Source organism: Cyanobium sp. Morenito 9A2, assembly GCF_024345575.1.
GTDB lineage: Bacteria > Cyanobacteriota > Cyanobacteriia > PCC-6307 > Cyanobiaceae > ATX-6F1.
Window position 1 is genome coordinate 54,630 of the sequence record NZ_JAGQBJ010000001.1, and the last position, 109,819, is coordinate 164,448.

The window sequence follows — 109,819 nt, forward strand, 5'->3', positions numbered from 1 at the left end:
CTGGTCGTGGAGCTCGTCGAGGATGCCCAGCACTTCGGCCGTGGTGCGCGAATCGAGGGCGCCAGTGGGCTCATCCGCCAGCAGCAGAGCCGGCTGGTTGATGATGGCCCGGGCGATCGCCACCCGCTGCTGCTGGCCGCCGGACAACTGGTTGGGTTTGTTGTTCAACCGTGCCCCCAGGCCCACACGCTCCAGGGCTTCTTTGGCCCGCAAGGCTCGCTGCTCGGCGCCCACGCCGGCATAGATCATCGGAAGCATCACATTTTCCAGCGCACTCATGTGAGGGAGCAGATGAAACTGCTGGAACACGAAGCCCAGTTCCCTGTTGCGCAGGGCCGCCAGTTCGTCGTCGTCGAGTTCATTGATGGCAACGCCATTGAGGCGGTAGCTGCCACTGCTGGGGCGATCCAGACAGCCCAGGATGTTCATCGCCGTGGATTTCCCCGAGCCGGAGGTGCCCATCACGGCCAGGTAATCGCCCCGCTGGACGCTCAGGCTGAGGTCGTCAAGGGCGCGCACCTGGGTCTCGGCGGCTCCATAGACCTTGCTGACGTGAATCAGCTCGGCAACGGTGTCAATCAAGGCCGCCTCAACCCAGGGCCACCGGCAGGGCGGAGGCGATCGCCCGTTGCAACATCGGGGTGCCCGCCACGGTGGCGCTGGCCCAATTGAAAAGCGGATTGGAGAGAACTCCGCCCACGGCCGTGATCAACACGCAGGCGACCAGGGCGGTGCGAAGGGAGGGCATGCCTGCCACGGACCAGGTGATGTCGGGGTAGGACTTGACGGCGTCAGAGGCTTCCTGGGGTTCTTTGACCACCATCATCTTGATCACCGAGATGTAGTAGTAGATCGACACCACCGAGGTGATCAAACCCACCACTACCAACAGGTACTGGTGATCGGCCCAACCGGCGAAGAATAAATAGATCTTGCCGAAGAAGCCCAGCATCGGAGGAATGCCACCGAGCGAGAGCAGGCAAAGGCTCAGCCCCAGCGTAATGAGTGGATCCTTCTGATAGAGGCCGGCGTAGTCGGAGATGCGGTCGCTGCCCGTGCGCAACGAGAACAGAATGATGCAGGCGAAGGCCCCCAGGTTCATGAACAGGTAGGCCGCCATATAAAGCACCATGGCCGAGAAGCCATCTTCGGTACCGCACACCAGGCCAATCATCACGAATCCCGCCTGGCCGATGGAGCTGTAGGCCAGCATCCGTTTCATGGAGGTCTGGGCCAGGGCGACCACGTTGCCCAGGGTCATGCTCAGGATCGCCAGGACCGTGAACAGCAGCTTCCACTGAGTTTCGAAGCTGTCGAAGCAGCCCACCAGCAGGCGCAGGGCCAGGGCGAAGCCAGCCGCCTTTGAGCCGACGGAAAGAAAGGCCACCACAGGGGTGGGTGAACCTTCGTAAACATCCGGGGTCCACTGGTGGAAGGGAACCGCCGCAATTTTGAAGGCCACCGTGGCGAGGACGAACACCAGGGCCAGCGCGGTGACGGGGGTTTCACTGGTCTTCAGGGCCAGGGCGACAGCGTCGAGGCCCGTGCCACCGCCTGTGAGTCCGTACAGCAGCGAGGCGCCGTAGAGAAACACCGCTGCGGCCGCCGAGCCCACGAGCAGGTACTTCAGGGCGGCCTCAGCCGAGCGGGCATCCCGCTTCATGTAGCCCGAGAGCAGGTAGCTGGAGACGGAGAGGGTCTCCAGGGAGATGAAGATGCTGATCAGGTCGGTGGAGCCACAGAGGAACATCGCCCCAAGGGTGGCGGCCAGAAGGATCGCCGCGTACTCGCCCACGGGGGTGCCGCTGCTTTCCACATAGCGCCAGCTGATCAGCAGCGAGAGCAGGGTGGAGCCCGCCACCACGGCGCGGAAGGCGACGGCCAGGTTGTCGGCAAGGAAGGAGCCCAGGAAGGAGGGCTCCAGGGGGGCATCCCACTGCAGGGCCAGCAGAACCAGTGCGGAAAGGAGGCCGGCGTAGCAAATCGGCGGGACCCAGCGGCTGGCCACTCCCTCGCCGGCCAGGTCCACCACAAGACAAGCCAGGAGGGCAATCAGCACAGCCATCTCCGGGGCGATCGCCCCGGCGTTCAGCTGCAGGCTGGTGATCGTCGGGGCCACAACGGCGTAGGCGCCAATCAGCGTCATGTCAGCGGAAGTGGGGTGCCGGTGCTGGGCACTGTAGTAGCCATTGAACGAGCTCGTCGCCACCGGGGGCCGGCGGTGCGATAAAGAGGGAGCCGGTTTTTCGCCTGCCTGTGGCGCACACCCTGGTCATCGTCGAGAGCCCCACGAAGGCCCGCACCATCCGTGGATTCCTTCCCAAGGACTTCAAGGTGGAGGCCTCCATGGGCCATGTGCGCGACCTGCCCAACAACGCCAGCGAGATTCCGGCGGCCTACAAGGGCGAGAAGTGGTCGAACCTGGGGGTCAACACCAGCAACGACTTCGAGCCCCTCTACGTGGTGCCGAAGGACAAGAAAAAGATCGTCAAAGAGCTCAAGGACGCCCTCAAAGGCGCTGATCAACTGCTGCTGGCGACGGACGAGGACCGGGAGGGGGAGAGCATCAGCTGGCACCTGCTGCAGCTGCTCAACCCGAAGGTGCCGGTCAAGCGCATGGTGTTCCACGAGATCACCAAGGAGGCGATTGCCAAGGCGCTGGACCAGACCCGGGACCTGGACATGGAACTCGTCCACGCCCAGGAGACTCGGCGGATCCTCGATCGCCTGGTGGGCTACACCCTCTCCCCCCTGCTCTGGAAGAAGGTGGCCTGGGGGTTATCCGCCGGCCGGGTGCAGTCGGTGGCGGTGCGGCTATTGGTGCAGCGGGAGCGGGCCCGGCGGGCGTTCCGCAGCGGCAGCTACTGGGATCTCAAGGCCCAGCTGGAGCAGGGGGGTGGCCGCTTCGAGGCCAAGCTCACCCATCTGAACGGCGAGCGCATCGCCGGCGGTGCCGATTTCGATGAGACCACCGGCGCCCTCAAGGCCGGCAGCAAGGTGAGGCTTCTCATTGAGGCGGAGGCCACGGCCCTGCGCGCGGCGGTGGAGACCGCCCCCTGGCGGGTGGCTGAGGTGGAGGAGAAGCCGACGGTCCGCAAACCCGTGCCGCCTTTCACCACGAGCACCCTGCAACAGGAGGCCAACCGCAAGCTGCGGCTCTCGGCCCGCGACACCATGCGGACCGCCCAGGGGCTCTATGAGCGCGGCTTCATCACCTACATGCGCACCGATTCCGTGCATCTGTCAGAGCAGGCGATCAGTGCCGCCCGCAGCTGCGTGGCCGAGAAGTACGGCAAGGATTATCTGAGCCCGGCTCCGCGCCAGTTCTCCACCAAGAGCCGCAACGCCCAGGAGGCCCACGAGGCGATCCGCCCCTCGGGCGACCGCTTCCGCACCCCAAAGGACACCGGCCTCGACGGCAAGGACCTATCCCTCTACGAGCTGATCTGGAAGCGCACCGTGGCCAGCCAGATGGCCGACGCCCGCCTGACCATGCTCAGCGTGGGCCTGGAAGTGGCCGGCGCCAGCTTCCGCGCCTCCGGCAAACGCATCGATTTTCCCGGTTTCTTCCGCGCCTATGTGGAGGGCAGTGACGACCCCGACGCCGCCCTCGAGGGCCAGGAGGTGCTCCTGCCCGCCCTGGCCGTGGGCGACTCCCCCGGCTGCCAGGGGGTGGAGGCCCTGGGCCACCAGACCCAGCCCCCGGCCCGCTACAGCGAGGCGGCCCTGGTCAAGATGCTGGAGAAAGAGGGCATCGGACGTCCTTCCACCTATGCCTCGATCATCGGCACGATCGTTGACCGCGGCTACGCCACGCTCGCCAACAACTCCCTCACTCCCAGCTTCACCGCCTTCGCCGTCACTGCCCTGCTGGAGGAGCATTTCCCCGATCTGGTGGACACCAGCTTCACGGCGCGGATGGAGAACACCCTCGATGACATCTCCACCGGCAAGGAGCGCTGGCTTCCCTATCTGACCAAGTTCTTCAAGGGAGAGACCGGCCTGGAAACCCAGGTGGCCCAGCGGGAGGGAGACATCGATCCAGCGGCCTCCCGCACGATTCAGCTCGAAGGGCTGCCCTGTGTGGTGCGCATCGGCCGCTTCGGGGCTTACCTGGAGGCCAAGCGCGTCGCCGACGACGGCAGCGAAGAACTGATCAAGGCCACCCTGCCCCAGGAGATCACCCCGGCTGATCTGGACGCCGACCACGCCGAGCAGATCCTGCGCCAGAAGACCGAGGGCCCCGAAAGCCTCGGCGAAGACCCCGAGACCGGCGAGCTGGTGTACCTGCTCTTCGGCCAGTACGGCCCCTATGTGCAGAAGGGCCAGGTCAGCGACGAGAACCCCAAACCCAAGCGCGCGTCCCTACCCAAGGGGGTCAAGCCCGAGGACTTCAGCCTCGAGGATGCCCTGGGCCTGCTGCGGTTGCCCCGCTTGCTGGGGGAGCACCCCGAGGGCGGCAAGGTGCAGGCGGGCCTGGGCCGCTTCGGCCCTTATGTGGTGCACGACAAGGGCAAGGGGGAGAAGGAGTTCCGCTCCCTCAAGGCCGAGGACGACGTGCTCAGCGTGGCCCTGGAGCGGGCGATCGAGCTGCTGGCCCAGCCCAAGCGCGGCCGCGGTGGCCGCACAGCCCTCAAGGATCTGGGCAGCCCCGAAGGGGCCAGCGAGTCGATTCAGGTCTTCGACGGCCCCTACGGCCTCTACGTCAAGCAGGGCAAGGTGAACGCCTCGTTGCCGGAGGGCAAGGGCGCCGAGGACATCACCCTGGCGGAGGCGATCGAGCTGCTGGCGGCCAAGGCGGCAACGGGCAAGGCCAGCAAGGCGGCCAGCCGGAAGGCGGCGAGCAAGCCCAGGGCAGCAGCGAAGTCGACCGCAGCCAAGGCCACCGCGGCGAAAGGCTCAAAAGCTCAGGCAGCGGCTCTGCCGAAGGCGAGCCGCAGCGGCAAGCCCCGGGCCGGCGCAGTGCGCATCATCAAGGCCGCCAGCAGTTGATCCTTCCCCGCCGACGGCTTGCCCTCCGATCAGAGCCCTGGGTCGGTCGGGCTCTCGGTCTGGCGGCCCTGCTGGTTCTGGGGGGCTGCGAGAGCACCACCCTTGGCCGGCGGCTCTCCGGCAGTTTCGATGCACCATCGCCTGCGCCGGCCCCTGGAGCCAGCACCGCCACGGCCCCCGCTGCCAGCTCCCCAGCCCCTGCTGCCAAGCCCGTGGGCGGCCCTCAGACACCGGTCCCTCCAGCGGCCAAGCCAGCGGCACAGACACCTGCAGGTTCCAGCCCATGGGTGGCCCCGAGGTCCGGCTCCGGTGTCGTCAAAGGGGTCACACCCGTTCCCTATCGGGTCACGATCAAGTTGCCCGCCGCTGATCCATCTGCCCCCGCTGAGGCGGTCACCGAGGCCCTGCGGGCCGCCGGCGTGAGCTTTGAGGTCGAGACGATCGAGCGCCTCCCCACGGGTACCGCCGCTGCTCCCGCAGTCACCCCAACCCCGGCGGTCACGCCGGCGCCACCGGCCCGCTGAGCCTGATCCGATGCCGCCGCCCCCGCCGCGCAGCCTCAGCCGCCGTCAGGCCCGCCAGCTGATGGAGACCGCCTACCTTGCTTCGGCCACGGCCCTGCTCTGGGTGGCGCTCTACTACCTGCCGGTGGGCGGTCCCCTGTTCCGACTGGCCCTGCCCCTGCCCCTGGCGTTGCTGCTGCTGCGCAATGGCTGGCGCTGTGGCGCCGAAGGGGTGCTGGTGGCGCTGTTGCTGCTGGTGGCCCTGATGGGGCCGATCCGTGGCCCCTTGATGCTCTTCCCCTACGGCCTGCTTGCCCTGTGGCTGGGCTGGGGCTGGAGCCGGCGGTTCAGCTGGTGGCTCACCTGGGGGGTCGGGCTGCTGATCGGCGCCCTGGGGTTCCTGGTGCGGGTGGCGGTGCTTTCGGTGCTGGTGGGGGAGAACCTCTGGGTGGTGATCACCAACGCCGCCGCCGGTGTTCTCGATCAGCTGGGCAGCCTGCTCAACCTGGGGGGTGGACCGGAGCTGGCCCAGGTGCAGCTGATGGCCCTCGGGCTGGTGTTGTTTCAGAACCTGATTTACGTGCTTGCCCTGCACGCCTTCGCCTACTGGATCTTTCCCCGCCTGCAGGCCCCCATCAGCGAGCCCCCCGAGCTGCTGCGCTCCCTGGTGGCCCTCGATCCGCTCTGAGTCCCGTGGGCCCACGGCAGCTCAGCGGGGACCCCGCCCTGGGGAACCGGTGGTGCGCCCGGGTGGGTGCCCAGGCCGAGAGCTCCCGGGTGCTGCTGCTGCTGGCTGGCACGGACACATCCGCCGTGGAGGGTATTTCCGCCGCCGGCTCCAGCGCTGTTTCCCGCCGCTTCACCGCCGCCGCGGACGCGGAGCTGCTGCTGCTCGGCCCTGAGGCCTATCGTCCCCATGCCCTGCCGCCCTTGCCGGCGGGGGTCAGTCCGGCGCTCATCAGCCAGGTGGTCTGCGCGGGTCTTGGGCTTGACCCCCTGGTGATCGACCTGGGGGCCCCGATCTCCCCCGCGGTGCCCCACGTGCAGGTGCTGCAAGCGCCGGCCCGCTGCCTCAGCACCGGCTCCGCCCTCGATCCCGCTCAGGTGCAGCGCCTGCTGGCCCTGGGCCGCCGCTGGGGCCGTCGGCCCTCGGGGGCTCCGCTGGTGCTGGCGGAGTGCGTGCCGGGGGGCACCAGCACCGCCCAGGCGCTGCTCACAGGCCTGGGCATCGCGGCGGAGGGCCTGGTGAGCGGCAGCCTGCGGGAGCCGGCCCACCGGCTCAAGGCGGAGCTGGTGGAGCGCGGGTTGCGGGCCGCTGCTCTCGACAGGGCATCTGTTGCGCCAGGAGGCGCGGTGGATCCGCTGGCGGTGGTGGCCGCCGTGGGGGACGCGATGCAGGTGCTGGCCGCCGCCCTGGTGCTGGCGGCTGCGCAGCAGGGCCGGCCGGTGCTGCTGGCGGGCGGGAGCCAGATGGCCGCCGTGCTGGCGCTCGCCCTGGCGCTCGCCCCCGCGCCCCAGCGCCCACAGGTGGCTGAGCATGTGGTCCTGGGCACCACGGCCTGGGTGGCCAGCGAACCCCACAGCGACCTGGCCCTGTTGCTGGAGCGCATCGGTCAGCACTGGGGGGTCATGCCCCTGGCCTTTTCCGCCGGCCTGCGCTTCGGCGCTTGCCGCCACCAGGCCCTGCGGGACTACGAGGACGGTTATGTGAAAGAAGGGGTGGGTGCGGGTGGGTTGGCCCTGCTGTGGGAGCTGAGTGGCCGCAGCACGCAAGCCTTGGCGGCGGCGTGCGATAGGGCCTGTGGGCAACTTCTGGGCGGCACCTAGGGTCGGCCCCATGACCGTTCCATCGCTCACCCGCCGCCAGTTGCTGAGCCTTTCGGCCCTTGGCGCCGTGGGGCTTCTCGGGGGTTGTGGCGATGGCCAGGCCCCCCAACTTCTGAGCAGCAGGGGCCAGTTCCCCGCCGCCTGGCTCAAGCGCCTGCCCTCCCCATGGCAGTCCCGCCGCCTGGAGTCGGCTGCGGCTGTCCTCCAGGCGGCGCAGCAGCCGCGCAGTGCCCTGGTGCAACTGGGGGATGGCTGGGCCCAGACCCTGGGGCCTGCCGCTCTGCAAGCCTTTGAGCCTGGGGCGGCCCTGGAAGGTTTGCTTCCTCAGTCTGAAGCGGTGAGCCGCCTGTTTCGCGATGGCTCGAGGGTGGCCCTGCCCTGGGCGTTCGGCACCTGGTTGCTGCTGCTGCGCAGCCGACCGGATCTGGCGGCGCAGCCCGCTCGGGGCTGGGGGCTGCTGCTGGATCCATCGCTCAAGCAGAAACTGGTCTTGCCCTCCAGCCCGCGGCTGGTGATCGAGCTGGCCCTGCGGCAGTTGGGGAGCTCCAGTGCGGATCCAGCGGCGCTGGCGGATCCGCGCTTGCCGGCTCAGTTGGCGCGGTTGCGGTGCCAGGCCCTGGCCTTTGATGAGCGCGATGGCCTGAACCTGTTGCTGTCGGGACGGGCCCAGGCGGCGGTGTTGCCGAGCCAGGTGGTGCTGCCCCTGCTGCGCCGCGATCTCCGCCTGAGCGCGCTGTTGCCCTCCAGTGGTTCCCCCCTGTGGTGGAACCTGCTGCTGGTGCCGGCGGGGGAGCATCCTGCCCCCGCCCTCGATTGGCTGAGGGAGTGCCGTTCGCGGCCGATGCTGGATCGGCTGCTCAGTGGCGGTTGGGTGCCGCCCCTGCGGCGCGAGCGGCTTGGGGCCTCCCTGGCCCTCTGGCCCAAGGAGCAGGCCCTGCTTCTCTACCCGGAGCCCGCCGTGTTGGAGCGCTGCAACAGCCTGCCTCCGCTCAACGGCTCAGAGCGCCAGCGGTACCAGCGGCTCTGGGATCAGGCGGCTGCCTGAGGCGCGCTCCGCCCTCCAGGGCCTTAGCCCCAGAGTCTCCGCCGGGGGGCTTCCACCAGGTGGGAATGGGTATCGGCAAGCAAATCGGGGATGGCCAACCCGTGGGGGCAGCGGGGCAGGCAGTCGCCGCAACACTCGCAGGCGCTGGCGTTGAGGGTTTCCCACCAGTGGCCGGCGCGGCCGATCAGGTTGTAGCGCTCGCGGGCGAAGTTCTCCAGGCCGTGGCCCAGGGCCAGATTGCGTAGCCGCAGCAGATCAGGGATCGGCACCTGCACGGGGCACGGCAGGCAGGCTCGGCACTGGCCGCAGCGCTTCAGCCCCAGCCGCTCGGCGGCACGCCGCTCCAGGTGCTCCAGGGCGGCCGTTTCGCTGGCCCCGAGGGGGCCGGTGGCCCCCGCCAGGCGCTCAGCCCAGGCCAGATCCCCGGGTGCCGCTGCCCCGAGGCTCAGGGAACTGATTCCCTGGGCCAGCAGGAAGCGGTAGGCCAACTCCAGAGGGTGGTGAGGCTGGCAGTCGTCCATGAGCTCAGCGGGCGGGGCATAGAGCCGCCCTCCCTTGTCGGCGGGGGAGATCGCCAGCACCCCGAGTCCAGCCGCCAGGGCCGACCGGGCCAGGGGAAGCCGCTGGGGATCGAACAGGTGCAGGTGAAGGCTGCAGAAGCCGAACCGGCCCGTGGCCAGGGCCGCCTCAATCAGCCCGTTGCTGCCGTGGCTGCTGAAGCCCACCTGGCCCACCAGCCCTTCCCCCAGGGCCCAACCCAGCAGCTCCGAGCCCTCACCGCGCAGGGTCCACTCCAGGTGCTCCGCCAGATTCAGCCCATGGACCGCCAGGTTGTCGAGCCGCTCCACGCCCAGGCGCGCGAGGCAGGCCCTCAGTTGACGCTGGCCCTCTGCCAGGGGAAGGCCCGGCAGCAGCTTGCTGGTGATCACGACCGCCGAGCGCGGCACCTCCAACTGACTCAGGGCTCTGCCCAGGAAGGCTTCGGCCGGGCCATAGGCCGGAGCCGTTTCGAGGTGGTTGATCCCGCAGGCCAGGGCGGCCGACAGCACGGCCAGCATCTGTTCAGGAGCATCGAGCGCCCGCATGGTGCCGAGGGTGAACAGGGAGACCGCCGGGCAGTTGGGGCCGAAGGGCCGCCTGACGGCCCCTTCGGAGGGCGTTCCGGGACTGTCGCCAGGAGTCACGCAGGGGGGGCGTCGTCGGTGGCCTGGTCCTGCTGGGCCCGTTTCAGGTTGCGCACCAGTTCTGCGGGGCTGACTCCCTCCAGGAAGCGTCGGAAATCCTCCTGGTCCTCGGCGTCGGCGTCGGCATCGACGGGGATCGAGGCATCGGCGACCACCTCCTCCAGCATCCAGATGCCGCTGCCGGTGCGCAGGGCCAGGGCGATGGCGTCACTGGGGCGGGCATCCAGTTCGCTGGTTTCCCCATCGGCGCCCATGAGCTTGAGCACCGCCCGGAAGGTGTTGTCTTCGATGGTGTGGATGATCACCCGCTCCAGGGCGAGACCCCCCAGGACCATCAGCTCGGCCATCAGGTCGTGGCTGAGGGGGCGGGGTGGCTTCTGACCCCCCAGCCCCACCAGGATGTTCTGGGCCTGGGCCTGATCGATCCAGATCGGCACCTGGCGCCGGCCGGAAGGATCCCTCAGCAGCACGATCGGGCTGCGGCTCGCCGCATCCAGAGCGATTCCGGCGACGCCCATCTCGACCATGATGTTGCCGCAGGGCCTTCGACGATTATGGCCATCGGCGCGGGTAGGGAGATGTTCACCGGTCTGGTGCAGGCGGTGGGCCACCTGCGGCCCTGGGCGATGGGGGTGGAGGTGCGCGGGGCCGGCGGGCTTGGCCCCCTGACCCTGGGGGACAGCATCGCCGTCGATGGCGTCTGTCTCACCGTCGCGGCCCTCCTACCGGATGGGTTTCGCGCGGATGTCAGTGAGGAGACCCTCGGGCGCACCAACCTGGCGGCCAAGGCCCAGCGGGGCGGGGCCGTGAACCTCGAGGCCGCCCTGCGCCTGAGCGATCGGCTTGGTGGCCACCTGGTGAGCGGCCATGTGGACGGGCTGGGCACGGTGTCGGCGATCGAACGACAGCCGGCCTCCTGGCGCCTGGCGCTGCGCTGGCGGGACACCGCCTACGGCCGCTACGTCTGCGAAAAGGCCAGCATCGCCGTCGATGGCATCAGTCTCACCGTTGCTGGCTGCGATTCCAAGGGAACTGAATTCTGGATCGCGGTGATCCCCCATACCTGGGGCTCCACCACGCTCCACGGGCTCAAGCGCGGCGATCCCGTGCACCTGGAGGCCGACCTGCTGGCCAAGTACACCGAACGGCTCCTGGGAATGACTCCGGCTGAAGGTCAACAGGCCGAGGGGCCGCCCATTGATCGGGCCTGGTTGGCGGAGCAGGGCTGGGGCTGAGTGCGGACGAGCTCCCGGTGGGAAGCCCCAGGGCGGAGGCTGGTTGGAAACGGTGACCGTGATTACGGTTCGGGCAGGAGCGGTGTCCGCTCCCTCCCCGCCCTCCCCTGAGCCCCTCTGCCATGACCGCTGATCGCTCCGTGGCTGCCCTCGCTTCGCTCCGCGCCTTCACCTTGGCCGAAGGCCTCTTGATGCTGGTGCTCGGAGGGCTGGCCCTGGTGTTTCCGGTGTTCGCCTCCTTCGGGGCCACGCTGCTGATCGCTGTGGTCTTCCTGGTGACGGGGCTGGTGGGCTGGGTGAACAACCTGGTGCGCTCCAAGCGGCTCAACCGCTGGATCACCTTCGCCCGACTGGTGGTCTCCACCCTGTTTGTGCTGGCCGGGATCTGGATCCTCACCGGTGTCGGCCAGGGGGTGGTGGGGGCGGCCCGCCAGGTGGCCAGCCTCGCCCTGGCAGTGGGCCTGGTGTTCCTTGTGGAGGGGGTGGTGGCGGTGGTGGTGGCCCTTACCCACACCCGCACCAAGGGGTGGGGGTGGGGGCTGCTGAATGGGTTGGTGACCGTGGTGCTGGGCCTGCTGATCCTGACCATGCAATTCGGAGGGTTGCTGCAGGTGCTGGGGGTGCTGGTGGGCATCAGCTTCCTGTTCAGCGGCCTTGATCTGCTGGTGTTCAGCGCCCGATTCCATGGCCCGAGCGCCGTCGCAGGTGCCGAAGACGGCAATTGCGCTCAGACCCCGTCGCTGCCCTCTTGAGCGTCGTGGTCTGTCCCTTGCACCTGGAGGGGGAGGAGCCAGATCGAACCCGTTTCCTGGTGGATTTCGATGCGGAATTCCTGGCCGGGTTCGAGACCCAGTCGGCGGGTGTAGGCCTGGCCGATCAGCAGGTTGCCGTTGCCGTGCACACGGGTGCGGAACTCCGCCTGACGCCCCTTGGATGGCCCTCCCTCAAAGGAGGGCACGCGGTAGCCCTTGGCCTCGACCAAGGCCCGATGGAAGCTCTTTTTCAGCACCCGTCCGCTCGGTCCCACGTAGCCACAGGCCCGGGCGATTTGCTCCTCGGGGCGGTTGCTCAGGGAGCGGGCCTTCTCCAGCAGAGCCTTCCCTTCCAGCATGGGTGGATTGGAATCAATTCATTAATTCTGCCTGCCCCAGCCCATGGCCCGCAAGGGCGAAGGCCGCCTTCGGAGCGGTTTTGTCACCGGCGACACCAGTTTTGAAGCACGTCTGCAAGCACCGCTGTGACGGGCATCAATGACAGGCCTTCCGGCCCGGATCAAGCTCCCCCTCGGCGGCATCAGCAGAGGTTTGTTGTGAGCGATCGCACACGATTGGGACGCCAATGCTGAGGCGAAACCCATGGATCTCGTGGTCATGGGAATCACCGCTACCGTGCCCCAAACCGCGATGGGTAAGGGTGAGCGCAGTGTCCAAGCGCCATGGCCCCCAGCGCCGGAGCCTCTTGCTCACGGCCCACCTGGTGGTGGCGCTGGTGGCGCTGGTGGGGATCGGTGGTGCCACCCGTGTGATGGAGGCGGGGCTGGCCTGCCCCGACTGGCCCCTTTGCTACGGCAGCTTCTTCCCTGGCCGCCAACTCACGCTGCCGGTGTTCCTGGAGTGGTTCCACCGCCTCGATGCCTTCCTGGTGGGGGTGGCGCTGCTGGTGTTGTTTGTCTTCAGCCTGTGGCGCCGGCGGGAACTGCCCGGCGCTCTGCCCTGGGGCGCCGGGCTGGCCCTGCTGCTGGTGGCCGCCCAGGGGGGGCTTGGGGCCCTCACGGTGCTGCAGCTGCTGCCCGCAGGGATCGTCACGGCCCACCTCGCCGTGGCCCTGGTGCTGGTGGCGCTGGTGAGTGGCCTGCATCAACTCATCGAGCTGTCCGCCCTATCGCCCACGGCCCAGGGGACCCAGGCCGTCGGAGCACCCCCGTGGTGGCCCCCCCTTGCAGCGCTCACCACCCTGCTGGTCCTGGCCCAGTGCCTGCTGGGCGGCGCCATGGCCAGCCAATGGGCCGCCGGCCGCTGTCTGGCTTCCGGTGAGGCCTGCGGCTGGCTGCTGGCCCACCGCCAGGGGGCACCCCTGGCGGCCGGGGCTGTGCTGCTCCTCGCCGCTGTGACGGCGCTGGTGTCGCCCTGGGCAGGGCGGCCCAGGGGCCTTGCGCTCACGGCCGCCATGCTGGTGGCCTTGCAGATCGCTCTGGGGGTCTGGAGTCTGCGGCTCACCCTGGCGGTGCCCCTGGTGACGGTGGCCCACCAGCTCACCGCTGCCTTTCTGGTGGCCGTACTGGCGGCTCTCACGGTGCGCGGCGGCTTACACCCCATGGCCCCGGCCCACGCATCAGTCCCCGCTGGCCTTGAGGTGTCCCGTGGTTAGCGTCGCGTCTCCATCAGCCGCTCCCCCCGTTCCTTTGCCTCCCACCCGGGAGCAGATGGTTCCATCGCGGGCGCGCCTGCGCTTGCCCCCCTGGCTGGAGATCGCCAAGCCGAGGCTCATTCCCCTTTTGCTGGCGACCACTTTGGGGGGCATGGCCCTATCGGAAGGCTGGCCACTGCCCGCCGGCCGGCTGGCGGCCACCTTGGCGGGAGGCACCCTGGCGGCCGCAGCGGCGGGGGTGCTCAATTGCCTCTGGGAGCAGGGCCTCGACGGACGCATGCAGCGCACCAGCAACCGCGCGCTGCCCTCGGGTCGGCTCTCGTCCCGCACGGCCTTCGCCCTGGCGGTGACCCTGGCCCTGGCGGCCACGGTCCTTCTGCTGACGACGGTCAATGGTCTGGCCGCTGGCCTCTCCTTGCTTGGGCTCTGCAGCTACGTGCTGCTTTACACGGTTCTGCTCAAGCCCCGCACCCCTCAGAACATCGTGATCGGCGGGGTGGCCGGGGCGATCCCCCCCCTGGTGGGCTCGGCCGCGGCCAGCGGGCAGCTGGAACTGGGGGGATGGTGGCTGTTCGCTCTTGTGATGGTCTGGACCCCCGCCCATTTCTGGGCCCTGGCTCTGCTGTTGCGGGAGGACTACCGCTCCGTGGGCATCCCGATGCTGCCGGTGGTGGCCGGGTCGGTGGTCACGGTTCGGGCGATCGGCCACTACGCCCGGGCCACGGTGCTGCTGAGCCTGGCTGGTCTGGTGGCCCTGCCGGCTGGGGGCCTGCTCTACGGCCTTCTGGTGCTGCCCTTCAATGGCCGCCTGCTGCAGCTGGTGGCTGACTTGAAACGGGATCCCGATGATCCCCAGCGGGCCCGCCGACTGTTCGCCTGGTCGATCCTCTATCTCTTTGGCATCTGCCTGTTGCTGCTGCTCTCCCGCCTGCCGGCGGCTGAGAGCTTCAGCCTTCAGGGGCATGAACTGCTCACCGCAGCGCTGCCTTTCTTACATTGATCCGGTCGCACGGCTGAGCGCCAGGGAATCGCCTTGATCGAGCTGCACAACCTCAGCAAGCGCTACGGCCCAGTGGAGGCCTTGGGCGGCCTCTCGCTGAAGGTGCCCCAGGGCTGTCTGTTCGGACTGCTGGGGCCCAACGGCGCCGGTAAGACCACCACCTTGCGCATCCTCGCCACCCTGCTGGCCCCTGATACGGGCACGGTGCGGGTGGGGGGTGTCGATGCCCTTGCTGAGCCCCGGGCCGTGCGAGAACTTCTGGGTTATGTGGCCCAGGAGGTGGCCATCGACAAGATCCTCACCGGTCGGGAACTGCTCCAGCTCCAAGGCGACCTTTATCACATGGTTTCGGCCGAGCGTGACCGTCGGATCGCTGAGCTGGTGGGGTTATTGGCCATGGAGAGCTGGATCGATCGGCGCTGCGGCAGCTATTCCGGTGGCATGCGTCGCCGGTTGGATCTGGCCAGCGGATTGCTGCATCGCCCCGCCCTGTTGGTGCTCGATGAACCCACGGTCGGGCTTGATATTGAAAGCCGTGGTGCGATCTGGCAGGTGCTGCGCCAATTGAGGGACCAGGGCACCACGGTGCTGCTCAGCAGCCACTACCTCGAGGAGATCGATGCCTTGGCGGACCGGCTGGCGATCATCGAGGGGGGGCGCGTGATCGCCGAAGGGGCCCCGGCGGAGCTCAAGGCTGCCCTTGGCGGCGACCGTGTCACCCTGCGGGTGCGGGAGTTCAGCGACGAGCAGGAGGCCCTGAAGCTGAAGGCCCTGGTGCAGGATTGTCAGGGGGTCCGCCAGGTGGTGGTGAACCGGGCCCAGGGCTTCTCCCTCAACTTTGTGGTGGAGAACGAGGGGGTGGTCGAAGCGCTCAGGCGCCAGCTGGCGGAGGCCCAGTGGCCCGTGTTTGCCCTCGCCCAGAGCCGCCCGAGCCTTGATGATGTCTACCTGCAGGCCACCGGCCGCACCCTCATGGATGCGGAGCTCGAGGTGGCCGGCAGCCGCGACCCCAAGGCGGAGCGCAAGCAGGCCATGCGCTGAGCGGCGCGGCCAGCGCCGGCCCCTTGGTTTGTTGTTCTTCCCTTTTCCCCCCGCCGTCCGCCGATGACCAGCGCTCCTTCGCTTCTGGCCCCAACCCCGAGTCCGGCGGCGGGCCGTTCCGCCCTGGCGGACCTGAGCCAGGAAACCCTGGCCCTCACCAAGCGCCTGTTTCTGCAACTGGCGCGGCGCCCCAGCACCCTGGTGGCCGGAGTGCTGCAGCCCTTGATCTGGCTGGTGCTGTTTGGGGCTCTGTTTGCCAATGCGCCCGCGGGGATGTTGCCCGATGGCCTGAGCTACGGGCGCTTTCTTGGGGCCGGGGTGATTGTGTTCACCGCTTTCAGCGCCGCCCTCAACGCTGGCCTGCCCCTGATGTTCGATCGGGAGTTCGGCTTCTTGAACCGTCTCTTGGTGGCCCCCTTGCGCTCCCGCTTCTCGATTGTGTTGGCCTCGGTGCTCTACATCACCAGCCTCAGCCTTTTGCAGAGCCTGGCGATCATGGGCACCGCTGCACTGCTGGGCTATGGCTGGCCTGGGGGCGCTGGCCTACTGCTTGTGCTCGTCACCCTGCTGTTGCTGGTGTTTGCTGTCACCGCCCTGAGCCTGGGGCTGGCCTTCGCCCTGCCGGGCCACATTGAACTGATCGCGGTGATCTTCGTCGCCAACCTGCCGCTGCTGTTTGCCAGCACCGCCTTGGCACCGATTTCATTCATGCCTCCCTGGTTGGGCTGGCTTGCAGCCCTGAATCCCCTTACCTTCGCGATTGAGCCCATACGTGCGGCCTACGCGGGGGCCTTCTCCCTCTCCGATGTGGTGCTCGTAGCGCCCTATGGCTCCCTGACGGCCTCCACCTGCTTGCTGGTGCTGGCCGTGCTGGCCCTTTCCCTGTTCCTTCTGATCCGCCCTCTGTTGGATCGCAAGCTCTCCTGAGGCCACCCCTGTGATCAGCTCTCTCTCTCTCTTCCGCACCCTCTCCCCACGCCAGGAGGACCTCCGGCAGCGGTTGCTGGCGGCGGTGCGTCAGCGGCAGGGGGAGTTGGTAGCCCGTTTGTCCCTTCAGTGGGTGCACCGCGTGGGGGTGGAAGCCCTAGACCCCTTGATGGCTTCGGTGGCTGATCCAGAAGCGGCCGGCTGGTGGCGTCAGTGCCTGCTCGCGGGGTCGGTGGCCCCTTGGGCCCAGGCCTCCCAGGGCCCGCTTGCGGGGGGACTGGAGGCAGAGCGCTCCGTCCCGGGGGGGGGCTGCGCAGAGGTCCCAGCCTTCGATCGGCCAGCCGCTGAAGTCGCAGCGGTTGCGCAATACGAGCGGCACGAAGAGTCTCCGAGGCCCCGGGCGGACCTTCCCAACCCTGCCTTCCGGCTCGGTGCAGCGCCCGAGGCAGAGGCGCTGCCCCTGGCCGCTGGCGTGGCCCCAAGCGGCATGCCAGCGGTGCCCGAGTTCGCGCACTCCAAGGCCCTTGGCGCGGTTGCCGAGGAGAACACTGGAGACGGCATGGCGGCAGTGAACGTGGCCGAGCCCCTGCCTCTGCCTCTGGCAGAGGCGGCCTTGATCGAAGTGGTGCTCCTGGACGGGCCCGCGGTGTGCGAGAGCAGCGGCGCAACGCTCTCCGCCGGGGTCACGGATTTGGGCGCACCCGTGGTCGTTGGGACTGCGGAGCCCCCTGAGCCAGCGGCCCAGGCCAGCGACGTTGCTGGGGTCGCTCCCTCGCGCCTGGGTCGCTTCGCGCGGTTGCGCCACCTGGTGCGCGATTGCTTTGAAGAGGTGGCCAGCACGTTCCAGGGCCAGGACGAAGAGGGCAACGCTCAACGCGACGACGCTTTCGCCCCCACGCCGGAGCCCTTGCCCCTGGATCGCCCGACCACGGTTGCCCCTGGGGTGGCCCCCCGGCTCGCTGACCCACTCACCTCCGGCCAACGACCCGCTGACCCCGTGCTCGGAGCGACCCTCAACCCGTTCGAGGCGCCTTGGGTGGCCATCGAGGCCACGGTGGAGCACCAGCCCTCAGCGTTGAAGCAGCCAGCGTTGCAACTACCTGCCCAGCAAGAGCCCGTCCAGCAACAGCCACTCCAGCAGCGGTCAGTCCAGGAGCCTTCAGCCGCTGCCCCTGAGGCCCCGATCGGCCCCGTCGGCGCCCCAGCCACCACCACCCGTTTGCCGTACACCCTTAGGCCCGTCAAGGGCGAGAACCGTCCGGCCCCCCCGGCCCCAGCCCATCCGGCCCTCGATCGTCTGCGCGCCTGGCTACCTGACGAAAGGCTCGACGACCAACGCCGTGCCTCCTGAGCGTTCCTCGCGCCTAGGGCGCTCCGCCCTGGGGGGGGGCTTGATCGTGTCGGTGCAGGCACCCGAGGGTTCCCCCCTGCGCCATCCGGATGTGATCGCCGCCATGGCCGAGGCCAGCCTGGCCAACGGCGCGATCGGCGTGCGGCTGGAGAGCCCGGAGCACATCGGCGCCGTGCGTCGCCGCTGTCCCGAGGCGGTGATCATCGGTCTCTGGAAGCGCTCGTTTCCAGGGAGCTCGGTGTACATCACCCCGGGCTGGGAGGAGATCCGCGCTGTCTGGGCCGCCGGCGCCGATGTGGTGGCCCTCGATGCCACCGACCGCCCCCGCCCCGGGGGGGAGCCGCTGGGGGCCTTGATCGAGCGCACCCGCAGGGAACTGGGCGCCTCTTTGATGGCCGACATCGACAGCTTGGCCAATGGCCTGCGGGCGGCTGAACTGGGCTGCCAGTGGGTGGGCACCACCCTCTATGGCTACACCGAGGCAAGCTCTGGTCTCAAACCACCCGCCTGGGGGCTGCTGGCTCCGCTGCGTCAGCGGCTCCCCAGGGAGGTGGCCTTGATCTGCGAAGGCGGCATCGCAGGCCCTGACCAAGCCGAGCGGGCTGTGGCCGAAGGTGCCGATGCCGTGGTGGTGGGCACAGCGATCACGGGGGTGGACCTCCAGGTGGCGGCCTACGTGAAGGCTCTTGCCTGAGCTCTGTCAGTGAGGGAGGGCTCCAACGCGTGTGAGCGCCCTGGAGCCCCCGAGAGCTCACATCATCCCGGGCATGCCCATACCGCCCATGCCACCCATACCGCCCATGCCACCCATACCGCCGTCCGGGGCGGCGGCTGGGGGCTCGGGCTTGTCGGCGATCACGACTTCGGTGGTGATCAGCAGCGCGGCAATCGAGGCCGCATCCTGCAGGGCCAGACGGACGACCTTGGCGGCATCGAGAATCCCCGCGGCCAGCAGGTCTTCGTAGCGGCCGGAACTCGCGTTGAAGCCCAGGTTTTGGCGGGCCACTTCAGCGACCACCACGGCACCGTTCTCACCGGCGTTGGTGGCGATCTGGCGCAGGGGCGCGCTCAGGGCGCGTTGCACGATCTCCACGCCGGTGCGCTCATCGCCGGAGAACTGGGCCGCCAGGCCATCGAGTTCGGACGCCAGCTGGGTCAGCACCGTGCCGCCACCGGCCACGATGCCCTCCTCCACGGCGGCGCGGGTGGCGTTGAGGGCGTCCTCGATGCGCAGCTTGCGGTTCTTGAGTTCCGTTTCGGTGGGCGCCCCCACCTTGATCACAGCCACACCGCCGGCCAGCTTGGCGATGCGCTCGTTGAGCTTTTCCTTGTCGTAGTCGGAGTCGGTGTCCTCCAGTTCGCGCCGGATCGCCGCCACCCGATCGAGCACGGCCTGGTGACGGCTGTCGTGGGCAACGATCGTGGTGGTGTCTTTGCTGATCGTGATTCGGCGCACCCGGCCCAGATCCTCGAGGCTGACCTTTTCCAGGGTCATCGCCTGGTCTTCGCTGATCAAGGTGGCGCCGGTGAGGATGGCGATGTCCTGCAGGGCCGCCTTGCGGCGCTCACCGAAGGAAGGGGCGCGCACGGCCGCCACCTGAAGCACACCGCGGTTCTTGTTCACCACGAGGGTGGCGAGGGCCTCGCCGTTCACTTCCTCGGCCAGGATCACCAGGGCCGAACCGCTGCGGGAGACCTTCTCAAGCACGGGCACCAGATCAGCCAGGGCGCTGATCTTGCGGTCGGTGACCAGCAGAAGGGCGTTCTCGAACTCGGCCACCTGACGGTCGCCGTCGGTGACGAAGTAGGGCGAGGAGTAGCCCCGATCGAAGGCCATGCCCTCGGTGATTTCCACTTCGGTGACCAACGACTTGGATTCCTCCACCGTGATCACCCCGTCGGCGGTCACCCGGGCCACCGCTTCGGCGATCATGCGGCCCACTTCCTCATCGCCACCGGAGCTGACGGTGGCCACCTGGCGGATGGCGTCGCCAGACACCGGCTGGGCCAGGCGCTCGATTCCCGCCACCACCTGCGCTGTGGCCCGCTCGATGCCCCGCCGCAGCACCACCGGGCTGGCACCGGCGGCCACGTTGCGCAGACCCTCCTGCACCATGGCCTGGGCCAGTACGGTCGCCGTGGTGGTGCCGTCGCCGGCCTTGTCCTTGGTTTTGGAGGCCACCTGCTGGATCAGCTTGGCGCCCACGTTCTCGAAGGGATCCTCCAGCTCAATCTCCTTGGCGATCGTGACGCCGTCGTTGACGATGTCGGGGGCTCCGTATTTCTTCTCCAGCACCACGTTGCGGCCGCGGGGGCCAATGGTGACGCGCACCGCATCGGCGAGGGCGTTGACACCCCGCTCCAGGGAAGCGCGGGAGTCGTCACCGAAATTGATCAGCTTGGCCATGCCGAAATGCGGAAAGTGTCCTAGGGCTCAGGCTCCCACAGGGCCTGGCCGCTTCGCAGGGCGGCGTGGGTGGGGAAATCCGAATCGGGCCTCAAGCCAGTGGACGCCCCGATAGGGTCGGTGACATGGACGACATGCTGCAGACCACCCTGGAGAACGTGGTGTCCGACCCGCTGGTGGGGCCGCTGGCTGGACCGCTCTCAGGGCCGAACTACTTCACCTTTCTCCTGGTGGCTGGGCTGGGACTGTTGATGGCACTGGTTTACGTGCCCCTGCGTCTGTTCCTGACGATCACCACCCGCAGCCGCCGGCTGCGGTTGCTTCAGCAGATTCGCCGCCTTCGCGAGGAACTCGGTCAGCCGATCGAGACCTGAACCACCGGGACGATTCCCTCAGGGCCCCACCCTTCAGCGCATGACCAAGCCGCCGTCCACCTGCAGCACCTGGCCGGTCATGTAAGCGCCGGCGGGGTCGGCGGCGAGAAAGCGCACGGCGCTGGCCACTTCCTGGGGTTGACCGAGGCGGGCCAGGGGGATGGCGGCGAGGATCGGCTCTGCCGGCAGATCCTTGGTCATGTCGGTGTTGATGAAGCCGGGGGCCACAGCGTTCACGGTGACGCCCCGACTGGCGAATTCGGCCGCCGTGCTCCGGGTCAGGCCGATCACACCGGCCTTGGCGGCGCTGTAGTTGGCCTGGCCCGGATTGCCCATCAGCCCCACCACCGAGGTGATGTTGACGATGCGCCCATGGCGCGCCTTCAGCATCGACCGACTGACAGCCCGGGTGCAGAGGAAGACGCCGGTGAGGTTGAGATCGATCACGCTGCGCCAGTCGGCGGTCTTCATGCGCATCAGCAAGCCATCGCGGGTGATGCCGGCGTTGTTCACGAGCACGTCCACGGCACCGTGGCGCGCCAGCACCGCCTTCACCATGGCCTCCACTTGCTCCTCATCGGCCACGTCGGCGCCGTGGGCCCAGGCCTCGCCCCCTTCGGCATGGATCTGTGCGACCACCCCTTCGGCGGCGGTCGCGGAAGTGGCGTAGTTCACCACCACCCTGGCTCCGGCACGGGCCAGTTCCAGGGCGATCGCCCGGCCGATGCCACGGCTTGCCCCTGTCACCAGGGCGGTCTGTCCGACCAGGGGGGCGACGGCAGGCATGGACATGGCTGGCAACGGCGGCGGGGGCGATCGTAGGCCGAGGGTTCAGCCCGCCATCAGATCGGTGCCCACCAGGGCGGTGCCCAGCAGGGCCGCGAAGCGCTCCAGCTGCTGCTTGCTGCCCAGGACCACCAGCAGTTGACCCGGTGCCAGGCGCACGTCACCGCCGGGGTTCGCGATCAAGCTGGTGCCTCCCCTCGAGTACGTGCTGCCCCGGTAGCTGTAGGTGTCATTGATCTCAGGTTCCGGCGGACGGATCGCCAGCACCAGAGCGCCGCTGTGGCGTCCGAACTGCATCTCCGCAAGGGTGCGGCCGTTGATGCCTTGCACCAGCTCCGGGCGATCGCTGAGCTGGAACTCCTCCACCTCGCAGTTGGAGCCTGCCAGCAGATCCATGAAGTCCACCGCCAGGGGACGCAGGGCGGTGGCAGCCATGGCCCGGCCACCAGCCACGTAGGGACTCACTACTTGGTCTGCCCCCGCCAGCCGCAGCTTGCGTTCAGCCTCATCGCTGTCGGAGCGGGCGATCAGCCGGCAGTTGGGGGCGATGCCACGGGCGCTGAGCACCACGTAGAGGTTCGCGGCGTTGCTCGGGAGGGCGGCCACCAGGCTGCGGCAGCGGTGGATGCCTGCCTCCAGAAGGGTCTCATCGAGGGTGGCATCGGCCTGGAGCACGGGCAGCCCCAGCGCTTCGGCAGCCTCTTTGCGTCCGGGGTCCATCTCCACCACGAGAAGGGCAACGCCCTCGGAGCCGAGCTTTACGGCGATCTCCCGGCCGATGCGGCCGTAGCCGCAGAGGATCACGTGGTCGTCCATCGATTTCAGATAGCGGCGGAAGCTGCTTTCGCGCAGCCGGCGGAAGTAACCGGACTCACTGAGCCCCAGCAGACTTTGAATGGTGAGCTGCACCACCACCACCCCACCCACGATGGTGAACACCGTGATGGCGCGACCAGCTGGGGTGAGGGGATTGACCTCGCCGTAGCCGATGGTGCTGATGGTGATCAGCACCATCCAGTAAGAGTCACCCCAGTCCCAGCCTTCGACAAAGTGGTAGCTGGCTGCCGAGAGATTGACCACCAAGGCCAGCGCCAGCAGAGGTGCTTGCCAAGGTTTGCCGCCTCGGCTGGAGGGGGCCCGGCGCCGACGAAGGAAGCGCCGCTGGATGTTTTGCGTGGGAAGCATCCGACGGTGCTGTGGGTGGGGAGCCGGTTATCCCAGCCCGAGGGCTTGCAAGGCCTCAGGTACGTCGAGGCGATCCAGGCCCCCGGTTGAACCGATTCCTTGTACTCCCTGGCGCCGGGGAAGTGTGTCGTTGCTGCGACCCAAAGCCACCACGGGAGTGCCGCTGAGCAGGGCCAGTTCGATGGTCATCGGATCGCTGCCCAGGACCACATCGGCCGCCGCCACCTGGGCGGCCCTCTCCACGGGGCCACCTTCACGGCTGGTGTGGAGCACGCGCAGACCGGGAAGCTTCAGCCGCACCTGCTCCGGCAGGGCCTGCCAGTTGGCTGCGGGCCAGTCGCCGGCCTCAGAGCTTGGGGCCAGAAGCAGGGCGGGGCCATCCCCAGCCGGTAGCCCGGCGACCGCCTGCTCCAGCGCCTTACGGGGAAGACTCAGGCGAAAGGCTTCGGCATCCAGGCTGACCCCCAGGGGGCGGAGGTAGGCGTCCAGGGCCTGGTTGGGCCAGCCACCTGTGGAGCGCACCGGCTCGGTGAGCCCGAAGCCACCTTGGGCAATCCGGGTGGGGATGTGGGTCATCGAGAGCATCAGGTTCACCTGGCGCCCCGTGGCGAGGTTGATGCAGGCCTGGAAGTCGGGGTCGCGCACGGAGCCCAGCAGGTTGGCCCAGTCCGCCAGGCTGTTGGCCCCGCCGAAGCAGTCGTCTTCGTCACCGCCGAAGGCGAGCACGCGTTGCAGCTGGGGAAGGAGTTTCCAGACCGGCGCCGAGGCCGTGGGGGCGACCACCTGCACCTGGGCGTTGAGTTGCTCGGCAACGGCGGCCACGGCCGGGAAGGCCTGCAGTTGGGATGCGCTGGATCCGGGGATCAAAAAGAGAACGCGCATCGGGGCGGCAGGGGCAGGCTTGTCACGGCCGGATTGTATGAATCTGATCTTGATTTCTTCCCCACCCCCTGAACCGCTTGTGCATTTACTGATCGCCGCCGCCGGGAGCGGTCGCCGCATGGGTGCCGAGCGCAACAAGCTGCTGCTGAAGGTGGCCGGCCGGCCCGTGCTGGCCTGGACCCTGGAAGCGGCCCTGGCCTGCGCCGCCATCCGCTGGATCGCATTGGTGGGTCAACCGATCGATCGCTCCGAGGTGGAGGACCTGGTGGCCGCCGCTGCCCCGGACCGTCCCGTGCTCTGGGTCGATGGCGGTGACTCCCGCCAGGAGTCCGTCCGCCTGGGGCTGGCAGCCCTGCCACCGGAGGCTGAACACGTCTTGATTCACGATGGTGCCCGCTGTCTGGTGGAGCCCGAACTGCTGGAGCGGTGCGCGTTGGCCGTGCGCCAGGGGCAGGCGGTGATCGCTGCCATGCCCGTGAGCGACACCATCAAGCGCGTGGATGGCGCCGGCACCATCCTCGACACCCCCGATCGCAGCCAACTCTGGGCGGCTCAGACTCCCCAGGGCTTTCCGGTCGAGCGGCTGCGTGCCGCCCATGAGCGGGCCCGCCAGGAGCACTGGACCGTGACCGATGACGCCTCGCTGTTCGAGCGCCTGGGCTGGCCGGTGCAGGTGCTGGTGGCGGAGCCCTCCAACCTCAAGGTCACCACCCCCTTCGACCTGCGCATCGCCGAGGCGGTGTTGGCTGCCCGGATCAGGCCAACAGGCTGAGCCGGCCATTGGAGCCATCCAGGCGCGCGCGGGCCCCCAGGGGCAGGGCGGCGTTGCCGGGGCCGTGGCCCACGTCGAGGCCCCCAAGCACGGGGATGCCGAGGTCGGCGCTGCGCTCTTTGAGCACCTGCTCGGTGCTGAAGCGCTCCTCCCGGCGGCCTGTCTCTGCCCCTTCATCATCGGTCTGGTCTGATTCACCGTCGTCGCTGAAGCGTCCAAAGCCCAGGCCAGCGAGCTGGTGCAGCGCGCCGGTGAGGCGCCAGTGGGTGAGCATGCGATCGACCCGGTAGGGGGCTTCGCCCACGTCTTCGAGCACCAGCACCGCCCCTTGGAGCGGCGGCAGGTGGGGGGTGCCCAGCAGGTGGGTGGCCACGGTCAGGTTGGCCACCAGCAAGGGGCCTTCGGCCACCCCCCCCCGCCACTCCTCGCCGCGCAGATCCTCCAGGGGGGCACCGAAGAGCAGATCGTGCAGCCGCTGGCGGCTCCAGGCGGGCTCTGCCGCCAGGGTGGTGATCAGGGGACCGTGGATGCCCCCGCCGTGGCCTTGGGCCCGTTGGGCCCAGAGCAGGGATGTGACATCGGAGAAGCCCAGCAGCCAGCCAGGCGCAAGATCCAGGGGGTGCTCCAGCAGTCGCGCGGCCCCCCAACCGCCGCGCACGCAGGCGCGCAGGCCGGCAGGGCCCAGTTCCGGGTGAGGTTCGAAATCGGCTCGGCGGTGTTCGTCTTTGCCGGCCAGATACCCCCAGCGGCGCTGGCGATCGAAGCCCCCCTCCGGCTCAAGACCCCAGCTCTCGAGCACGGCCAGCCCGGCTTCCAGTCTCTGGCTATCGGACAGGGCCGAGCTGGCGGCCACCAGCCTCACCCGATCGCCCCGTTTCAGCGGGGTCGGCAGATCCGCTCCGAGCGGGTGGCATTGGGGGAGGGGGCTGCTCATGGCAGGCGGCCCAGCACAAGAGCCAGCAGCAGCAGGGCCCCCAGGCGCACTTGCCGGCCGAAATGCCCGCCATCGAGGCGTCTTGCCTCCCGTTGCATCGCCACCGACGCCACCGCCCACAGGGGCCAGAACAGCGCCCCCACCCCAGCCAGGGCTGCGGCCATCCCCAGCGCTGCGGCGGTGAGGCCGTAGCTGATCGCCACCGCCAGGGGCGCCCGCTCGGCGAGGGTGAGGGCGCTGCTGCGCAGACCCAGGGCCGCGTCGTCGCGGCGGTCGGCCATGGCGTAGACGGTGTCGAACCCGAAGGTCCAGGCCAGGGCGGCGAACCACCCCAGGGCCAGGGGCCAGCCCCCCGCCAGGGAGCCCGTGGCGGCGGCCCAGGGGATGAGCACGGCGAAGCCCCAGCAGAGGGCCAGCACCAGCTGGGGCAGGGCGAACCAACGCTTGGCCGACGGGTAGAGCAGCACCGGCGGTAGGGCGAGCAGGGCCAGCAGCAGACAGAGGCCCCGGCTGGCCGTCGGCAGGGCCAGCTCCACCGCCAGGGCGAAGAGCAGGCAGAGCAACAGCAATAGGAAGGCAGCGGCAACACTCACCCGGCCGCTGGCCAGGGGGCGTCCGCGCGTGCGCTCCACCAGGGGGTCGAAGCGCCGGTCCCAGAGGTCGTTGGCCACACAGCCCGCTCCACTCACCGCCAGACCACCGAGCACGATCCAGCCCACCAGCGCAGCCGGCGGCGGTGCCAGGGGCGTGAGCCAGAGGCTCCAGCCGGCGGGGATCAGCAGGATCAGGCGGCCGCTGGGTTTGTGCCAGCGCAGCAGCTCGAACCAGCCCCGCAGTAACGAACCGTTGCCGGCGCTGGCCATGGACGGGATGGACCCCGGAAGCTGGCGGCACCCTAGGTCGCGCCCCCTGCGGCCTGTTCGGGGTCAGAGGGAGCCGGTGGCAAAGTGACGGCGCGTCCGGGCGATCTGCCCCCCATGCCGGAGCTTGAGCAGCAAAGGGTCTCCGCCAGCGTGGTCTCCGCCAAGAGCCTGCGTCACGTGGCGGCGATCGACATCGGCACCAACTCGATCCATCTGCTGATCGCAGCGGTGGATCCCGTGCTGCGCAGTTTCAGCGTGGTGCTCACCGAGAAGTCCAGCACCCGCCTCGGGGAGCGCGACGAGGACACCGGTGCGCTGTCCCCCGAGGCCATCGAGCGCGCCTTCGTCACTTTGCGCCATTGCCGTGAGCTGGCCGCCAGCCACGGGGTGGAACAGACCGTGACAGCGGCCACCAGCGCCGTGCGCGAGGCCCCCAACGGCCGGGATTTCCTCCAGGCGGTGCAGGAGCAGCTGGGGCTGGAGGTGGACCTGATCAGCGGCCAGGAGGAGGCGCGGCTGATCTACCTGGGTGTGCTCTCCGGGATGGCCTTCGGAGACCAGCCTCACCTGATCCTCGACATCGGAGGCGGCTCCACCGAGCTGATCCTGGCGGACGGCCGTGATGCCCGGGCCCTCACCAGCACCCGGGTGGGGGCCGTGCGCCTGCAGCGGGATTTCGTGCGCGAGGACCCGATGCCCCCCGACCGGCGCTCCTTCCTGACCGCGTTCATCCAGGGCTCCCTCGAGCCTGCGGTCGACAAGGTGAAGCGGCGCCTGGAGCCGGGCGAGACACCGGTGATGGTCGCCACCAGCGGCACCGCCATGGCCCTGGCGGCGATGGCGGCGACCCTCGATGAACGGCCACCGTTGCGGCTCCAGGGATACCGCCTCAGCCGGGAGCGCCTGGATCTCCTCGTGGCCCGGCTGGTGGAGATGACCCCGGAGCAGCGCCGGGCCCTGCCCACCCTCAATGATCGCCGCGCCGAAATCATCGTGCCCGGTGCCCTGGTGCTCCAGACCGCCATGGCGATGCTCGGGGTAAGGGAGTTGGTGATCAGCGAGCGCGCCCTGCGGGAGGGGCTGATCGTCGATTGGATGCTGCGCAAGGATCTGATCGTTGATCGCTTCGCTTTCCAGAGCTCGATTCGCCAGCGCACGGTGCTGCACCAGGCCCAGCGCTTCGGGGTGGATCAGGCCCGCGCCGAGCGGGTGGCGGGCCATGCCATCAGCCTTTACGACCAATCGAGCGGGCTGTTGCATGCCGACGGGGGAGCGGGGCGTCAGATGCTCTGGGCTGCGGCCATGCTGCACGCCTGTGGCCAGCACATCAACATCGGGGCATACCACAAGCACACCTGGTACCTGATCCGCCACGGAGAATTGCTCGGTTACTCCGAGGCCGAGCAGCTGATGGTGGCGGCCATCGCCCGCTATCACCGCCGCGGCCTGCCCAAGAAACGCCACGAGTCCTGGCAGCTGATCGAAGGGCGCAACCAGCGGCGCACGGTGGCCTCCATGGCTTTGCTGCTGCGCTTGGCCGCTTCCCTGGACCGGCGACCCGAACCCCTGATTGGGGATCTGCTGCTGCAACCGGGCGCGGGCAGCGTGAGGATCGCCCTGAAGCCCCTGAGCCCCGAGCTCGATCTGAGCCTGGAACGCTGGAGTCTGCAGGCCTGCGCGCCGGCGGTGATGGAGGCCATGGGCCTCCATCTGGAGGTCACCTGAGCGGGCGCCAGATCACCTCGTTGATCGGCCCGAGCAGGCGGGGGGCGGCTGAGCCAATGCGCACTGTCACCAGATCCGGTCGGCCAGCCAGCACCTTCAGATCCGGATCGGCGGGGAAGCGGCGCTCACCCTTGAGCAAGCCCTCGTAGAGCGGCGGGCCGGAGCCGCTGCGCACGGCAATCCAGCTGCCCTCGGGGCTCGTGAGCACGACGGCCGAGGTCGCTCCAGGGGATGGGGCTGCAGGGGCTGCCGTTCCAGGGCCCCCAGCTCCTTGGGTGGCCGTCAGGGGGGGCGCTGATGGTGCCGGGGCGTTCGGGGTCGACTGCCCTTGGCGCCAGGCGTGGATGCCAAGGCTGGCTGCCAGCACCAGGCCCCCCAGACCCCCTAGGGCCCAAGTCAGGGTCGGCTCTGGGCGTGCGGAGGCGGCGCTGGTGCGTGAGGCCGGCGGCTGTGACTTCAGGGTCTCGGTCGCAGAGGGCGGCCGGGGGAGGGCGCTGGCCCGATCGCCGGCGGTGGCTCCACTGACGGCGGACGTGCCGAAATCGATCCGGCGCAGGGCTTCGATCAGGGGATCGGCTTCCAGCCCCAGGGATGTGGCCACCCGTCGGGCCTGGGCGATGACGAACACCTTCTCGGGCAGGCGTTCGGTGACACCGTCTTCGAGGGCCTGCAATTGCCCCGGGCCCATGTGCAACTGGTCAGCCAGAGCCTTCAGGCTGAGGCCTTTGGCTTCCCGTGCCTCCCGCAGCACGCGGCCCAGCCGCATCAGGGGATCACCCGAAGGGAGCAGAAGGTCGGGTGATGGCTCGGGCACGGAGGTCAGGTTGGCGCGACGGGGGGACAGGCGTCCGGGGAATCACGGCGAGTTTCGCGCGGATTCCCCCGGGGAGCTGTGTAGGGGTTTACGGGATGAAGTGCCGACTCCACAAGAGCCGAGACAACAGAGAAGATGGGGCCCGAAGATGAACTTCAGGCGCACAAATCATGGGCGATACTGGATTCGAACCAGTGACCCCTTCCGTGTGAAGGAAGTGCGCTACCGCTGTGCTAATCGCCCGCACCTCGCCACTATAAAACCCCGTCGTCCCCCCTCGGCGGCCGGGGACGGCGACAAGGAAGAATTGAGGCAGTCCCTCTTCCTGGCTGCGCGTGATCGCCCCGGCTCCCGCCCCCATCACTGATCCGGCGGCCCTCCAGGAGGTGGATGTGCTGATCGTGGGTGGAGGGGTCTGCGGCACCGCCCTGCTGTTCGAGTTGGCCCGCTACACCGATCTGAGCCGGATGACGCTGCTGGAGCGCTACGACCGCCTCGCCCAGGTCAACTCCAAGGCCACCAACAACAGCCAGACGATCCACTGCGGCGACATTGAGACCAACTACAGCTTGGAGAAGGCCCTGAAGGTGAAGCGCACCGCCGACATGATCGTGCACTACGCCGCACTGCTGGGGGAAGAACGGCGGGTGCGCACGGTCTTTCGCACCCCGAAGATGGTTCTGGGCGTGGGGCCGGTTGAGTGCGCCTTCCTGCGGGAGCGCTTCGCGCGCTTCGCCCCCCATTTTCCGGCGATGGAACTGCTGGATAAGGAGCAGATCGCCGCCTGGGAGCCCCAGGTGGCCCTGGTGGAGGGGGTTCCACGCGCCGAAGAGCTGGTGGCGATCGGCATCCGCAGCGCGTACACCGCCGTTGACTACGAGCAGCTGGCGGAGTCCTTCATGGAGCAGGCCATGGCTGCCGTCGCCGGCACCTCTCGCTCCGTGGAGCTGGGGCTTGGGCAGCGGGTGGAGGCGATCACTCCAGAGGGTGACACGTTTGTGGTGGCGGCGCGCTGCGCCCAGGGCCTCCGGCGCTACCGGGCCCGGCACGTGGTGGTCTCCGCCGGCGCCCACAGCCTGCTGATGGCCCAGCAGCTCGGCTTCGGCCTGGAGTACTCCTGCCTGCCGGTGGCGGGGAGCTTCTACTTCACCCCCGACCTGCTCAAGGGCAAGGTCTACACCGTTCAGAACGACAAGCTGCCGTTTGCCGCCATCCACGGCGACCCTGACGTGCGTGCTCCGGGACAGACCCGTTTCGGCCCCACCGCCCTGCTCCTGCCGTTGCTGGAGCGCTACAAGCCCGCCTCCTTCTTTGAATTCCTGAAGGTGCTGCGGCTGGATGGGGCCGTGCTGGCCGTGGTCTGGCAGCTGCTGCGTGTCGCTGACATCCGGAACTACATCCTGCGCAACCTGCTCTTTGAGGTGCCCTGGCTGCGGCGCCGGCTGTTTTTGGCCGATGCCCGCAAGATCGTGCCCGGCCTGCGCCTGGAGGACTTGAGCTTTGCCAAGGGTTTCGGTGGGGTGCGCCCCCAGTTGATCAACAAATCTGAGCGCACATTGATGCTCGGAGAGGCCAGGATTGCCGCCTTGCCCGGTCTGGTGTTCAACGTGACACCCTCCCCAGGGGGCACCTGCTGCCTGGGCAATGCCACCATCGATCTGGAGGCGATCGTGGCGCGGCTGGGTTGTAACTTCGCGCGCGCACGGCTGGCGCGGGAGCTCTACGGCGAAGCTGAGCCGTCAGCGGTGGGCCCCGATCAGCCGGAACGGGGGGAAGCGGCGGCCCTGAACAGGTGATCGTGGCTGGCTGAATAGAGTTTGGAACGGGCGCTGGCCGGTGAACGCAGGGCGGGGCTGACCACGTAGAGGGTGGTGCGGATCAAGCCACGTTCACGGCTTACGGCGGCCATCCGCTCGAGGGGAACCACCTGCAGCCACTGGTCGGGCCAGCTCACCCGATAGCCGATCGCCACGGGAGTGTCGGCTGGATAGTGCTGGAGCAGCTCCGCTTCCACCTCCTCCACATGGCGGGCGCTGAGGTAGAGGCAAAGGGAGGCCCCCAGGGCCGCGAGCCGCCCAAGGGACTCCCGCTCAGGCACACCCGTGCGGCCGCCGGCACGGCTGAGCACGATCGTTTGCACCAGGCCAGGGATGGTGAGCTCGCTCCCCAGGGCGGCGGCCGTGGCCTGGTAAGCGCTCAGCCCCGGCACCACCTCCACGTCCAGACCGGCATCGGCCAACCTGCAGATCTGCTCGGCCAGGGCACCGTAAAGGCAGGGGTCGCCATCGTGCAGCCGCACCACCCTCAGGCCGGCGCGGGCCCGCTCGATGAGCACCGCCATCACCTCCTCCAAGGTGAGCGTGCTGGTGCGGATCGATTCACAGTCCGCCTGGGCCAGGGCGGCGATCTGGGGGGAGACCAGTGAGTCGGTCCAGACGAGCACATCGGCCTGTTCGATCGCCCGGGCGGCCCGCAGGGTGAGCAGGTCTGGGGCGCCGGGACCGGCCCCGACGATACGGACGCTGGGGGCGATGGGCCCTGGGCTGGGGTGGCTCAAGGGGCGGTTCCGTTGCGGTGGGAGGCGACGCCGCTGGGATCGGGCAGGGCACGCTGGCGACCGTAGAGCCACCAGAGGCCGAAGCCCCCGAGGGCCACAAGAATCAGGCTCATCAGCTGGGCCATGCGCAGTCCCCCGTCACAGAAGGGGGGTTGGCCCAGCAGGCAGAGGGGATCGATACGCAGCCCCTCGATCCAGAAGCGGCCAGCGCTGTAGGCGATCAGGTAGACGCAGCTGAGGGCCCCATCGGGCAGGCGGAGCTTGCCTTGTCGGCCGCGCTGGAAGAGCAGCAGCAGCAGGGTGAGCACCCCCACATTCCAGAGCGACTCGTAGAGAAAGGTGGGGTGGAAGCTGCTCTGGCCGAGGAAGGCCGCCGGGCGGTTCGCCAGGGGGATGGCCAGGGCCCAGGGCAGATCGGTGGGCACCCCGAAGGCCTCGGAATTGAAGAAGTTGCCCCAGCGGCCAATGGCCTGGCCCAGGGCCACCGAAGGCACAATCACATCGAGCAGGGCCCAGAAGGGTTGCTTGCGCCAGCGGCAGAACAGGATGATCGCCAGGGTTCCGCCGATCAGGGCCCCATGGATGGCGATGCCCCCCTGCCAGATCTTGAGTGCATCGAGCCAGTTGAGGGAATACTGGCGCCACTCGAAGGCGACGTAGTAGAGCCGGGCGCTGAGCACCGCCGCGAGCACCAGGATCGGCAGCAGATCAGCGATCAGCCCAGCTTCGATGCCGCGCTCGCGGCCAAGGCGGGTCGCCAGGCCCAGACCCGCCAGCACCGCCAGGGCGATCAGCAAGCCATACCAGCGCAGGGAAAAGGGCCCGAGCTGAAACAGCAGGGGCCCAGGGGAGCTGAACAGGGCCAGGGTGGCGGCTGGTGCTGGCAACGACAGGGCAGGAGGCGCGATGGAGAAGCTCAAGCGCGGAGGGAAATCAGATCAGCCCCTCGGCGGCCTGAACCTTCTCGAACTGCTTCTTCTTCAGCACCAGCAGGATCTGGGCCAGGGTGACCGCAGCGAAGAAGGCCAGCAGGCCATAGATCCGCACGGGGTTCTGCAGCACAATTTCCGTGTCCAACTGACCGAACCCACCCACGTTGGGATCGACGGTGAGCGGGGCTCCGGCGGCCACATCATCCCCCTCGGCCACCAAAAGGCTCGGGCCAGCGGGGATGGTCTCGCTGACAATGGACCCATCGGCAGTGGTGATCGCCACGGTGGTGGATCCGTTCTCACCGGGGGTGAGGCTGGCGATGCGGCCGGCGACAGGAGCGGTAAAAGCGTTGTTGTTGGTCTTCTCACCGGTGGGGGTCACCTGCCCCCGGCCCCGGTTGCCGCCCACGTTGATGGAATACTTGCCGAAATGAATGGCTTTGTCGGTGGCGGGATCGGGGGAGAGGATCGGGAAGACGATCTCCTGGTGCTGGTCCCCTGGAAGGGGCCCCACCAGCAGGATGTTGGGGTAGGCGTCGCTGTACTGGGTGTAGTAAACACCCTGGGTTTCTTCCTTGAGCTCATCGCTGAGCCGATCGGTCGGAGCGAGGGTGAAGCCGTCGGGAAGGATCACCACCGCTCCGACATTCAGGCCAGCAGGACTGCCGTCACCGGCCACCTGCTGCACGTTGGTGTCGTAGGGGATTTCGACGGTGGCCTTGAAGACTGTGTCGGGGAAGACAGCCTGGGGAACTTCCACATGGGTGGCTTTCTTGGCCAGGTGGCAGTTGGCGCAGACCAGCTTGCCGGTGGCTTCGCGGGGGTTCTCGTAGTTCTGCTGGGCCCAGAAGGGATAGGCCCAGCTGCTTTGGGGAGCGATCAGCAACACGCCGAAGGCCAGCAGGGAACTGAGCAGAAGGGAGAAGGAACGACGCATGGGGCGGACGGTCAAGCGACGGGAGAGGGGAAGCAGGCTCAGCGAATTCAGGCCCACCAGGGCTTCTCACCGGTGCGGAAATCGGTGTCCGTCCATGGGCTGAGGAAGACGTTGTCGTTTTCGACAGACACCTGGGCCAAGGCCAGGGAGAGGGGCGCCGGCCCGCGCACCACCTTGCCGGTGGCGTCGTACTGGCTGCCGTGGCAGGGGCACTGGAACTTGTTGGCGCCGCTGTTCCAGGGCACCACGCAGCCCAGATGGGTGCAGATGGCATTGATGCCGTAGCTGCCGATGGCGTCGGCCCCTTCCACCAGCAGGTAGGTGGGGTCGCCCTTGAGGCCCTGCACCAGACTGCGGTCGCCTTCCTTGTGGGTGGCGAGCCAGCCGCTGGCGGTGACGGAATTACCGAGTTCGTCCTTGGCGCTCACGCCGCCGGAGCCGCCCACGGCCTTGGGGGGAATGAAGTAGTTGACCACCGGATAGAGGGCCCCGAGGGCCACGCCCGTGATGGACCCGAACGTCAGCAGATTCATGAACTGCCGACGACCCAAGGAGGGCACATCGCTCGCTGGGATCTGGGTCATAGGGGCGTTCCGGTCAGCCGACGCGATGTGCGGACCATTATGGACGTTGCCCTTCCCGTCTCGGTTTTGGCGGCGTCGCGCCGGTGGTTTGCTGCAACATGCTGTTGCGTGAGCCGATTCAACCCTGGCCGTTGACCTGCCTGATCCGATCCCGGCGGAGCCCGCCCCGCCCCTCAGCGCCGAGGAAGTGCTGGCGGTGCTGCGCTCCCGCTGGCGCGCCTCCTACGACCTGCAGGTGGTGCAGCGCCGGGGCCGTCTTTATCTGCAGGTGATGTGGGCCTACCTGGAGCAGCAGTCGTTCCCGCTGGACGCGGAGGGCTATGGGGCACACCTGCAGGAGGTGATCGCCCTGCTCAATGAGCTTGGCGTCGCCGGCCAGGTGCGCCAGTGGCTGCTGACCACCGGAGAACGACCACGGCTGGGCAAGGCCATGGGACTGGCGCTGGAGACGGGCGGCCGGGGAAGCGAGTTTCTGCTGTAGCTCTGGCCTGGGGCCTTGGACCGGGGAGGGCTTGGTTCATTCCTCGCGCCGCTGGTCGCCCGCCGCCTCTGCCCCGGGGCGCACCGACTGGACCAGGGCCACGAGCCCCACACCCACCAGGAAAAGGGCGGTGATCGCCCCGGTGAGCAGCAGCATCGTCACCGGATCGGTGGAAGGGGTGAGCACGGCCCCCGCTAGGGCCGCCGCCAGCACCACCCAACGCCAGGCGGCCAGCATCGTTTCGGCCCGGAGTAGGCCGAAGGCCCCGAGCAGTAGCTGCAGCACGGGCAACTGGAAGGCCAGGCCCGTGGCGACCATCAGCAGCAGCACGAAATCCAGGTAGCGCTCGATCGACCAGATCGGCTCGACCACATCGGCGCCGTAGCTGACCAGAAAACGCAGGGCCGCCGGCACCAGGGCCCACCAGGCGAAGGCCAGGCCCGCCAGGAAGAGCAACGCCGAAGCCGCCACCGCCGGCGCCACCAGCCGCCGTTCCCGCCGGGTGAGGCCGGGCAGCACGAAGGCCAGGCCCTGATAAAGGATGAAGGGCAGGGCCAGGGTGAGCCCGGCGTAACCGGCCACCTTCAGCGACACGAACAGGAATTCACCCGGCGCCAACTGCAGAAAGCGCATGCCCTCGGCGGGCACTTCCAGCAGCCGCACCAGGGGCTTGACCAGGGCCAGACAGGAGACCGCGCCCACGACCACCGCCAGGAGGCTGCGCAGCACCCTCTGGCGCAGCTCCTCAAGGTGATCCACCAGGGTCATCTCCACCTCCGCCGGGAAGTCGCCTGGATCGCCGACCGGGGATGTTTTCGCCCACCAGCGGCCCGCGCCGGCGGAAGGGGCGACTCGAATCGGTGCGGGCGGGGGACCCGGGGGGGAATCGCTGGGAGTCATGGCCGCTGCGCTGAACCGAGGCTAGGGAGAGGTTCAGCGGACTCTGCCGCCGGACGGTTCAACCAGGCGGCAGCGCGGCCTGGGCAGGCCCAGAGTTGCTCTCCGCCCTTGTGGCGCACGGTGCCGGCCCCGGCGCCGGGGATGCGTTGCAGCTGCTCGGTGGGCACCATCACCACCGCCACGCGTCCATTGCCCCGGGCTCGGCTGAAGTGGGCGGCCAGATCGGCCGCCAGGCGCAGGTCCTCGTCCTGGGCGGGGGACTCGGAACTCTTGAGGACCACATGGCTGCCCGGGCATTCCTGGGCATGGAACCAGAGGTCACCGCGGCGGGCCTGGCGCAGGCTGATCCACTCGTTCTGGCGGTGGTTGCGGCCCACCTGCACGCGCAGGCCAGCACCGGTGCGCAGCTCCAGTGGTTGTGGGGTGACCCCGGCGCTGGGCCCCCCGGGGCCTAAGGGGCGTTTCGACGGGCGGCTTTCGGCATGGAGCTCCTGCAGTTCGATCTCGAGGGTTTCCAACTGGGCCAGGTCGTCGGCCTGCTCCATGAAGGTGAGGCTGGCCTCCAGGCGCTCGAGCCGTTGGCGGTGGTGGGCGATCCGTGGGTTGATCGCCGCGGCCGAGCGCCGCAGCTTGCGGGCCTGGCGGTAGAGGCGCTGGGCTTCATCGATCTGTTCCCGGTTCGGGGCCAGGCCACTGAGCAGGCTGTGGGCGCGCTCCTGCAGGCCGTCGCTGTCCTCCACCTTGGCGAGCAGCTGCTCTTGCTGCTGGAGCAGGCGTCGCTCCCGCTCGATCGCCTGGCTGGCCCGTTGGCGCAGGCCGCCCAGGCGCTGGCTCAGCAGGCGGCGCCCCAGCTCCTGGGCGTAGTAGCCGGCAAGGGCCCTGTTCAAAGGCTGCTCGCTGGCCTGGGCTTTGGAGGCGTTGGTCTGAGCACCTGCCTCGCTCCAGCAGCGGTAGGCGCAACTGCCCCCGGGGGCGAACTGGAACGCGCCCGAGGCCACCACTTCTAGCCAACGCCGCCAGCGGCACCAGAGCTGCTGCCACTGCTGGTCAGCCAGGCCGCGCACCGGTTGATCCAGCAGGAGCTTGGCGTACGCCGGCTGATCACCCGCCAGTTGCAGGGCCAGGGCCGGACTGATCCCCTGGTAGGCCTCCTGCAGGGCCTGGCGCAAGCTCACCGGCACCAAGGTGAGCCGGCTCTTCCAAACCGCAAAGGATTCGTCCAGCGAGGGGCTTCGACCCTGGAGGGATGGCGGAGGCACGTAGGCATCGCCGGTGCCGATCGGTCGCAGGCGTGAGTGCTGCTCCTTCACCTGACGGGCCAGGGTCACCACCCGCCGCTGCTCATCGAGCAAGAACAGGTTGCTGTGGCGTCCCATCAGCTCCACCATCAGGGTGCGGACGATCGGATCCCCCGGACGGCGGGCGAAGCGCAGCTCCAGCACCCGCTCCCAGCCCCGCTGCTCCAGCTCCACCAACGCCAGAGCTGCCAGGCCGTGTTGCATTTGCTGGGCCAGGGTGCTGCCGGCACCGCTACGGGGGGGGGGGGCGATCGCCAGCAGCCGCGGCGCCTCCGCCTGCCAGCTGATCTCCAACCAGAGGCGATGGTCGAGCCCCCGCAAGCCCAGCTGCAGGGTGTGGGAAGCGCTCTGCTGGGCCTTCTCAAAGCGGCACGGCAGCAGGGCGGGCCTCAGCTCTGCCAGCACCGCCTTGAGGCTGGTCACATCGAGGGCTTGGAGTGGGAGCGGCCTCGGCTGCGCATCGGTGGCGGCTCCGGTGGTGGGCTCAGGCGCGGTCATGGCCCCTACTCTGCTGGCCGACGGTGCTTCCGATGATGACTTCCCCTTCCGCCGCCGGCCGGCTCACGGTGATCACCGGGCCAAGTGGTGTCGGTAAAGGCACCCTGGTGGCGGCCTTGCTGAAGCGCCATCCGCGCATCTGGCTGTCGGTGTCGGCGACCACCCGGGCCCCGCGGAGCGGAGAGGTGGACGGGGTCAGTTACTTCTTTCTGGCCCGCGAGCGCTTTGCAGATCAGGTGGCGGCCGGCGGGCTGCTGGAGTGGGCCGAATTCGCCGGTAACTGTTACGGCACCCCGCGCGAACCGGTGGAGCGGCATCTGGCCGAGGGCCGCCCGGTGCTGCTGGAGATCGAGCTAGAGGGGGCCCGCCAGGTGCGGCACAGCTTTCCTGGGGGGGTTCAGATCTTCCTCAAACCCCCCTCCTTCGCGGAGCTCGAACGACGCATCCGCGGCCGCGGCACCGATGGCGAGGAGGCGATCGTGCGGCGGCTGGAGCGGGCGCAGGTGGAATTGAAGGCCGAAGGAGAATTTGATGCCGTGCTGGTGAACGGCGATCTCGATCAGGCCCTGAATGAGTTGGAAGGGTTGATGGGGCTGGGCTGAGCGGGCGGTTTCCCCCCCAGCCGCTGATCCCGCTGCAAGGGTCGCTTCAGATGGCCGTGTGTGGGGGCGGAAGCAAGCAGAGCTCAGGGCATAAAAAAGCGGCCCTGGGGCCGCTTGAAGAGAAGTCCGAACCCTCGATTCAGAGGGGGTGGAAGAGCAGGTCAGGAAAAAAGCGGTTGAACTCGATCATGATTCCGGCCGTGAGGGTGAACCAGACGGTGGCGACCACGGGGGCGGTGGTGAGGAATTTCTTCATGGGTCCGGGCTCAGCGGGGGGAAACGGTCACGTTGGCGTCAGAGTCCAGCAACTTGCCACTGGTGAGCTCCTTGAAGGCGGCCAGGGGCCAGCTGGCGGCAGCCAGGGTGGATTTGAACGCCAGGGGCAGATCAATCTGGATTTCACGCATGGTGGCGTCCTTGCTGCCGCGAATAGCGATCAGGTACGAGCGACCTGCCCAGCCGATGGTGCCAGTGATGTAGAGGAAGGCGATGCTGGGGATCAGGAAATCACCGGCATGGCTGAAGCGGCCATCCACGATCAGGTGGGGCAGGCCATCGGTGCCACAGAGGGCCTGGCTGTAGCTCGAGAACCGGGCTTTGGCCTGGTCGGTGGTGGCTTGGCTGGCCCGCTGCTGGAAGCGGGGGCTTTCAGCACAGGGGGTTAGCCCTGCCACGTCGGCGTGGGCCACGGGGGCGAAGCCGAAGAGGAGGAAGGCTGAAATCAGAACAGCAAAGAGACGGCGCATCGTGTCCGGTGCTGGGAAAAGACCTGCGGGAAGGCAGGATGTCACTTGCGGACAGTAGGGGACATCTCAAGAGCCGATGCCGACCCTCCTGGCCGTCGAAACAAGTTGTGACGAGTCCGCCGCAGCGGTTGTGCGCGATCGGACGGTGCTCGCCAGCGCCGTCGCCTCCCAGATTGAGGAGCACGCCCGCTGGGGCGGAGTGGTGCCTGAAATCGCCTCCCGCCGCCACGTGGAGGCCCTGCCGCTGCTGATTGACCAGGTGATGGCCGAAAGCGGCCTGGCTTTTTCCGACCTTGACGGCATCGCTGCCACGGTGGCCCCTGGCCTGGTGGGGGCCCTGCTGGTGGGTTCCGTCACCGCGCGCACCCTGGCGGCCCTCCATGGGCTGCCCTTTCTGGGGGTGCATCACCTCGAGGGGCACCTCTGCTCGGTGCACCTGGGCGAGCCCCTTCCCCCTGGTCCGGCCCTTGTGCTGCTGGTGAGCGGCGGCCACACCGAGTTGATTCGCCTGGATGGCCCGGGCCGCTACGGACGCCTGGGCCGCAGCCGCGATGACGCCGCCGGCGAAGCCTTCGACAAAGTGGCCCGCCTGTTGGGCCTGGGCTACCCGGGCGGCCCGGCGATCCAGGCGGCGGCGGCCGGCGGCGATGCCCAGCGCTTCTCCCTGCCCAAAGGCAGGGTGTCGCTACCTGAGGGTGGCTTCCATCCCTATGACTTCAGCTTCAGCGGTCTCAAGACGGCGGTGCTGCGGTTGGTGCAGGGTCTGGAGGCCCAGGGCGGACCGCTGCCTCTGGCGGATCTGGCGGCCAGTTTCGAGCGGGTGGTGGCGGAGGTGTTGGTGGAGCGCACCTGCCGCTGCGCCCGCGACCAAGGCCTCGGCACCGTGGTGATGGTGGGTGGTGTGGCGGCCAACCAGCGCCTGCGGACGCTGATGGCGGAGCGCTGCGCTGCCCTGGGGCTGCACTGGCGTGTGGCTCCCTTGGCCTATTGCACCGACAATGCGGCGATGGTGGGGGTGGCGGCGGCCCAGCGCCTTGAGGCCGGAGCACACAGTTCGCTCAAGCTTGCGGTGACCCCCAGGCTGCCGTTGGAGCAAGCCGATGGACTTTACGAAGCTCTCAGAGGTCTTTAATCGACTTAGGGTATTGATCCAATGTTGGGGACGGGCCCATGGCCCCTGCTGAAATCCGCGAGAATGGCGAAGATCCCCTACCCGTCGGGCCCGATGAGTTGAATGCCTGGCGGAGGGGCTTCACCCCCCAAGCGGAGATCTGGAATGGCCGATTGGCCATGCTCGGCCTGTCGCTTGGGATCGGCGTGTTGCTGATTGTGCGATTGCTGAGCAGCTCACTGACGGCCGCGCAATGACTGGGCGAGTTCATTCGGCTTGAGGCTCTGGGCCAGCGCAACTTCAGGGTCAACCCGACCGGCCTCAACCAACTGGAGCAGGGCCTGGTTTGAGGTCTGCATGCCGTCGAAGGCGCTGCGCTCCATGATCTGCTCCACCTCGTCCATCTTGGCTTGCTGGATGTAATCTCTGCAGGCATCGGTGTTGATCAAGATATCGTGGAAGGCGGCGCGTTTGCCGTCGCTGGTTTTGATCAGCCCCTGGGAAATCACCGCCAGCAAGGCTTCGGAAACGGAGCGGCGAACGTTGTCTTGGTCTTCGGGGGGGTACATGCCCAGCACCCGCTCCACCGTGCGCACGGCGGAGTTGGTGTGCAGGGTTCCGAAGACCAGGTGGCCGGTCTGGGAGGCCTCCAGGGCGGTGGTAAGCGTTTCCCGGTCCCGGATCTCCCCGATCAGGATCACATCGGGATCTTCCCGCAGGGACGCGCGCAAGGCGTTGTGGAACAGCTTGGTGTGGTGCCCCACTTCCCGCTGGCGCACCATCGAGCTCTTGCTCTGGTGCACGAATTCAATCGGATCTTCGATCGTGATGATGTGCCGCTTCTCGTTGCGATTGATCCAATCGACCATCGCCGCCAGGGTGGTGCTCTTCCCTGAGCCGGTGGGTCCGGTCACCAGCACCAGCCCCTTGGGTCGCTGACAGTCCTCCTCGAGCACCCTGGGTAGATTGAGATCCTCGATCGTGGCGATCTTCTGGGGAATCAACCGCAGCACCATGGCCGGGCCCAAGAGTGTCTCCAGCAGGTTGATCCGCACACGGACGAAAGGGAAGGCGAAGGAGCCGTCGAACTCCTTGTCTTCCTGAAAGCGGTCGATTTCCACCGGCGTGAGCATTTCCCGCAGCCAGCCGTTGAACAGAGCCTGATCGGCCACGGGCCAGCCGGTGTGCTGCATGTCACCCCGTGCCCGGTAGCGGGGTTCTTCCCCCACTCCCAGGTGGACATCGGAGTAGTTGCGGTCATAGGCAATGCGTACGATCTCCTGAAGACTGCTGGGTTCGGTGGGCAGATCGAGTCCCTGGGCAGCCTCCGCGCCTCGCTTTTCTGGACCCAGGGCACTTGGGGCAGGGGGCGGGGCGGCCGGGGCGTGGAGGTCTGGGATGGAGGGGAGGTCCGGCACGCCAGGCAGGCCGGGCACCACCAGGGGAGGGAAGAGTGTTGAGGGGGCGCCTGTTTCGTTGGCGGACATCGGGGCAGGGAGCACAAGCGTTGCAGCAAGCTTTGCCTGAATTCGCTCCGTTGTCATGGGTTTGGGGCGGCCATCTTTAGGATCCGCCCGGTTGCTGAGCGCCCTTGACCTCCCTTCCCCTGGTCACCATCGTGCTGGGCACCCGGCCGGAGGCGATCAAGCTGGCGCCGGTGATCCTGGCGTTCAAGGCGGCAGCGGATCTGCGCACCCGGGTGGTGCTCACGGGCCAGCACCGGGAGATGGTCAGCCAGGTGATGGACCTGTTCGGGCTGACGGCCGACCTGGACCTGGCCCTGATGGCCCCGAAGCAGACGCTCACCCATGTCACCTGCGCGGCGCTGCAGGGGCTGCGGGAGGAATTCACTTCCCACCGGCCCGATCTGGTGCTGGTGCAGGGGGACACCACCACCGCCTTCGCTTCCGCCCTGGCCGCCTTCTACGAGCAGATCCCCGTGGGGCATGTGGAGGCGGGTCTGCGCACGGACAACCTGCTGGATCCCTTCCCTGAGGAAGCCAACCGGCGCCTGATCTCCCAGGTGGCCCAGCTCCACTTCGCTCCCACCAGCGTCTCGCAGGCCAACCTCAAGGCCTCCGGGGTGGTGGGGCGCGTGCTGGTCACCGGCAACACGGTGATCGACGCCCTGCTGCTGATGGCCGAGCGTGCCCCCCAGCTCACCATCCCCGGCCTTGATTGGGAGGGGCAACGGGTGATCCTGGCCACGGTGCACCGGCGCGAGAACTGGGGCCCGCGCCTGCAGGACATCGGCCTTGGCTTCCTGGAACTGCTGGAGCGCTTCCCCGACACCGCCCTGTTGTTGCCCCTGCACCGCAACCCCACCGTGCGTGAACCACTCGAAGCGCTGCTGGGCAGCCACCCCCGGGCCTTCCTCACCGAGCCCCTCGACTACGACCGCCTGGTGGCGGCGATCCGGGGCTGCACGCTGTTGCTCACCGATTCCGGTGGCCTGCAGGAGGAGGCACCGGCCCTGGGCAAGCCCGTGTTGGTGCTGAGGCGCACCACGGAGCGGCCTGAGGCCGTGGATTCAGGCACGGCGCGGCTGATCGGCACCGATACCGCCGACATCGTGCGCGAAGCCTCGCAGCTGCTGGAGGATCCAGGGGCCTACGCGGCCATGGCCCAGGCCCACAACCCCTTCGGCGATGGCCAGGCCAGCGGCAGGATCCTGGAGGCCAGCCGGGCGCTGCTGGCTGTGGGGGCCTGAGCGGCTTTCCCCCTCAGTTCGCCTCCTTGCGCTTCTTGGCCCAGGGCGGCAGGTCGATGAACACCTTCGTTCCAGGTTTCAGGCCCTTGAGAATCTGGGTGTTGCGCCCGCTGCTGGTGCCCAGCTCCACGGGTTGGAACGTGGGTTCATTGCCCTTGCCCACCAGCAGCACCCCCGGTTTGCCCCCTTCGGTCACCACCGCCACGGTGGGCACCAGGGTGCGCTCCGCCAACTGGCCGGTCTGGAAGTCGATGTCGGCGGTCATACCGATGCGCAGTTCCGGTGGCGAATCGAGCAACTGAAGCTTCACCTCGAAGGAGGTGACGTTGTTGCTCTTCACCGCCCTGGGCGCGATCTGCTTGACCCGGGCGGCGAAGCGCCGGTCAGGGAAGGCCTCCACCCGCAGGCTGGCCTGCTGACCGACCCGGATACGGCCGATGTCGTTCTCGGGCACCTTGGCCACCACCTCAAGCCCCTGGGCCAACTCCACCACCGAGGAGCTGGAGGCCCCGGCATTGGCGGAGGCTGCCGTGGTGGGGGTGACGAAAGCTCCCGGATCGGCGAAGCGCTGCGTGATCACACCGGCGAAGGGGGCCCTGATCGTGAGCTCGGAGCGTTCCACCGCCCGCTGGCCACTCCGCTGCCGGGTGGCGTCCAGGGCTGCCTTGCTCGTGGCCAGGCGGGTGCTGAAGGTGATGAAGTCGTCCTGGCTGATGGCGCCCTGGGTAAAGAGCTTGCGCCGGCGTTCGAATTCCGAGCGGCTGCGCTGAAACTCCGCCTCCGCCTGGCGCACCTGGGCCTGGAACTCGTTCTCGCGGTCGCGCAGGTCGCCACTGTCCATCAGGGCGATCGGTTGGCCAGCGCTCACCCGGTCGCCCTCATCGACGTAGAGGGTCTGGAGCACGCCGCCGCGCTTGGGGCTCACATTGACGCTGCGCACGGCCTTCAGTTCACCACTGGCGGTGACGATGCCGGGCAGGCTGCCCCGCTCGGCGCTCACGGTGTAGGCGTCCAGGTTGTTGGTCTGCAGGGCGTTGCGGCGGCTTTGCCAGAGGCTCAGGCCACCGATGGTGAGCGCCAGGGCCACGGCGCCGGCGGCCCAGAGGCGCTTGCGCTGCCGCCGCGGGCGCTTGAGCCGTCCCGGTGGCTTGGTCTCTTGCCCGACCGTTGGGGCTCGTTGGAGCATGAGTGAAGAAATGGGTCGGCTGCGGCGATCCTTCCAGTCTTGATGGTTGGGGCCTCGATTGGCGAGCCCGAAGGTGGCGAAGCCCGACCCGTTTAGATTCCGGCCCATGCTCAAAGCCGGAATCGTGGGGCTGCCCAATGTGGGCAAATCCACCCTCTTCAATGCTCTGGTGGCCAACGCCCAGGCCCAGGCGGCCAACTTCCCCTTCTGCACGATCGAGCCGAACGTGGGCATCGTGGCGTTGCCGGATGCGCGCCTGGCCAAGCTCTCCGCGATCTCCCGCTCCAAGGAGCTGATCCCCACCCGGGTGGAGTTCGTGGACATCGCCGGGCTGGTGGCTGGCGCCAGCCAGGGGGAGGGGCTCGGCAACAAGTTTCTCGCCAACATCCGCGAGGTGGACGCGATCGTCCATGTGGTGCGCTGCTTCGAGGATGACGACGTGATCCACGTCTCCGGCAGCGTGCAGCCGGTGCGGGACGCCGAGGTGATCAACCTGGAGCTGGGCCTCTCCGATCTGGCTCAGGTGGAGAAGCGGCGCGAGCGACTCAAGAAGCAGGCCCGCACCAGCAAGGAGGCCCAGGTCGAGGATGGCCTGCTGGAACGCATCCAGGAGGTGCTGGAGCAGGGGGGTGCCGCCCGCAGCCTGGACCTCAGCGGCGAGGAGGAGGCCCTGATCCGGCCCCTGGGGCTGCTCACTCTCAAGCCGATCATCTACGCCACCAACGTCAGCGAAGACGACCTGGCGGCCGGCAACGACCACAGCCGCGCGGTGGTGGAGCTGGCGGGCCGTGAGGGGGCCGAGTCGGTGCGCATCTCCGCCCAGGTGGAGGCCGAATTGGTGGATCTCGGTGAAGAGGAGCGCGCCGATTATCTGGAGGGCCTGGGGGTGAGCGAGGGGGGGCTGAAGAGCCTGATACGCGCCACTTATCAGCTGCTGGGCCTGCGCACATACTTCACCACCGGAGAGAAGGAGACCCGGGCCTGGACGATCCACGCGGGCATGACCGCCCCCCAGGCCGCCGGCGTGATTCATACCGATTTCGAACGGGGTTTCATCCGCGCCCAGACCGTGGCCTACGAGCAGTTGATCGAGGCCGGCTCCCTGGCCGAAGCCCGCAACCGAGGTTGGTTGCGCAGCGAGGGCAAGGAGTACGTGGTGGCTGAGGGGGATGTGATGGAGTTTCTGTTCAACGTCTAGGCGAACCAGGCTGACGTGGTTCCTCACCGGCGTTGCCGGCCAAGGCCTTGAGGGCAAGGCGGTCGACCTTGCCGCTGGCGTTGAGGGGCATGGTCTCCAGCACCACGATCTGCTCGGGCGCTTTGTAGCCCACCCGCTTGCGGGCGAAGGCGATCAGCGCGGCGGCCGAGGGCGGGGAGCCAGAGGCCTGGGTCCGCATCACGACGTAGCCGCGCACGATCTCGCCGTGCACCAGATCGTGCACCCCCACCACACCCGCCTGGGCCACGGCCGGGTGGTCGAGCAGAGCGTCTTCCACCTCCTGGGGGCTGATGTTGGAGCTGTCGTGGATGATGAGTTGCTTGCGACGACCCACAAACCAGAGGAAACCGTCGGTGTCGGCGCGCAGTTCGTCTCCGGTGGCCAGCCAGCCCTCGCTCAGCACCTCGGCGGTGGCCTCCGGGTTCCCCCAGTAGCCGCCCATGCTGGCCGCAGTACGGACCCACAGATCCCCTGGGGTTCCGGCTGGCACGGGGCGACCGTCGTCGTCGCGGAGTTCCAGCTCCACGCCCAGGGCCGCCGGACCGACCGATCCCCGGCGGGGTTCACGGCCGGGGGGGTTGGCCGCCAGGATCCCGGCCTCAGTCATGGCATAGAGCTCCAGAATCGGCAGGCCCGCCCGGGCCTGTAACTCCTCGTGCAGCTCATGGGGGATGTGATCACCGGAAGCGATGCAGCCCCGCAGGCTGGTGAAGGCGTCGGCGGGCACGGCAGGATCGCGCACCAGGGCAAACAGGGCCGAGGGCAGCAGCTTCAGCAGCGTGGGCCGCAGGCGTTCCAACAGCAGCGCCAGCTCGGCGCTGTCCGTGCTGCGGGCCACGATCACCTGGCTGCCGAGGTTGAGGCCCGAGAGGCCGCCCACCAGCCCGGCGATATGGGCCACCGAGGAACCGATCAGGAAGCGGTCAGCCGCTGAGCAGACGAAATTGCGCGCGTAGGTGTTGAGCAGGGCGGAGAGGGAGGCGCGGCTGTGGGTGACCCCCTTGGGCGGGCCGGTACTGCCGGAGGTGAAGAAGATCAGGGCCGGCGCCTGGGGCGCCAGCGTTGTCGCCCCAGGCTCGGCCGCCCCAGGAGATGGCAGTTGCTGGTCAAGCCTGCCGTCGACTGCGTCGTCGTAGCTGAACAGGCCCAGATCCAGATCTCCGAGCCGCTCGCAATGGTCCACATCCTCCTGACGCTCCCGGTGGAACAACAGCCAGCGGGCCCCGCTCACCGTCAGGGCATGGTCGATCTCCGGGGCGCGGTAGCGGTAGTTGAGCGGTGTGGCCACCAGCCCCGCCCGCAGGCAGGCGATCAGGTGCAGGAAGGCATCGAGGCGGTTCGGCAGCAGTGAGGCCACCCGGTCGCCGGAGAGCAGGCCAAGGGCTCGGTAGCGACGGGCCAGTTCCGTGGCACGGCCATCGAGTTCCCGCCAGCTGAGCTGGGCGTCGGCGCTGATCAGGGCCGGCTGATCGGCCGCCGATGCCAGCCCGAGGTCGAGCAGCTGATCGAGCGGGTGGGGGGAGGGTGCGGGCGGTCCGAGCAGGGGCATGGGGAAGGGAACCGTTCAGGGGCCACCGCCGCTGAGCTGGCTGTCCGGCAGGGGGAAGGATGCCGCTGCACTGATGGCGTGCAATGTACTGACCACCATGCCGATCGCCCGTCGGAGTCTGAGGACACTCGGGAAGGAGACGGAGCCAGGGCTCCCCTGAATCCAGCTCTGACGCCGCCCCAGGGGGGGCAGGGCCAGGCTTCCCGGTCGCCAGCGTGGGTGGAGGTGCCGGCGGAGCCTGGGGCTGGGTCGGGGTCGAAACGTTGTGAAGCTCAGCCTGCGTGACGCGGAGCAGGGAGCGATCCCTGGCCAGGGCGAGCAGGCCAGGGACCAGGGTGGTTGCCGCTGGTCGAGCCCAGGAGCTGGATCCCATTGGCAGGACAGTGTGCAATGGATCCCCCGAGGCCCCCCACAGCCAGCGGTGCTGCGACGCCCTAGGAAACCGGACGCTCGAAGCGATCCAGGTTCATCACCTTGGCCCAGGTGGCCACGAAATGGCGCGCGAATGCCTCCCCGGCATCGGCCTGGGCGTACACCTCCGCCAGGGCGCGCAGCTGGGAGTTGGAGCCGAACACCAGATCCACGCGGGTGCCGCTCCAACGGAATTCGCCGCTGCGCCGATCGCGTCCCTCGAACAGCTCGCCGCTGTCGTCCACAGGGGTCCAGACGGTGCCGATGGCGAGCAGGTTGACGAAGAAGTCGTTGCTGAGGGTCCCCACCCGGCTGGTGAACACCCCATGGGGGGAGCCGCCGGCGTTGGCGCCCAGAACCCGCAGGCCACCGATCAGCACGGTGAGCTCCGGGGCGCTGAGAGTGAGCAGCTGAGCCCGATCGATCAGCAGGTGCTCGGCCGCCACGCTGAAGGCTTGCTTCTGGTAGTTACGGAAGCCATCGGCCTGGGGTTCCAGCACGGCGAAGGACTCCCCATCGGTCTGCTCCTGGCTGGCATCGGTCCGGCCGGGGGTGAAGGGCACCTCCAGCGCATGGCCACCCGCTCGGGCAGCCGCTTCCACGGCCGCGTCACCGGCCAGCACGATCAGATCCGCCAGCGACACCCGCTTGCCGCCGCTCTGGCCGCTGTTGAAGCTTTGCTGGAGGCCTTCGAGCACGCCCAGCACCCCGGAGAGCTGCTCCGGATTGTTCACCTCCCAGTTGTTCTGTGGTGCCAGGCGAATGCGGGCGCCGTTGGCGCCGCCGCGCTTGTCGGAGCCCCGGAAGCTGGAGGCCGAGGCCCAGGCGGTGGCCACCAGTTCCGCCACGGAAAGGCCCGAGGCCAGCACCTGGGCTTTGAGCGCGGCGATGTCGGCGGCATCGATGAGGGGGTGATCCACGGCGGGGATCGGGTCCTGCCAGATCAGGTCTTCGGCGGGCACCTCCGGGCCGAGGTACAGGGTCTTGGGGCCCAGGTCGCGATGCGTCAACTTGAACCAGGCCCGGGCGAAGGCGTCGGCGAACGCCTCCTGGTCGTGGTGGAAGCGGCGGGCGATCGGCTCGTAGATCGGATCGAAGCGCAGCGAGAGGTCGGCCGTGGTCATCATGGGCCGGTGCTTGATGCTGGGGTCGTGGGCGTCGGGGATCAGGTGCTCCTCGCGCACGTCCCTGGCCTGCCATTGCCAGGCGCCGGCGGGGCTTTTCGTCAGCTCCCATTCGTAGCCGAACAACATCTCGAAGTAGCCCCGGTCCCAGCGGGTGGGGTTGGGTTTCCAGGCCCCTTCGAGGCCGCTGGTGGTGGTGTCGGCACCCTTGCCGCTGCCGTGGCGGTTGCGCCAGCCCAGCCCCTGCTCCTCCAGCGGCGCCCCCTCGGGCGCCGGGCCCACCAGCTCGGTGGAGCCGGCGCCGTGGGCCTTGCCGAAGGTGTGCCCGCCGGCGGTGAGCGCGACGGTTTCTTCGTCGTTCATGGCCATGCGCTTGAAGGTTTCGCGCACATCGCGCCCCGAGGCCACCGGGTCGGGCACTCCGTTCGGGCCTTCCGGGTTGACGTAGATCAGCCCCATCTGCACGGCGGCCAGGGGCTGCTCCAGCGCGCGGTCGCCGCTGTAGCGCTGATCGCCGAGCCAGGTGGTCTCATGGCCCCAGAAGATGTCCTCCTCGGGCTGCCAGATATCAACGCGGCCGCCGCCGAAGCCGAAGGTGGCCAAACCCATCGATTCGAGGGCGCAGTTGCCGGCCAGGATGATCAGATCGGCCCAGGAGATCCTGTTGCCATAGGCCTGTTTGATTGGCCAGAGCAGCCGGCGGGCCTTGTCGAGGTTGCCGTTGTCAGGCCAGCTGTTGATCGGTGCGAAGCGCTGGTTGCCTGTGCCGGCGCCGCCGCGGCCATCGGCGGTGCGGTAGGTGCCGGCGCTGTGCCAGGCCATGCGGATGAACAGACCGCCGTAGTGCCCCCAGTCCGCCGGCCACCAGTCCTGGGAGTCGGTCATCAGCGCCACCAGATCGCCTTTGAGGGCGGCGTAATCGAGGCTTTTGAAGGCTTCGGCGTAGTCGAAGTCGGGCCCCAGGGGATTGGAGGCGGGCGCGTGCTGGTGAAGGATGCTCAGATTCAGCTGCTGCGGCCACCACTCGCGGTTCGAGGGGCCACGGCCAGCGGCGCTGCCTCCCGCATGGCCGCTGAAGGGGCACTGGCTGATGGCCGTCATCGTTCTTGGTCCTCTGGTGCGGAGGAATCGTCCGCTGTCTGGACCGTAGGCAGACCCCTCGGGGCAGTCAGGCCGGTGTTACATCCCTCAAGGGGGGCTTGATGGCCGAGGGAAGCGCTGGGCTTCAGCGCAGCAGGCCTGCGACGAAGCCCAGCGCGGCGCCCACAGGTCCGTAGAAGAAGACGCTGGTCATCGCCGCTTCCAATTCACGGTCCTGGCGGGGGGAGAACTGCCGCACGAGCCCGTAGCTGATGACGGCGCACAACAGGAAACCTGCCAGTGCGAACAGCAAGCCGCGACCCAAGCGCCCCACCCTGATCCCACCACAGTCGTGGCCCATGTTGGTGGTTTTGGGGGAGGCGGCCAGCGGTCTCAGTTTTGCCGCTGCGCCGCCAGCAGGGCCGCCAACCGCCGGAATTCCTCAGCGCCGGGGCCCCACCGCCGCTCCTGGGTGGCGAAGTCGACGCCATACAGACCGAAGCGCAGCGTGTAGCCATCGGTCCACTCGAAGTTGTCGAGCAGCGACCAGTGGAAATAGCCCTTGACCGGGATTCCTTCCGCCATCGCCCAGGCCATGGCGTAGGCATGGGAGCGCAGGTAGGGGCCCCGCAGGCGGCCGGCGGCATCGGCCACGCCGTTTTCGGTGATCATCACCGGCAGCTGGTAACGGTTCCAGACCTGCCGCAGGATCGTCAGCAACCCCTGGGGATGGATCTCGACGCCGGCGTCGCTGAGCGGTCCCGGGCCCGATCGCAACTCCACCATCGTCGGGGCCTCAGGAGCGAAGCGCACCAGGTGGCGCCGGTAGAAGTTGACGCCCACGAAATCGGCGGAACCGGCGAGCTCGGCCATCGCCTCATTGAGCACGGGAAATCCCGGCAGCCTCAGCTGCAGGGCACCCCGCTGGATCGAGTCGTAGAAGGCCCAGTTGAAGCCGGTTTCCAGCAGGCGCGTCGCCAGGCGATCCAGCGGCCACCAGCGCCGAAGGGGCTCCGCGACCACCAGATGCATGGCGGCGCCGATCTGCGCCCCAGGGCAGGCCGCCCGCAGGGCACGGGCGGCGAGGGCATGGCCCCGCAGCAGACCGGCGAAGGCCCGCACCGCCAGGGCTTTATCCCTCAGACCCGGCGGCCATTGCCCGTTCACATAACCGTAGAACATCTGCACGTTGGGCTCGTTGAGGGTGCACCAGAAGCGCACGCCCGCCCCGAGGCGACGCCCGGCCTCGGCGGCGAAGACCTCCAGGCGCTGGGGAAACTCCTCAGCCGCCAGCCCGCAGCGCTCCGCCAGCCATCCGGGCAGGGTGAAGTGCAGCAGGGTGACCATCGGCTCGATGCCAACCGCACGCAACTGGGCGATCTCGTCGGCGTAGTGGTCCCAGGCCCGCTGATCCCAGTGGCCGGGGGCGGGCTCAAGGCGGCTCCACTCGATCGAGAACCTCAGGGCATTGGCCCCCAGCGCCTGGATCAGCTCCACGTCTTCGGAGACACGGTTCCAATGGTCGGCGGCGGCTCCACAGCGGGCGCCGCCCTTGATCATTCCTGGAATCGTCTCGAAGCGGGCCCAGTCATTTCCGCTGGTGTGACCCTCCACCTGATAAGCCGCCGTCGCCACGCCCCAGAGGAAGTCCGCTGGGACCGGAGCGATGAAGGGGTTGGCGGGAATCGACTGAAAGGAGGGATCGCCCATGACCTGAATGCTTACACCGACTCTGTCGTCAGGCGGGCTGTCTTTTCGGAGGTCGTCGGTTCGTTGGTGGCAGGCGCTGCCAGCCATCGGCAAGAATGGGAGCAAGCGATCCAGGCCGGTCATGAGCGTGAATCAGGAACTCCCGGCATCCGATCCCGCAGCCCCGGCTGAGCACCCGCACAATTTCGATGTGCAGAAGGAACTGCACCAGCGCATCCGCAATGACCCCGACTACGACGACTGGGAATACGGCACCGAACCCCTGCCCCATGAGGCCTGGGTGCCCCGCTCAGATCGGCCTTCTGCGCCTGGGTCTTAGGTGTGTCCTTCCATCAGCTTGACCCTCCAAGGCATCGTCGACCCATCGGAACAGGCTTTTTCCCGTTTGACGGCCTGGGGCTGATGGCTCCCACCCATCCAAAGGCCCTGACGAACGCCAAGAAGGTCATGGTCAAGGCCCTGCCTGCGCATTTCGTTCCCTGTACCTCAGGCATCTGCTGGAGCCCTCAGTGCGATCTGTTCCTTCAACAGCCGGCAGAGCGCTTGGACGGCGTCTCCGACTTCCGCATGGCGTCAGCACCGCTGATGGCAGCTCAGGATCTCCCGCTTGCCCTCCCCGGCTCTCCATTCGGCATGCGCCCCGGTGGCTGGATGCCAGGACAGCCGAGTCAGGGCAATTCGCAACAGAACGGGGTTATCCGGCGGTTGCCGCTTCTGCTCAGGCGATGAGGCTGGTTGTTGGCTGAGCGTGGTGGAGCGGGGGATCTACCCCAGACAGAGCCCGGCAAAGACAGCCCCTGAGCGCCGCCGCTCCTGGATTGTCATCGGTTGCGCTCAAACGAGCCGCAACGCCATCCGGGCGGATGCTCTCGGCGGCTCCTTTTTGGCCTGCGCTCTGCATCTTGGGTGATCCGATCAAGCTCCCCTCCCAGGACGGCAGGCTCCTGGTCCAGATAGCGGATCCGCTCCGTTTCGTTACTGTTCACCTAGTCCGGGAGGTTGCTTCGAGCGGACTGTTGACCCCCTCTGCTCCGAGCCTCAGGCTGTCTTTGTGCTGTTCGACGGCATCGTTGCTCTGGAGGCCCTCTCACCAACTGGGCTGATTCAACGTCTCACCACGTGCTTGGTTCTGGCTTTCTCGTCACTATCGTCCGTAGCGCCTTGCTGTCGAGAGTTACGGCCTGCATGCCGGCTCGGATCAACTGAAATCCAGTCAGTCGGAGCAGGTTGAGGGCTGCCGTCCGCAGCGCCGCCATCGCTCCGGCGCCGTTGCCCCGGTAGCGATGGGCGACTTCGCGCAGCTGGGTATCACGAATCCAGTGCCAATCCTCAAGGTCTCAGAAGTCTCACACCAGTTTCGGCAGGGCTTCTGGGTTGGTGCTGCTCCAGTCCTCACGGATCTGCTCCGTTGCCTCTACCGCTTCGCGGAAGCCTTCAGCTGTGACGCGGAGCGTCCAGGAGATGGCACGACCAGGACCCTCCTCGAAAGCACTTGCCTCTACAGGGATGTGGCGTTTCCCCTGGTACTGGTATCGGATCTTGCCAGGCAAGGTCTCTGGGTTCCCCTTCACGGTCAGGGGGAAGTCGGCCCTTTGTTCCTGAAGCGGTCGAATGACGGTTTCTGGGTGTGGAGCGCATCCGCCTGGATCAGCACCCCTTCGAGATCAAGCCTCCCGAGCCGTTGCCGGAGCACTGCCCGCTCGTGGTTCTCACCGGTGGCGTTGCAGCTCTGGCTGATCGCCACTCCCCAAGCGGCTGCGTAGAGCGTCATCTTGTCAATGAATGCTGAACCACCACCAGCAGTGGGTTCGATCGAACCCAGCAGTGTCTTTCCATCACCGAACGGTTGGTTCAGTTCCTCTGCACCACGAGAGATAGGGGCGATCGTCCAGTCGCGAATGGACATGCACAGGGACGCAACATCAACCGGCATGGAGAAACAGCGGTGCGCCGAATCCGATTGGGGCCGCCGCCCTTCTAACCCAGGCGACTTGGTGAGCGCGCCGTGGTGATGGCGAGCAAACCGCCCCAGATCCCGCAGGCTCTGGCAACCGCTCAGGATCCCGAGCACCGCCAGCAGCAGATGCCAGGCCGGCCTGCGGACATCCGGTATCGCACGCAGGTCACTGACCAGATCAAGATCAGTTGCGGCACAGGTGGTTTCGGGCAAAGGGTGGAGGCGAAACCACCGACGAATCCCGATGCTTGCAGCCCAGGCCAGAGCGCCCATGACAGACGTTCACTCAGCCCTGTGTCCCAAGCGGTTCGGCGCCAACCAGGCCCCACCGCTGCCCTCGAGCCCCGATGCCGGTAACGCCAAGCCGAAGGAGTCGCGAAGCGTTGCGCGCTGCCACGGTTGAGGCCGGGCCGGAAGAGCTGGGTGAGTTGCGTTCGTTCCCCCGTCTATCTGTACTGGCCCTTCGCCGGATAAGACGAGACCCGTGGAAGGTTGGTAGTCCTTGTGGACGGCTACAACCACCGCCACTGCTGGTCCGGGGCAATCACGTTCAAGACGCCCGAGCATCTCAGGGCCCTGCTTTCGCAATCTGCCCATAGCGTGGCCACGGGTAGGAGAGGAAGCGGCAGAAACGCCCGCGCCGATGGAGACGATCCACCCGCTGGTGGTCCCAGCCGGAGATGGTGTGGATCAACAAGCCATCTGAAGTTCAAGAATCAACTCTGGGGGTACAGTGAATCGAAGTATGCTGAGCGGCATTTCGGGGAGGCACTTTCCCAGCGCGTCAGCGCAGCTGGGTTCAAGGCATGGAGCCGATAGGTCAGGCTGATTGTTACCGGGCAGGCGTGACCACACATCCGCCCATATGACCACTCACTTCCGGCAAGCTCAACAACTCTGGCCTTAGGTGTCAGATGTCAGAGAAGGCATGCGCCATCACCAAGGCCCGCTGACTCAAGTGTGACCTGGGCAATGCTGAAGGAAGCGGCCGGAGACTTCAGGCAGATTCTCCACCGGGCGTGGGCTCAATCAAGCCCCCTCATTGTCTCGCTTTCGCCTTTCAGCTGATCATGATCGGTGGCACCCATGTGGATCAGAATGATCGTACGCTCAAAGACAATGGCTGCCGCAGCGGAGGTCCGAGGGCGTTGGTCAGCATCCTCTGGTGGTGGAGGGCTGGCGGCGCCAGATTCAGCAGGCACCGGCAACGGCTCAGAAGTCCGTTCCCTGCACCCATGAGCAGGTATCGAGCCGGGGAAGGGTCCCTCGTGGCCTGAGGCATGGTGGATCACCGGCATGACCATGACCGGGTCGAGGCCTGGGGCGCGCGAGACGGTCGTGGATGAAGGGAGGAAAGCTTCTCATCGAGCTCATCCCATGCGATCAGCCTCGGCAGGTTGACTTGCGACGGTCGTTGATTCAACTTTCCGGCGTCAGGGGCATGACCTGCAATACAAATGTTCCATCTCAAGTACGACAACAGGTAGACCACCCCACCCCCGCTGCCAGCGGGTAGCTTCTTTGGGCTAAGTTCAGATTTGTTTGCCCTAGCGGTCATTCAGGGGTCAAGCTGGAGGTTTGAGCGCAGGTGCCATCGTTTGAGACTGGTACAGTGAAGGCAAGCAGAAAAGCTGGATCCCGATTCGACCCCCTGACCACTGGATCAGTGGCAGGTCCTATGGATCTGCCGTCATCTTTCCCATGAGCCATGAAAACCATCCAAAAGCTAATGCCATCATTGAATGAGTGAAGGGATTTGCGCTGCTGATGACAGTCCTGTGCGAGGCACGCTTGACCAACCACTTTCAGAATGCGACGCTGACTGCGCTCAGCATGCATCACGTTTGGTTTGTGGCCGAGAGGTTGATGTTTTCCTACTGTCTTTGAACCGGGCGATCAGCCTACGAATTTGCGTTAATTGCTATGTTCATTAGAGTTGAGCAATTCCACTGTAACAGACATAGGGAAGAGTGCTCTCCTTGCGGAAGGAGATATTGAATTAAGATTCTGATCCCAGGACATTAATTGACAAACGGAGAAAGCTAGTCAAGTCGCTCCTAGGCCAACCACATGGCGAATCGATCGAGCCCCTCTAAAGGTGGCTCAAGGGGTTTTGAGCATGCTTTCAGTGGTGACGAAAACATCGGGAAACTGAAACCTCAAGCAATGCTAAGCTGGCCAAGATCATAGCGCAGTGGAACCAAGATGAAGTATGCCTTCTATGTACCTAGCCTTCACCATGCATGTGGTATTGCTCGATACAGTTGCTATGCTTCAGACGCACTAGCCGAAAGGGGGCACGAGTCAAGGGTGCTCGGAACTCTTGAAGATTTGATTTCATATGCGAGCTTATCTGCCACCACAGTTTTCGTCCAGCATGAGTACGGCCTGTTCGAAGGCAACAAGGCCGTACACGAATCACCATCTACAACTGAAGTAATTAATGCACTGAAGCATGTATTAGATCTTGACACGGCCAGCAGAGCTGCGTTCGTATTGCACACATTGGCCGTGAAAGATCATGTTTTGTCATGTGTCAACAAGCAAATTCTCACCAGTGGCATACCTACCGCATGCCTTAACAAGCTTGGGGCTTCTATTTACTCGCTGAATCATATAGAGCATGGTTGCAGTGATTTGCGCCAGTTCGTCAGTTCAATTCGGGAATCTAAAACACAAGCAGAGATAAAGCATCAATTCAGCGTTGGAGCCTTTGGCTTATTGTCTCCAAACAAGAAAGTTGAGGAACTTATTGACATTTGTGCCGAAGCCGGTGTGCCACTCGTTGCGAGCTTGGCAACCTCTGACAAAGCCTACGCAACTGCCATAAAAAGACATGCTAAAAATCAAGGGTGTGACTTAACATTGCACACATCTTTTGCAGACGAAAAAACAATATTGCAACGACTTGCATTGGTTGATTGCTGCCTGTGCCTGCAAGACGAGATTGAGCATTACGCTACGTCAGGATCAATTAGATTTTTGATGAATCTAGGTGTGCCGATTGTCAACTCTGCTGGTAAGCAGTTTGCAGACGTCTCTAGCCATACACTGTCAGTTGCAAACGCCAAGGAGGCCGCAAGCACGCTGAAAACACTTCAGCTCAATCAAAAATTTTATAAAACATGCTGCGATAATGTCAAAAGTTTCATGGATTCGAATCTCATTGGAGATGTTTATTTACAGTTCAGCGAAGTTCTGAGTAAAGATAAAGCCAAGCTCGCTCAATATAGTTTCTTGGTAACTGGCCATAAGGAGATCCAAGCCAACAAGCATCCATATGTCATAAACTCAAGCCATACTAGTGACAATTCAGGTGATAATAGTAAAACGTATGCTTTTGCGCTCAGCTCTCATAATCCATCCCTTGACAAGGTGTCTCGGGCAACCTTGATCAAGGGCGTCTGTAATCCCCTATGGAAACTAGAAGCAACCCCACTAGAAGAGGAAATTCCAAGGTGGCTATTGTCTTCGCTGAGGGACATGCATTACTATACAGGTATAATTTTAAAATCTCATTCTGGAACAAGTCAGTTTCAAGATTTGTACTATGATATCAATGACGAACTGACCAGAAAATGTAACAGCATTGAAATAATCGGTGACATTCTCTCTGCGACAGGTGCATCTGTCAATGCCGATCATATTGAGCAAGCCATATCTCTTAAGCTTGGGATATTTAAAGAGCTTTTCAGTAAGAGGCCTCAAGCCTCTCTTTATCACAGCCTTTGTACTTCTTGGTTTATTGATGAGCACAGGCTACCTCATTATTTCAAAATCATGCATCCTGCCTTGCAGTATGGTGATTCCGATGTTTTAGGTGTTTTCGAAAATGATAATGGAAAGTTCTATTGGAATAAAATTAGCAATCTGGAGCAAGTTGCCGCTCACTTGATGACAGCTGATGGGGTGAAATGCTCTGATCTTTATGAAGACATCGGAACGACGAACAAATGGGTAGAAAGAAATGTCTTTTTTATTGAGGAGTTTCTAAGCCTAGACCCTGTCAACGTGGTTAAGTCTGTAAAACTTGCATTTTCAAAAGAAGAGCTAAGTAAAGACAACGAAAATGAATGGGCAAGTTCAATATCTAACAATGATACGATGATCAATAGACTTATATTTGTTGTGGAAAACTACTTGCATGCGGTTCATTTTGACAACTCTAATATTCTTTTGCTGGCCTCGTATTCATCGCCACTATTGGCCATTCGTGAGTATCAAAAAGCTCAAACTAGTTTCTCGAAAATAGTTAAGTATGCGGTCAAGACCATGCCACAAGTCAAGCCGCGTCATGTTACCATTGGCGATAGCGGTCTTGGTATTGCAATTGGCAAATTAATAACAATTCTTTCTCAACAGCATGCCAATTACCATCCAAATGAGGAAGGTATCAGCCTGGGAGAGCAGTTGGATCATGCCGTTGATTTCATCGCTGGCGATACGAGTAGCGACAACCGCTGGACTCAGTCGACACCTGTATCATCTCTATTAAGGGCTTTCTCGTCAAGTCTTTTTGATGGCAATGAATCCAGTGGTTTCACTCAAGTTGATGAAGTTTTTTATAGTAAGCTGATTCATCTTAGATCACTTCCAGAAGTTGTAGCCCTTGAATCACAGCCTACTAATCCGAGAAAATACAGTAGAATTAAGCAGAATTTATCAAGGCAAGGCCCTGGTTCTATGGGTTATACTTCACCCTCTCAAAACTCGAACTCTGCCAGAAGCCTGCGAAGGGAGCAGTCAGGCAATAAAGAGAGTCAATCAAACTTTGATTCGGATCCAGATTCGATTCAAGACGATAGAACCGTCAAAAGAGTCAAGACTAGGCTGCTAAAGTTGCTTTCTAACTTTAACAACAAAAATGGTGAGCACATGTCAAATTTTGATGAAGCATCGTATTTAGAACGATATCCCGATGTTCTCGAATCAGTAAAGCGGGGTGAGTTCCAAAGTGGATATGATCACTATTTAAAATGTGGATTCAGGGAAAGGAGGGAAACGAAATGACTACAAGAAAAAAGGTTGTACTTCTTGGTTTTTTTGGGAGAGGCAATGCTGGAGATGAAGCTTTTCTTCATGTACAGTATCAGCTCTTTTCTAAGGATTTTGACATATGCATCGTCATTGAACAGAAGGGAGCTTATCCAGGCTTTTCAACCTGGGATCCATACAATCAGTGTGAGATCTGGAGTTTTGATGATGTCAATAGACTCTATTCTAAAGACATTGCATTTCTCCACATTGGGGGAGGCTCACTTCCTTTTGCCTATGCCGGCCATTTTATCTTATCGGCATTTGACTATGGAATACCAGTCTTAATGTCAGGCATCGATGCATCTATAAAACCAAAGTCGGCGGATGATGATATTAAGAAGGTAATTTATTCTAGACTTGCGTTTATGTCAGTGAGAACAGATAAATCATATTCAAACCTGAGCAAGCATTCAGGGAATCTTAACATACATCACGGTGCTGATTGGGCATTGGGGCTGTCAAGAGCCGATACGGGTATCTCAGATGTCGACATTGTTGTTACTACAAGAGGCTTTTCAGAGCCATCTAGTATTCATCAGACAAACAGATCTGACTTTGAGCATTTTCTCACTTCTAACGGACGGAGAATTACCTGGCTTCCTTTCGCCCCTGATGATAGAAGATTTCTTTTGGAAACCGGTGTGGATGATCAGGATATTCTTAATCTTTGGCATGATCCTCGTCAAGTTCTCGATGTCATTTGTAAATCTAAGCTTACAGTTAGCATAGGAAGATTGCATACTTTAATTTTTGCCTCCATGTCTAACATCCCATGCGTGGCGATTGATCCGTTCATCGTGCATGATGGCAAGCATATTCCCAATCGCAAGAACATGTTTTTCTGCAAAGAGCACGGGATTCCTTTTTATAATTCAATTCGCAACTTTATCGATGAGTTTAATCTTGAGGATATTGGCGCTAATAATCTTCCTGGTGGATTCACGCAAGGCTATCTCGATAGATTTGGCAGCATGATAGAGAGGCTTAGTTCTTATGGTCAACCCTTGGTAACCATCGATGATTGATTATACACGCTGGTCGTCTTTATTCAATAATCCTGATTGGAATTCTAGAGCAGATACGATTCTTCCATTCATACCCGATGGCAATAGCGTTATCGACATTGGTTGTGGCACTCAATACTTAAGAAGTTGCTTCCCGAGTGATAAGTACTTCGGCGTTGACATCGTCGAACGACCCAATTGTATTTTTATAGACAGTCTAGACGATATTTTGTTCCCGCTTGACATAACATGCGGCCCTAAAACATATATATTGCTTGGAGTTTTGGAATACCTTTTGAGGCCTGTTGATCTTTTAAAGCATTTGCTTTTGTCTGGCGACCAAGTAATATTTAGCTACACGCCTATCGATTTAGTGGAAGATCTTCAAGAGAGGCAATCAAATGGATGGGCTTCTCATTTGGCATGGGAGGAGCTTATCGCTGAGATCCCAGGTGATTGTATTCAACAATCTTTTCAGCATAATCAACAAAGGATAATCGTTGCCCAATCTCCTTGTGCTTTGAGTTCTATGGTTGGGCAGGATGCTGAGTTTGGAGCCATCTTGTCTGCAGAATCTAGCAAGCTAGATGCTGCCGCTCCTTCAAGTCATAAAGATGATTCCATTGAGGATGGATCTACCCTGTTACGCACGTCCGGATTGACAAAAGGGCGAGAATCAATTGTCGTTACTGGCTTTTTTGGAAGAGGTAATATTGGTGACGAGGCAATGCTTCAGGTTATTTTTGAAGCATTTCACCACGAGTATAATGTTGTTATTTCAGCTGATCTTAATGGAGCACGGAGTGGATTTTGGGATTGGTACCCGTACTCTAGTTGTGAAATCATTCATCACGGTGACTTAAAGGCGCTTACCGATCCTTCCGTTTGCGGTTTTATTACTGGTGGTGGAGCCCTGCCTTTGGGATTCGCGAGTTCTCAGAAAACTATTGCCTCTGCTTTGTCGAAGCCTACCTTCCTTGCTGGAGTAGATGATACTATTTACTTTTTAAAGGGTGATTCGTTTGATGAAAACTTTGCATCTTCTTATCTTTCGTCTTACTCCTACTTCTCTACCCGGTCAACGAGAAGTTTTGAACGAATTAAGCCCATAGCTCATAATGCAAGACTGGGATCTGACTGGGCCTGGGGGCTTAAGCCGGATGAGCGTGATATGGAACAATCAGATTATATATGTCTTGTCATTCGTGAAATGCCAAAGTCGTATATTGATCACGTTCTGATTGACTCTTATCAAAGATTGCTCGGTTATTTGAGGGGCTTGGGCGTGCGACTTGTTCTCATGCCCTTTTGTCCAGAGGACGAGCTATTTGTGCAATCAATAAGCGCGTTCGAAGAGGTCGAGGTTTTTCGCTGTTGGTGGAATCCTCGGCTTGCGCTGCAGTTTATTTCTCTGAGTAGCGCCCTTGTCAGCGTAGGCAGGCTACATCCAATTGTTTTTGCGTCAAAATCAAACATTCCAGTCATTGCGATTGACTATGACTTTGCGCATATGGATGCCTCTTTTGAGCCTGATCCCAAAATCTTAGACTTGTGCACTGAGTTTATGATCCCGTATTATTCATCTATACCTAGCTTCCTCTCCTCTGCACATTCATTAGAGTTTCCTTTTCCAAGAGAAGACACGACTCATGTCAATCATGGCTATGATTTAAGATATCAATCCCAGTTGAGCGACATCGCTGAGATCATACGTCGCTAACTTTCCCGATTATGGGTTCGCAGAATGACCGGATCAACTCTGTGCAAATAGGGCAGCTGTCTAAACTGTGATCTGAGCTCAACAGGGGCGGAGCACTTCCCTGCTCTCCAGTGTCCCGATTGAGGAGCGCGTCCCAGCCAGCCATCCGCTGTCGCCTCCGAAAGGGCATTTCCCCTCCGCCTGAGCTCCTGTTTGAGCCGTTTGATGTCACGCCGGCCCTGGGCATGGAGCCGTTCGAGCTCCTTCCGCTCTCATGCTCGCCACACTCGCCGGGCTGCGTCTACATGGTGAATACTGGCTTCTCGTTGGCATTCAGGGACGCCTGCCGCCATCGATCCTCCTGCTCGGGCGAGAGACCTTGCTCGCGGCAGTTGGCGCTGAGTTCGCCGGCTTTCAACCCAGTGGTTTCCGGCGCCACCGTGACCGTGTCGGTGGCTCCCCAGCCCTCAGGATCCTTCTCGGAGGCCTGCACCACCTCTGCCTGCAACCGCCAGGGCTTTCTCGAGTTTTAGAGGGTGAAAACGGGGATGCCCAGCTCTGCTGAAATCGGGGGCATGCTTGGCCTGTGGGGCGAGATCATCCGCCCCGCAACAGCTTTGACAGCCTCGCTGTAACGCCGCATGGATCTGGTCCATCAAGCCCCCTGGTGAAACGTTGCCAGGGATGGAGAGGCGCCATCTTTCCTGGCAGAGGGTGGCACAGCATCCTTGGCCGGAAACGCCCCCGCAGGAGCGGTTGTTGAGGGCGGCGGTGTCGACAGCCTGAGGGTCACCTTTAGAACTCCTGGCTTTTTGGTCATTCATGACGCTGAAATGCCAGTTGCTTTGTTACGTCTTGGCCGGTCTCAATATGCGGCACGTTCCTGACGCACGTGGCCCACCACTGCTGCAAGGTCTTGTGTGAAGTCAGTTCGTTTTCCTGAAGGTGGAGGGTTGGATTTGTACGTTTTCCATGAATCGAGAACGACCGGATTCAGATGATGATCAGGTTTCCGAGGGAAACGTGTGCGGCTCAGCGGTCCCAGGACTGCTGGTTTTGTGACTAGCTGCACGCGCCAACCCAGCCACCCACTCATCCCAGCAGCTCCCGTACCCACCTCGCCATTGCCCGGTTGACTTCGCCGAGATCCGCCACCGGCTGATTCGTGAACGGCAGTGTCGGCAGGTAGCCATCGGGGCCGAATTCGGGCGTCACCGTCAGTGCCCCGCGGTCCTGGGCATGGTGGCGTTCGGCGAACAATGCCCAGCACGCGCCGTGGGCCTCCAGGGCTTCGTGGTGCTCGGGCGCAAACGGGTGGCTCACCTGGGGCCCCTGGGACCAGCCCACCCGCGCATGGATGTGATCGACGCGGCTGGCCATGGCCTGGATCGGCGCCAGTTCCGGGGTCATCAGCCGCTCGGCCAGCACGCACCAGTGGCTCAGGTCTGCCGTGAGCCGAAGGGCTGGGAACGCTTCCAGGGTGCGAGCGATACCCCAGGGGTTCGCCAGGCAACGGGAGCGGTGGGTCTCAAAGCTCACGTTCAAGCCGTATCGCTCCACCAGCCCCAGGGCGCGGCCCCAGAAGCGCTGCTGCTCCACCCATCCCCAGCTGTCGCTGCCTGTGATCACATTCACCTTCAAAGGCTGCAAGACCAGTGCCTCGGCCAGCAAGCCATCGAGCTCCTCCAGGTGCTGGTCGGTGGTGCGACCCAGATCGGGCACGTAAGCGCCCCCTGTGACCAACTCCAGGATCAGCGTTCGCTCCGCTTTCTCCAGGGCCGATCGCACCGCCAGGGCCTTGAGGCCCTCCAAGGCGCTGTGGCGCAGGTTCAGCTCCATTCCGTCGAAACCCTCCGCGCGCGAACGGTCGATCGCCTCGGCCAGGGAACCCTCAAAACCCCAGAGGGTCTGCAGGATCAGCGGCGCGGCTCCGGGTCCGTCACGTTCAGGGGAGCCGGCCAACGTGGTGTGGTGGGGAAACTCAGCCAGAAAGGCGGCTTCGTCGGTGCTGCCCATCAGCTCCTGGGGGCCCAGTCCGTCTGTATCGCCCGACTCGGTAACAGTCATCACAACTCCGCCCAGCGGCAAGGGGGAGCATGGCGCAGCGGATGAAGTTTCTAGGGTTCCGGTTGCGAATTGGTTGCCTTGGCCGCCCCTTCGCCACGTCTGGTCCGAGAGAAACACGCCGGGTTCGCCCGGTGGCACGGAGGGATAAAAGCCCGGGAGACCGCCTCGCCCCCATCCGTGAACCCGGTCATGACAGAGATTTCAGGCCCCGAAGGGGCCTTTGAGCGCCCCCGTCTGAGCCAGGGCGCCGAAGCGCTCGAAAAGGAAGCCCGCCTGCCGCTCACGGGCTGGCAGCAGGAGGTGGATCAGGGCCTGCGCTACGGCCTGGAGGCGGCCGAGAGCATCGTCGATCGGCGCATCTCCACCTTTTCGCGCGGTGAACTGCCCCATTACGCGGGCATCAACACCTTCATGAAGGCGCCCTACATCGAGGACGTCCACCGGGTCGGCGAGTTCGACGTGGCGATCGTCGGCGTGCCCCACGACTGCGGCACCACCTACCGCCCCGGCACGCGCTTCGGGCCCCAGGGCATCCGCCGCATCTCCGCCCTTTACACCCCCTACAACTACGAGATGGGGGTCGACCTGCGGGAGTCGATCAAGCTCTGCGATGTCGGCGATATCTTCACCATCCCCGCCAACAACGAAAAGTCCTTCGATCAGATCTCCAAGGGAGTCGCCCACGTCTTCGCCAGTGGCGCCTTTCCGATCATCCTCGGCGGCGACCACTCGATCGGCTTCCCCACCGTGCGCGGGGTCTGCCGCCACCTGGGCGACAAGAAGGTGGGCATCATCCATTTCGATCGTCACGTCGATACCCAGGAGATCGACCTCGACGAGCGCATGCACACCTGCCCCTGGTTCCATGCCACCAACATGGCCAACGCCCCGGCCAAGAACCTGGTGCAGCTGGGCATCGGTGGCTGGCAGGTGCCCCGGGAGGGGGTGAAGGTCTGCCGGGAGCGGGGCACCAACGTGCTCACCGTCACCGACATCTGCGACATGGGCCTCGAGGCGGCCGCGAAGTTCGCGATCGAGCGCGCCACCGACGGCACCGACTGCGTCTGGATCTCCTTCGACATCGACTGCATCGACGCCGGCTTCGTACCCGGCACCGGCTGGCCCGAGCCCGGCGGCCTGCTGCCGCGCGAAGCGCTCAAGCTACTGGAGCTGATCGTGCGCAACGTGCCCGTCTGCGGCATTGAGGTGGTGGAGGTCTCCCCTCCCTACGACGTCAGCGACATGACCTCGCTGATGGCCACCCGCGTGATCTGCGATGTGATGGCCCATCTGGTGGTGAGCGGCCAGCTGCCCCGCAAGGAGAAGCCCGCCTGGCTGCATGAGACCTGCAACATGCAGGTCGATCAGAAGTGGAGATGAGCCATGCACGAAGTCGACATGACCAAGTGCCTGCTGCTCTCCCTCAACGAGTGGAAAGCCCAGCACCAGCCCAACGAGCCTGAAGTGAGCGTGGTGCACCTGGAGGTGGGCACCTTCACCTGCGTCGAACCCGATGCCTTGGTGTTCACCTTTGGGGCGGCGGTGCAGGGGAGCTGGCTGGCTGGCAGCGAGCTGCGCATCGAAACCGTGCCCCTGCGCGCCCGTTGTGTGCGCTGCGAGTCGATCTACATCCCCGAGCAAGAGAACGCCTACCGCTCCCCCTGCTGCGATCACCCGATGGAGGAGATCGTCTCGGGGCGTGAATTGCGCATCCGCTCCATTGACTACGTCTTCAGCAATCAAGCCCTCCCTGTTCTCTCGCCCTGATCCCATGCATAGGCCCCTGGAAGACACACTCGGCATCAACCTGCTGGCCGCCAACCAGCACCGGGCCGAGCACAACCGCGAGCACTTCGACGCCTGGCGCCTGCTCTGCATCAACGTGATGAGCAGCCCCGGCGCCGGTAAGACCTCGCTGCTGGAGCGCACGATCACCGCCCTGGCCCCGCGCCTGGAGATGGCCGTGCTCGAAGGCGACATGACCACCCAGCTGGATGCCCAGCGCTTGGAGGCCGTCGGCGTGCCCGTAGTGCCGATCACCACCGGCCGCGCCTGCCACCTGGATGCCTCGATGGTGAGCGGCGGCCTCAAGCTGCTGCAGCAGCGCCTCGATCCAGCCGCGTTGGATCTGCTCTGGGTGGAGAACGTCGGCAATCTGGTGTGTCCGGCCGAGTTCGAGGTGGGCGAGCACCTCAAGGTGGCGCTGCTCAGCGTCACCGAGGGCGACGACAAGCCGCTCAAGTACCCGGTGATGTTCCGGGAGGCGGACTGCGTGCTGATCACCAAGATCGACCTGCTTCCCTACCTGCCGGTGCAGGTGGAGCGGTTCGTGGAGCACGTGCAGCAGGTGAACCCGCGGGCCCGGGTGTTCCTGCTTTCGGCCAGCAGCGGCGAAGGCCTGGGCGCCTGGCACCAGTGGCTGCTGGAGCAGGTGGCCGAACGGCAGCTCGCCAGCGACTCCGGTCCCGAGCCCACCACCAATGTCCAGCCCTTCCCCGCCCTGGTGTCCCGATGAGTCATTCCAGCTCCGATCTCAAGGCCGAGCTCTCGGCCAAGGGCGTGCGCTACGCCCTCGCCTCCTTCGTGGATCTGCACGGCGTCAGCAAGGCCAAGGCCGTGCCGTTGGACCACCTGGGCCAGATGCTCGGCGGCTCCGAGCTGTTCACCGGCGCCGCCCTCGATGGCGTTCCCCAGGAGGTGAGCGACGACGAGGTCGCCGCCGTGCCCGACCCCGCCAGCCTCACGGTGCTGCCCTGGAAAAAAGATGTGGCCTGGCTGGCCAGCGACCTGCATCTTGGCGGCACCCCGTTCGAGGCCTGCAGTCGCAACATCCTCAACCGTGTTCGCGCCCAGGGCGCCGCCATGGGGTATCGCTTCAACCTCGGGATCGAAACCGAGTTCTTCGTACTGCGCCAGGGCGCCGATGGCCAGATCGCTCCCTACAGCGATCGCGATGTGCTCGACAAGCCCGCCTACGACGTGGTCGGTCTGCTCGACAACCTCGGCTGGCTCGATGAGCTGGTGAGCGCCATGAACGATCTCGGCTGGGGTGTCTACTCCTTCGACCACGAGGACGGCCCCGGCCAGTTCGAGATCGACTTCAACTACGCCGATGTGCTCACCATGGCCGACCGGCTCACCTTCTTCCGGCTGATGGCCAAGGAGATCGTGCGCCCCCATGGGCTGGTGGCCTCGTTCATGCCCAAGCCGTTCAGCGACCGCACGGGCAGCGGCGCCCACTACAACATGTCCCTGGCCGACCTGAGCAGCGGCGAGAACCTGTTCGTCTGCCCCTCGGGCGCCCCAGCCAGCGTCAGTGATCTGGCCAGGCAGTTCATTGCCGGGGTGCTGCGCCATGCCCCGGCGATCTGCGCCGTGATCGCCCCCACGGTCAACAGCTACAAGCGGCTGGTGGCCCAGGGCTCGATGAGCGGCTTCACCTGGGCGCCGGTGTTCATCTGCTACGGCAACAACAACCGCACCAACATGCTGCGCATACCCTCCCCTGGAGGGCGGGTGGAATGCCGCGCCGCCGACAGCGCCGCCAACCCCTACCTGGGGGGAGCGATGATCCTGGCGGCGGGCCTCGAGGGCATTCGCGAAGGGCTGGATCCAGGCCCCGCCAACCTGGTCAACGCCTACACCTTGAGCCCTGAGCAGCTCGCTGAGCGCGGCATCAACCTGCTGCCGCGCACCCTCGGCGAAGCGATTGAGGCGTTTGCGGCCGATCCGCTCTCCAGAAGCGTGTTCGGTGATGCCATGTTCGAGTCGTTTGTGACTTACAAACGTGAGGAATGGGAGTCGTACCACGGCGCCGTTTCCGAATGGGAACGCAAGCGCTATCTCGAGTTTTTCTAAGCCTGCGACCGCAAACCCTCGAATCGACCAACCACAATCATTACCCCGTATCACCATGAATCGCTCCTCGTTCGCCCGCAGCTCCTCCCGCACACGCCTGGTCGCCTCCGCGCTGGTCACGGCCCTCTCCGCCGGCCTGCTGGTCGGCTGCCAGAAACCCGTCAGCAACGACACTCCCGTGAAGATCGGCTACAGCGCCTGGCCCGGTTGGTTCCCCTGGAAGGTCACCGAAGACAAGAAACTCTTCGAGGCCCAGGGCGTGCCCGTCACCATGCAGTGGTTCGATGGCTACCTGGATTCGATCAACGCCCTCAACGCCGGCCAGCTCGACTGCAACAGCCAGACGCTGAACGACACGATCAGTTCGATTGCCGGCGGTGCCGATCTGCAGGTCGTGCTCCAGAACGACTTCTCCACCGGCAACGACCAGATCATCGCCGCCAAGGAGATCACCACCGTGGCCGGCCTCAAGGGCAAGAAGGTGGCCGCTGAAGAGGGCACCGTCGACCACTTCCTGCTGCTCAAGGTGCTCAAGGACGGTGGCCTTTCCGCCAAGGACATCAGCTTCGTTCCCCTTGAAACGGGCGCCGCCGCCGCCGCCTTCGCCGCCGGCAAGATCGATGCGGCCGGTGTCTACGCCCCCTTCACCACCCAGGCGCTCAAGCGCCCCGGCAGCAAGGCACTCAGCACCTCCAAGGACCACCCCGGCGCCATCAGCGACCTGCTGGTCTGCCGCAAGGAGTTCGTCGCCAAGAACCCCGAAAAGGTCCAGAAGATTGTCAATGCCTGGTTCGCCACCCTCAAGACCATCAAGGACGACCCCGCCGGCACCCTGCCGATCCTGGTGGCGCGCTCCGGTGTGAGTGAAGCTGAATTCAAGGCCTACGACGCCGGCACCACGATCCAGACCCTTGAGGAGAACCGCACCAACTTCAAGCCCGGCACCACCATGACCCACCTGCCCTATGCGGCTGAGCAGATCAGCGCCTTCCTGGTGGAAACGGGCCTGGCCAAGACCACGCCCGATCTGAGCACACTCCTTAACTCCACCTTCGTGGATGCCGCCAAGTGAGTGCCACGGCAACCAGAAGCCGAGACGATACAGGGAGGGTCCGGCAATGGCTGGGCCACCCCTGGTCGCTGGGGGTGATCGGCATCCTCGCCGTGCTGCTGGCCTGGCAGCTCGTCGCCGCCAGCGGCCTTGTGGACAAGCTCTTCCTGCCCAGCCCCGAGGGTGTCTGGAGGGCAGGCAGTGAGCAGTACGCCCGCGGCATCCTGATCAAGGATCTGCTGGCCAGCGTGGGTCGGGTGGGGGCGGGTTTCGCCCTCTCGGCGGCGGTGTCGCTGCCGATCGGCATCGCCATGGGCTGCAGTCGGGTGATCTGCCAGCTGCTGGAGCCGCTGATGGGCCTGATCCGCTACATGCCGGCGCCCGCCTTCATCCCGCTACTGATTATTTATTTCGGCCTGGGCGAAGAACCCAAGGTGCTGCTGATCTTCATCGGCACGGTGTTCTTCAACACCTTGATGATCATGGATTCGGTCAAGTTCGTGCCCTCCGAACTGCGTGAAACGGCCCTCACCCTCGGGGGCCAGGGCTTTCAGATCGTCACGAAGGTGGTGGCCCCGTTCATCGCTCCCCAGGTGATCGACACCTACCGCATCAACATGGCCTCGGCCTGGAACCTGGTGATCGTGGCCGAGCTGGTGGCCGCGAACGAGGGCCTCGGCAAACGCATCTCCCTCGCCCAGCGCTTCCTCAAAACCGATGAAATCTTCCTGGGCCTGATCGTGATCGGCCTGATCGGTCTGGCGATTGATCTGAGCTTCCGGCTGCTGATGCGCCGGGCCTGCCCCTGGGCCAACTGACCCCGACCCCTCCCCATGCACCTCTCGGTATCCGGCGTCAGTAAGACCTTCGGCAGCGGCTCCAAGGCCAAACATGTGCTCGAGGACATCAACCTGGAACTCGACTCGGGCGAGTTCGTCGCCCTGGTGGGCAGTTCAGGTTCAGGCAAATCCACGGTGATGCGCCTGGTGGCCGGCCTGGAGCTCCCCAGCAGCGGCACGATCACCGTGGACGGCCAGCCGGTGAAGGGCCCGGGTTCCGACCGGGGCATGGTGTTCCAGAAGTACAGCCTGTACCCCTGGCTGAGCGCCGCCGAAAACGTGGCCTTCGGCATGCAACTCCAGGGCCGCCCCAAGCGGGAGGTGAACGAGCGCACCGCCTACTTCCTTGAGGTGGTGGGGCTTTCCGATGCCGGTCGGCGCCTGCCTCGGGAGCTCTCCGGCGGCATGCAACAGCGGGTGGCCATCGCCCGGGCCCTGGCGGCCGATCCCAAGGTGCTGCTGCTGGATGAGCCGTTCGGCGCCCTGGATCTACAGATCCGCGAGACGATGCAGGAGTTCCTCTACCAACTCTGGGAGCGCACCGGCCTGACGGCGCTGCTGATCACCCACGACGTGGAGGAGGCGTTGCTGCTGGCCCAACGTGTGCACATCATGGCGCCGAGGCCCGGACGGATCGTGCGCACGGTGGAAGGGAAGCTGGATCGCCGTGATCTGTCGTTCCTGCGCCTTTCTGCGCCGTTTCTGGAACTGCGGGAAGAACTGGCCAACTACCTGCGGGTTCTTGACAGCACCATGGGCTGATGGCTGTTGCCTCGACGTTCAATGGGCAAGCCTTTCTGCCCGCCGCGCTGTACCACTGCCCCGATGTCGCCGAATGGGAGCAGCTCGTCTACGCACGCCGCTTCTGGCATCCGATCGCGCTGGTGTCGGAGTTGCCGCAAGGGGCGGCGCTCAGCCGGGAGCTGCTGGGGGTGGAGCTTGTTCTCACCCACCCGCCGGGGATCGGGCCGAGGGCGTTCCTGAACCAGTGCCCGCACCGGGGCGTGGCCCTGCTGGCGCCAGGGACCTCGATCGCTGCCTGCCGCAAGCTGATCTGCCCCTACCACGGCTGGACCTACGCCCCCGATGGCCGCCTGCTGGCGGCCGCCCGCGAGGGGGAGTTCTGTGCGCCGTTTGAGCGCCGGGACTGGGACCTGAGCCCGATCGACCTGGGGGTGGGCGGCCCCTTCCTGTGGGTGCGCCTCCCCGTACAACCCACGGCGGCCAACGACGGCAACAGTGACAGCCAAGACGATGCGGGGCCGTCTTTGGTGGACCAACTGGATCTGCTGCGGGAGCTGGGGGGCTGGAGTGTCAGCGAGCCAGGATCACCAGCTGCTTCAACGCCAGCGCTTCCGCTCTGGGGCCGCCGCAGGCGCACCCTGGCCTGCAACTGGAAAATCGCCCACGACAACACCCTCGACGACTACCACGTCGCCATTGCCCACCCAACGACGCTGCACCGCCTTCAGGGGCCCGTGAGCGCCTACCGCCACGTCTTCGGCCGCTGGTGCAACCTGCTGGCCACGCCGGTGCCGGGCGCAGGCCTGCCGGCAGGGGAGTTCCTCACCTTTTCGGTGCCCCCCTGGAACCATCTGCTGCTTTGGCCCGATGGCACCACAGCCCTGATCGGCTTCCACCCGGAAGCGATCGATCGCTGTCGTATGGAGCTGACCCTGGCTGGGCCGTCAATGGAATCAGGAGAGAATTCAGCCAGAGCCGAAGCGCAGCTCAATCAAATGACGGCCTTCCTGGAGGAAGACCGCGCCCTGGTGGAATCGGCCCAGCGCGCCTACGCGAGCCCTGGGTTCAAGATCGGTCCAGCCCATGGACTCGAGCGGCGCCTCCTGCACCACCAGGCCCTGTACCGGGAGGTCCTGGGGCGTTCGAGCCTGGGTCAGGCAGCGGCAGGGGCGGGCTGATCCAGCAGGTCGGCCTTGATGTCGAGGTAGGCGGCTTCCTTGAACAGGGCCAGCTTGGCGTCGGCGTTACCCGCGGCCACGGCGGCGCTATAACGCACGCGCAGGGAGTCGATCAGCGCGCTCTGGCGGGCTGCTGAGTTGGTTTGAGCGGTGGCCATCGGGGCAAGAGCGCGAGCTCTCAAGTTCCGTATCAACCATAACAATTCTGTCCAGGGACGCCAGTGGCCGCCGGCCCACCCGCCAGGTGGTGAAGACCGCCCACCAGCCGCGCCAAGGCCTCCTCCAGCTCCGCGCCCTCCAGCACTCCGTAACTGAGCCGGAGGGCGCAGCCCCCCAACCCGAAGCTGCTGCCACTCACCACAGCCACCCGGTGCTCGCGCACCAACCGCTCCATCACCGCATCCGCCGAAAGGACTGTGTCGAGCGCCAAGAGGGCGTAGAAGGCGCCCTCGGGTCGCACCAGCAGGCGCCAGGGAGCACCCGAAACCTCCAGGGCCGCCAGCACCCGTTGCCGCCGCGCCGCCAACCCTTGGATGTGTGAGCGGCACCAGGCGGAGCCAGCTTCCAGGGCCGCCAGGGCCGCCACCTGGGTGAGCCGCGGTGGGCTGATCAGCACCGTGTCCTGCACCTTGGCCAGATCCGCCTGCAGCGAACGCGGCACCACCGCGTAGCCCAGGCGCCAGCCCGCCAGGCCAAAGGCCTTGGAGAACGAGCGCAGGGTCACCGTGTGGGCTCCGCTGCCCGGGGCGCTCCCGGGGCTCCAGTGGCTCCCCTCGCCATAGGTGAACAGGTGGTAGGCCTCATCGTGAAGATGCAACAGGCCGCGCTCGGCGCAGAGCTGGTTGATCGCCTCCAGCACCTGCCGGGGCACCACCGCGCCACTGGGGTTGTTGGGGGAAACGGTGACAATCGCCCGGGTGCGCGGGCTGATCTGCGCCGCCAGGCGCTCGGGATCGAGCGACCCGCCCGGGCTCGGCACCGAAACGGGCACCCCACCGGCCAGACGAACGGCCATCTCATGGTTGAAGTACCAGGGCACGGGCAGCAGCACCTCATCACCCGGATCGAGCAACACCTGCATCAGGGCGTTGAAGGCCATGTTGCTGCCGGCGGTCACCAGCAGCTCACTGCCCGAGAGATCGAAGCCGTCTTCCTCGCGCAGCTGGCGCACGAGCCGCTCCAGCAGTGGCCCATCTCCGGCCATGGGCCCGTAGGCGTCAAGGGCAGGATCGGCGTCTCCGCTCAAGCCAAAAGTCGTTCCCGAATGCGTCAGCGCCCCAGCCACCGCCTCGCGCACCTGGGGGGGTGGGCCCCAGCTCACCATCCCCTGGCCAAGCGAGAGGGTTCCGGGGGTCGCCCGGGTGAGGGCGGCCAGCGCTGGTATCACCGGGGTCTGCACGGCCCTCAGCCGCCGGGCGGGTCGGGTGCTCATGGCTGCATCAGGGCGGAGCCGCTCACAGCTGATCGAGCCCCGGTGCAGGCGCCTCAGTCGCCGGGCGGGCCGCCGCAGGACGGGGGGCAGGCGGACGGGAGGACGGGCCCCTGGCGCTCGGCGGGAGCAGGGCCGGTGGCCGATCGCCCCCCTGGCCTGATCCGTCAAGACGGCCCGGGGGCGGGCTGGATTCCAGGCGAGCCAGCTGGTCGGCAAGCTGCCGCTGCTGGCGGGCCAGTTCGCCCACCTGGCCCTCGGACTCCTCCAGGCCATGGAGCCGCTCCACCGTGGACCGAAGCTGTTGCTCAAGGGTGTTGGTGCGCTCAAGGGCGCGGGCGTTCTCCAGGGTCTGGAGCCGTTGCTCAAGCGTCCGCAGGCTTTGGTTCAGCTCCTGCACCCGCTGGAGCACCACCACAAAGAGCACCGCCAGAGTGCCGGTCAGCACCGCGCCGAGCCACTGGATCCAGGCGCCTGCACGGCCTTCCGTTGGTTGGTTGGAGGGGGGAGACACCATGGGGATCGCATCGGTCTGGACCAGCAGGGGCAGCCCGTGGCCACCCAGGATGCTCCAAAGGCCGTGATCACCTGATAGATAGGCCGAGCAGGAGCACCTGAGCCATGTCCGCCTGGATCGTCATTCTCCTGGCCCTGATCGTCATCTACCTGGTGATTCACCCCAACCACGCTGGTTACGACTGGTATCTGGGCCTGAACCGGCCGAACTGGTTCAACATCGAAAGCAAGGTTCCGACGATCTGGCTGGGGTTGTACGTCTGCTTCTTTTTCTCAGCCCGGCTGGTGCTGGAGACGAAGGGGTCCTGGGCCCTGGCCTTCAGCTATCTGACCCTCGTGGCGCTGGCCCAGGGCGTCAGCTGGCTGACCTGCACCTCGCGGTCGCTGCACGCTGGCACGGTGCTCGGAGCCCTGGCCTGGATCTGGGCCGTGATCACGCTGCTGACGGTGGCGCCGCTCTCAGGGCTGGCCGCGCTCCTGCTGTTGCCCTACCTGATCTGGGGCGCGGTGGCGACCGTCGGTCTGCAGAGCATGCGCTCTCTGAACCCCGGCTTGCGCCGACCCCGCTAGGACGGGAGCGACATCCCCCTGAAACCCTTGAGCCTCGACACGCTTGATGCCTTTCTGGCGCACGCCAGGCACACCCCAGAGCTCCAGGAGCAGTTGAACGGCCCCCTGGAGCTGGAGGCGTTGCTGGCCCTGGCGGCCGCCTCCGGGTATGCGATCAGCGAAGCCGACGTGCTTGCCGCCCAGGAGCGAGAGGAGAGCAAGCTGAGCGACTGGGAACTGCAGGAGCGGGCCGGCACCGAGGCCCGCAAGCTGCGTTCCTTCATTCACTCCTGAGACCAGGCCGGGGACTGGGATCAGGGCTCGCGGTAGATCACGCGGCCGCGATCGTCGTTACCCACATCGAGCAAGTGGGCGAACAGCAGCCGCTCGATCTCTTGGCGCACGGGTTCGATCGGCACCGGTTCCTGGTGCCAAAGATCCAGCAGGGCGTCATTGATCGTGAAACCCGCTTGGCCGCGGCGGCGGGCGAGCTCAAGCAACTGGCGGTCCAGGGGCAGCAGGGCCGGTTCCCGGCGGTTGGCTGATTGCACCAGCCGTGGCACGAGGAACAGATCCAACAGTTGCCCGAGGCCGCAGAAGCCGAAGGTGAGCAGCAGGAAAGCCCCGCTCAAAGGGCGGCGGGTGTAGAAGCGCTGAAGGCCGCACAGCCCCACAAAAGCCAGCGCCCAGAGCAGGTAGGCGGCCGTGAGGCTGCGCCGCTCCTGCCGGTGCTGGGGCGCGGGGCGAGGAGCCGCCGCCACATCGAAACGGTCGCCGGGCGCCTGGAGGCGATCGAGCCGGATCCGGCGCAGGCGGTAGCGGAGGGCCAAGGGGTGTCAGGGCCGTGGGGCCGCCTTTGATCTTGGCAACCGCTGGGCCCCTGGCGCCTGGTCTTCCGGGTGGAAAACCGTGCAGTCGATGGGCTGCTGCAGCCCACCCAGGTTTTGTAACATGATGTGAAGTACTGGGGATGGGTCTCCTTGGCCGACCACACCGACGATCCGCTGGCCCTGAGCCGCCAGTTCTCGGTGGCGCTCCACAGCCGCGCCATCGACGCCTGCACGGACCTGGACGAACTCAAGCAGGTGGCGAAGACCCTGCTGGAGGCCTGGCAACTGCAGGCTTCCTTCAGTGCCGCCTACGGCGCCCGCCTGCTGGAACTGGAGCCCCGGTGAGCAGCAGCGTCGCAGCCAACCCCAGCTCCAGGGCAAGCGCCGGAAGCTCTGGCACCTTCTCGCGGTTCCGGGGACCGAACCACACCCTTGTCGTGGTGCTGCTCGCCCTCCTGCTGGCGACGCTGATCGAACTTGCCTTCGCCGCTCCGGCCACCGCCCTCTCACCTGAGCACTACGTCTGCGATGGCGATCCGCTGTTGGCGCAGGTGGACAACGGGGCCGTCGATGCCCCGAACCTGCCCAACACCACCGCCGGCACCGTGCCAGGCGCGGTGGTGCTGCTGCGCTGGCGGGATCTCAATCTTCAGCTGCCGCGCACGAACAACGCCGGGCCTCCCAGCTACACCGACGGGAAGTGGTGGTGGAGCGAGGAAGATCCCGGGCACCCCCGCTTTCTGCAGCGCCGGGGGGCCATCAGCAGCTTCGCCTGCCAACGGCCAGGGGACCACGCCTAGCGTTCACGTCCGCAGGGCCTCAGGATCGGGATCCACCGGCAGTCCCCTTGCCGCCAGGGCGATGCGGCGGGCCACGAGCAGCAGGGGGTAGAGCGCCCGGGCCCGTTCAGGGTGAGCGAGCAGGGGGCCGAGCAGCTGCAGCAGCGGCGCACTGGGGCGCATCCGAGCGCAGAGCCACTGGATCGCCTCCGCACCGTGAAGGATGTGATCGCCCTGGAGCAGGACCGCCCCACGGCTGAGGTCGAAGCCCCGTTGCCTCAGCTGGCGGCGCAGCGCCTGGTCGTTGCGGCCATCGCGGATCACCAGGCCGGGCAGACCACCACGCAGCTCGCTGAGGAGGGCGAAGTGCCGGCAGAAGGGACAGCCCCCGTCAAACACCAGCTGGGGCGCCGGCGTGTCCAGGGCCCCGCCGGCCAGCAGGGTTTCCATCCCTGGAGAAGGTGCACGGTCCATGGCCGAATCGTGGCAGGCCCAGCACCCATCCTGGCGGTGCCCCTGGCCCGGGTGTGGGCTCGCGCCGCGTCAGCGGCTGTCCCTAGCTTGCCGGCCATGGCGGCGCAGGTGGTCTGGTTCAAGCGGGATCTGCGGATCCACGACCACGCGCCGCTGCGGGAGGCCGCCGGCCGCGGGCCTGTGCTGCCGCTGTATGTGGCCGAGCCCGAGCTTTGGTCGTTGCCGGATGCCTCCGGCCGCCAATGGGCGTTCTGCGCCGAAAGCCTCGCTGACCTGCGCGTTCAGCTCGCGGCCCTCGGCCTGCCCCTTGTGGTGCGCGTCGGTGGGGCGGTGGAGGTGCTGGAGGCCCTGCGCCTGCAGGGGCTGGTGGCGGGCCTCTGGAGCCACCAGGAAACCGGCAACGCCTGGAGCTACGCCCGCGACCGCCAGGTGGCCGCCTGGGCGCGGGCACGGGGGCTGAGCTGGCGGCAGCTGCCCAGCGGCGGAGTGGTGCGTGGCCTGCATGAGCGGGACGGCTGGGCCACGCTCTGGGAGGAGCGCATGGCCCAACCGCTGCTGGAGCCGCCCGCGGCGGTCCAGGCCCAGCTGGCCCTGGCCGGGCTGGAGCCCGGCCCCCTGCCCAGTTCCGACGATCTGGGCCTGAGGCATGACCCCTGCCCGCACCGTCATCCCGGTGGCCGCCACGAGGGCCTGCGGACCTTGAACAGCTTTCTGGCTGACCGCGGTTGGGCCTACCACCGCCAGCTCTCCAGCCCACTCAGCGCCTTCGAGGCCTGCTCACGCCTCTCGCCCCATCTGGCCTATGGCACCCTCTCCCTGCGGGAGGTGGTGCAGGCCTGCCGGGCAAGGCGCCGGACGCTCGGCCAGGCCACAGATCCCGGGACCGCCTCCTGGCGCCGGGCGCTGCGGGCCTTCGAGGAGCGCTTGCACTGGCACTGCCACTTCATCCAGAAGCTTGAAAGCCAGCCGGATCTGGAGACCACCGAGGCCCACCCCGCCTACATCGGCCTGCGCCAGAGTGACCCGGCGCGGCTGGCGGCCTGGGCTGAGGGCCGCACCGGCCTGCCGTTCGTCGATGCCTGCATGCGCGCTCTGATCGCCGGCGGCTGGATCAATTTCCGCATGCGGGCGATGCTGATGGCGGTGGCCAGTTATCACCTCTGGATTGATTGGCGCGACAGCGGAGCGGTGCTGGCCAGGCTGTTCGTTGACTACGAGAGCGGCATCCACTGGAACCAGTGCCAGATGCAGGCGGGAACCACGGGCATCAACACCGTGCGCATCTACAACCCGATCAAACAGGGCCGCGACCATGACCCGGACGGCCGTTTCATCCGTCGCTGGCTGCCGGAGCTCTCCGCCGTGCCCGCTGTGCATCTTCATGAAACCTGGACCATGGACGAGGTCACCCAGGAGCGAGCAGGCTGCCGGCTGGGCCAGGACTACCCCCTGCCGATCGTGGATCCGATGGAGGCGGCCCGGCAGGCGCGGGAGCGGGTCTGGGGCCTGCGCCAGGGACCGGCTTTCCGCGCCATCGCCAGCGCCATCCACGAACGCCACGGCTCGCGGCGCGGCTCCCGGCGGCGGCGGGATCGAGCCCAGACCGGCTCCCCACAGACAACGCGAGAGCGCCCAGGTCCACGCCGACAGCCCCAGGGTCACCCCGGCCAGCTCAGCCTCGACCTAGGGGGGGCCTGGGGGGATCCCCTCGCTGGTGGAGCTGAACCCCAGATCCGATAGCTGGCGCTCGAGATCAAACCGCTGGGGTGGGGCGCCGAAGTTCGCGCATCAATGGAGTCTTGGCCCCCTCTGGCGCCCGCGGGGGAGAGCCAGACTGTGGTACCAGATTCGCTCAGGGCGGCATCGATCAAGGGCTGGCCCGGTTCGGCGTGGATCCAGCGGGCCAAGCGCTCCCGTTCCCCGCCCCTGGGGAACGGGCGGTCAGGGTTCCCCTGGGGCTGCGACATCGGCCGGGGTCCCGCCGCTCCCTCCCCGGGGCAACCCCGCGCCAGAGCCTGGCCTGGAGCATTCACCCCGCGCCCTGATCAAGGCCACGGCCCGCCGCCCAGCGGCGCACCCCGCGAGATCCGGCGCCGCGATGGGGCGCCGATCGCCAGCCAGGAAGAGATCTTGGACGTCCTGCGCGGCCGAGCACCGCATCGCCCGTGGCGCGGCTGCACCAGCCCCGCTCGGCTCCGGCGTCAGGCCACGGCGCACATCGACGAACGTCCAGGGGAGCTCCCGCCGGGTTCGGGCCAGTCGCCAGGGAGCTGGCTGCGGCGGCAGTGCTCTTCCGCCAGGGCCTGCTCTCCCCAACGCCCCGGGGGCGGAGCACGGGGATCCCCGTTGCGGCGGGGGTCCCGGCCAAGGCCTTCAGCTTTTCGTCGATCAGACTTCGCTGGAGCGCGCAGGCCATGGGCTGATCGGCCGTTGCGCCCTGAAGCACCACCGGGACCCGCCCCTCGCTCACCCCACGGCCCTTGCCCCTGGCAGGGGCTCGCGAGCACCTGCGACGTTGTTCGCAGACACAGCCCCGCTGTTCCGGGAAGGCAGCGCCAGAGCGTCCGAGCCGCTTAGCTTCCGACCTTCGCCTGGCCGTCCGCCTCCGCCATGACTGTCACCAAAGCCCCGGCCGTCTCCAGCAGTGAGCTGCTGGAGGTGCTGCGCCACCGCTACGCCACCAAAGCCTTCGATCCAAGCCGCCCCATCGCTGCCGACACCTGGTCCGCCCTGGAGCAGGCCCTGGTGCTCACCCCCTCGTCCTACGGCCTGCAGCCCTGGAAATTCCTGGTGATCACCAACCCCGAGTTGCGCGCCGAGTTGCGTCAGCACTCCTGGAACCAGTCTCAGATCACCGAGGCTTCCCACCTGGTGGTCTTCCTGGCCCAACGCACAATCGAAGCCGCCGATGTGGAACGGCTGATCAACGCCACCAGCGCCGCCCGGGGCCTGCCCACCGAATCGCTCGATTTCTACCGGGACCTGATCCTCAAGGATCTGGTGAACGGCCCGCGCAGCGCCGTGATCAACAACTGGGCGGTCAATCAGGTGTACATCGCCCTGGGTAACTTCCTCACCTCCGCCGCCCTGCTCGGTGTCGACACGACGCCGATCGAAGGGTTTTCCCCGACCGACTATGACCGGGTCCTGGGGCTGGAGGGCACGCCTTATCACTCCGCCGTGGTGGCGGTTGCCGGTTACCGCAGCGGTGACGACAAGTACGCAGCCCTGGCGAAAGTGCGCTATTCAGCTAATGAGCTGATTCAGCACATTGGCTGACGCCCCTTGATGGCCCTGCGCCTCCCGCCCTACGACCCCCTGCCGCCGCCGCCGCCCCGCACCGATGCCCTGGTGGAGGTGGCGCTGGCGGATCTTCAACCCACCCAACTGTGTGTGGGTCTGGCGGAGGTCCGCAGCCGACGGGAGGACTTCCGGGCTGAGGACCGCGATCAGCGGCGGGGCTACCTCAAGGAGAAACCCGTGCCCTTGGTGCGCAGCGGCGATGGGGGCCTATGGATGGTGGATCGCCACCACCGCCTGCGGGCGCTGATCGAACTCGATCCCACCGCCAGCACCTTTGGCTATGTGGTGCTGCAGCTCAAGGAAAGCGAGCGCCAGGAGGTGCTCGCGGCCCTGCATCTGCGGGGCTGGCTTTACTTGTTCGATGGTCGGGGCCGGGGCCCCCTGGCGCCGGCCGCGCTGCCCACTCGCCTAGAGGAGTTGCAGGACGACCCCTACCGCAGCCTGGTCTGGAAGCTCAAGCGCGAGGGCGTGATCGCCCCGGCTCCTTTGATTCCTTTCCATGAATTCCGCTGGGGGGCCTGGCTGCGCAGCCGCCGGCTGCCCCCGTTCAGCTCCGAGCGACTCGACCCCGCCCTGCCGGCGGCCCGGGCCCTGGCCCGTTCCTCCTCAGCGGCTCAACTGGCCGGATGGCAGGGGACTGGGATCTGAGGGCAGCGGCATCCGGGAGGGCAGGGCCGCCAGCAGCGCAGCGAGGGCCAGCACGGCCACAAGCCAGGCCCAGGGGGGGACCCCCTGGGGGGAGCGACGGGCCAGCCGAGGGCTCCGCCGCCGCGCCATCGCTGTGGTCCGCGGGCCGCCGAGCGGAGTGCCGCAGCGTCCACAGACCATGCGACCGGCCAGGCTGCGATCCCGCCTGACCGACCAACTTCCGCATTGGGGGCAAGACACGCGACCGTCTGCGCTGACCCCACCAGTCTGAACACTCGCCATGCTGGGGTGAAGGTGAAGCCCCAAGGGGCCGCCGCCATGGACAGCCGCCGCGCACTCTGGAGCGATCGAGCCTCGGCCGGCCGGGCCCTGGCACTGCGCCTGGGGGCCTGGAGCGATCACCCCGAAGCCGTTGTGGTGGGCTTGCCCCGGGGTGGGATGGCGGTGGCCGCCGAGGTGGCCCGGGCGCTGGACCTGCCCCTGGAGCCCTGGGCCGTGCGCAAGATCGGCCATCCTCTGAACCCGGAATGGGCGATCGGCGCCGTGGCCCCGGGCGGGGTGCTGCTCTGGGACCCGTGCGCCCGCTCTGATCTGGCCCTTGCCCCCTCGCTGGAGCTAGCGCTCGTCGGCGAGGAGCGCCGCGAGCTGGAGCGGCGTCAGAGGGTCTTCGGCGATCCTCCCGCAGCGGCACTGCAGGGGCGTCCGCTGATCGTGGTCGATGACGGGGTAGCGACGGGGCTGAGCGTGCGAGCAGCGCTGCAAGCCCTCGCCAGGCTGGGCCCCGGACGGTTGATCTTGGCGGTGCCCGTGATCGATGCGGCCCTGGCGAAGGACCTGGCGCCATTGGTGGACGAGCTGGTCGCCCTGGCGAGGGTGAGGGATCTGCGGGCGGTGGGGGAGCACTACCGCCAGTTCGAGCAACTCAGCGACGCCGATGTGCACCGCGTGCTGGAGACGGCAGGCAGACTTCAGCGACCCCGCGCCTTGCCGCCGTGATTCGCTCGTTGCTCAACCTGCTCTGGTTCGTGCTGGGCGGCTTTGTGATGGGGCTGGGCTGGTGGCTGGCGGGGCTGCTGGCGGCGGTCACGATCGTGGGGCTCCCCTGGGCCCGGGCCTGCTTCGTGATCGGCAGCTTCTCGTTTTTTCCCTTCGGCAAGGAGGCCGTCAGCCGCCTGGAGCTGACCGGCCGGCGCGACCTGGGCACGGGCCCGCTGGGGTTCATCGGCAACGTGATCTGGTTCCTGGTGGCCGGCCTTTGGCTGGCGATCGGTCACCTGACCTCCGCCCTGGCCTGTTTCGTGACGATCATCGGCATCCCCTTCGGCTGGCAGCACCTGAAGCTGGCGGTGATCGCCCTGGCGCCAATCGGCGTCACCGTGGTGCCCGTAGGCGCCGGTGCCCCTGCAGGGGCCCTAACCAGACCGTGACCACCAGCCAGTGGATCAGCAGCGGCGGCCAGAGCGAGCCGCTGAGGTTGTAGGCGGAGATGCAGACCAGCCCCAGCAGGGTGCACTGCACCAGGAACCGGGGGTTGTGGAACACCCCCCGGGCCTCGGGATACCAGGTGCGCTCCGCCAGGGGGTGATAGATCACGAACAGCCCCAGGCCCAAGGCCCCCCAGGCGAGGGTGCCCCAGGGGCCCTCCCCCTCCAGGGGATGGGGCAACAGGGCGACGCGAAACAGCAACTCCTCCAGCAGCGCGGGCATCAGCAACCAACCAAGGGAGCGTCGCAGCAGCGGGAGCGGCGGCCCCCAGCGCAGCTGCTCATTCAGGAAACCGGAGCGGTACCCCAGGGTCAGGGCCACCAGGGCGTAGGGCACCAGGAGCAGCAGGGTCAACGCCACGGTCCACCCGCCGGTGGGGGCGAACAGGGCATCGACGATCCGGCGCAGCAGGGTGGCCACGGGGGGGAGCTGGCCCAGCAGACCGGTGGGGGCCAGGGGAGCGAGCCGCCCGTCGCCACCGGGGATCTGATTGGTGCGCACCACATGCAGCTGGGCGCCATGGGCAAGGAACAGCCGGGCCAGGTCGTCGTGGCCGCGCCGCGGCAACACCGTGCGCCAGCTCAGCAGGGTCTCGCGCAGGCCGGTATGGCGACGGAAGGCGGCACCCTGATCGCTCCCCTGGGCCGCCTGATCCACCAGGGCCCCGTTGCGCCGCCAGTCGGCGCGCATCTGGCCGAAGGGCGTGAGCAGGCCATCGAGGGAGTGGGTGAGCTGGTCCAGGGCCGCGATCCGTCTGGTCTCAGGGCTTGAAAGGGATCCTGAGCTGCGGCCAGGGCGGGGGACGGAGGCCAGCCGCTGGCGCAGGCGCTCCACGGCAATCGCCAGGGCCTGGCTGGAATCCTGCACACAGGAGATCGCCGCCCCCACCCCGTTGAAGCCAGTGCCGTCGCCACTGCGGTAACGCGCCATCAACACCTCGGCCTGCAGTTGCAGTTCCAGCAGCAACGACAACGGCTGGGCGCCTGACCGGGGCCCCGGGCCAGTGGGCTCATCGAACAGATCCAGCTTGACCAGCAGATCCGAGAAGGGCCGGGTGCCCAGCCAACCCCGGCGCAGGTCACCGGCATAGGCGCTCCAGTCCTGGGTGCCCGCGACGATCCCGTCGGGATTGTTGGCGTAGATCTGGTGGTAGTGCAGGGCGAACTGCGGCTCGCCGGTGAACGGGTCGCGCACCACCTCCGCCTCACCGAAGGCGAAGTGACCGGTGACGGTGAAGAAGGGCACGGGCTCCGCCTGGGGGCCACCGATGCCCCCGAAGGTATGGATCACCAGGCCGTGGTCCCCCAGCCGCCAGGGAAGCGGCGCCGTCGGGGCCAGCTCCACCCGCGAGTAGCTGCCGCGTTGGAGCGAGGCGGGGGACCAGTTGTCGCGCTGCAGGTGCCTGAGGGCGGCGCCAAGGCCCCGCCGTTCCCGGTCGGTCCTGAGCTGAAAGAGGGCGCGGGGGCGCAGGGCCTGAACGGTGAACAGCCCTGTGGCATCGGGGGATCCGTAGAGGTACCAGCCCTGCGCGCCGATCGGATGGCTCGCCACACCCCGGGGGCTGGACATCCAGCGGCCATAGCGGTTGGGGGGCTGCTGGGGAATGCGCACGGTGGTGATCGGACCGCTGAACGCCCCCCGCTGGCGGTCGTAGTGCTGCACCCGGAAGCGATCGGAGGACGCACCACCGGCCGCCGCTGGCGCGGGGCCCAGGATCCGCACCAGGGCCATCCAGCGACCGGTGGTCTGGATCGGCGGCCGGCCGATGCGCAGGGAAGGGGCCTCCCCAGCTGCAGCCGCCACTTCCACCTCCTCGAGCTCCACGGTGATGTCATCGCGGGGGCGGGCCCCGGCCAGGGATTGCAGCGGCCCCACCTGCCGGCGGCCATTGAGGCGCAGGGGCACGACGTTGCCATCGCTGCTGGCGGCGCGGGCGGCGGCATCCAGGCGGATGTCGGTGGTGACGGCGCGCACGAGCCGGCTCAGGCGGGGGTCGTCCGTCCAGCTCAACCGCAACCGCTGGCCCCGCAACGGCGCCAGCGCCGCGGGGGTTTGCTCCAGTTCGATCCAGACCCAGTCTTCACCGGGAGCGTCCGGGGCCTGGGCGAGCTCCTGCTCGCTGGGCAGGATCAGGCGACCGAGCCAGTCGGCATGGGGACGGTAGAGGGCTGGATCAGGGCGCAGGCCCAGGGGGTAGTGGGCGCTCTGGTTGAACGGAGCTCGTTCACTGAGCGCCTCACTGGAGAGCGGTGAGGGAGCGGTGGGGGTGCCGAGCTGCGGGGAAGCGGCCCCCGACGCCAGGGCGGGGCTGACCAGGGCAGCGAGTGCCAGGGCCAGGGCCAGGGACAACGCCAGCCAGGCCGAGAACCGCCGCCGCCCGATCGCCGTCCGATTCGTCGCGGGATCAGCTCCGCCCACCAGCACCACCGACCTCACCACAGGCTGAGGGTGGGGGGGTCCCGGTCGAGCCGCCAGAGCTGGCGGTGGCTGCGCAGCAGCTCCTGGCCGACGATCGCTTCCACCTGAAGTGCGGCAAAGATCGGATTCGTCGTGACGATGCCCTCGACGTTCTCCAACCCGTGGGCCCCGGCAGGGACCGGACCCAACCCCAGCCCGGCAAAGCGTTGACGCTGCACCGGCTGCTCGCCGCAGAATCCCATCAGGCGCAGCGGTTCCCCTGGCCCGATCGGCACCAGGCGCTGGGCCAGGGCGGGGCTGAGGAACAGCCCCTCGGCGCCGGTGTCCGCCAGGGCCGCCACCGGACCCCGGGGGCTGTTGAGCTCGATCAGCGGCACCCCCCGGGCCCAGCGCAGGGGCAGGGTGCGGCGCGGGGGCGCGGGGCCGGCCAGCGCCACGGCGCCCGCCCCGAGGCGAAGGCGTTGGCCTACGGGATCGATCCAGATCGGCAGGCGCTTCAACAGCGGTACCCCCAGCACCCCATCCACTCCGGCCGGCAGGGCCGCCACCGGCAGCACCAGGACCTCGGCCGAACGCACCGTGAGTGGATCAGCGCCGCTGCCCAGGCGCAGCTCAGGCAGGCGGGCGCGCCGGGGCCGCAGCTGGGCGCAACCTCTGCCCCCCCCGGCCAGACCAAAGGCAGCGGGCGCCATCGCCTCGGCGGTCAGACCCAGCCGCCGGGCCGCCTCTGGGGTCACCATCGACGAGGAGGCTCCCGTGTCAAGCAGCAGCCGCAGGCGGCCGCGATCGGTGTGCAGGCTCAGCACGGGGGTGTCGCCGTCTGCGGCCCGCTCCAGGGGCACGGTGGCGCCGCCTCTGGGGACGCCGCCTGCGAGGGGGTCACCCTTGAGCTGAAGCAAGGCGGCGCAAAGGGCCAGCATCGGGACCGATCCAGGCCTGGGCTGGGATCGTAGGGCGGGCCGATTGGTCGTCAGCATGGGGGCCTCGATGCCCTGCCCCCGTTGCCCCACCACCAATGCCTTGGAGCCCACTCCGCCACGCCCTGGCGGGGGAAGAGCCTGCGGGGCTGCTTCCTTGGGGCGGCTTTGGTGATGGCGTGGCTGCCTGGGGCCTGGGCGGCCACGCCCCTGCAGGCGGTGGCGTCCGCTGCGGGCGAACCGCAGATCTGTGTGATCGCACCGCGGGTGGAGAGCGACGCCGATGGGCGGGTGGACGGCACCGTGCCGAACGCCCGGCCCACCCTGGTGGTGGCCGATCCCCTGGCCGAGCTGCAGATCGAGCGCGGCGGAGCGCGACCCTGGCGCGCGCACATCCACGTCAGCAAGCGGGCGGGAACACCGATCCCCTGGCCCCTGGCGCCCCTGAAACCGGGGGAGCAGGCGTTGCTGCGCCTGCGCCCCCGGGGGGCAGCCGCCGGCAACTTCGCCAGCGTGCGGCTGCGGGCGGCGGCGGACCAGGAGTTGCGCTCCAGCGAGCGGTTGGTGGGCCGTCTCGGCCGCGATCCGAAGGCCTGGGAGCAGGCGGTGGATGGGGCGCTCGCCCGCCAGCAGGTGCCCCTGGCCTGGGCCCTGCTGTTCGATCCCCGTGCCCCGGTCTCCCAGGCGCTGCAGGGGCTGCGCGTCGACCTTCTCAGCCAGGGCTGTGGTCCCGGCGGGGGCTGAGGCGTGGCGGTGCTCTGGATCGGCGTCGGGGCGCTGGGCCGCAGGGCGGAGCGCGAGGATGACGGTGGAGGCCAAGCGATGCTGAAGCTGCTGGTGATCGTCCATGCCCTCGGGGCCTCGATCTGGACGGGTGGCCACCTGCTGCTGGCCCTGGGCGTGCTGCCGCCGGCTCTGAAGGCGGGCGATCCGATGCCGGTCCTGCGCTTCGAGCGCGCCTTCGAACGCTTGGGCCTGGGGGCCCTGGCGCTGCAACTGGCTACGGGCCTGGCCCTTGCTCGCCTTGACCTGGGCCGTTGGGAGGCGCTCTGGAGCTTCGATCCAGGGATCGCCCGGAGTGTTGCCCTCAAGCTGCTGTTGCTGGCCGCCACCCTGGCCCTGGCCCTGCAGGCGCGGTGGCAGCTGATCCCCCGCCTCACGGCAGCATCCCTGCCGCGGCTGGCGGTTCAGATCGTGTTGATCACCCTGCTGGCCGTGGGCTTGCTGGTCGTGGGGGCGAGTATCCGGCTTGGAGGTTTGGGACTGTGATCACGGCGCTGCTGGTCGCTGTTCTGGCTCCCGGGCCGGGCCCCTGGAAGGCCTGACCAAGGTGGGTCCACCGGTCCGGAAGAAGCGGCGGCGCCTTGGCCTCAGGGTGCTGGTGCCGGCTGCGCCGGGGCGCGACCGCGACGGGCGGCTCGAGGCGAGGGGGCCATGGTCGCCGGGGCGGTGCCTGCGACCCCGGCACGCTTCCACGGGGGGGCTGCTGCCGATCGGCTGAACGCCGACGCAGGCCCGGGGTTGAAGCGGGAGGCGTCCGGGCGGCAGGACAGGCGGCTGACACAACCGCTGGGGTGCCCATCGGCCCAGGGCTCACTCCTGACGTGCACATCTAAGCTCCCAGCCCCTGGCTGTTCCTGCCGCCGTGGCCGTCGCTCCCCCTTTCCCGCTGAGGGCCGCCGCCGGTGGCGGTGATCTGCTCCTGCGCCAGCTGTTCGACGTCGACACCGGCACCTACACCTACCTGCTCGCCGACGTGGGGGCCCGTGAGGGGGTGCTGATCGATCCAGTGTTCGAGCAGCACGGCCGAGATCTGGCCCTGATCGAAGAGCTGGAGATCGATCTGGTGGCCTGCCTCGACACCCACGCCCACGCCGACCACATCAGCGGCGCCTGGCTGATGCGCCAGGCCACGGGTTGTGCCATCGGTTTGGCGGCCAAGGTGCGCGCCAGCAACGTCACCCAGCCCTTGGCCGATGGCGACCGGGTGCGCTTCGGCGGCCGCCACCTGGAGGTACGCGCCACCCCGGGCCACACCGACGGCTGTCTCAGCTACGTGCTCGACAACCTGAGCCTTGCCTTCACCGGTGATGCGTTGCTGATCCGCGGCTGCGGACGCTGTGATTTCCAGCAGGGCAACCCCCACAACCTCTACCGCTCGATCACCGAGCAGATTTTTTCACTGCCGGAGACCTGCCTGCTCTACCCCGGCCACGACTACGCCGGCCGCTGCGTCAGCTCGGTGGCGGAGGAACGGGCCTACAACGCCCGCCTGGGGGGCGGCGCCGACGAGCGCGACTTCGTCGGTTCGATGGAGAACCTGCACCTCCCCCACCCCCACCGCATCGCCCTGGCCCTGCCGGCGAATCTGCGCTGCGGAGAGCCCCTGGAGACGGCCAGCGGAGCGGACGACCAGGACGACTGGGCGCCGATCCGGCACAGCTACGCCGGGTTGCCGGAGCTGATCCCTGAGTGGGTGGCCGCCCACCGCTCAGCCTTCAACCTGGTGGATGTGCGTTCAGCCGAGGAGTACGACGGCCCCGATGGCCACATTCCCGGAAGCCAGCTCATTCCCCTGCCCGATCTGGAAGCCCGCAGCGCGGAAATACGCAGCGATCGCCCGACGGTGGTGCTCTGCCATTCCGGCAGCCGCTCGGCCCTGGCCACCCAGCAGCTGTCCAAGGCTGGCCTGCGGCAGGTGGCCAACCTGCGCGGTGGCCTGAGCCGTTGGAAGGCGGAGGGCTATCCGGTGGAGAGCGGTGCAGCGGAGTCCGCCGGTTCGCCTCAGCGGTAGGCGGGTCGCTTGGTTTGGGCGAAGCTGCGCCGGATCGCCTCACCGACGCTCAGGCCGATCGGAAGTTCACCGCCGAAAGAAGTGCCTGTGATCTGGCGGTAGAGCTTGGCTTCCACCACCTGATTGGTGCTGCCCGGCAGGGGAATGAACCGTGCCTTCTCGACCAGTTGGGTGTCGTTCACCAACAGGAAACCGATGAAGCGCCGCAGCAGGTCTAGTTCCTTCAGCGCCCGATCGTTGACATAGATGAACAGGAGTCTGGAGAGCGGTTGGTAGCTGCCATCCAGCAAGCTCTCCGGCGACGGGGCCACCGCTCCCTGACCCGCCTGAACCTTCAGGGCGCGCAAGCGCTGGGCATGGGCGGCATACCAGCCAAAACCGAGATAGCCCAGGGCATCCGGGTCCTTGGCCACACAGTTGACCACCACATTGTCGTCTTCACTGGCGGTGTAGTCGCGGCGTGAATCGGTGGCAGATCCGTTGATCGCTTTATTGAAGTAGTCGAAGGTGCCGGAATCGCTACCCGGCCCGCAGAGTCGGATCGGGCGCGCGGGCCACTGGGGGTTGACCTGATTCCAACGCAGGATGCGGCCCTGGGCGCGTCGCTGCCACAGCCGGGAGAGCTCCTGGGTGGTGATCGCCTGGGCCCAGGTGTTGCGTGGGTTCACCACCACGGTGAGGGCATCAAAGGCCAGGGGCAGCTCGAAGAAGCGCACCCCTTTCTGGTCGCAGGCCTTGAGTTCAGCGGAGCTGATCGGCCGCGACGCATTGGCCATCGGCACCCGGCCAGCGCAGAGATCACGCAGGCCGCCGCTGGTGCCTGATTCCACCAGATCAAAGCGAGATCCCTTGCCCGCCTCCGTGCGCTGGAAGGCAGCGATGGCAGCCTGGATGATCGGATAGACCGTGCTCGAACCGGTGATGCGCACCGTGCGGGACTTGGCCTGTTGCGCTTGGGCTGGCTGAATCGGCGCGAGCGGTGCGAGCAGGGCCAAGGCTGTGGTGGCGATCAGACCCGTGGCAGCAGCGACGCGACCGGAATGGCGGCCGGGTGAGGAGGGGCGACGGAAGCGAAGCATGGGACGGGAGGGCACCAGCCTCCTCACCCTGATTGATCAAATGCGATTGATGGTTTAAGGACGGTTTAAGTCTTGGTGAACCCTGCCTCAGGCCAAGCGCTGGAGGCGCCGCCGCAGCGCCAGCGAGAGGTAAACGAGGCTCACCAGCGCCGGCACCTCGATCAAGGGCCCGATCACCCCCGCCAGGGCCTGACCGGAGCTGACCCCCCAGACGCTCACACTCACAGCGATCGCCAACTCGAAGTTGTTGCCGGCGGCGGTGAAGGCGAGGGTGGCGGTTTTCTCGTAGCTCAGGCCGCTGCGCCAACCAACGGCGAATGCCACCCCCCACATGATCGCGAAGTAGAGCAGCAGGGGGATCGCGATCACCACAACGGTCAGCGGCCGAGCCGTGATCGCCTGACCCTGCAGAGCGAACATCACCACAATCGTGAACAGCAGCCCGTAGAGGGCGAAGGGGCTGATGAACGGAATGAAACGGCGTTCGTACCACGCCAGGCCCCTGGTGCGCAGGCCGATGCGCCGCATCAGATAGCCCACCACGAGCGGGACCCCCAGAAACAACACCACGGCCCCGGCGATCGCCCCGATCGAGAAGCGCACCTCCTGGGTGTCAAGGCGAAGCCAGCCCGGCAGCACCTTGAGGTAGAAGCTGCCCAGCAGGGCGTAGGCCAGCACCTGCACGATCGAGTTGATCGCCACCAGCAGGGCGGCGCCCTCCCGGTCGCCCTGGGCCAGGTCAATCCAGATCAGCACCATGGCGATGCAAGGGGCGATCCCGATCAGGATCAAGCCCGTTCGGTACTCCGGTTGCTGGGGGAGAAACAACCAGGCCAGGCTGAACATCAGGGCCGGGCCCAACACCCACACCAGCAGCAGCGAGAGCCGCAGCAGCGTGCGGGTGCCTGGGCTGAGCCTCCCGCCAGGGCAGCCCATCTCCTCGTAGCGAACCTTGGCCAGCACCGGCACCATCATCACCAGCAAGCCCAGGGCGATCGGCAGGGAGGTCGTACCGATCCTCACCGCATCCAGCGCTCCCTGCAGGCCCGGCACCAGGCGACCAAGCAGCAAACCGCCAGCCATCGCCAGCAAAATCCAGAGCGGCAGAAAGCGATCGAGGGCCGACAACCGGGCCAGCACGGGGTCTGTATCCACGGATCGGTGGGGCATTTCGGTAAACAGAGGGGAGATGCTTCAGCCGCAGGAGGGCGCGCTGGCGCCACAGCGGCTGGCCAGATCGGCCAACCAGGAGCGCAGGGCTTCCAGGGCGACCGGCTCCAGGCGGTAGTAGATCCAGCGGCCCTCCTGGCGGTCAGCCAACAGCCCCGCCTCCTTGAGCACCTTGAGGTGAAAGGAGAGCTTGGACTGGGCCAGATCGAGCTCAGATGTGAGGTCGCAGACGCACTTCTCGCCATGGGCGAGGGCTTCGATCACACGCAAACGCAGGGGATCGGCGAGGGCCTTGAGCAGGGAACGGGCCCGGTCGGACTGGAGCGCAGGGGACGCGGCGGGCAGGGACACCGTCATTCATCAACTCCTCTTGATCAATCAAGCAGATTTGATCTAGGTTACGGCCGCTGGTCACGGCCGCCACTCCTCCGCTTTGCTTCCATGCGCCTCGGCATCAACGGCTTCGGCCGCATCGGCCGCCTGGTGTTCCGTGCACTCTGGGGCCGCCCTGGAATTGAGCTGGTGCACGTCAACGACCCGGCCGGTGATGCCGCCACCGCCGCCCACCTGCTCGAATTCGACTCCGTGCATGGCCGCTGGCCCCAGGCGGTGCAGGCCGACACCGACGGCGAAGCGGATGGCTTTCGGGTGGCCGAGCTGCCGGTGAGCTGGAGCCGCCACAAGGATCCCAGCGCCGTGCCCTGGCTGGCTGCCGGCGTGGACCTGGTGCTCGAGTGCAGCGGCAAATTCAAAACACCCGAAACCCTCGAGCCCTACTTCAGTGCGGCGGGCCTGAAGCGGGTGATCGTGGCCTGCCCGGTGAAGGGGGTGATCGCCGGCGAGGAGGCACTGAACATAGTGTTCGGCATCAACCACCGGCTCTACAACCCCAGCCGCCACCGCTTGCTCACCGCCGCCTCCTGCACCACCAACTGCCTGGCACCGGTGGTGAAGGTGGTGCACGAGAGCTTCGGCATCCGCCACGGCTCGATCACCACGCTGCACAACATCACGGGCACCCAGGTGGTGATCGACAGCTTCAAATCCGACCTGCGCCGGGCCCGCTCCGCCACCAGTTCGCTGATCCCCACCACCACCGGATCGGCCAAGGCGATCGGCCTGATCTTCCCGGAATTGCAGGGCAAGCTCAACGGCCATGCCGTGCGGGTGCCTTTGCTCAATGCCTCGATCACCGATGCGGTGTTCGAGCTGGAGCGCGCGGTGAGCGCGGAGGAGGTGAACGGCGCCTTTGCCGCTGCTGCCGCCGGAGCGCTGCAGGGAATCCTGGGCTACGAGGAGCGGCCGCTGGTGTCGGTCGATTACCTCAACGACAGCCGCAGCTCGATCGTCGATGCCCTCTCCACGCTGGTGACGGGCGGCACCCAGCTCAAGGTGTTCGCCTGGTACGACAACGAGTGGGGCTACAGCTGCCGCCTGGCGGATCTGGCCTGCCACGTGGCGGCGCTTGAACTTGCTGGCCCGGCGGCCGCGGCCGAACACGGTGCCGTTGCATGAAACAGCTCACCGGGCTGCAGCAATACGCGATCGTCACAGCCAATTACTGGGCCTTCACCCTCACAGACGGGGCGCTGCGCATGCTCGTGGTGTTCCACTTCCACCAGCTGGGGTACACCACCCTGGAGATTGCTTTTCTGTTTCTGTTCTACGAATGCTTCGGCATTCTCACCAACCTCTACGGCGGCTGGCTGGGGGCCCGCTTCGGGCTGCGGCTCACGCTCTGGGCGGGCACGTTGCTGCAGGTGGGGGCCCTGCTGATGCTGATTCCCGTCGCCGAAGGCTGGCCGCGCTGGTGGAGCGTGGCCTACGTGATGGTGGCCCAGGCGATCAGCGGCATCGCCAAGGACCTCAACAAGATGAGCGCCAAGAGCGCCATCAAGACCGTGGTGCCGGAAACTCCTGCTGATCCCAACAGAGGCGAAGCCCAGCTGTTCCAATGGGTGGCGATCCTCACCGGCTCCAAGAACGCCCTCAAGGGAGTGGGCTTCTTCCTGGGCGGGGTGCTGCTCGCCACGGTCGGCTTCAATGCCGCCGTGGCGGCGATGGCCGGTGGGCTGTTCCTGGCGTTTCTGGTCACCCTGGTGCTGCCCGGTGAGATCGGCCGCATGAAGGAGAAACCGGCCTTCACGGCCCTGTTCTCCAAATCGAAGGGCATCAATGGGCTCTCAACGGCCCGCTTCTTCCTGTTCGGCGCCAGAGATGTGTGGTTCGTGGTGGCCTTGCCGGTGTTCCTGCAGACCACCCTCGGTTGGCGCTACTGGGAGGCGGGCGGTTTCATGGGCCTCTGGGTGATCGGCTACGGGATCGTGCAGGGCTCCGCCCCGGCCCTGCGGCGCTGCTGGGGGCAGAGCGCTCCGCCGGGGGTGTCCGCCGTGCAGTTCTGGAGCGCCGTGCTCACGGCCATTCCGGCCCTGATCGCCGTGGCGCTCTGGCGGGAGGTGGCCCAGCCGGGGGTGGCGATCGTGGTGGGTCTGGCCGCCTTCGGCGTGGTGTTCGCGATGAATTCCTCGATCCACAGCTACATGGTGCTGGCCTACACCGACGCCGAATCGGTGAGCCTCAACGTGGGCTTCTATTACATGGCCAATGCCGCCGGCCGGCTGGTGGGCACCCTGCTCTCCGGTGCCCTGTTCCTGGTGGGCGGCCTGCAGGCCTGCCTGTGGTGCTCGGCGCTGCTGGTGGCTCTCTCCTGGCTCTCCAGCCTCAGACTGCCCGCCACCCGTTCAATGGTTGCTGCGTCCCATGGTTGACCTGCCTTCCCAACCCTTACCTGCCAGCTCCAACTCGATCCGTTTTCCCGTGGCCTGGCTGTTGGGTCTGGTGCTGGTGGATGGCAGCTTCCTCTGGGCCGCCGAGCGCATCAGCCAGCCCAGCTGGGGCAGTGCCGTGCTGTTGATCGCCGCGGTGATCAACGTGCCCCTCTTCCTGGGGGCCTTGCTGCTGCTACGCGCGAAGTTCTGAGCGCGGCCTGATCGCCTGCCCCTCGAGGCGGGATTGGATCAGGTCTTCGCGGGTGATCCGGTACCCCAGTCGCCGGGCGGCCAAAACGAGCTCGTGGCTGCTGCGGCAATGCTTCAAGGCGCGCCGCAGGGCTCCGTCGGCCTCGGCCTCATCCACCAGCCTTTCCAGTTCTGCGCGCGCCATGACCCTCTTTCGGGGATCAATTCACCTTGCCGCGGCAGCCCCCCGCTGGCCAGCCTCTTCACGTCCCTTCATGCTTGCGAGCTCCACCACCGTGGGCGGCTCAGGAAGGTTGGAGCCCTTGAAACCGTTCGCCGCCTGTTGGCGCACCGCCTCAATCGAGGTGAGGCTGTCGGTGGCGGGATCCCAGAGGATGTACTTGAAGCAGTTCGGGATCTCGGAAAGGCGCAGGGTGTGAACCCCTGTGAGCAGGTGGGCGTTGGCCTGGTGGGCTTCCCTGAGGCGGTAGTTGGGAATACGCGCTGAGAGGTGATGGATGTTGTGGTAGCCGATGTCCGCGGAGAACCAATTGAGCAGTGCCGGCATCTTCAGGTAGCTGGAGCCCTCAATCGCCCCTTTGAGGTAGCTCCAATCGTCGGTGCGGTGGGCGTAGGAGCCCTCGTAGTTGTGCTGCACGAAGAAGATGCAGATGAAGATCGCCGCCGAACAGGCCATCACGATCGAATAGACGCTCCAGAACAGCCCCAGGCCCAGCCAGTGGCCCATCAGGGCCCAGAGACTGAGCACACAGACGTTGTTGCCCAGCAGATCCCAGAATTCTCCGGTGGTGTACCAATGGCGGCTGCGGTAGCTCGCGAAGATCGCCGCAACGCTGCAGGAGGGATCCTCCCGGTGGCAATCCAGACCGTGGCGCACAAGCCCCACCAGGCCCAGCACCAAAGCCAGCCGTGGCTTGATGATCAGATAGAAGAATCCCCCCGGAATCAGCATCAGCGGCTGGCGCAGGAAGGCGTAGAACCACTGGCGGCGGCGGCTCAACGCCAGAAACTGGCCTGTGGTGATCAGCGCTGATGGCCCCCGGTAAAGCTCCCAGTTGCCGTTGTGGCGGTGGTGGTAATCGTGGCCCCGCGACCAGGGGTACTGGGGGATGGCATTGATGACCCCAAGCAGAAATCCCGCCGCGCGATTCACCTTCGGCGAGCTGAACAGCGAGGCGTGGCCGCAGTCATGCATCAACGAAAAGCAGCGCGCTGAAAGCAGCACCATCAGCACCACGATCGGCACCGACAGCCAGAGGGAGCTGCGCACGGCCGGACCGATCGCCCACCACAGCAAGCCGAACGGCACCAACGTATTGAGAAGCTGCCAGCTGGCCCACCAGTCGTTGCTGGCCATGTAGGGCCTGAGGCTGAAATCAGCTCGGCTGGGGGTGAGCTGACGGGTGTCGGTGGGCATGGGGGGCAAAGGACGCCTCGTCTGGGTGGGGGCCATGGGCAAGGCAGACCGAGCGCCGTCGCCGAAGAGAAGGTTCCTTGGGCCGCCTCGACACGATGCCTGATCCTGGACAAAGGTAACCATCCCTACGCAAGGTCGTGCTGGGTTCAGAACCTGATCGTGGTCTGCAACAGCACCCCCAGGTCGCTGAAGCGGCCACCGGCATTCTGGGCGCCGGCGGCGTTGCGGGTGAGCTGACCGAAGGGCCGATTCAGATAGAAGACGGCTGGGGTCACCGTGATCCTGTCGCTCATCGGCAGCGCGTACCAGAGCTCGAAAGCGAAATTGCCATCGGCCGGCCGGCCCGAGCGCAGGCCCGTGGCCTGGGTGGGTTGGCCCACGGCCGCCCCCAGGGTGTAGCCCTGGGCCAGCGCATCCTTCCACTCCAGAGCCACCGACCAGGAGCGGCTGGCGCGGACGTTGGTGAGGGCATTGAGGGGCTGGGGTGTGGGGAAGGCGTCAGCGTTCTGGCGGATCCAGCTGCTGCCCCAGCCGGCGCTGATCGAGGGGAGCCAGCCACTGCGCTGCGGTTGCCAGTAGCCACTGAGCGCGAGATTCAGACTCGATCCGGCCGTCCCACCATCACCGGCCGCCAGGATCGCGCTGCCCAGGGTGGTGCCCACATTGGCTCGGGTGCCCGCCTGGCCGCTGCGGAAGGCGGCGGCCAGGGCCCACTGGGGCGCCTGGTAACCGACCTGGGCGGTGAGGTTGGCCCCGCTGTTGCCATTGAACAGACCTCCAGCGGAAGGATTCCCGAACCCGCCCCGCTGGGCCACGTAGCTCACCGACGCCCCCCAGCGCCCCCGGCCCCTGGGCACCTCCTGGCGCCAGATCGCCGCCAGGGTGGCGCCGGTGGCCTTGTTGTAGACCGCCGGAGCTCCGTAGAACGTGAAGAACTCCAGGAGCGCCCCCCCCCGGGCGCCGTACACCGAGGGGACGATCGCCAGGGTGTCATGGTTCCGGCTCAGGGGGCCCACCAGGACAGCGAGCTCCCGGCCGACCGGAAAGCGGTAGGAGAGCCGGTCCAGCCGCATCCCGTTGGCCGCCGCCACGGCAAGGCCGCCGGCGCCGGTGACCGTGGGGCTGTAGGCCGCATCGATCTTGGAGAGCCGCACCGGGGTGCCATCGAAGGCGCTGGCGTTGAAATTGCCCGAGCGGAGCCGGCTGAAGAGAAGGTCTTTGCCGGTGAAGCTGGTGTTGAGGACCAGTCTGAGTTCGTAGTTGAAGCTGATGGCGTCGCGGGGGCTGTTGGCGGGGCTGGTGCCCGGCAGGTTGGCGGCCACATCACCCCCATAGGCGGTGCCCCCCAGCACGAACGTGCTGACGCCCGAGAGGGTCGTGGTGGGGGAGAAGGCCGTTGTCTCCAGCTGAGCCAGCCGCTTCTCCAGCGTCCTGGTCCACCCCTGCCATTGCCTCAGCTCCGGTGCGACAGCCTCCCGCTGGTGCAACGGCCCTTCCATCAGGGTGGGGGAACGCTCCAGGCAGGATTGGAGCTGGGCCGCCGCCTCCAGGCGGCTGAGGCGGGCTGGGTTCTCCAAGGGGCGCTCTCGGATCGCACCGCCGCAGCCGTGACGTTCCAGCCCATCCGCCAAGGTGGCCGCTGCCAGCGGCTCCGCCTTCGCCGCTGCTCCTGAGGTCGTCACGGCGACGGCCATGGTCAAGGCGCGTAGAGCCCGTGAAATCACCCCAATGTTCTTGCCTGACTGGCGAACTGTTGAGGAATCACACTATGACGTGCACCTAGGAGCGTGCCCGGAAAGACGATCCCGAGGGGTGCCACTAGCCTCAGAACGATCCCCTTGGCGCCTCCCCTCCAGGGGTTGTTCGTTACTGAAGCCCATGCTCAGCCGCCTGCGCCTCCATGTCGGTCTGTCGGCCCTGTTCGTGCCGGTGGTGTTGCTCACCGGCGTCGGCATCGCGATCAACTCCTACCAGCGCAGCAGTGACCTTCTGATCAAGGCCAACCAGAAGTTGATGGCGGCGTCTGCGGTCAGGACCTCGGCGGAGGTGCAGCTCCTGATCGATGCCAAGGGTGTGCAGTACAACCTGGAGCGTCTGGCCGTCCTGGGCAAGGCCCGCACGCTGCCCCAACGACTCAGTTTCGTTCCCGCCCTGCGTGACGCCCTGCAAAGCACGCCGGCGGCGACCTCCTACTTGGCCGGTTACGCCAATGGCGACCGCTTCCAATTGCGTTACGTCTGGGACGACGTCGACCGCATCCTGTTCAAGGCACCCGCTGCGGCCCAGTACGTGCTGCAGACCAACGAGCGCATAGGAGCCCGCAACGTGGCCCGGGTCTGGCTGTTCGACAACCAGCTCAAGCTCCTGAGAACTTCGCTGGCACCGGAGTTCGCGACCTACGACCCGCGCACCCGACCCTGGTTCAAGGCCGCGATCGCCAGCCCCACACCGGTCGCCACCGAGGTCTACCGCTTCTCCACCACCGGCCGAAACGGCCTAACGCTGGCCCGCAGGGTCTCCAATGGCGAAGCTGTGATCGCAGCAGACCTGCGTCTGTCCACCCTCAGCGATGTTCTGAAACGCCAACGCATCACCCCGGGCACCAAGTTGGCCCTGGTCACGGCCAAGGGCGGGGTGATCGCCCTCGATGATCTCGCCCAGTTGCCTGACCGCGATGCGCGCAAGCAGTTGCGCAAGGGGCTGGGCACCCTCAACCAGGTGCCGGTGCTGGTGCTGGCGCAGGTGGGAAACCAGCTGGGCCCCATGGTGGCCGAGGTCAACGCTGGCACCAAGTTGGCGGAGCGGGTCATACGCCAGGGTTCGAGCGACTGGCAGCTGGCGATCACCGCCGGGCCCGTGCTGGGCACAAGCAAGACGTACCTGGTGCTGGTGGTGCCCTCCGATGAGCTGCTGGAGGGAGCCAAAACCCTGCGCCGGGATTCGATCCTCGCCACCCTGCTGGCGATCGCCATCGCCTTGCCGCTGGTGATCCTGATCGCCCGGCGTGTCACCGCGAGCCTGCGGCGTCTGTCGGAGGAGGCGGAGGCGGTGCGCAATTTCGATTTCTCCGATCGCCCGGCCTCCCGCTCGATCGTGAAAGAAGTGGACGACCTGTCGCTGACCATCGATGGCATGAAATCGACGATCCGACGCTTCCTCTCGGTGAGCGCGGCGATCGCCTCTGAACCCAATTTCGAGCGCCTGCTGGAGCGGATCCTGGGGGAATCGATTCTCAACACCAAGGCCAACGGTGGGGCCCTGTTCCTTCTCAATGAGCGGGGCGACAGCCTGGATTCTGTGCAGGCCATGGGGGCCGACCAACGACCCCTGAACCTTCAACCCACCCAGCTGGCCTCGGAGGCCATCGAGCGCAATTTTGCCGATGGGGGCTATGGCGTTGCCGACAATGCACTCCAGGGGACGATCAGCGACCAGGGCTCAGCCGTGGAGAGAGAGCTGGCCAAGGCTCTCAGCCTGCACAACAGTCCCTACCTGGCCGTTCCCCTGCAGAACCGGGAGAATCAGCTTCTGGGTCTGCTGGTGCTGTGGTACGACAAGGTGCCTGACACCGCCTTGGTGGCCTTCACCGAGGCGTTCTCCAGCACGGCGGAGGTCACCCTCGAGACCCGCGACCTGATTCGCGCCCAGAAGGCCCTGTTCGAGTCTTTCATCGAGCTGATCGCTAACGCGATCGACGCCAAGAGCCCCTACACCGGCGGCCATTGCTACCGGGTGCCGGAGATCACCAAGATGCTGGCCGCCGCCGCGGTCGAGGCGAAGGACGGTCCCTTCAAAGAATTCCAGCTCGATGAGGGGCAATGGGAGACCGTGCATGTGGCCGCCTGGCTGCACGATTGCGGCAAGGTCACCACACCGGAATTCGTGGTGGACAAGGCCACCAAGCTGGAGACCATCTATGACCGCATTCATGAGGTGCGCACGCGCTTCGAGGTGCTCAAGCGCGATGTGGAGCTCCACTACTGGGAACAGCTGGCAGCCGGCGGAGACGCCACCGCCCTGGCCGCCGAGCGCGACGCCGAACTCGCCCAGCTCGACGACGACTTCGCCTTCGTGGCCGAATGCAACCAGGGCGGTGAATTCATGGCCCCCGATCGGATCGAGCGGCTCAACGCCATCGCCGCCCGCACCTGGCGGCGCACCCTCGACGATCGCCTGGGGGTCTCCACCGAGGAGCTGCTGCGCAAACAGCTGCAGCCGGCGGTGCCCGTGCCGGCGATCGAGCCCCTGCTGGCGGACAAGCCCGAACACCGCATCGAGCGCCCCGTCGGCAGCACGGCCATCGAGGCGGACAACCCGTTCGGCTTCAAAGTGGACGCCCCTGACCTGCTCTACAACCGCGGCGAGGTCTACAACCTCTCCGTCGCCCGGGGCACGCTCTCGGCCGAGGAACGCTTCAAGATTAACGAGCACATCATTCAGACGATCCGCATGCTCTCGGCCCTGCCCTTCCCGCGGCACATGAGCCAGGTGGCGGAGATCGCCGGCGGCCACCACGAAACGATGATCGGCACCGGCTACCCCAAGCGCCTCAAGCGCGAGGAGATGAGCGAGGTGGCGCGGATGATGGCGATCGCCGACATCTTCGAGGCGCTCACCGCCGTCGATCGCCCCTACAAGAAGGGCAAGACCCTGTCCCAGGCCATGAAGATCATGGGTTTCATGAAGAAGGACCAGCACATCGATCCCGATCTGTTCGCCCTGTTCATCCGCTCCGGCGTCTACAAACGCTATGCAGAGCAATACTTGCGACCCGAGCAGATCGATGCCGTCGACGAAGAGGCGCTGCTGGCGGCCTGAGGGCCTAGGCCGAGGCCCCGAGGTGATCGGGAAACAGCACCCCATCGAGATGGTCGACCTCGTGCTGCACCACTCGGGCGTGAAAGCCCTCCACCTCCCGCTCGATCAAGCGTCCCTGGCCATCGCAGCCCTGGTAGCGGATGCGCGCCCAACGACTCACCGGTGCGCGTCGATCCGGCACGCTGAGGCAACCCTCTTCGCGGCAGTCGCGCTCGGCCCCCAGGGGCGTGATCACCGGGTTGATCAGGACCGTTTCCGGAATCGGCGGTGCCTGCGGGTAACGGCGGTTGACGGTGATCCCGAAGATCACCACCCGCAGGTTCACGTCAATCTGAGGAGCCGCCAGGCCGGCGCCCTCGGCGGCCGCCATGGTGTCGCGCAGGTCGTCGATCAACGCGTCGATGGCGGCGCTGGGGAAGGCGAGGACCGGTTCGGCCAGCCGCCGCAGGCGCGGGTCACCCTCCAGCAAGATGGTGCGAACGGCCATGGTTTTTGCTGGGCAGTGGGTTGTCAACGGTTGTCATCAGCCGACCAGCGTGCCGGCCTGCAGCTCCTGGGCGGCCCGCACCAGCCGTTCGGTGGTGCGGGCATGGAGCTGGGCTGCCTCCTCGGGGCTGCGGCCCATGCTGGTGAGCCCCAGTTTGCCGAACTCCGAGAGGCAACCGAGCAGGTGGAAGACGCTGCCCCGTAGTTCGGCTGGGTCGTAGTTCAGGCCCGCCCCGCAGGCGATGTCGATCAGATCGATCGGCAGCAGCCCCTTCAGGCTGGGGTCACAGAAATTGTCGGTGGCCTCGTAGAAAAGCGCCTGCCCGGTGGGCGCGTGGAACAGGCCCGTGCGGGGATCCAGCCGGCCGTTGGTGGAGGAGCGCAGGGCCAGGTAGGGGTGAGTGGTGCCCCCCTGGCGCAGGTTGATTTCGATCGCCTGCAGCTCCCAGAGCCCGCCCTGGCGGCGCGCCACGAAATCGACGGCGTAGCGCCCCAGGGCCCCTTCGGCGGCCAGGGCCTCCCCCAGCACGCGGCCGTGCTGGTGCAGCTCGAGGCGGTAGGCGCCATCGGCGGGGAAACGGCAACCCAGGTAGGTCTGGCCGCCAGGCCCCCCCAGCACCTGCTCATGGCTGGAGAGCACCTCCACCGTGCCATCGGGGTGGATTGTGCCCTGCACACTCGGGGAGCGCACCTCGCCCCCTTGCAGCCAGGCCTCCACCAGTGCCCCTTGCTCCACCAGCAGCTCGCGCCACTCGGCCGCCGGCATCGGCAGATCCTCCAGGGCCTGACGCAGCAGGCGGCGACGGCCTGCTGCCGATCGCGCAGCCAGGGGAAGAGGGGCCAGATCCAGGCAGGCGTTGCCCTCGCCACTGAAGCCCTCGTTGAGTTTCACCACCACCCGCTCCAGGGCCGGATCGGCCTCCCATAGCGCGGCGCAGGCCTCCGCCAGCGCGTCGAGATCATGGACCCGTTCGCTGCCGGGCGGATGGGGCACGCCACAGCGGGCAAACAGACGCCGACCACCTTCTTTGCTGCCCCAGTGGGCCAGGGCCGGATCAGTGCCCAGCAGGGGGATCTGCAGCCGCTCAGAGAGTTCCAGCTCCAGCGCCGTGACCATGAAGCAACTGATCACACAGCGCTCTGGCCGCAGCGACTCGCGGATGCGCCGCAAGAGCACCGGTCGCTCCAGCAACTTGGCGGTGAGGGAGCGGCTGGAGGCATCGCTGGTGTCAAACAGCGTCAGGCGCCGGCGGGCGTGGGAGGCGGGCATGCCGGGCACCAGCTCCAGCACCGCCTCCACCACCAGCTCCGGCAGCTGGGTGCTGCTCAGGTAGGTCATGCGCGTGGCCGGGTTGCGCAGCCGCATCAACTCGAACAGCTGGCGCTCCTCGTAGTGGTGGGCGCCGCTGACCAGGGCCAGTTCCCGGGGCTCAAACGAGAGCGACGGCACCACGAGCAGATCACTGGCCTCGTCAGCGTCCCCGCCCATGGGGGAGCGGCGCCGGAGCGTCTGCTGCAGTTCCTGGAAACTCAGGGCCATCCGAGCGCCGACAGAAGGCCCGTCGCTCCATCATTCCTCAGGGGCACCGCATTCGCGCAACAGTTGTCGCCATTGGTCCATCAGGGCCGCGGGCACCCGCCGGGGCAGGAAATCACGTGGGTCCGACGGGCCGTGGCGGATCACGGCATTGACCACCGTGGCCGAGCGGCGGCCGATGGTGATGGCGCCATGGGGGACCCCGGGGGGGATGCGCACCAGTGTGGGTTCGTCCTCCCGCAGGGTGATGCGCCGCAGGCGGCGCCCCTGGAGCACCACCAGGTTGAAAGCACCGCGCATCAGGATGATCTGATCGGTCTGCCTGCGGTGACAGAACAGTTCACAGGGCTGGTCGGGGGCCAGCTCGGCGATCTGGGTCTCATCGCTGGGCTGGGGCGGGCAGAAAAAGGTCCGGCCGGCGATGGTGCCCTCCAGGGGCACCACCTCGACGTGTCGGGCCAGGGCCATGGGGTGTCCAGAAGCTGGTTGAAGATTCGCGACGATTCGACGGGGTTGTCGGTGTGTCGGCTACCGATTGTCGCTGCGGTCAGCAATTGACCAACGCCCACCCCCCGCTGAGGGGCGCCCAGGGGAGGGCGGAGCGGATAGGTTCAATCCAGCAACGGTTCCAGGAGTCCAGTGCGTCGGTTTTCCCCCCTCCCCTGGCTGCTGGGCGTCAGCGGCGGCGCGCTCCTGCTGGCGCTGGCGCTCCTGCTGCGCCCTGCGCAGGGCCCCAGTGACCGGGCCGTGGCGGCAGAGCCAGCGGCCCGGGCGACCACGGCCGTCCCGGCAGCGCTTGGGCTGGCCACGGCCCCGCAGGAGAGCCCCGCCCCCTTGAGCCGTGCCTACCCCCAGCCGCCCACCGAGCCCAGAGCCCTGGCCGCCCGGTTCAGCCAGGTGGAAGAGGCCCTGCGTTCCTCCGCCACGCCACCCGTCGACCTGCCGGCCCTGGGACACCAGGAGCAGGTGATCATCCGCCTGCTGGCCCGCCGGCCGGAGTTGGCGGTGGCGGTGCGGCGGGAGCTGCCCCAGCGCTGGTGGACCGCGCTTGACCTGCACCTGGCCGCCCGGCGGGAGTTTCTGGCCATGCAGCGGGGGCGGCCGGGTTCCACCACCGTGCCGGCCTGGCGGATCATCCCGCCCGAACCGGCCGAGGCCCTGCTCGGCTACTACCGCAAGGCCCAGGCGGCCACGGGCATCCCCTGGGAGGTGCTGGCGGCGATCAACCTGGTGGAAACCGGCATGGGCCGCATCGATGGGGTGTCGGTGGCCGATGCCCATGGCCCGATGCAGTTCCTGCCCACCACCTGGGCGGAGCGCGGCATCGGCCAAGGCGACATCCGCGACCCCCATGACGCCATCCAGGCCGCCGCCCGTTATTTGGTGCGACGCGGTGGCCTCAAGGACATCCGCAAGGGTCTCTGGGGTTACAACAACAGCGACCACTACGTGCGCGGCGTACTCGCCTACGCCACCTTGCTCAAACAGGATCCAGCCGCCTTCAACGGCCTCTACAACTGGGAGATCCACATCATCTCCAACGCCGGCGACCTCTGGCTGCCGGTGGGCTACGCGCAGCGCCAGCGCCTGCCCGTTCAGGCCTATCTCAAGCAGGCACCCGGAAGCGCTCCGCCCCCTGCTCAACCCCCCAGCTGATCGGGGGGTTGAGCAGGCCGATCGCCGTTCAGGGGCGCGGTTGCCGCCATTCCTCGATCATCGTCACGTGCCGGTAGACGCCGTCCTCGTAGAGCTGGGTGGTGCGCACCCGGTGGTCGTCCGACACCAGGGTGATGATCTCGTTGTAGTGGGTGCGCACCCCGCGCAGGCTGCGGCTGCCGCTGTAGACGAGCACGTGGTCGCTGATCGCCCAGGCGATGCCCGAAAAGGCCGTCGCCCGCTCCCCCGCCAGGGTGACCACCTCATCGGTGAGCGGAAACACCAGTCTTGAGTCGATGAACTGGCCGTGGTAGCAGGCCACGATCTGCTGGGGCGTGTCGATGCGCACGGTGTTGGTCTGCACGTAGCGGTCGTCCTCGATCGCGATCTCCACCCGCACCCGATCGGTGTCGATGCAGTGGCCCGCTGTGTCGATGCGGCGGGCGGTGCCCTCCCAAAGCGCGCAGTGGCGGCGAAAGACGAGCGGAACCCCCCAGCGATCGAGACTGATCGGCGGGATCGCCTCGAAACAGGGCAGGAACGGACCTGGGGAGGAAGGTGTCATCGCGGGCTCAGGCGCTGAAGGCCTTCTTGGCGGGAATGGGGTAGGGAATACGCCGGTGGCGCATGCGCTTCCAGACCCCTACAAAGGATCGAATCAGAATCTCCAACTCACCGCGGCTGAGGCCGCTGGCGGCCAGCTGTCCGTCATTCTGGCGGGCATCGACGATGCGGCGCACCATCTCGCCGGCCTGGAGCTCGGAGGTGTCCGGGGGGAGGGAGCGCAGGGCTGCCTCGCAGCCATCGGCGAGCATCAAGATGCCCGTCTCACGGCTGCGGGGGGTGGGCCCGCGGTAGCGGAAACGGCTCTCATCGAAGTCGGGGTCCCGCTCCCTGGCCTGGTGCAGGAAGTAGCCCATCTTCAAGGTGCCCTGGTGTTCGGGGATGAAGTCCGCCAGGGGTCGGGGCAGGTGGTAGCGCCGGGCCAGCTTCAGCCCCTCATCGACATGGGCCTGGAGAATGGCGGCGCTGGCGTAGGGGTCGTCGAGGGCCTCGTGGGGGTTGAGGCCATCGGCCTGGTTCTCGATGAACCACTGGGGGGCGTGCATCTTGCCCACGTCGTGATAGAGCGCGCCGGTGCGAATCAGGTCCACATCGGCGTGGATCGCCCGCGCCCCCTCCTCCGCCAGCCCGCAGATCATCAAGGTGTGCTCGAAGGTGCCGGGGGCCTCACACGACAACCGCCGCAGCAGCGGCAGCTCATGGTCGGCCAGTTCCAGGAGGCGCGCCCGGGTCAACAACCCGAAGAAACTCTCCACCAGGGGAGCCACCAGCAGACCGGCCATCAACAGCCCCCCCACCAGCACCGCCTCACCCAGCAGCTCCGACACACTGTTGGGCACCCCCAGGTTGCGGCCGGTGAGCACGGTGCTCTGGAGCAGCAGCCACTCCAGGATCAGGGCTCCTCCCGGCAGCAGCACCGCCAATTGCAGCAGCTGCGCCCGGCTGCGCTGGCGGCCGGCCAGGATCGCGGCCGCGGCCGCCACCACGGCGGCGATCAGCAGCCGTGTTTCGCTCAGACCCCCGTAGGGCACTGGCCAGAGCAGGCTGGCGGCCGCCAGCCACGCCAACCCCGAGGCCGTGCCCAGACCCTGGGCCACCAGCAGGGTGGGCGCCACCAACACCACCAGAGGGTTCACGGCCACCCCCAGCCAGAGCTTGAGCGCCTGCACCACCAGCAGCATCGCCAGGGCCAACAGGGCCTGACGCGGCTCAAGACTCGCCCGCCAGCGCCGGATCATCAGAACCATCACGGCACTGACCGCAAGGGCTTCGGTGAAGTGGGCGAGCCAGGCGCGCAGCAGCGGCCGACGGTTCACCAGACCGAAGTAATCGAGCACATCGAACGACTGGGAGCTGATGGGCTCCCCCCGGCGCGTGATCTGATCCCCCTTCTTCACATGGATCAGCGGCAGACCCTGCTGGGTGAGGGCCTCCTCGATCAGCTGCTGGCTCAGGGCGGCATCGATGCGCAGGTTGGAGGCGCCCTGCAGGGTGTTGGCCAGGAGCTTGGCGCCAAGGCCTCGGGCCGGTTCCCCCAGGGGCGCCAGTTGCAGCAGGGCTGCCTGCTCCAACTGGCGACGGGCGAGGCTGGCCACCACCCCCTGGCTCAGCATGCGTTCGGTGGCTCCGTGCAGCGCCTGCTCCCAGCGGCGCCGATCTGCGGCAGGCAGAGCATTGAGCCAGAGCTGCTCCTGGGGGGTGAGCTCGATCGGGGCGAGCCTGCCTTCAGTGGCGGGAGCCAGGCGTTCGAGCTCCTTGAGCTGCCGCTCAAGCCGTTGCTGCAAGGCGAGGGACTGCCCGCGGTCCACCACTTGAACGTGGGTGCGGCTGCCGAGCTGGGCACGGCGCTGATCGAGCGCCTCACTGTCCACCACCGTGGCGGACTTGGGGGCCCAGTTGTTCGATGGGGCGATCATGCCGGGCCGCAGATTGGGCGCCACCAGCCAGGGCCAGCTGGAGAGCACGGCCACCAGAGCGCAGACCAAAGCAACGGCCGCCAGGTCCTGGTGCCGCCAGCTGGCCAGGGCCTGGCGGGGGGTTTCCTGCCGCAGGAGCTGGCGCCAGAGCTGGTGGAGGCGACCCAAGCGGAGCACGGGCACGGCCGGAGAAGGATCAAAGCTAGCCCTGGCGGCTGGCCTCGCGTTCCATGCTGGGGATCAACGCCCCTTCCCTCCCGCCCATGGCCGTGCGTCTCGATGGTCGCCAACTGGCGACGGCACTGGAAGAACGGCTGAAAACGACGATCGCCGCAGGTCTGGAGCAGGCCGGGCGGCCCCCCGGTCTGGCGGTGCTGCGGGTGGGGGACGACCCCGCCAGCGGTGTCTATGTGGCCCACAAGGAGAAGGCCTGCGCACGGGTGGGCATCACCAGCCAGGGCGCCCATCTGGCCTCGGGCACGCCAGCGGCGGAGGTGGCGGCGGTGATCGCCCGGCTCAACGCCGATCCAAGCGTGGACGGCATCCTGCTGCAGCTGCCCCTGCCGAAGGGTCTGGAGGAAGGTCCCCTGTTGGGCTTGATCGATCCGGAAAAGGACGCGGACGGTCTGCACACGCTCAACCTGGGGCGTCTGGCCAAGGGGGAGAACGGACCCCGCAGCTGCACCCCGGCTGGGGTGATGGCGCTGTTGCGAGAGGCTGGGATCCCGCTCGCCGGTGCCCGCGCGGTGGTGGTGGGCCGCAGCCTCCTGGTGGGGCAGCCCATGGCCCTGATGCTCCAGGCGGCCGACGCCACCGTGAGCATCGCCCACTCGCGCACACGGGATCTGGCCGAGCTCACGCGGCAGGCGGACGTGCTGGTGGTGGCGGCTGGCAGGCCCTTGCTGATCGGCGCCGAGCACGTGAAACCCGGCGCGGTGGTGGTGGATGTGGGCATCCACCGGCTGCCCCCTGATCCTGCGGCGGGGCCCGGTGCCAGGGGCCGGCTCTGCGGCGATGTGCGCTATGGGGAGGTGGAACCCTTTGCCGCGGCCATCACCCCGGTGCCCGGTGGCGTTGGCCCGATGACCGTGACGATGTTGCTGGTGAACACGGTGGTGGCCTGGGGCCGCCGCCACGGACTTGACAATCCGTTGGCGGATCTGGTGCCCTGAGGACTGAGTGCCGCCCCGCCTGAGAGAATCCGCCCCAGCGCGCAGGGACCCATGACCGTGGCGGTGAGCACGAGCTTCGAATTCGCCGCCTACCTGGAGGCCGCCCGCCTGCGCGTCGAAGCGGCCCTCGACGTCTCCCTCGGCCCGGAACGGCCTGAATCGCTGCGGGAGGCGATGCGTTATTCACTGCTGGCGGGCGGCAAGCGCCTGCGGCCCATCCTGTGCCTGGCGGCCTGCGAACTGGCCGGTGGTGACAGCGACCTGGCCCTGCCCACGGCGGTGGGCCTGGAGATGGTCCACACCATGTCGTTGATCCATGACGACCTGCCGGCCATGGACAACGACGACCTGCGCCGGGGCAGGCTCACCAACCACAAGGTGTTCGGCGAAGCCAACGCGATCCTGGCCGGCGATGCCCTGCTCACGCGGGCCTTCGAGATGGTGGCCCTGCGCAGCCCGGGGGTCCCCGCCGAGCGGCTGCTGGCGGTGGTGGGCGAGCTGTCGCTCGCCTCCGGCGCTCCGGGGCTGGTGGGGGGCCAGGTGGTGGATCTGGAGAGCGAGGGCAAGCAGGTGGATCTGGAGACCCTCGAATACATCCACCTGCACAAAACCGGCGCCCTGCTGCAGGCCTGCGTGCTCAGCGGCGCCCTGATCGCCGGCGCCTCCGAGGAGCTGCTCACGGCCCTGCGCCGCTACGCTCGCGGCATTGGCCTGGCCTTCCAGATCATCGACGACATCCTGGATGTGACTGCCAGCAGCGAGGTGCTCGGCAAAACCGCCGGCAAGGATCTGACCGCCGACAAGACCACTTATCCCAAGTTGCTCGGCCTGGAGGAATCCCGTCAGCGGGCCGAGGCGCTGGTTGAGGAAGCCAAAACCGCCCTGGAGCCCTGGCTGGAACGTGCGCACCCCCTGCTCGCCCTGGCCGATTACATCACGAGCCGCGATCGATGATCGCCCTGCTCGACAACGGCGTGCTGGTCTGGGCGCTCATCGCCTGCGGCCTGGCCCAGCTCTCCAAGTTGCTGATTGAGCTGGTGATGCACCGGCGCTGGAGGCCAGCGGTGCTGATCGAAACCGGCGGCATGCCCTCGAGTCATGCGGCCCTGATCACCGGCGCCGCCGCCGGCATCGGCTGGGAGCTGGGCTGGGGCGATCCCCTCTTCGCCCTGGCGTCCACCCTCGCCTTCATCGTGCTCTACGACGCCAGCGGCGTGCGCCGGGCCGCCGGGCAGATCGCCGCCCGCGTCAACGATCTGCCCGATGGTCTTTGGGAGGTTCGGCCCGTGGGCGGCCTGGACCCCCTGGAGCGGGCGAACCCACCCGAGCCGATCTTCAAGCCCCTCAAGGAAAACCTGGGCCACACACGTTTTGAAGTGCTCGCGGGCAGCCTGCTGGGCCCGGCGATCGCCCTCACGGGACTGGCCCTGGTGGGCACCCCCCTGCGGATCGCCCAGGGGTTGGGTTGGCTGCCCCTGGCCTGAACTCCGGCGGGGGCGTTCTCCCTCTGGGCCCCCTGACCAGCGGCCAGCGGGCGGCGGCGGAGGCTTTCGCCCTCTGGTTGGCTGCCCCGGCCGATGGCTCGCCCTTCGTGCTCAGTGGCGCCGCCGGCACCGGCAAGACCTTCCTCTCGATCGCCTTTCTGGCCCAGGCGGAGGCCGCCGGGCTCTGCTGGACCGTGGTCGCGCCCACCCACAAGGCCGTCGGAGTGGTGAAGGAGCAGCTGGAGCGGGCCGGCCTGCGACCCACCTGGTTCCCGTCGACGATCCACCGGCTGTTGCGGCTCAAGCTCAAGCGCGAACGGGACCGGGAGCGCTGCGAGGAGACCGAGCAGACCGCCGGGGCCCTGGAGCACCTGGGGCTGGTGCTGGTTGATGAGGCCTCGATGGTGGACAGCTCGCTGCTGGAGATCACCCTGCGCTGCGCCCACCCCTTCCAGACCAAGCTGGTGTTCGTGGGCGATCCAGCCCAGTTGCCCCCCGTGGGGGAGGCCAGCAGCCCCGTGTTCGCTCTCAGCCGCCGGGCCGGCTGCGAGTTGCAGGAAGTGGTGCGTCACCAGGGGCCGGTGCTGCGGCTGGCCGACGGCCTGCGCCGGGGGCAGCTGCCCTGCCAGCTGCCCCCGTTGGGGCCGGCGCTGCTCCGCCCCGAAGGTCTGGTGGCCGTGCTCAGCAAGGGTGACTGGCTCCAGGCGGCCCAGGCGGCCCTGCGGGTTGGCGCCGACCTGGACGAACCGGATCACGCCAGGATACTTTGCTACACCAATCGCTCGCTGGAGGCGCTTGTGCCCCTGGCGCGGCGCGCCATCCACGGGGAGATGGCCGACCAGCTGCCGGTGCTGCCCGGGGAGGTGCTGATCACGCGCTCGGCGGTGATGGCCCCCGCCTGCCGCGAGGGAGCGGAGGGGGGCGAGGAACCGGATCTGGTGCTGGGCTCCAACCGGGAGCTGGTGGTGCGGGATGTGACCCCTGAGCGCTGCGACCTGGCCGAGTTCGGGGTGGGGCGTGATCTGGGCCTCGATGGGGGGGCGCCCGTGATCGAGACGCTCGTGGTCCAGGTGGAGTCGGGAGAAACCCAGCTGGGTCTGAGGCTCCTGCCCCCCCTGGGCAGCTGGGCCCGGGCCCAGCTGGAGGCGGTGCTGAACCGCCTGCGCAGCCAGGCGCGGGAGGCGGGCCCACAGGACGGGAGGGGCCTGTGGCGCCGTTTCTTTCTGGTGCGCGATGCCTTCGCCTCCCTGGGTCCGGCGGCTGTGCTCACCGTGCACCGCAGCCAGGGCAGCAGCTTTGGGGAGGTGTTCGTGGAGCGTGATGTGTTCTGGCCCGCCGATCCGGTGCTGCGCCGCCAGCTCGTCTACGTGGCCGTCAGCCGTGCCCGCCGGGGGGTGACGTTGATGGGGGCCAGCGGGTCGCCGGCGGAGCGGGAGCGCTGGCAGCGCTGGCTGGAGGACTAGCTCAGCCGCAAGCCCTCGATCCCCTGCCAGCCCAGGTAGCCCGCCAGCACCAGGCTCAGGCCCCCCACCACCAGATCGCCGCGGGCATAGAGCGTGTCCTTGGCCCGCTGCAACAGCGGCAGCACGCCGTCCCGCCCCACCACCACCAGGGCCAGGGGCAACAGCAGCAACAGGCTGGCCGAGAAGGTGAACACCCCCGTGGCCAACCACTCCTGGCCGCGGCTCAGACCCGCCGCCAGCAGGCTGCCGGCGGCCTTGGCCGCCAAAAACAGATCATCGGGACTGACCACTTCGATGGCGGCCGCCGCCCCGATCAGCAGCGGCAGGGGTAGGCCCACCAGCCGGTCAAGGGTGCGCGTCCAGCCCGGCGGCCCATCGCCCTCCTCACGGCGATGCAGCAGTTCGTTAAGCCCCAGGGCCAGCAGGGCACCGGCGGCCAGCAGGTCGAGGCCCGTGCGGTGATCCGTGCCCTTGTCCATGCTCAGCAGCAGCCCATGGCCGACGGTGAGCAGCGCGGCGGTGAGCAGGGCGATGGTCACGATCCAGCCCATCACGAACCATCCCCCCCGCTGCAGGGGCCTGGGGCCCAGCAGCAGCAGCAGCAGCAGACCGATGTGAATCGGGCTGAAGCTGATGCCGGCGCCGTAGACGAACAGTTCGCCCCAGAGCTTCGGATCGATCATGGGGGGATGCTTCAGTGCCCCTATTCCAACCCAACGCCCCCATGGCCCGGCTGAAGGAAGTGCTCAGGGCCGCCCGCAGCGCCCAGATCCTCGGGGCGATCAGCCGCAGTGGCGGCGCCCTCGACAGCATCGCCGACCTGGTCGACAACTTTCTCGACAGCGAGGCGATGGCGCTCAGCGTCGAGCGCTTTCGCCTCCTGCCAGGAGGCGCTGAACTGCTGGCGGAGCGACCGGTGCCGGTGGTGCCCAACCTGGATGTCCTGCTGGAGTTGCCCGCCGGCAGCCTGGGGCACACCTACGCCCTGGTGATCAAGGCCCTGGGTTATGACCCGGATTTCGCCCGGCCCAGGCCGGTCGACAGCGAAGCCGGCTGGCTCACCCAGCGCATCGCTACCACCCACGATGTACACCATGTGATCAGTGGCTTCGGGCCCCTCGGGGAGGGGGAAAACGGCGTGCTGGCGATCACCGCCACCCAGATCGGTTACCCCGCTTTCGTGGTGCTCAACATCGCCGCCGGCTTCGCCAGCGTCCGCTTCCACCCCGAACGCCTGGAGCTGGTGAACCACGCGATCGCCCGGGGCTCGGCCATGGGCCTGAGCGCCGCGCCCCTGTGCGCCCAGCGCTGGGAGGAGGGCTGGGATCGCCCCGTGCACGCATGGCGCCGTCAACTGGGAGTCAGTGATCCGGTGATTACCGAGAGCTACAGCCTCGCCCACCGCCTTCCGGAGCTGGGCATCGACTGCTGAGCGCGGGCGGCGGCTGCCAGCCGGGCGGGAAGCGCCGGGCAGCCGGCCCAGTGGAGGTGCAGCCAACTGGCGTGCAGCCGGGGCGTGCCCCAACCCTCGAGGCGGCGGGGGGAGCCCCAGCCCTCCAGTTCCCAGAGGGGCTTCAGGGCCGTTTCCCCCGCTCCAGCCTGCCCCCCCGGCGCAGCCAGCGGAGCGCCCCCGGCGTCCCGCAACTCCCAACGGTGAAACTCGTGGCCGCGGAGGCGTTCGCCGCGCCGCACCAGGAGACCATCGCCGCGAGCGCTGGCCTCGCGGTAGCCCAGATCGAGGGGCCCCCGGCGGGCCCTGAAGGGCAGCACCCCGGCCATGGCGTGGCCGGCTCCCACTGGATCCTCCAGGTGGGAGCCCAGCAGCAGCAGGCCACCGCATTCGGCATAGATCGGCAGCCCAGCAGCGGCGGCGGCCCTGAGCGCTCCCAGGCTGCGGCGGCAGGCGGCGAGCTCGGCGGCGTGCAGCTCCGGATAGCCCCCGGGCAGGATCAAGGCCTGGGTGCCGCTGGGCAGGGGCTCATCCGCCAGGGGGCTCCAGAGCCGCACCTGGAGCCCCACCGCCTCCAGCAACTCAAGCGCCTCCGGGTAACGGAAGTGGAAGGCCCCGTCACTGGCCATCGCCACCGGCACCGGCGCGCGCCCATGGGGCGCTTCAGGGGCTGGATCTGTGGCAGAGGCCGCCTGCGACTCCAAATCGTGACGCCCCGGTTGCAGGCACCAGCGAATGGGATCGACCGTGCCGGCGGCCGGGGGCGGCGGTGCCTCCAGCAGGGGCCAGAGCCGCTCCAGATCCAGGTGCTGTTCCGCGAGGGCGGCCCAGCCCTCCAGGCGTTCGTCCAGATCCAAGAGCTCGTGGGCGGGCAGCAGCCCCAGGTGGCGTGAGGGCAGGCAGAGGGATTCGTGGCGGGGCAGCACCCCCAGCAGGGGGACGGCGATGGAAGCGAGCGCTTCCGCCAGCAGTGCCTGGTGCCGCGGGGTGCTGACCCCGTTGAGGACCACCCCCGCCATGGCCACGGCCGGGTCGTGGTCACGGAAGCCGCGCACCAGCGCCGCCACCGAACCCGCCTGGCGGCTGGCCTCCACCACCAGCACCACGGGCAGCTGCAGCTGCACGGCCACGGCGGCGGAGCTGCCGGCGCTGCTGGGGCCGCGGCCATCGAACAGCCCCATCACCCCCTCCACCAGGGCCAGCT

At 66.8% G+C, this 109,819-nt stretch carries 108 protein-coding genes, 1 tRNA gene and 1 riboswitch (2 of these 110 only partly in view); of the genes, 58 read left to right on the forward strand and 51 right to left on the reverse strand.

Annotated features, from left to right (window positions below):
• Both KBY88_RS00315 and KBY88_RS00320 read right to left on the reverse strand, forming a co-directional pair.
• A protein-coding gene (locus KBY88_RS00315; protein WP_254937908.1) for an ABC transporter ATP-binding protein crosses the window boundary here: on the reverse strand, window positions 1-582 show its 5' portion. The gene continues 93 nt to the left of window position 1, outside the view; only the first 582 of its 675 coding nucleotides appear in the window; it begins with the start codon at window positions 580-582; its stop codon lies beyond the left edge, outside the window.
• A 7-nt stretch (window positions 583-589) separates the two neighbouring features.
• Window positions 590-2,146, reverse strand: coding sequence for an NAD(P)H-quinone oxidoreductase subunit N (locus KBY88_RS00320; RefSeq protein WP_254938470.1), 1,557 nt, complete (start codon window positions 2,144-2,146; stop codon window positions 590-592).
• Window positions 2,147-2,256: 110 nt separating this feature from the next.
• Between KBY88_RS00320 and topA the strand changes: the two genes are divergently transcribed.
• From topA to KBY88_RS00345, 5 genes are all read left to right on the forward strand, one after another.
• Complete coding sequence (topA, locus tag KBY88_RS00325) at window positions 2,257-4,992, forward strand: type I DNA topoisomerase (RefSeq protein WP_254937909.1); 2,736 nt, start codon at window positions 2,257-2,259, stop codon at window positions 4,990-4,992.
• Window positions 4,993-5,279: 287 nt separating this feature from the next.
• A complete protein-coding gene (locus tag KBY88_RS16055; protein WP_315858072.1) occupies window positions 5,280-5,516 on the forward strand; it encodes a hypothetical protein in 237 nt (78 codons plus the stop codon).
• A gap of 10 nt (window positions 5,517-5,526) precedes the next feature.
• Window positions 5,527-6,183 carry a DUF2232 domain-containing protein gene (locus KBY88_RS00335; RefSeq protein WP_254937910.1) on the forward strand — a complete coding sequence of 219 codons (657 nt, stop codon included), beginning with the start codon at window positions 5,527-5,529 and terminating at the stop codon, window positions 6,181-6,183.
• 5 nt (window positions 6,184-6,188) lie between these two features.
• Window positions 6,189-7,322 (forward strand): nicotinate mononucleotide-dependent phosphoribosyltransferase CobT, encoded by a 1,134-nt coding sequence (cobT, locus tag KBY88_RS00340; protein ID WP_254937911.1) that lies wholly within the window; start codon window positions 6,189-6,191, stop codon window positions 7,320-7,322.
• A 10-nt stretch (window positions 7,323-7,332) separates the two neighbouring features.
• Entirely contained in the window at window positions 7,333-8,367 is a 1,035-nt protein-coding gene (locus KBY88_RS00345) for a type 2 periplasmic-binding domain-containing protein (protein ID WP_254937912.1), read from the forward strand.
• A 23-nt stretch (window positions 8,368-8,390) separates the two neighbouring features.
• Here the strand turns inward: KBY88_RS00345 and KBY88_RS00350 are convergent, their stop codons facing one another.
• Together KBY88_RS00350 and KBY88_RS00355 are read right to left on the reverse strand one after the other, a co-directional pair.
• The gene (locus KBY88_RS00350; RefSeq protein ID WP_254938472.1) at window positions 8,391-9,452 is read right to left on the reverse strand and encodes an aldo/keto reductase; all 1,062 of its coding nucleotides are present in this window, start codon (window positions 9,450-9,452) and stop codon (window positions 8,391-8,393) included.
• 95 nt (window positions 9,453-9,547) lie between these two features.
• A complete protein-coding gene (locus KBY88_RS00355) occupies window positions 9,548-10,078 on the reverse strand; it encodes a bifunctional nuclease family protein (protein WP_254937913.1) in 531 nt (176 codons plus the stop codon).
• Between the two features lie 51 nt (window positions 10,079-10,129).
• Here KBY88_RS00355 and KBY88_RS00360 point away from each other — a divergent pair, with 51 nt between their 5' ends.
• A complete protein-coding gene (locus KBY88_RS00360) occupies window positions 10,130-10,786 on the forward strand; it encodes a riboflavin synthase (RefSeq protein ID WP_254937914.1) in 657 nt (218 codons plus the stop codon).
• Between the two features lie 122 nt (window positions 10,787-10,908).
• Window positions 10,909-11,538, forward strand: coding sequence for an HdeD family acid-resistance protein (locus tag KBY88_RS00365; RefSeq protein ID WP_254937915.1), 630 nt, complete (start codon window positions 10,909-10,911; stop codon window positions 11,536-11,538).
• Here KBY88_RS00365 and KBY88_RS00370 read toward each other — a convergent pair.
• Window positions 11,514-11,897 carry an AbrB/MazE/SpoVT family DNA-binding domain-containing protein gene (locus KBY88_RS00370; RefSeq protein WP_254937916.1) on the reverse strand — a complete coding sequence of 128 codons (384 nt, stop codon included), beginning with the start codon at window positions 11,895-11,897 and terminating at the stop codon, window positions 11,514-11,516. The two genes, KBY88_RS00365 and KBY88_RS00370, sit on opposite strands and share 25 nt — an antisense overlap.
• A gap of 302 nt (window positions 11,898-12,199) precedes the next feature.
• On the opposite strand from KBY88_RS00370, the gene KBY88_RS00375 reads away from it, so the two are divergent.
• The 6 genes from KBY88_RS00375 to KBY88_RS00400 all read left to right on the forward strand — a co-directional run bounded on the left by KBY88_RS00375 (window position 12,200) and on the right by KBY88_RS00400 (window position 18,166).
• Window positions 12,200-13,153, forward strand: coding sequence for a COX15/CtaA family protein (locus KBY88_RS00375; protein ID WP_254937917.1), 954 nt, complete (start codon window positions 12,200-12,202; stop codon window positions 13,151-13,153).
• 55 nt (window positions 13,154-13,208) lie between these two features.
• On the forward strand, window positions 13,209-14,153 hold the full coding sequence (locus KBY88_RS00380; RefSeq protein ID WP_254937918.1) for a heme o synthase: 945 nt from the start codon (window positions 13,209-13,211) through the stop codon (window positions 14,151-14,153).
• A 27-nt stretch (window positions 14,154-14,180) separates the two neighbouring features.
• The gene (locus KBY88_RS00385; protein ID WP_254938473.1) at window positions 14,181-15,194 is read left to right on the forward strand and encodes an ABC transporter ATP-binding protein; all 1,014 of its coding nucleotides are present in this window, start codon (window positions 14,181-14,183) and stop codon (window positions 15,192-15,194) included.
• Between the two features lie 63 nt (window positions 15,195-15,257).
• The gene (locus tag KBY88_RS00390; RefSeq protein ID WP_254937919.1) at window positions 15,258-16,121 is read left to right on the forward strand and encodes an ABC transporter permease; all 864 of its coding nucleotides are present in this window, start codon (window positions 15,258-15,260) and stop codon (window positions 16,119-16,121) included.
• A gap of 10 nt (window positions 16,122-16,131) precedes the next feature.
• Window positions 16,132-17,472, forward strand: a complete 1,341-nt coding sequence (locus KBY88_RS00395) for a hypothetical protein (protein WP_254937920.1) — start codon at window positions 16,132-16,134, stop codon at window positions 17,470-17,472.
• A complete protein-coding gene (locus KBY88_RS00400; protein WP_254937921.1) occupies window positions 17,462-18,166 on the forward strand; it encodes an N-acetylmannosamine-6-phosphate 2-epimerase in 705 nt (234 codons plus the stop codon). The genes KBY88_RS00395 and KBY88_RS00400 overlap by 11 nt, the downstream gene beginning before the upstream one ends.
• Window positions 18,167-18,223: 57 nt before the next feature.
• Here KBY88_RS00400 and groL read toward each other — a convergent pair whose 3' ends face one another.
• Window positions 18,224-19,879 carry a chaperonin GroEL gene (groL, locus tag KBY88_RS00405; RefSeq protein ID WP_254937922.1) on the reverse strand — a complete coding sequence of 552 codons (1,656 nt, stop codon included), beginning with the start codon at window positions 19,877-19,879 and terminating at the stop codon, window positions 18,224-18,226.
• Window positions 19,880-20,004: 125 nt separating this feature from the next.
• Between groL and KBY88_RS00410 the strand changes: the two genes are divergently transcribed.
• Complete coding sequence (locus KBY88_RS00410; protein ID WP_254937923.1) at window positions 20,005-20,253, forward strand: hypothetical protein; 249 nt, start codon at window positions 20,005-20,007, stop codon at window positions 20,251-20,253.
• 33 nt (window positions 20,254-20,286) lie between these two features.
• Here the strand turns inward: KBY88_RS00410 and fabG are convergent, their stop codons facing one another.
• From fabG to KBY88_RS00425, 3 genes are read right to left on the reverse strand one after another with little or no spacing between them, the layout of a single operon-like run.
• Window positions 20,287-21,039, reverse strand: coding sequence for a 3-oxoacyl-[acyl-carrier-protein] reductase (gene fabG, locus KBY88_RS00415; protein WP_254937924.1), 753 nt, complete (start codon window positions 21,037-21,039; stop codon window positions 20,287-20,289).
• Window positions 21,040-21,084: 45 nt separating this feature from the next.
• Window positions 21,085-22,224: a potassium channel family protein gene (locus KBY88_RS00420; RefSeq protein ID WP_254937925.1), complete on the reverse strand. Its 1,140-nt coding sequence runs from the start codon at window positions 22,222-22,224 to the stop codon at window positions 21,085-21,087.
• Between the two features lie 27 nt (window positions 22,225-22,251).
• Window positions 22,252-23,106 (reverse strand): glycosyltransferase family 9 protein, encoded by an 855-nt coding sequence (locus KBY88_RS00425; protein WP_254937926.1) that lies wholly within the window; start codon window positions 23,104-23,106, stop codon window positions 22,252-22,254.
• A gap of 79 nt (window positions 23,107-23,185) precedes the next feature.
• Here KBY88_RS00425 and ispD point away from each other — a divergent pair, with 79 nt between their 5' ends.
• A complete protein-coding gene (gene ispD / locus KBY88_RS00430; RefSeq protein WP_254938474.1) occupies window positions 23,186-23,878 on the forward strand; it encodes a 2-C-methyl-D-erythritol 4-phosphate cytidylyltransferase in 693 nt (230 codons plus the stop codon).
• Here ispD and KBY88_RS00435 read toward each other — a convergent pair.
• Both KBY88_RS00435 and KBY88_RS00440 read right to left on the reverse strand, forming a co-directional pair.
• Entirely contained in the window at window positions 23,862-24,812 is a 951-nt protein-coding gene (locus KBY88_RS00435; protein ID WP_254937927.1) for a S66 peptidase family protein, read from the reverse strand. The genes ispD and KBY88_RS00435 overlap by 17 nt on opposite strands.
• Window positions 24,809-25,675: a 4-hydroxybenzoate polyprenyltransferase gene (locus KBY88_RS00440; RefSeq protein WP_254937928.1), complete on the reverse strand. Its 867-nt coding sequence runs from the start codon at window positions 25,673-25,675 to the stop codon at window positions 24,809-24,811. Before KBY88_RS00440 ends, KBY88_RS00435 begins: the two co-directional genes overlap by 4 nt.
• Before the next feature lie 114 nt (window positions 25,676-25,789).
• Between KBY88_RS00440 and KBY88_RS00445 the strand changes: the two genes are divergently transcribed.
• On the forward strand, window positions 25,790-27,400 hold the full coding sequence (locus KBY88_RS00445) for a Ppx/GppA phosphatase family protein (RefSeq protein ID WP_254938475.1): 1,611 nt from the start codon (window positions 25,790-25,792) through the stop codon (window positions 27,398-27,400).
• Here the strand turns inward: KBY88_RS00445 and KBY88_RS00450 are convergent.
• Complete coding sequence (locus KBY88_RS00450; protein WP_254937929.1) at window positions 27,393-28,166, reverse strand: helix-turn-helix domain-containing protein; 774 nt, start codon at window positions 28,164-28,166, stop codon at window positions 27,393-27,395. The two genes, KBY88_RS00445 and KBY88_RS00450, sit on opposite strands and share 8 nt — an antisense overlap.
• 219 nt (window positions 28,167-28,385) lie before the next feature.
• Window positions 28,386-28,457: transfer RNA gene (locus KBY88_RS00455), tRNA-Val, on the reverse strand.
• A gap of 92 nt (window positions 28,458-28,549) precedes the next feature.
• Between KBY88_RS00455 and KBY88_RS00460 the strand changes: the two genes are divergently transcribed.
• A complete protein-coding gene (locus tag KBY88_RS00460) occupies window positions 28,550-30,010 on the forward strand; it encodes an FAD-dependent oxidoreductase (RefSeq protein ID WP_254937930.1) in 1,461 nt (486 codons plus the stop codon).
• Here KBY88_RS00460 and cobM read toward each other — a convergent pair.
• Genes cobM through petC form a run of 4 tightly spaced genes read right to left on the reverse strand, consistent with a single transcriptional unit; the run spans window position 29,971 to window position 33,224 of the window.
• Window positions 29,971-30,771 carry a precorrin-4 C(11)-methyltransferase gene (gene cobM, locus KBY88_RS00465; protein ID WP_261348356.1) on the reverse strand — a complete coding sequence of 267 codons (801 nt, stop codon included), beginning with the start codon at window positions 30,769-30,771 and terminating at the stop codon, window positions 29,971-29,973. The genes KBY88_RS00460 and cobM overlap by 40 nt on opposite strands.
• Complete coding sequence (lgt, locus tag KBY88_RS00470; protein WP_254937931.1) at window positions 30,768-31,691, reverse strand: prolipoprotein diacylglyceryl transferase; 924 nt, start codon at window positions 31,689-31,691, stop codon at window positions 30,768-30,770. The genes cobM and lgt overlap by 4 nt, the downstream gene beginning before the upstream one ends.
• A gap of 13 nt (window positions 31,692-31,704) precedes the next feature.
• Window positions 31,705-32,640, reverse strand: a complete 936-nt coding sequence (gene petA, locus KBY88_RS00475; RefSeq protein WP_254937932.1) for a cytochrome f — start codon at window positions 32,638-32,640, stop codon at window positions 31,705-31,707.
• 47 nt (window positions 32,641-32,687) lie between these two features.
• The gene (petC, locus tag KBY88_RS00480) at window positions 32,688-33,224 is read right to left on the reverse strand and encodes a cytochrome b6-f complex iron-sulfur subunit (RefSeq protein WP_254937933.1); all 537 of its coding nucleotides are present in this window, start codon (window positions 33,222-33,224) and stop codon (window positions 32,688-32,690) included.
• Between the two features lie 196 nt (window positions 33,225-33,420).
• On the opposite strand from petC, the gene KBY88_RS00485 reads away from it, so the two are divergent.
• Window positions 33,421-33,705 carry a DUF3067 family protein gene (locus KBY88_RS00485; RefSeq protein WP_396102231.1) on the forward strand — a complete coding sequence of 95 codons (285 nt, stop codon included), beginning with the start codon at window positions 33,421-33,423 and terminating at the stop codon, window positions 33,703-33,705.
• A gap of 36 nt (window positions 33,706-33,741) precedes the next feature.
• Here KBY88_RS00485 and tatC read toward each other — a convergent pair whose 3' ends face one another.
• Window positions 33,742-34,605 (reverse strand): twin-arginine translocase subunit TatC, encoded by an 864-nt coding sequence (gene tatC, locus KBY88_RS00490; RefSeq protein WP_396102233.1) that lies wholly within the window; start codon window positions 34,603-34,605, stop codon window positions 33,742-33,744.
• Window positions 34,602-36,401 (reverse strand): Rqc2 family fibronectin-binding protein, encoded by a 1,800-nt coding sequence (locus KBY88_RS00495; protein ID WP_254937934.1) that lies wholly within the window; start codon window positions 36,399-36,401, stop codon window positions 34,602-34,604. Before KBY88_RS00495 ends, tatC begins: the two co-directional genes overlap by 4 nt.
• Before the next feature lie 32 nt (window positions 36,402-36,433).
• Here KBY88_RS00495 and gmk point away from each other — a divergent pair, with 32 nt between their 5' ends.
• Complete coding sequence (gene gmk, locus KBY88_RS00500; protein WP_254937935.1) at window positions 36,434-37,003, forward strand: guanylate kinase; 570 nt, start codon at window positions 36,434-36,436, stop codon at window positions 37,001-37,003.
• Between the two features lie 139 nt (window positions 37,004-37,142).
• Here the strand turns inward: gmk and psaJ are convergent, their stop codons facing one another.
• Both psaJ and KBY88_RS00510 read right to left on the reverse strand, forming a co-directional pair.
• Window positions 37,143-37,259, reverse strand: a complete 117-nt coding sequence (gene psaJ, locus KBY88_RS00505; RefSeq protein WP_254937936.1) for a photosystem I reaction center subunit IX — start codon at window positions 37,257-37,259, stop codon at window positions 37,143-37,145.
• A gap of 10 nt (window positions 37,260-37,269) precedes the next feature.
• Complete coding sequence (locus tag KBY88_RS00510) at window positions 37,270-37,749, reverse strand: Photosystem I reaction center subunit III (RefSeq protein ID WP_254937937.1); 480 nt, start codon at window positions 37,747-37,749, stop codon at window positions 37,270-37,272.
• Window positions 37,750-37,825: 76 nt separating this feature from the next.
• On the opposite strand from KBY88_RS00510, the gene tsaD reads away from it, so the two are divergent.
• Window positions 37,826-38,881, forward strand: coding sequence for a tRNA (adenosine(37)-N6)-threonylcarbamoyltransferase complex transferase subunit TsaD (gene tsaD, locus KBY88_RS00515; RefSeq protein ID WP_254937938.1), 1,056 nt, complete (start codon window positions 37,826-37,828; stop codon window positions 38,879-38,881).
• A gap of 38 nt (window positions 38,882-38,919) precedes the next feature.
• Window positions 38,920-39,117: a high light inducible protein gene (locus KBY88_RS00520; RefSeq protein WP_254937939.1), complete on the forward strand. Its 198-nt coding sequence runs from the start codon at window positions 38,920-38,922 to the stop codon at window positions 39,115-39,117.
• On the opposite strand, the gene KBY88_RS00525 is transcribed toward KBY88_RS00520, so the two are convergent.
• On the reverse strand, window positions 39,097-40,347 hold the full coding sequence (locus KBY88_RS00525; protein WP_254937940.1) for a type IV pilus twitching motility protein PilT: 1,251 nt from the start codon (window positions 40,345-40,347) through the stop codon (window positions 39,097-39,099). The genes KBY88_RS00520 and KBY88_RS00525 overlap by 21 nt on opposite strands.
• 104 nt (window positions 40,348-40,451) lie before the next feature.
• Here KBY88_RS00525 and wecB point away from each other — a divergent pair, with 104 nt between their 5' ends.
• Window positions 40,452-41,570 carry a non-hydrolyzing UDP-N-acetylglucosamine 2-epimerase gene (gene wecB, locus KBY88_RS00530; RefSeq protein WP_254937941.1) on the forward strand — a complete coding sequence of 373 codons (1,119 nt, stop codon included), beginning with the start codon at window positions 40,452-40,454 and terminating at the stop codon, window positions 41,568-41,570.
• A gap of 13 nt (window positions 41,571-41,583) precedes the next feature.
• On the opposite strand, the gene KBY88_RS00535 is transcribed toward wecB, so the two are convergent.
• Window positions 41,584-42,756, reverse strand: a complete 1,173-nt coding sequence (locus KBY88_RS00535; protein WP_254937942.1) for an efflux RND transporter periplasmic adaptor subunit — start codon at window positions 42,754-42,756, stop codon at window positions 41,584-41,586.
• A gap of 106 nt (window positions 42,757-42,862) precedes the next feature.
• Between KBY88_RS00535 and ychF the strand changes: the two genes are divergently transcribed.
• Window positions 42,863-43,954: a redox-regulated ATPase YchF gene (gene ychF / locus KBY88_RS00540; RefSeq protein ID WP_254937943.1), complete on the forward strand. Its 1,092-nt coding sequence runs from the start codon at window positions 42,863-42,865 to the stop codon at window positions 43,952-43,954.
• On the opposite strand, the gene KBY88_RS00545 is transcribed toward ychF, so the two are convergent.
• The 4 genes from KBY88_RS00545 to KBY88_RS00560 form a co-directional block, all read right to left on the reverse strand.
• Entirely contained in the window at window positions 43,944-45,524 is a 1,581-nt protein-coding gene (locus KBY88_RS00545; protein ID WP_254937944.1) for a class I adenylate-forming enzyme family protein, read from the reverse strand. The two genes, ychF and KBY88_RS00545, sit on opposite strands and share 11 nt — an antisense overlap.
• A gap of 434 nt (window positions 45,525-45,958) precedes the next feature.
• Window positions 45,959-48,160, reverse strand: coding sequence for a catalase/peroxidase HPI (gene katG, locus KBY88_RS00550; protein ID WP_254937945.1), 2,202 nt, complete (start codon window positions 48,158-48,160; stop codon window positions 45,959-45,961).
• 124 nt (window positions 48,161-48,284) lie between these two features.
• The gene (locus tag KBY88_RS00555) at window positions 48,285-48,452 is read right to left on the reverse strand and encodes a hypothetical protein (protein ID WP_254937946.1); all 168 of its coding nucleotides are present in this window, start codon (window positions 48,450-48,452) and stop codon (window positions 48,285-48,287) included.
• A gap of 80 nt (window positions 48,453-48,532) precedes the next feature.
• Window positions 48,533-49,849: a glycoside hydrolase family 1 protein gene (locus KBY88_RS00560; protein WP_254937947.1), complete on the reverse strand. Its 1,317-nt coding sequence runs from the start codon at window positions 49,847-49,849 to the stop codon at window positions 48,533-48,535.
• Between the two features lie 121 nt (window positions 49,850-49,970).
• On the opposite strand from KBY88_RS00560, the gene KBY88_RS00565 reads away from it, so the two are divergent.
• Both KBY88_RS00565 and KBY88_RS00570 read left to right on the forward strand, forming a co-directional pair.
• Entirely contained in the window at window positions 49,971-50,168 is a 198-nt protein-coding gene (locus tag KBY88_RS00565) for a hypothetical protein (protein ID WP_254937948.1), read from the forward strand.
• An 83-nt stretch (window positions 50,169-50,251) separates the two neighbouring features.
• Window positions 50,252-50,578 (forward strand): hypothetical protein, encoded by a 327-nt coding sequence (locus KBY88_RS00570; RefSeq protein ID WP_254937949.1) that lies wholly within the window; start codon window positions 50,252-50,254, stop codon window positions 50,576-50,578.
• A gap of 617 nt (window positions 50,579-51,195) precedes the next feature.
• Here KBY88_RS00570 and KBY88_RS00575 read toward each other — a convergent pair.
• A complete protein-coding gene (locus KBY88_RS00575) occupies window positions 51,196-51,420 on the reverse strand; it encodes a hypothetical protein (RefSeq protein WP_254937950.1) in 225 nt (74 codons plus the stop codon).
• Between the two features lie 2 nt (window positions 51,421-51,422).
• On the reverse strand, window positions 51,423-52,019 hold the full coding sequence (locus tag KBY88_RS00580) for a hypothetical protein (protein ID WP_254937951.1): 597 nt from the start codon (window positions 52,017-52,019) through the stop codon (window positions 51,423-51,425).
• 1,992 nt (window positions 52,020-54,011) lie between these two features.
• Between KBY88_RS00580 and KBY88_RS00585 the strand changes: the two genes are divergently transcribed.
• Genes KBY88_RS00585 through KBY88_RS00595 form a run of 3 tightly spaced genes read left to right on the forward strand, consistent with a single transcriptional unit; the run spans window position 54,012 to window position 59,567 of the window.
• A complete protein-coding gene (locus KBY88_RS00585; protein WP_254937952.1) occupies window positions 54,012-56,816 on the forward strand; it encodes a glycosyltransferase family protein in 2,805 nt (934 codons plus the stop codon).
• Entirely contained in the window at window positions 56,783-57,868 is a 1,086-nt protein-coding gene (locus tag KBY88_RS00590) for a polysaccharide pyruvyl transferase family protein (RefSeq protein WP_254937953.1), read from the forward strand. Before KBY88_RS00585 ends, KBY88_RS00590 begins: the two co-directional genes overlap by 34 nt.
• Complete coding sequence (locus KBY88_RS00595) at window positions 57,861-59,567, forward strand: polysaccharide pyruvyl transferase family protein (RefSeq protein ID WP_254937954.1); 1,707 nt, start codon at window positions 57,861-57,863, stop codon at window positions 59,565-59,567. The genes KBY88_RS00590 and KBY88_RS00595 overlap by 8 nt, the downstream gene beginning before the upstream one ends.
• A gap of 280 nt (window positions 59,568-59,847) precedes the next feature.
• Here KBY88_RS00595 and KBY88_RS00600 read toward each other — a convergent pair whose 3' ends face one another.
• Both KBY88_RS00600 and KBY88_RS00605 read right to left on the reverse strand, forming a co-directional pair.
• The gene (locus tag KBY88_RS00600) at window positions 59,848-60,042 is read right to left on the reverse strand and encodes a hypothetical protein (RefSeq protein ID WP_254937955.1); all 195 of its coding nucleotides are present in this window, start codon (window positions 60,040-60,042) and stop codon (window positions 59,848-59,850) included.
• A gap of 596 nt (window positions 60,043-60,638) precedes the next feature.
• Entirely contained in the window at window positions 60,639-61,613 is a 975-nt protein-coding gene (locus KBY88_RS00605; RefSeq protein ID WP_254937956.1) for a sugar phosphate isomerase/epimerase family protein, read from the reverse strand.
• Window positions 61,614-61,652: 39 nt separating this feature from the next.
• A riboswitch (guanidine-I (ykkC/yxkD leader) is annotated at window positions 61,653-61,774 on the forward strand.
• A 28-nt stretch (window positions 61,775-61,802) separates the two neighbouring features.
• Between KBY88_RS00605 and speB the strand changes: the two genes are divergently transcribed.
• The 8 genes from speB (at window position 61,803) to KBY88_RS00645 (ending at window position 69,283) form a co-directional block, all read left to right on the forward strand.
• Complete coding sequence (speB, locus tag KBY88_RS00610) at window positions 61,803-62,993, forward strand: agmatinase (protein ID WP_254937957.1); 1,191 nt, start codon at window positions 61,803-61,805, stop codon at window positions 62,991-62,993.
• 3 nt (window positions 62,994-62,996) lie between these two features.
• Complete coding sequence (locus KBY88_RS00615; protein ID WP_254937958.1) at window positions 62,997-63,380, forward strand: hydrogenase maturation nickel metallochaperone HypA/HybF; 384 nt, start codon at window positions 62,997-62,999, stop codon at window positions 63,378-63,380.
• Between the two features lie 4 nt (window positions 63,381-63,384).
• Window positions 63,385-64,128 carry a hydrogenase nickel incorporation protein HypB gene (gene hypB, locus KBY88_RS00620; RefSeq protein WP_254937959.1) on the forward strand — a complete coding sequence of 248 codons (744 nt, stop codon included), beginning with the start codon at window positions 63,385-63,387 and terminating at the stop codon, window positions 64,126-64,128.
• Window positions 64,125-65,471 (forward strand): type III glutamate--ammonia ligase, encoded by a 1,347-nt coding sequence (glnT, locus tag KBY88_RS00625; protein ID WP_254937960.1) that lies wholly within the window; start codon window positions 64,125-64,127, stop codon window positions 65,469-65,471. Before hypB ends, glnT begins: the two co-directional genes overlap by 4 nt.
• A 55-nt stretch (window positions 65,472-65,526) precedes the next feature.
• Entirely contained in the window at window positions 65,527-66,543 is a 1,017-nt protein-coding gene (locus tag KBY88_RS00630) for an ABC transporter substrate-binding protein (protein ID WP_254937961.1), read from the forward strand.
• Between the two features lie 74 nt (window positions 66,544-66,617).
• The gene (locus tag KBY88_RS00635; RefSeq protein ID WP_254937962.1) at window positions 66,618-67,340 is read left to right on the forward strand and encodes an ABC transporter permease; all 723 of its coding nucleotides are present in this window, start codon (window positions 66,618-66,620) and stop codon (window positions 67,338-67,340) included.
• A gap of 15 nt (window positions 67,341-67,355) precedes the next feature.
• Window positions 67,356-68,123, forward strand: a complete 768-nt coding sequence (locus KBY88_RS00640) for an ABC transporter ATP-binding protein (RefSeq protein ID WP_254937963.1) — start codon at window positions 67,356-67,358, stop codon at window positions 68,121-68,123.
• Window positions 68,123-69,283, forward strand: a complete 1,161-nt coding sequence (locus KBY88_RS00645; RefSeq protein ID WP_254937964.1) for an aromatic ring-hydroxylating oxygenase subunit alpha — start codon at window positions 68,123-68,125, stop codon at window positions 69,281-69,283. The genes KBY88_RS00640 and KBY88_RS00645 overlap by 1 nt, the downstream gene beginning before the upstream one ends.
• Here KBY88_RS00645 and KBY88_RS00650 read toward each other — a convergent pair.
• Genes KBY88_RS00650 through KBY88_RS00660 form a run of 3 tightly spaced genes read right to left on the reverse strand, consistent with a single transcriptional unit; the run spans window position 69,259 to window position 71,229 of the window.
• A complete protein-coding gene (locus tag KBY88_RS00650) occupies window positions 69,259-69,441 on the reverse strand; it encodes a hypothetical protein (RefSeq protein WP_254937965.1) in 183 nt (60 codons plus the stop codon). The genes KBY88_RS00645 and KBY88_RS00650 overlap by 25 nt on opposite strands.
• 32 nt (window positions 69,442-69,473) lie before the next feature.
• Window positions 69,474-70,715 carry an aminotransferase class I/II-fold pyridoxal phosphate-dependent enzyme gene (locus tag KBY88_RS00655; protein WP_254937966.1) on the reverse strand — a complete coding sequence of 414 codons (1,242 nt, stop codon included), beginning with the start codon at window positions 70,713-70,715 and terminating at the stop codon, window positions 69,474-69,476.
• Between the two features lie 22 nt (window positions 70,716-70,737).
• A complete protein-coding gene (locus tag KBY88_RS00660; protein WP_254937967.1) occupies window positions 70,738-71,229 on the reverse strand; it encodes a hypothetical protein in 492 nt (163 codons plus the stop codon).
• A gap of 104 nt (window positions 71,230-71,333) precedes the next feature.
• Here KBY88_RS00660 and KBY88_RS00665 point away from each other — a divergent pair, with 104 nt between their 5' ends.
• Both KBY88_RS00665 and KBY88_RS00670 read left to right on the forward strand, forming a co-directional pair.
• Complete coding sequence (locus KBY88_RS00665) at window positions 71,334-71,798, forward strand: tryptophan-rich sensory protein (RefSeq protein WP_254937968.1); 465 nt, start codon at window positions 71,334-71,336, stop codon at window positions 71,796-71,798.
• 27 nt (window positions 71,799-71,825) lie between these two features.
• On the forward strand, window positions 71,826-72,071 hold the full coding sequence (locus KBY88_RS00670) for a Nif11-like leader peptide family RiPP precursor (RefSeq protein ID WP_254937969.1): 246 nt from the start codon (window positions 71,826-71,828) through the stop codon (window positions 72,069-72,071).
• A gap of 20 nt (window positions 72,072-72,091) precedes the next feature.
• On the opposite strand, the gene KBY88_RS00675 is transcribed toward KBY88_RS00670, so the two are convergent.
• Window positions 72,092-72,607: a TM2 domain-containing protein gene (locus tag KBY88_RS00675; RefSeq protein WP_254937970.1), complete on the reverse strand. Its 516-nt coding sequence runs from the start codon at window positions 72,605-72,607 to the stop codon at window positions 72,092-72,094.
• Window positions 72,608-72,757: 150 nt separating this feature from the next.
• Here KBY88_RS00675 and KBY88_RS00680 point away from each other — a divergent pair, with 150 nt between their 5' ends.
• Together KBY88_RS00680 and KBY88_RS00685 are read left to right on the forward strand one after the other, a co-directional pair.
• On the forward strand, window positions 72,758-72,952 hold the full coding sequence (locus KBY88_RS00680; protein ID WP_254937971.1) for a hypothetical protein: 195 nt from the start codon (window positions 72,758-72,760) through the stop codon (window positions 72,950-72,952).
• Window positions 72,949-73,407, forward strand: coding sequence for a DUF8671 domain-containing protein (locus tag KBY88_RS00685; protein WP_315858074.1), 459 nt, complete (start codon window positions 72,949-72,951; stop codon window positions 73,405-73,407). Before KBY88_RS00680 ends, KBY88_RS00685 begins: the two co-directional genes overlap by 4 nt.
• A 3-nt stretch (window positions 73,408-73,410) precedes the next feature.
• Here KBY88_RS00685 and KBY88_RS00690 read toward each other — a convergent pair whose 3' ends face one another.
• Window positions 73,411-73,836, reverse strand: coding sequence for a thiol-disulfide oxidoreductase DCC family protein (locus tag KBY88_RS00690; RefSeq protein WP_254938480.1), 426 nt, complete (start codon window positions 73,834-73,836; stop codon window positions 73,411-73,413).
• A 120-nt stretch (window positions 73,837-73,956) separates the two neighbouring features.
• On the opposite strand from KBY88_RS00690, the gene KBY88_RS00695 reads away from it, so the two are divergent.
• The 5 genes from KBY88_RS00695 (at window position 73,957) to KBY88_RS00715 (ending at window position 79,238) form a co-directional block, all read left to right on the forward strand.
• Entirely contained in the window at window positions 73,957-75,600 is a 1,644-nt protein-coding gene (locus KBY88_RS00695; RefSeq protein ID WP_254937972.1) for an FAD-binding domain-containing protein, read from the forward strand.
• Between the two features lie 870 nt (window positions 75,601-76,470).
• Window positions 76,471-77,139 carry an NAD(P)H-dependent oxidoreductase gene (locus KBY88_RS00700; RefSeq protein ID WP_254937973.1) on the forward strand — a complete coding sequence of 223 codons (669 nt, stop codon included), beginning with the start codon at window positions 76,471-76,473 and terminating at the stop codon, window positions 77,137-77,139.
• 9 nt (window positions 77,140-77,148) lie between these two features.
• Window positions 77,149-77,811, forward strand: a complete 663-nt coding sequence (locus KBY88_RS00705) for a ParB-like protein (protein ID WP_254937974.1) — start codon at window positions 77,149-77,151, stop codon at window positions 77,809-77,811.
• Between the two features lie 318 nt (window positions 77,812-78,129).
• The gene (locus tag KBY88_RS00710) at window positions 78,130-78,807 is read left to right on the forward strand and encodes a phosphoribosyltransferase (RefSeq protein WP_254937975.1); all 678 of its coding nucleotides are present in this window, start codon (window positions 78,130-78,132) and stop codon (window positions 78,805-78,807) included.
• Window positions 78,804-79,238 carry a YccF domain-containing protein gene (locus KBY88_RS00715; RefSeq protein ID WP_254937976.1) on the forward strand — a complete coding sequence of 145 codons (435 nt, stop codon included), beginning with the start codon at window positions 78,804-78,806 and terminating at the stop codon, window positions 79,236-79,238. The genes KBY88_RS00710 and KBY88_RS00715 overlap by 4 nt, the downstream gene beginning before the upstream one ends.
• Here the strand turns inward: KBY88_RS00715 and KBY88_RS00720 are convergent.
• Window positions 79,183-81,735 carry a CPBP family glutamic-type intramembrane protease gene (locus KBY88_RS00720; RefSeq protein ID WP_254937977.1) on the reverse strand — a complete coding sequence of 851 codons (2,553 nt, stop codon included), beginning with the start codon at window positions 81,733-81,735 and terminating at the stop codon, window positions 79,183-79,185. The two genes, KBY88_RS00715 and KBY88_RS00720, sit on opposite strands and share 56 nt — an antisense overlap.
• Window positions 81,729-82,634, reverse strand: a complete 906-nt coding sequence (locus tag KBY88_RS00725) for an aspartyl protease family protein (RefSeq protein ID WP_254937978.1) — start codon at window positions 82,632-82,634, stop codon at window positions 81,729-81,731. The genes KBY88_RS00720 and KBY88_RS00725 overlap by 7 nt, the downstream gene beginning before the upstream one ends.
• 171 nt (window positions 82,635-82,805) lie before the next feature.
• Here KBY88_RS00725 and KBY88_RS00730 point away from each other — a divergent pair, with 171 nt between their 5' ends.
• The 3 genes from KBY88_RS00730 (at window position 82,806) to KBY88_RS00740 (ending at window position 85,425) form a co-directional block, all read left to right on the forward strand.
• Window positions 82,806-83,375 (forward strand): hypothetical protein, encoded by a 570-nt coding sequence (locus KBY88_RS00730; protein ID WP_254937979.1) that lies wholly within the window; start codon window positions 82,806-82,808, stop codon window positions 83,373-83,375.
• A 3-nt stretch (window positions 83,376-83,378) separates the two neighbouring features.
• Window positions 83,379-83,900, forward strand: coding sequence for a CopD family protein (locus tag KBY88_RS16060; RefSeq protein ID WP_254937980.1), 522 nt, complete (start codon window positions 83,379-83,381; stop codon window positions 83,898-83,900).
• 376 nt (window positions 83,901-84,276) lie between these two features.
• Complete coding sequence (locus tag KBY88_RS00740; protein ID WP_254937981.1) at window positions 84,277-85,425, forward strand: rhodanese-like domain-containing protein; 1,149 nt, start codon at window positions 84,277-84,279, stop codon at window positions 85,423-85,425.
• Here the strand turns inward: KBY88_RS00740 and KBY88_RS00745 are convergent.
• The 3 genes from KBY88_RS00745 to KBY88_RS00755 all read right to left on the reverse strand — a co-directional run bounded on the left by KBY88_RS00745 (window position 85,416) and on the right by KBY88_RS00755 (window position 88,031).
• Window positions 85,416-86,519, reverse strand: coding sequence for a PstS family phosphate ABC transporter substrate-binding protein (locus KBY88_RS00745; RefSeq protein ID WP_254937982.1), 1,104 nt, complete (start codon window positions 86,517-86,519; stop codon window positions 85,416-85,418). The two genes, KBY88_RS00740 and KBY88_RS00745, sit on opposite strands and share 10 nt — an antisense overlap.
• Window positions 86,520-86,591: 72 nt before the next feature.
• The gene (gene arsB, locus KBY88_RS00750) at window positions 86,592-87,659 is read right to left on the reverse strand and encodes an ACR3 family arsenite efflux transporter (RefSeq protein ID WP_315858075.1); all 1,068 of its coding nucleotides are present in this window, start codon (window positions 87,657-87,659) and stop codon (window positions 86,592-86,594) included.
• A 39-nt stretch (window positions 87,660-87,698) separates the two neighbouring features.
• Window positions 87,699-88,031: an ArsR/SmtB family transcription factor gene (locus KBY88_RS00755; RefSeq protein ID WP_254937983.1), complete on the reverse strand. Its 333-nt coding sequence runs from the start codon at window positions 88,029-88,031 to the stop codon at window positions 87,699-87,701.
• Window positions 88,032-88,115: 84 nt separating this feature from the next.
• Here KBY88_RS00755 and KBY88_RS00760 point away from each other — a divergent pair, with 84 nt between their 5' ends.
• The 3 genes from KBY88_RS00760 to KBY88_RS00770 are packed head-to-tail and all read left to right on the forward strand — an operon-like array spanning window position 88,116 to window position 90,653.
• Entirely contained in the window at window positions 88,116-89,189 is a 1,074-nt protein-coding gene (locus tag KBY88_RS00760; RefSeq protein WP_254937984.1) for an ArsJ-associated glyceraldehyde-3-phosphate dehydrogenase, read from the forward strand.
• Window positions 89,186-90,442, forward strand: coding sequence for an organoarsenical effux MFS transporter ArsJ (arsJ, locus tag KBY88_RS00765; protein WP_254937985.1), 1,257 nt, complete (start codon window positions 89,186-89,188; stop codon window positions 90,440-90,442). The genes KBY88_RS00760 and arsJ overlap by 4 nt, the downstream gene beginning before the upstream one ends.
• Window positions 90,435-90,653 (forward strand): hypothetical protein, encoded by a 219-nt coding sequence (locus KBY88_RS00770; RefSeq protein ID WP_254937986.1) that lies wholly within the window; start codon window positions 90,435-90,437, stop codon window positions 90,651-90,653. Before arsJ ends, KBY88_RS00770 begins: the two co-directional genes overlap by 8 nt.
• Here the strand turns inward: KBY88_RS00770 and KBY88_RS00775 are convergent.
• The 3 genes from KBY88_RS00775 to KBY88_RS00785 form a co-directional block, all read right to left on the reverse strand.
• A complete protein-coding gene (locus tag KBY88_RS00775) occupies window positions 90,636-90,836 on the reverse strand; it encodes a Nif11-like leader peptide family natural product precursor (protein ID WP_254937987.1) in 201 nt (66 codons plus the stop codon). The two genes, KBY88_RS00770 and KBY88_RS00775, sit on opposite strands and share 18 nt — an antisense overlap.
• A gap of 21 nt (window positions 90,837-90,857) precedes the next feature.
• The gene (locus KBY88_RS00780) at window positions 90,858-92,069 is read right to left on the reverse strand and encodes a fatty acid desaturase (protein WP_254937988.1); all 1,212 of its coding nucleotides are present in this window, start codon (window positions 92,067-92,069) and stop codon (window positions 90,858-90,860) included.
• Window positions 92,070-92,215: 146 nt separating this feature from the next.
• Entirely contained in the window at window positions 92,216-93,763 is a 1,548-nt protein-coding gene (locus tag KBY88_RS00785; RefSeq protein WP_254937989.1) for an iron uptake porin, read from the reverse strand.
• Window positions 93,764-93,947: 184 nt separating this feature from the next.
• On the opposite strand from KBY88_RS00785, the gene KBY88_RS00790 reads away from it, so the two are divergent.
• Window positions 93,948-96,887: an HD domain-containing phosphohydrolase gene (locus KBY88_RS00790; RefSeq protein ID WP_254937990.1), complete on the forward strand. Its 2,940-nt coding sequence runs from the start codon at window positions 93,948-93,950 to the stop codon at window positions 96,885-96,887.
• Window positions 96,888-96,891: 4 nt separating this feature from the next.
• On the opposite strand, the gene def is transcribed toward KBY88_RS00790, so the two are convergent.
• Genes def through KBY88_RS00805 form a run of 3 tightly spaced genes read right to left on the reverse strand, consistent with a single transcriptional unit; the run spans window position 96,892 to window position 99,378 of the window.
• The gene (gene def / locus KBY88_RS00795; protein ID WP_254937991.1) at window positions 96,892-97,374 is read right to left on the reverse strand and encodes a peptide deformylase; all 483 of its coding nucleotides are present in this window, start codon (window positions 97,372-97,374) and stop codon (window positions 96,892-96,894) included.
• A gap of 36 nt (window positions 97,375-97,410) precedes the next feature.
• Window positions 97,411-98,913, reverse strand: coding sequence for a peptide ligase PGM1-related protein (locus KBY88_RS00800; RefSeq protein ID WP_254937992.1), 1,503 nt, complete (start codon window positions 98,911-98,913; stop codon window positions 97,411-97,413).
• A gap of 30 nt (window positions 98,914-98,943) precedes the next feature.
• Complete coding sequence (locus KBY88_RS00805; RefSeq protein WP_254937993.1) at window positions 98,944-99,378, reverse strand: cupin domain-containing protein; 435 nt, start codon at window positions 99,376-99,378, stop codon at window positions 98,944-98,946.
• 171 nt (window positions 99,379-99,549) lie between these two features.
• Here KBY88_RS00805 and KBY88_RS00810 point away from each other — a divergent pair, with 171 nt between their 5' ends.
• Complete coding sequence (locus tag KBY88_RS00810; protein ID WP_396102254.1) at window positions 99,550-100,566, forward strand: lytic transglycosylase domain-containing protein; 1,017 nt, start codon at window positions 99,550-99,552, stop codon at window positions 100,564-100,566.
• 28 nt (window positions 100,567-100,594) lie between these two features.
• Here the strand turns inward: KBY88_RS00810 and KBY88_RS00815 are convergent, their stop codons facing one another.
• Entirely contained in the window at window positions 100,595-101,131 is a 537-nt protein-coding gene (locus tag KBY88_RS00815) for a hypothetical protein (RefSeq protein ID WP_254937994.1), read from the reverse strand.
• 7 nt (window positions 101,132-101,138) lie between these two features.
• Window positions 101,139-103,229 (reverse strand): HDIG domain-containing metalloprotein, encoded by a 2,091-nt coding sequence (locus KBY88_RS00820; RefSeq protein ID WP_254937995.1) that lies wholly within the window; start codon window positions 103,227-103,229, stop codon window positions 101,139-101,141.
• Between the two features lie 80 nt (window positions 103,230-103,309).
• Between KBY88_RS00820 and folD the strand changes: the two genes are divergently transcribed.
• The 4 genes from folD to KBY88_RS00840 are packed head-to-tail and all read left to right on the forward strand — an operon-like array spanning window position 103,310 to window position 107,165.
• Window positions 103,310-104,218, forward strand: a complete 909-nt coding sequence (gene folD, locus KBY88_RS00825; protein WP_254937996.1) for a bifunctional methylenetetrahydrofolate dehydrogenase/methenyltetrahydrofolate cyclohydrolase FolD — start codon at window positions 103,310-103,312, stop codon at window positions 104,216-104,218.
• 51 nt (window positions 104,219-104,269) lie between these two features.
• Window positions 104,270-105,172, forward strand: coding sequence for a geranylgeranyl diphosphate synthase CrtE (gene crtE / locus KBY88_RS00830; RefSeq protein ID WP_254937997.1), 903 nt, complete (start codon window positions 104,270-104,272; stop codon window positions 105,170-105,172).
• Window positions 105,169-105,702, forward strand: coding sequence for a divergent PAP2 family protein (locus tag KBY88_RS00835; protein WP_254937998.1), 534 nt, complete (start codon window positions 105,169-105,171; stop codon window positions 105,700-105,702). The genes crtE and KBY88_RS00835 overlap by 4 nt, the downstream gene beginning before the upstream one ends.
• Window positions 105,684-107,165, forward strand: a complete 1,482-nt coding sequence (locus tag KBY88_RS00840; protein ID WP_254937999.1) for an ATP-dependent DNA helicase — start codon at window positions 105,684-105,686, stop codon at window positions 107,163-107,165. Before KBY88_RS00835 ends, KBY88_RS00840 begins: the two co-directional genes overlap by 19 nt.
• Here the strand turns inward: KBY88_RS00840 and KBY88_RS00845 are convergent.
• A complete protein-coding gene (locus tag KBY88_RS00845; RefSeq protein ID WP_254938000.1) occupies window positions 107,162-107,848 on the reverse strand; it encodes a GAP family protein in 687 nt (228 codons plus the stop codon). The genes KBY88_RS00840 and KBY88_RS00845 overlap by 4 nt on opposite strands.
• A 41-nt stretch (window positions 107,849-107,889) precedes the next feature.
• Here KBY88_RS00845 and KBY88_RS00850 point away from each other — a divergent pair, with 41 nt between their 5' ends.
• Window positions 107,890-108,597, forward strand: a complete 708-nt coding sequence (locus KBY88_RS00850) for a Coq4 family protein (protein WP_254938001.1) — start codon at window positions 107,890-107,892, stop codon at window positions 108,595-108,597.
• Here the strand turns inward: KBY88_RS00850 and KBY88_RS00855 are convergent.
• On the reverse strand, window positions 108,552-109,819 hold the 3' portion of the coding sequence (locus KBY88_RS00855) for a cobyrinic acid a,c-diamide synthase CobB (protein WP_254938002.1). 238 nt of this gene lie beyond the right edge of the window; only the last 1,268 of its 1,506 coding nucleotides appear in the window; the start codon falls outside the window, past its right edge; the stop codon is at window positions 108,552-108,554. The two genes, KBY88_RS00850 and KBY88_RS00855, sit on opposite strands and share 46 nt — an antisense overlap.

What these genes read in the sequence shown, in the direction of transcription:
- KBY88_RS00320 (WP_254938470.1), bottom strand. Translation starts at nt 2,146, where the DNA reads ATGACGCTGATTGGCGCCTACGCCGTTGTGGCCCCGACGATCACCAGC.
- KBY88_RS00335 (WP_254937910.1), top strand. Translation starts at nt 5,527, where the DNA reads ATGCCGCCGCCCCCGCCGCGCAGCCTCAGCCGCCGTCAGGCCCGCCAG.
- KBY88_RS00345 (WP_254937912.1), top strand. Translation starts at nt 7,333, where the DNA reads ATGACCGTTCCATCGCTCACCCGCCGCCAGTTGCTGAGCCTTTCGGCC.
- KBY88_RS00350 (WP_254938472.1), bottom strand. Translation starts at nt 9,452, where the DNA reads ATGCGGGCGCTCGATGCTCCTGAACAGATGCTGGCCGTGCTGTCGGCC.
- KBY88_RS00355 (WP_254937913.1), bottom strand. Translation starts at nt 10,078, where the DNA reads ATGGTCGAGATGGGCGTCGCCGGAATCGCTCTGGATGCGGCGAGCCGC.
- KBY88_RS00360 (WP_254937914.1), top strand. Translation starts at nt 10,130, where the DNA reads ATGTTCACCGGTCTGGTGCAGGCGGTGGGCCACCTGCGGCCCTGGGCG.
- KBY88_RS00365 (WP_254937915.1), top strand. Translation starts at nt 10,909, where the DNA reads ATGACCGCTGATCGCTCCGTGGCTGCCCTCGCTTCGCTCCGCGCCTTC.
- KBY88_RS00370 (WP_254937916.1), bottom strand. Translation starts at nt 11,897, where the DNA reads ATGCTGGAAGGGAAGGCTCTGCTGGAGAAGGCCCGCTCCCTGAGCAAC.
- KBY88_RS00380 (WP_254937918.1), top strand. Translation starts at nt 13,209, where the DNA reads ATGGTTCCATCGCGGGCGCGCCTGCGCTTGCCCCCCTGGCTGGAGATC.
- KBY88_RS00390 (WP_254937919.1), top strand. Translation starts at nt 15,258, where the DNA reads ATGACCAGCGCTCCTTCGCTTCTGGCCCCAACCCCGAGTCCGGCGGCG.
- groL (WP_254937922.1), bottom strand. Translation starts at nt 19,879, where the DNA reads ATGGCCAAGCTGATCAATTTCGGTGACGACTCCCGCGCTTCCCTGGAG.
- KBY88_RS00410 (WP_254937923.1), top strand. Translation starts at nt 20,005, where the DNA reads ATGGACGACATGCTGCAGACCACCCTGGAGAACGTGGTGTCCGACCCG.
- fabG (WP_254937924.1), bottom strand. Translation starts at nt 21,039, where the DNA reads ATGCCTGCCGTCGCCCCCCTGGTCGGACAGACCGCCCTGGTGACAGGG.
- KBY88_RS00420 (WP_254937925.1), bottom strand. Translation starts at nt 22,224, where the DNA reads ATGCTTCCCACGCAAAACATCCAGCGGCGCTTCCTTCGTCGGCGCCGG.
- KBY88_RS00425 (WP_254937926.1), bottom strand. Translation starts at nt 23,106, where the DNA reads ATGCGCGTTCTCTTTTTGATCCCCGGATCCAGCGCATCCCAACTGCAG.
- KBY88_RS00435 (WP_254937927.1), bottom strand. Translation starts at nt 24,812, where the DNA reads ATGAGCAGCCCCCTCCCCCAATGCCACCCGCTCGGAGCGGATCTGCCG.
- KBY88_RS00440 (WP_254937928.1), bottom strand. Translation starts at nt 25,675, where the DNA reads ATGGCCAGCGCCGGCAACGGTTCGTTACTGCGGGGCTGGTTCGAGCTG.
- KBY88_RS00445 (WP_254938475.1), top strand. Translation starts at nt 25,790, where the DNA reads ATGCCGGAGCTTGAGCAGCAAAGGGTCTCCGCCAGCGTGGTCTCCGCC.
- KBY88_RS00450 (WP_254937929.1), bottom strand. Translation starts at nt 28,166, where the DNA reads ATGCGGCTGGGCCGCGTGCTGCGGGAGGCACGGGAAGCCAAAGGCCTC.
- petA (WP_254937932.1), bottom strand. Translation starts at nt 32,640, where the DNA reads ATGCGTCGTTCCTTCTCCCTTCTGCTCAGTTCCCTGCTGGCCTTCGGC.
- petC (WP_254937933.1), bottom strand. Translation starts at nt 33,224, where the DNA reads ATGACCCAGATCCCAGCGAGCGATGTGCCCTCCTTGGGTCGTCGGCAG.
- tatC (WP_396102233.1), bottom strand. Translation starts at nt 34,605, where the DNA reads ATGACTCCCAGCGATTCCCCCCCGGGTCCCCCGCCCGCACCGATTCGA.
- KBY88_RS00495 (WP_254937934.1), bottom strand. Translation starts at nt 36,401, where the DNA reads ATGACCGCGCCTGAGCCCACCACCGGAGCCGCCACCGATGCGCAGCCG.
- gmk (WP_254937935.1), top strand. Translation starts at nt 36,434, where the DNA reads ATGATGACTTCCCCTTCCGCCGCCGGCCGGCTCACGGTGATCACCGGG.
- psaJ (WP_254937936.1), bottom strand. Translation starts at nt 37,259, where the DNA reads ATGAAGAAATTCCTCACCACCGCCCCCGTGGTCGCCACCGTCTGGTTC.
- KBY88_RS00510 (WP_254937937.1), bottom strand. Translation starts at nt 37,749, where the DNA reads ATGCGCCGTCTCTTTGCTGTTCTGATTTCAGCCTTCCTCCTCTTCGGC.
- tsaD (WP_254937938.1), top strand. Translation starts at nt 37,826, where the DNA reads ATGCCGACCCTCCTGGCCGTCGAAACAAGTTGTGACGAGTCCGCCGCA.
- KBY88_RS00520 (WP_254937939.1), top strand. Translation starts at nt 38,920, where the DNA reads ATGGCCCCTGCTGAAATCCGCGAGAATGGCGAAGATCCCCTACCCGTC.
- KBY88_RS00525 (WP_254937940.1), bottom strand. Translation starts at nt 40,347, where the DNA reads ATGTCCGCCAACGAAACAGGCGCCCCCTCAACACTCTTCCCTCCCCTG.
- KBY88_RS00535 (WP_254937942.1), bottom strand. Translation starts at nt 42,756, where the DNA reads ATGCTCCAACGAGCCCCAACGGTCGGGCAAGAGACCAAGCCACCGGGA.
- ychF (WP_254937943.1), top strand. Translation starts at nt 42,863, where the DNA reads ATGCTCAAAGCCGGAATCGTGGGGCTGCCCAATGTGGGCAAATCCACC.
- KBY88_RS00545 (WP_254937944.1), bottom strand. Translation starts at nt 45,524, where the DNA reads ATGCCCCTGCTCGGACCGCCCGCACCCTCCCCCCACCCGCTCGATCAG.
- katG (WP_254937945.1), bottom strand. Translation starts at nt 48,160, where the DNA reads ATGACGGCCATCAGCCAGTGCCCCTTCAGCGGCCATGCGGGAGGCAGC.
- KBY88_RS00560 (WP_254937947.1), bottom strand. Translation starts at nt 49,849, where the DNA reads ATGGGCGATCCCTCCTTTCAGTCGATTCCCGCCAACCCCTTCATCGCT.
- KBY88_RS00565 (WP_254937948.1), top strand. Translation starts at nt 49,971, where the DNA reads ATGAGCGTGAATCAGGAACTCCCGGCATCCGATCCCGCAGCCCCGGCT.
- KBY88_RS00570 (WP_254937949.1), top strand. Translation starts at nt 50,252, where the DNA reads ATGGCTCCCACCCATCCAAAGGCCCTGACGAACGCCAAGAAGGTCATG.
- KBY88_RS00585 (WP_254937952.1), top strand. Translation starts at nt 54,012, where the DNA reads ATGAAGTATGCCTTCTATGTACCTAGCCTTCACCATGCATGTGGTATT.
- KBY88_RS00590 (WP_254937953.1), top strand. Translation starts at nt 56,783, where the DNA reads ATGTGGATTCAGGGAAAGGAGGGAAACGAAATGACTACAAGAAAAAAG.
- KBY88_RS00595 (WP_254937954.1), top strand. Translation starts at nt 57,861, where the DNA reads ATGATTGATTATACACGCTGGTCGTCTTTATTCAATAATCCTGATTGG.
- KBY88_RS00605 (WP_254937956.1), bottom strand. Translation starts at nt 61,613, where the DNA reads ATGACTGTTACCGAGTCGGGCGATACAGACGGACTGGGCCCCCAGGAG.
- speB (WP_254937957.1), top strand. Translation starts at nt 61,803, where the DNA reads ATGACAGAGATTTCAGGCCCCGAAGGGGCCTTTGAGCGCCCCCGTCTG.
- KBY88_RS00615 (WP_254937958.1), top strand. Translation starts at nt 62,997, where the DNA reads ATGCACGAAGTCGACATGACCAAGTGCCTGCTGCTCTCCCTCAACGAG.
- hypB (WP_254937959.1), top strand. Translation starts at nt 63,385, where the DNA reads ATGCATAGGCCCCTGGAAGACACACTCGGCATCAACCTGCTGGCCGCC.
- glnT (WP_254937960.1), top strand. Translation starts at nt 64,125, where the DNA reads ATGAGTCATTCCAGCTCCGATCTCAAGGCCGAGCTCTCGGCCAAGGGC.
- KBY88_RS00630 (WP_254937961.1), top strand. Translation starts at nt 65,527, where the DNA reads ATGAATCGCTCCTCGTTCGCCCGCAGCTCCTCCCGCACACGCCTGGTC.
- KBY88_RS00640 (WP_254937963.1), top strand. Translation starts at nt 67,356, where the DNA reads ATGCACCTCTCGGTATCCGGCGTCAGTAAGACCTTCGGCAGCGGCTCC.
- KBY88_RS00645 (WP_254937964.1), top strand. Translation starts at nt 68,123, where the DNA reads ATGGCTGTTGCCTCGACGTTCAATGGGCAAGCCTTTCTGCCCGCCGCG.
- KBY88_RS00650 (WP_254937965.1), bottom strand. Translation starts at nt 69,441, where the DNA reads ATGGCCACCGCTCAAACCAACTCAGCAGCCCGCCAGAGCGCGCTGATC.
- KBY88_RS00655 (WP_254937966.1), bottom strand. Translation starts at nt 70,715, where the DNA reads ATGAGCACCCGACCCGCCCGGCGGCTGAGGGCCGTGCAGACCCCGGTG.
- KBY88_RS00660 (WP_254937967.1), bottom strand. Translation starts at nt 71,229, where the DNA reads ATGGTGTCTCCCCCCTCCAACCAACCAACGGAAGGCCGTGCAGGCGCC.
- KBY88_RS00665 (WP_254937968.1), top strand. Translation starts at nt 71,334, where the DNA reads ATGTCCGCCTGGATCGTCATTCTCCTGGCCCTGATCGTCATCTACCTG.
- KBY88_RS00690 (WP_254938480.1), bottom strand. Translation starts at nt 73,836, where the DNA reads ATGGAAACCCTGCTGGCCGGCGGGGCCCTGGACACGCCGGCGCCCCAG.
- KBY88_RS00695 (WP_254937972.1), top strand. Translation starts at nt 73,957, where the DNA reads ATGGCGGCGCAGGTGGTCTGGTTCAAGCGGGATCTGCGGATCCACGAC.
- KBY88_RS00700 (WP_254937973.1), top strand. Translation starts at nt 76,471, where the DNA reads ATGACTGTCACCAAAGCCCCGGCCGTCTCCAGCAGTGAGCTGCTGGAG.
- KBY88_RS00705 (WP_254937974.1), top strand. Translation starts at nt 77,149, where the DNA reads ATGGCCCTGCGCCTCCCGCCCTACGACCCCCTGCCGCCGCCGCCGCCC.
- KBY88_RS00710 (WP_254937975.1), top strand. Translation starts at nt 78,130, where the DNA reads ATGGACAGCCGCCGCGCACTCTGGAGCGATCGAGCCTCGGCCGGCCGG.
- KBY88_RS00725 (WP_254937978.1), bottom strand. Translation starts at nt 82,634, where the DNA reads ATGCTGGCCCTTTGCGCCGCCTTGCTTCAGCTCAAGGGTGACCCCCTC.
- KBY88_RS00730 (WP_254937979.1), top strand. Translation starts at nt 82,806, where the DNA reads ATGGCGTGGCTGCCTGGGGCCTGGGCGGCCACGCCCCTGCAGGCGGTG.
- KBY88_RS00755 (WP_254937983.1), bottom strand. Translation starts at nt 88,031, where the DNA reads ATGACGGTGTCCCTGCCCGCCGCGTCCCCTGCGCTCCAGTCCGACCGG.
- KBY88_RS00760 (WP_254937984.1), top strand. Translation starts at nt 88,116, where the DNA reads ATGCGCCTCGGCATCAACGGCTTCGGCCGCATCGGCCGCCTGGTGTTC.
- arsJ (WP_254937985.1), top strand. Translation starts at nt 89,186, where the DNA reads ATGAAACAGCTCACCGGGCTGCAGCAATACGCGATCGTCACAGCCAAT.
- KBY88_RS00770 (WP_254937986.1), top strand. Translation starts at nt 90,435, where the DNA reads ATGGTTGACCTGCCTTCCCAACCCTTACCTGCCAGCTCCAACTCGATC.
- KBY88_RS00775 (WP_254937987.1), bottom strand. Translation starts at nt 90,836, where the DNA reads ATGGCGCGCGCAGAACTGGAAAGGCTGGTGGATGAGGCCGAGGCCGAC.
- KBY88_RS00780 (WP_254937988.1), bottom strand. Translation starts at nt 92,069, where the DNA reads ATGCCCACCGACACCCGTCAGCTCACCCCCAGCCGAGCTGATTTCAGC.
- KBY88_RS00785 (WP_254937989.1), bottom strand. Translation starts at nt 93,763, where the DNA reads ATGGCCGTCGCCGTGACGACCTCAGGAGCAGCGGCGAAGGCGGAGCCG.
- KBY88_RS00790 (WP_254937990.1), top strand. Translation starts at nt 93,948, where the DNA reads ATGCTCAGCCGCCTGCGCCTCCATGTCGGTCTGTCGGCCCTGTTCGTG.
- def (WP_254937991.1), bottom strand. Translation starts at nt 97,374, where the DNA reads ATGGCCGTTCGCACCATCTTGCTGGAGGGTGACCCGCGCCTGCGGCGG.
- KBY88_RS00800 (WP_254937992.1), bottom strand. Translation starts at nt 98,913, where the DNA reads ATGGCCCTGAGTTTCCAGGAACTGCAGCAGACGCTCCGGCGCCGCTCC.
- KBY88_RS00805 (WP_254937993.1), bottom strand. Translation starts at nt 99,378, where the DNA reads ATGGCCCTGGCCCGACACGTCGAGGTGGTGCCCCTGGAGGGCACCATC.
- KBY88_RS00815 (WP_254937994.1), bottom strand. Translation starts at nt 101,131, where the DNA reads ATGACACCTTCCTCCCCAGGTCCGTTCCTGCCCTGTTTCGAGGCGATC.
- folD (WP_254937996.1), top strand. Translation starts at nt 103,310, where the DNA reads ATGGCCGTGCGTCTCGATGGTCGCCAACTGGCGACGGCACTGGAAGAA.
- crtE (WP_254937997.1), top strand. Translation starts at nt 104,270, where the DNA reads ATGACCGTGGCGGTGAGCACGAGCTTCGAATTCGCCGCCTACCTGGAG.
- KBY88_RS00835 (WP_254937998.1), top strand. Translation starts at nt 105,169, where the DNA reads ATGATCGCCCTGCTCGACAACGGCGTGCTGGTCTGGGCGCTCATCGCC.
- KBY88_RS00845 (WP_254938000.1), bottom strand. Translation starts at nt 107,848, where the DNA reads ATGATCGATCCGAAGCTCTGGGGCGAACTGTTCGTCTACGGCGCCGGC.
- KBY88_RS00850 (WP_254938001.1), top strand. Translation starts at nt 107,890, where the DNA reads ATGGCCCGGCTGAAGGAAGTGCTCAGGGCCGCCCGCAGCGCCCAGATC.